Origin of the sequence: Nocardia sp. CA-151230 (assembly GCF_050942175.1) — a bacterium.
In the GTDB taxonomy this organism is placed as follows: domain Bacteria; phylum Actinomycetota; class Actinomycetes; order Mycobacteriales; family Mycobacteriaceae; genus Nocardia.
In genome coordinates, this window is the sequence record NZ_CP192061.1 from 6,129,538 (window position 1) to 6,244,420 (window position 114,883).

Genomic DNA, 114,883 nt, shown 5'->3' on the forward strand with positions numbered 1-114,883 from the left:
CGCCGCCGACATCTTCATCCCCGGCTACGGCATGGCCGAGGCGACGCTGATCGGGTCCATCAGCCCGCCCGGGCGTCGGCTCGAGTATCTGACCGTCGATCCAGCCCAGCTCGAAGCCCACCGGCTGGTGCCGGCCGAGCACGGGACCCGCCTGGTCGGTAACGGCCCGGCAGTACCGGGAATGGAGATCCGGATCGTGGATCCGCACACCCTGCAGGCGCTGCCCGATGGTCAGATCGGCGAGATCTGGATCGCTGGAGACAGTGTGGCACAGGGCTATTGGAACCGGCCGGAAGAAACTCACGAGAAGTTCGGTGCGCGCGTCGCCGGGCGGGGACCGTACCTGCGCACCGGCGACCTCGGTGCGATCCATGACGGCGAAGTCTTCGTGACCGGGCGGCTGAAGGACCTGCTCATCGTCAACGGCCGCAATCTGTACCCGCACGACATCGAGGAAACCATCCGCGCGGAGCACCCGGCACTCGCCGACTCGCTGGGAGTCGCACTGGCCGTGGAAACCGGCCGGCAGGAGCGGTTGCTGCTGATCCAGGGCGTGCGGACCACCGCATTGGGCGAATCGACCCCCGCCGAACTGGCAGCCCGCATCCGCGCCACCGTGGCCGCGGCGTTCGACCTGCCGGCGCCGAACGTGGTGCTGGTGGAACACCGCAGCGTGCACCGCACGACCAGCGGCAAGGTGCAGCGCGGCTCCATGCGAGCGGCCTTCTTCGACAACATGATCGACTCGGTGCTGCACGAACAGATCGAACCGTCCGTCCAGCGGCTGCGCGCCCGCGCCCTGGCCACCCTCGGCTGATCCGACAGCCGAAACCGTAAGGGGATCACCACGATGCACACGCGCACGGCTGCCGGTGCGGCAGCACCGATCATCGAGTGGCTCGTCGACCGGGTCGCCGGCTATCTGGACCAGCCCGCCTACAGCGTCGACACCATGCTGCCGCTGGCCGAGCTCGGCCTGGACTCCGTGTCCGCGGTGAGCCTGTGCGGCGAGGTCGAGGACAAGTGGGATCTCGAGCTCGACGCCACCGTCGTGTTCGACTATCCGACGATCACCGAGCTGGCCGGATTCATCGCGAACGAGGCTGTCCTGCACCGTGAGTCGGCGGCATGAGCGGTCAAGGTTCGGAGGCGGCAGCGCAGCGTGACCACGCGGAGCCGCCGCGCATGCCCGATGGACACCGCATGACCGATATCGCGATCGTCGGCCTCGACTGCCGGTTCCCGCAGGCGCCGAATGCCGAAGCGTTGTGGGCGTTGCTGATGGCCGGGGCCGATGCCGTCACCGAGGTGCCCGAGCAGCGCTGGCGCGCAGGCGAATTCCACGATCCGGCGGGCGGACCGGGATCGGTCAACAACGTCAGTGGCGGATTCCTTTCCGATGCAGACGCATTCGACCACGAGTTCTTCGGCATCGCCCCGCGCGAGGCGCAGGCGATGGATCCGCAGCAGCGGCTGCTGGTGCAGGCCGCCTGGCGGGCGTTCGAGGACGCCACCCTCGACCCCCGCCGCCAGTCCGGGTCCGATACCGGTGTCTTCGTCGGTGTCATGGCCAACGAGTGGGCGACCGTGCACATGCGCGACTACGCGCGCATCACGCCCCAAATGGGTTCGGGCAACGGCTATTTCATGACCGCGAATCGGATCTCCTATCAGCTGGACCTGAGGGGCCCGAGTATGGCGATCGACACCGCCTGCTCGTCCTCGCTGGTCGCGGTGCACCAGGCGTGTGTCGCGCTGTCGGCAGGGGAATGCGATCAGGCTCTCGCCGCCGGGGTGAACATCACCGTCACGCCCGCGCTCAATGTCTTCTACACCCAGGCCGGCCTGTCGGCCCCGGACGGGCGGTGCAAGCCGTTCAGCGGCAAGGCCGACGGCATCGGCCGCGGCGAGGGCGTCGCGGTGGTGGTGCTGCGCCGGCTCGCCGATGCCCTGGCCGAGGGTCTGCCGATCCACGCGGTGATCAAGGGCAGTGCGGTGAACAACGACGGGCGCAGCAACGGCATCACCGCGCCCAACCGCTGGGCACAGCAGCAGGTGATCGCCGAGGCGTACCGGCGCGCCGGCGTGTCCGCGAAGCAGGTCGCGTTCGTCGAGGCACACGGCACGGGAACGGTTCTCGGCGACATGATCGAGGCCAAGGCGCTGGGCGCGGTGCACGCGGTCGAGCGGCCGCAGCCGTGCGCGATCGGGTCGATCAAGGGCAACCTCGGCCACACCGAGGGCGCGGCCGGCATCGCGGGCCTGATCAAGGTGGCGCTCAGCCTGCGCCACCGCGTCGTCCCGCCCACCAGGTTCGCCGCCGACGAGAACCCGCGGCTGCGGTTGGCCGCCCACGGCCTGCGACTGCTGCACGAGCCGATGCCGTTGCCGGATGGTCCGATTCACGGCGCCGTCAGCAGCTTCGGTATGGGCGGGACCAATGCGCACATACTGCTGGTCGGCGCTCCCGCGACCAGCGTTCCGTCGGCGATCGACGGCGGCGGCGTGCTCACCGTCTCCTCGAACGACCGGGATGGTCTGCGGCGCAACGCCGCCCGGCTCGCCGAGCACATCGACCACGATCCCGCCGCCCTGAACCGGCTGTGCTGGTCGAGCAATCTCGTGAAGTCCTCCGGCCGGCACCGGCTGGCATTCACGGCCGCCGACCGGACGGAGGCGGTGTCGGCGCTGCGGGCGTTCGCCTCGGGCGCGGGGCCCGATTCCGGTGTCGCGCAGCCGTTGTCGATCGGCTGGCTGTTCACCGGCCAGGGCTCGCAGTATCCCGGGATGTCGCGTGCACTGCACGAGCACAGTCCCGCCTACCGGCGAGCGCTCGCGGAGGTGGACACACAGCTGGCACCGCACCTGCACCGTTCGTTGACCGAAATGCTGCTCGGCGGAAGCGAACTCGTGCACCGGACCGAGTTCGCCCAACCGGCGATCTTCGCGGTCGAGTACGCGCTGGCCCGGGTGCTCACCGACCTCGGCGTCGAGCCGGCGTGGCTGCTCGGCCACAGCGTCGGCGAATACGCGGCCGCCGCGGTCGCCGGAGTCTTCGGCCTGGACGACGCGTGCCGGCTGGTCTGTGCCCGCAGCCGGCTCATGCAGCAACTGCCCGACGGTGGGACGATGCTCGCGGTCCGCGGCACGACCTCCGAGCTGGCCGAGTTGATCGCCGCCGAGCCCCATGTCGCGGTGGCCGCGGTGAACGGCCCACGCGAGCTGGTGCTGTCCGGTGCCGCCGATGGCGTCGGACGGATCGGTGCGGTGCTCACCGACCTCGGGATCACCGCGCGCCCGCTCACCGTCTCGCACGGATTCCACTCGCCGCTCATGCAGCCGATGCTCGACGCCTTCGCCGAGGTGGCCGCCGAATGCCACTACCGACGGCCCGAAATCCCGATCTATTCGAGCGTGCGCGGACGCCTGCTCGACGCCGACGAACCGATGGACGCCGCGTACTGGGTGGAACACGTCGAGGCCACGGTGCGGTTCGCCGATGCCGCGGCGGCCGCGCTGCGAGCCGAGCCCACCCACCTCGTGGAGGTGGGTCCCCGGCGCACGCTGGCCCCGATGGTCGGCCGCGCCCACGCCTCGATCGACCTGCCGATCCAGGTGCCCTGCCCCGGGCCGGATGCGGCCGGGCACGAGCTCGCCTCGACGGTCGCGGCCCTGTATCGCGATGGCCTGAACCCGGACTGGGACGTCCTCTACGAGCCCGCCGCCCGGGTGCGGCAACGTATCGGCGGCTACGAGTTCGCCACCACCCACCGCTTCTGGACGCAGTTCGACGCCCCGACACCCCGCATCGAAACACCCACTCCGACAACAGGACACACCACGGACACCACCATGGATCAACTGATCGAGCTCTTCCGTGAGCAGACCGCCGTCCTCGCGGCCGCGACCCGGAACACTTCGGCCGCACCGGAAATGCCGGTGCAGCCCACCCCCGTGGAGCAGGGTCCGGCCATCTCGGCCGCGGTCCGCGCCGAAGTCGCTCGGGTCAGCGGGTTTCCGGCAGACAAGGTGAGCACCATCCAAACCCTCTGCGGCGATCTGGGATTCGATTCGATCATGATCGCCGACCTGTTCGGCGGCCTCGCCAGGAAGTTCCCGGGACTCGTCGTCGAGCCGAATTGGTACACCCCCGCAACGACTCTCGGCGATGTGGTCACACTTGTCGCGCGTCACCGCGGGGAGCATGTTGTACCCGAACCCGTGGCCGAACCCCGACCGGCCGTCGAACCCCAGCATCGCATCGCGGATTTCCCCGAGGTCGAGGCGATCTCGGAGCGCATCGCGCTGGCCGAGTCCCTGGGCATGTCCAACCCCTACTTCCTCGTCAATGACGGAGTCACCCGGGACACATCGGTGATCGACGGCCGCGAGGTGCTGAACTTCTCCAGCTACAACTACCTCGGCCTGTCGGGACATCCCGCCGTCGTGTCGGCGGTCCAGGATGCGGTCGCGCGGTACGGCAGCTCGTGCTCGGCCAGTCGGCTGCTCTCCGGAGAGAAACCGATTCATGCCGAACTCGAGCGGGAACTCGCCGCCCTGCTGGGCACCGAGGATGCGCTCGCGATGGTCAGCGGGCACGCCACCAATGTCACGGTGATCGGGCACATCGTCGGGGAGGGCGACCTGATCGTGCACGACAGCCTGGCGCACGACAGTATTCTGCAGGGCTGCAAGCTCTCCGGCGCCACCCGGCGGCCGTTCCCGCACAACGACCACGACGCACTCGACCGCCTGCTCACCGACATCCGGCATCAATACCGGCGAGTGCTCATCGTGATCGAGGGCGTGTACAGCCAGGACGGTGACATCCCGGATCTGCCCGCGTTCATCGCGGTGAAGAAGAAGCACCGCGCGCTGCTCATGATCGACGAGGCGCACAGCATCGGGGTACTCGGCGCGACCGGCGCCGGCATCGGCGAGCGTTTCGGCGTCGACCGTGCCGATGTGGAGCTGTGGTCGGGCACCATGTCGAAGGCGCTCGCCGGGTGCGGTGGGTACGTGGCGGGTAGCGCCGAGCTCATCCGGTTCCTCAAATACACCACCCCCGGATTCATCTACAGCGTCGGCATCACCCCACCCAACGCCGCGGCATCGCTGGCGGCGATTCGGCAGCTGCGGTCCCGGCCCGCACTGCTCGAGCAGCTGCGGACCCGGTCGGAGCTGTTCCTGAAACTGGCCCGGAATGCCGGCATCGACACCGGCGACAGCTTCGCCACGCCCGTGATCCCGTGCATCGTCGGTGATTCGATGCAGACGCTGGCACTGTCGAATGCGTTGCTGCGGCGCGGAATCAACGTCAATCCGATCCTGTATCCGGCCGTGCCCGAGAACCTGGCCCGGCTGCGGTTCTTCGTCACCGTGTGTCACACCGAGGAGCAGATCCGCCACACGGTGCGGGTGCTGGCCGAGGAATTGGCCGAATTGCCATGACCCGGCATCTGATTCGGCCCGGCGACGAGCAGGGCCCGAGGTTGTTCTGCTTCCACCACGCCGGCGGCGGCACCTCGCTGTTCGACGGATGGCAGCGCGCGCTGCACCCGCACGCGACGGTCTGGCCGGTGCTGCTGCCCGGCCGCGAGCGCCGCGCCGGAGAGGCCCGCTTCACCGACCTCGAGGCACTGCTCGCGGAACTCGACGACCAGCTGGACGAATTCCTCACCGAACCGCACCTGTTCTTCGGGCACAGCATGGGCGCCCTCATCGCCTACCGGTTGGCCTGCCGACGCCATCGCAGTGGGCGAACCGCTCCCCGGGCACTGCTGCTGTCCGGGTACGCCGCTCCCCCGCTGCCGACGGCGCTGTCGCCGACCGACGCGCTCGACGACGCGGCACTGATCCGGCTGCTCACCGACCTCGGCGGGCTGCCCGCAGAACTGCTCGAATTTCCCGCGCTACTGCGCGATCTGCTCGCGACGATCCGTGACGACCTGCGGCTGTGCGCAAGCGACCCCCAGGCCGCCGAGCCACCGTTGCCCTGCCCGATCCACGTCTTCGGCGGCGACGCCGATCCGCTGGCCGGCGAACTCGACCTGGCCGCCTGGGCGGGGTGCACCACCGGCTTCCACGAGGTGCGGATGCTTCCGGGCGATCACTTCTACCTCACCGAGCACAGAGAACTTCTGTTCCGGCACCTGCGGCAGCTGCTGCGCCGATACACCCGATCCGAAGCGAGCCTGCCATGTTGAGACGCCTTGCCACCGCGACCGTCGCACACCCCCGGCTGGTTCTCGCCCTCACCACCGTCGTCCTCGTGCTCGCGGGCCTGATGGGGGCCGGGGTGTCCCAGCATTTGAAGGTCGGCGGATTCGACGATCCGCACTCGGAGTCCGCCCATGTCCAGGACGTCATCGACACCCGGTTCGGCGGCTCCCCCGATCTGATCCTGCAGGTGACCGCGCGTAACGGCGATGTCGGCAGCCCCGAGGTGGCAACGGCCGCACAGCGATTGACACAGCAGATCGCTGTGGAACCGGACGTGTCGGTCGTGGGCTCGTACTGGTTCACCGGGACGCCGGAGCTGCGCAGCGCGGACGGCCGGTCCGGACTGGTGTTGCTGCACCCGAACGGCAGCCCGGAAGCGGCGGCCCGGACCACCGAGCGGATCGTCGACGACCTCCCCGCCCACGACCCCGCGATCGAGGTGCGGGCCGGCGGCAAGCTCGGCATGACCAATGACATCGAGAGTCGGGTGCACCGCGATCTCGTCTTCTCCGAATCGATCGCACTGCCCGCGACTCTGCTCCTGCTGATCGTGGTGTTCGGCGGCGTGATGGCCGCGCTGCTGCCGCTCGCGGTGGGCATCGTCTCGATCGTGTCCACGACCGGGGTGCTCTTCTGGCTGGCCCACGTCACCGAGGTGTCGGTGTATGCGCTCACCGTCGCCACCGCCTTCGGACTCGGGCTCGCAATCGATTTCGGCCTGCTGACGGTGTCGAGATTCCGTGAGGAGCGACAACGCGGTCATGAGCCGGAACAGGCTGTCGTGGAGGCTGTTACGACGGCCGGGCGTACGATCCTGTTCAGCGCGGCCACCGTCACCGTCGCCATGGCCGGAATGCTGGTGTTTCCAACGTCTTTCCTGCGGTCGGTCGGTATCGCCGCGATCGTGGTGGTGCTGCTGGCCGCCCTGGCCGGGGTCGTCGTCCTGCCGGCGCTGATGAGCCTGCTCGGATCCCGCGTCGATGCCCTGGCATTGCGCCGCCGCCGCGATCGGCTCGCGCAGCCGTCGCGATTCTGGCGGCGCACCGCGATAGCCGTCACGCGCCGGCCGCTGCGGGCCGCGCTGGGAGTCATGGCGCTGCTGCTCCTGATGGGAATCCCGTTCGCGCACGCACAGTTCGCGACATCCGACGAGCGGGCGCTACCCGCCGACTCCGCCGCCCGGCAGGTCACGGCATCGATCCGCGACGACTACCCGGCGGACATGTCCCACGCCGTCACCGTACTGTCCGATCACGACCCGCAGGCGCTCGAGCCGCTCGCCCGGCAGATCTCGACCATGGACGGCGTCCGCCACGTCGACGGCGCCTTCGGGCGGTACGAGGGTGGCGTGCTGGTGACCGCACCCGGGCCGGCTGCCGCCCGATTCCTCTCGGGGACAACGGGATTCGTGGAGGTACAACCGTCGACGACCGTCCAGAGCCCGGCTTCGCAGGCTTTGGTGCGGGCGATTCGCGCACTACCGAGTGACCATTCGGTGGGCGGGCCGACGGCGTCGCTGATCGACAGCCGCGCCGCGATCACCGGCCGGCTCGCACCGGCGCTGGCGATCATGGCGGGGGCGACACTGGTGCTGCTGTTCCTGTTCACCGGGAGCATCGTGGTGCCCATCAAGGCCCTGGTGCTGAACATCTTCATGCTCTCGGCCGTGCTGGGCGCCCTGGTCTGGGTGTTCCAGGACGGTCACCTGGCCGGGCTGCTCGGCTTCACCCCGGCACCGCTCAATATCGCGATGGTGGTGCTGCTGTGCTGCATCGCATTCAGCCTCTCGGTGGACTACGAGATCTTTCTGCTCGGCCGCATCAAGGAGGCCCACGACGCCGGCGCGGACACCACCGCGGCCACCATCGAGGGCCTCGGCCGAGTCGGGCGCATCGTCAGCAGCGCGGCGGCCCTGCTCACCGTGACACTGCTGTCGTTCGCGACCGGCCTGTCGTTCATGCAGATGTTCGGTATCGGCACCGCACTGGCCGTCCTCGTCGACGCCACCTTGATCCGCGGTGTGCTGGTCCCGGCCTTCATGCGGATCGCCGGCGACCTGAACTGGTGGGCGCCACGGCCGTTGCGCCGGCTGCACGCCCGCCTCGGATTCAAGGAATCGTCGGCGGTCCCCAGCCCACCGGTCGGGACATCGATGGTCGGCGAAGTGATCGCCATCGACAGACTGTCGAGCGCCCGTAGGGCGACAGGTTCGATCGCAGGACAACTCGCGGGATGATGCCCCTTCGCGCGGCGTTCGGTCGGCGGAGGTTGTGCGGCCGCACTCCCGATAGGACGGTCTCCCATGTGGCTGATTTCGCCTTCGCCAGTTTCTTGTTGTAGCAGGTGAGTGCGGCGGCCAGGGCGGGGAAGGCGCAGAAGTGGACGCCTTCGCGCTCGACGCAGGTTGAGCCGGAGAAGGATTCCCACACGGTCGGACAGCACGTGGATCTTCGAGCCGGACTTGCCGCGATCGACCGGATTCGATCAGGAAGTTCGATGGTCAGAGATCGCCCGGATCGTGGTGTTCGGCGCGTCGGGGCACCGCGAAGAATCCCGCGAAGACGGCGGCGAGAATTCCTACGCCCCACCACAGCGTGAGCCCGAACGTGTGGGAGAAGTTCTCGGCATTGGCTTTTTTGCCTGCGTCGCTGAGGATTTCGGTGACCCGATCGGGCTTTCCAGGCCGGGCGGACGGACCCTGGAGAGCCTGGCAGCTCGCAGGGGTCTCGGCGGGGTTGGTGCCGGCCGATCTGTCCTGCACGCATGCCCGGAAGCCGGAGAGGGCCTGCGTCTGCGCCTGTGTGTTCAGGCCGGCCGCGGTGAATTCGGTGCGGACCTGGGGTGCGACCACGTCGACGCCGCGGCCGGAACCACTGTCGAGCTGGGCGAAGAAGACCACGCCGGCGAGTGCGACCCCGAGTGCGATGCCGAGCTGCTGAGCGGTGTTCAGCAGACCGGACGCCGAACCGGCATCGTCCTCGGGGACCTCGGCCAGCACGAAATCGATGGTCGGCGAGACGACCAGGCCGAAGCCGAGTCCCGAAATGACCAGCGGCGCAATCATTTGCCACGAGGTGATCGCGGGACCGTAGTGCCACGCGGCCCACACGTAGCCGGCGAAGCCCGTCGCATTGAGCAGTGCTCCCGCCATCAGCACTCGCCGCCCGTACCGGGGTACGAGCACCTCCACGGAGATGCCTGCCGCCGCGGCAGCGCCGAGAGCGAACACGCCGAAGGTCAGACCGGCCCGCAGCGGCGACCAACCGAGGCCGACCTGCATGTAGAGCGTCCAGACAAGAAAGAATCCACCGAGCGCGATCCAGAAGATCAGCCAGAGCACACTCCCGATCGAGAACGACCGCCGCCGGAACAATCCGAGCACGATCAGTGGTGAACCGATCGTCCGGGCGCGCCGGTATTCGTGGACGACGAGGACCGCGAGCATCGCGACCGCTCCCGCCATCATCGCGAAAGTCCAGGCAGGCCAAACGAATCGACGCCCTTCCGTGAGCGGGTAGACCAGCATCGCGACTGCGGCGGTGGCGAGGGTGGCGCCGACGAGGTCGAGCTTCGGAGCGGTCGCGGACCTCGATTCGCGCACCACGAACAGGGCCGCCACGACGGCCGCGATACCGACCGGGACGTTGACCAGAAAGATCGGCCGCCACTGGAGGTCGAACACATTCCAGTCGACGAGCACACCACCGACGGTCGGCCCGACCACTGCCGCCGATCCGACCACGGCACCGAAGATGCCCAGCACCCGGCCGCGCTCGTCGCGCGGGAACGTGACGTGGATGATCGCGAGGATCTGCGGCACCATCAGCCCCGCGGCTCCGCCCTGGAGAAACCGCGAGACGATGAGCATGCCGGGGCTGACGGCGATACCGCACAGCGCCGAGGCGAGGGTGAACCCTGCAACGCCCGTCAGGAACAACCGGCGGCGGCCGTAGATATCGCCGAGCCTGCCGCCGGTGATGAGGACTGCCGCGAACGCCAGCACGTATCCCGCGACGATCCATTCGAGCTGCGCATACTGCGCCCCGAGGTCACGTTGGATGCTCGGCACCGCGACATTGACGATGGTGGAATCCAGCAGATCGATGAACCCCGCGACGAGGACCACGGCGAGCGCGATCCACCGTCTGCGGTCCGGCGACGTGCTGGGTGCGGAGTTGTCGCGGTCGGGTGAATCCGCATCGTCACGGTCGCACTGTATGGCGGCACACCTGCCGTCCGGTCGGGCTTGCGGCATCGCCACGTGGGTTATTTCCGTATGGTGGCGAGGCTCATCAGGGACGGGTCGAAATGCCCCACCGGACCCTTCCCCGCAGGCACCGCACGCCCGAGAGATGCCAGATAGTCGACCAGACCGGTCGCGGCACCACTCCAGCCATGAGGCAGGAACCATTGCACCGCTTGGGTTTTACCCTCGTTATAGATCAAACCCGCCCACTGCGCACCACGACCCTGGTCGTAACTGTCGGGATCGGTCGACGGAGTAGTCATCGCCGCATACACACCCGAATCGATCGTCGCCATCTCCTCGATACCCAGCCAACTACCAGGAGCCGAAAGCGCGTTCAAAGTCTCGAACAACTGACTCTGAGCATCCGGAGTCAGGTAGATGACCAGACCCTCCACGAGCCACGCCGTCGGAACCGACGGATCGAAACCGTTCTCACGCAACGCACTCGCCCAGTCATCACGAAGATCGACCGCAACCTCGTGACGCTCGGCAGTGGCCCGCGCACCGGCATCGGCAAGCACCTCACGCTTGAAATCGAGCACCTGCGAACGGTCCAGTTCATAGACGACCGTGCCATCCGGCCACGCCAGCCGATACGCACGCGAATCCAAACCAGCCGCAACGATCACCACCTGACGCACACCCGCATCGGCCGCCGAACGCAGATAATCATCGAAATACCGGGTCCGCGCCGCCTGGAAATTCTGAAACAACGGCCCGAAACCAGGAGCACGCAAGGGATGATTCTTCGTCTGCTCCGCATCAGCAGCGAACAACGCCGCCCACTCGTCACCCGCGGCACGACAGAACACCTCCGCGAACCGATCCACAGCCAACGCCTGCGGATCCCGAGCCGCCAGACCACGCGCCGCCGCGACGAACAACGCCGTCGCACCCACACTCGTCTTGATATCCCAGGAATCATTGTCATTACGCATAATCAACACTCTTCTCCAGCCACTACCGGGCTGATATTTCGGTGGGGATGGGGCAACTCCGCCAGAGCAACTCGGCCGTCTGCACGGGCCGCAGCATACGTAGCCGCCACGATGATGAAATTCAATTAGTGTGTGCCGGTGAAACATTCACGCATCGGTACGACGATGCCCGTGTTTACCGATCCCGGTGATCACTGCACGGCGGTTCATCGCAACTCCTCCGGTCGTGTGAAGACCATCGCGGACTGGAAACCGCCGAACCCACTCCCGACCGACAGAGCCGTATCAACGGTGCCGGTGCGCGCGATGTTCGGGACGTAGTCCAGATCGCATTCGGGGTCTCGGTGACTCCAGTTGGCGGTCGGCGGGATCACCCCGGTGTCGATCACCAACGCGCAGGCCGCCATCTCGATCGAGCCGATCGCGCCGAGCGAGTGCCCGATCATCGACTTGATCGAGCTGATCGGAACCTCGTACGCGGCGGCACCCAGCGCCTTCTTGAAGGCCGCTGTTTCATGGCGGTCGTTCTGCTTCGTGCCCGAGCCGTGAGCACTGATGTACCCGAGCGCGTCGGGGTTGAGCCGTGATTGGTTCATCGCATCCGTGATGGCCATACTCATCTCCAGCCCGTCCGGGCGCAGTCCGGTCATGTGGAAGCCGTTGCAGCGCGAGGCATACCCACCGATCTCGCAGTAGATGTGGGCGCCCCGAGCCAGCGCGTGGTCGAGCTTCTCCAACATCAGCACCGCCGCGCCCTCCCCCAGCACGAAACCGGCCCGGGTCAGATCGAACGGCCGCGAGGCATGCGCGGGATCGTCATTGTCATCGGTGGTCGCCCGGATCGCGTCGAACGCCGCGACGGAGATCGGCGAGATCGGTGCGTCCGATGCGCCCGCGAGGACGAAGTCGGCGTCACCGTCTTCGATCATGTGCAGCGCGTGACCGATCGAGTCGATCCCGGACGTGCAGCCCGTCGAGACAACCGTTGCCGGACCGTGCAATTCGAAGTATGCCGACACCTCGGCGGCCATGCTGCTGGGGACGAGGGCCTGATACAGGTAGGGCTGCACGGAGCCCTCGTCGACCAGCCAATCCCGGCCACGGTCACTGGCGACCACATAGTCGTTCTCCAGGCTGATGGTCGCTCCGACCGCCGACCCGAGCGATACTCCGAACATGTCACGCGCGGCGTCGGACAGCTCCAGACCGCTGTCCTCGAACGCCTCGCGGGCGGCAACGAGAGCGAACTGGGTCATCCGATCAGAGCGGCGCACCTGCCTGGGCGACAACCCGTATGCCTGCGGATCGAAATCGCATTCCGCCGCCACCTGAGAGCGAAACCCGGTCGGATCGAAGGAACTGATCCGGCGGGTCGCTGTTCGCCCGGCCGACAAACGGTCCCAGAACGAACTGCGTCCGATCCCGCCCGGAGCGACGACGCCGACCCCCGTGACGGCGACGCGGGTCATCGCGCTCTCTCCGCGGTGCCGGAGGCGGCCGCCGATAGTTCCGTGTCCACGTGACCGAGTTCGGGTCGTGGGGCGAGCGGTCCGAGATGGAAGACGATGTTTGCCGTCCCGGTCCCGGTATTACGCACCCGGTGCCGGACACCGATCGGCACGAACAATCCCTGCCCCGCGGACAACGACCACTGCTCGTCGTCGAGGTCGACGGTGAGATCGCCCTGCACGCAATACAGGAACTCCTCCGAATACGGGTGATAGTGCTCGGCGATACGCTCACCCGGCTCGAGCGTGGCAACACCGGTGAAACCGGACGTGCTGCCAACGGTTTTCGGGCTCAACACAGTCCTGATCTCACCGCCGCGACGGCGGTCGGCGGGCAGGTCGGCGATATCGACGCGGCCCGGCCGGATGTTCGGCGTGGCGATCGTCTCGGCCGCGGCGTTGTGGCGCTTTTCGACCTTTTCTTTGATGAGCTGCATCTGGATCACACTGTTGGTGTTGATGCGATCGGTCATCCCCGCATCATCGATCGGTGCACCCTCACGCATGTGGAAGTCCTGCACCCAGGTCATCCGAGTGCCCGACCCGAACTCGGAATAACTCCAATGGATCCGCATGTACTCGAACGGCCCGGTCTCCACCCGATGCGCGTCCACGGTCCGATTCACCCGATCAACGGTCCGCTCACTGACCCAGCTCCACACCTGCCCCGCCTCGTCCGGATGCATCGTGAGCCGGAAACGAACCGTGTCACCGTCCTCGGCGAGAACATCGACCGCGGCATACTCGGAGAACAGATCCGGCCAGACCCGCACATCATTGGTCGAATCCCACACCACCTCGAGCGGCGCATCGATGACGATCGAATTTTCCGTATGTCCCGACATCACGCAGCCTCCCCAACGAACGCAAGCTCGACATACCGAACCACGTCACCACCGGTCATCCCCAGCAGCTGAGCAGGCAACCTGACATCGAAATCACGCTCCACAACACTCTGAATCTCGAAGACCGCCAACGAATCCACACCGATCTCCTCCAGAGTCAGCGCATCCGCCCTCTTCAACTCGGCCGGACCGATATCGACCCCGACATGCTCATCCAGGATCCCGCGCAACGTTTCGATCGTGAATACATCCGACATTTACTTCTCTCCCTTACCTCGTGTAGTGAAACCGGAACCCAGCGACGGACCGGTCTGTGGTGTCCAGCTGTAGAACATGCGAGCGCGGGCATCCTCCGGAGACAGCCAGTTCGCAAGGTAGGGCGAAACGAACTCGCTCAACCGGGCACTCACCCGGGCGAATTCCGGATGCCGCGAAGCCCTGCCAATCGCGGCGCCACCTGGCTCGGCGGTCTCCACCAAGTGCACATACAGATCATCCAGAGCCCACAGTTCACGCCGGGTCACACCCGCAATCGCCGGCAGATCCGTCGACGAATCGGACTCAGCGAATATCTCGCCAACGTGGAAAATAGCGTCCGGACGTACATGAGCAACGATCAGCGAACGATGTGGAATCACCATCGACCTTCTCCTACATGAGCTTTGGTGGGGAACCTGGAGCCCGATATCTGTCTTTCCGGGATACGACAAAGCTACGAGTTCAGACCGGTCGGTATCTATCACCGTGCGGTTGCCTATCCGCCCGCCTGGGGTGAGGACAATCAACACCTAGGTGGCACCCGACAGTGAGGCGACAGTTGACGACTTTCGCGGTGCCGTTGCACGGGACACTGAGCCGATCCCACCAATTTCGTTGTGCCGCTGACGATTCGATTATTCCGGAGCTTCGGCATATCGCCGGACGTCGACAGCCGAGCGGCACGCGTGGGTGGTCACCCGATGGCGCAGCCGTGTCCTGTCGCCATTGGAAACAAGCGTTGTTCGTACCGGTCTGCAGATACTGCGCGTGGAGTAGTTGACGGCACCGGCCTGGTCAATGGCCGAGCTGGGAGATCGCGTTCCGGAATTCGGTATCGATGGCGTTGTACACGCATGAATGGAGAACGGATCCGTCCCCGAACATCAGCAAGACGTAGCTCCCCGAAATGTTTCGGTATGAGAATGGGCGAAAGAAGGGCCACCCCCGGCCGGCGCCGCAACCGTCCGGGCAAACCGACGCGGGATGCCCTGATAGCGACGCACCAGCTCAGTGCCAGAGCACGGCCACGCACACATTGGCGATCGCCAGCGAGCCGGCTCCATTCGCCGACCATGAAATCACCTTGTCGCGCTTGGCGTAGTGTCCGAGTTCGGCCAGGCCCGCCACCGCGACCCCGAGCGCCAGCTTGACCACGATCTTGGGCATGAGCAGATGCTTGTCCAGCGAATGGATGAAGTGGGCCATGAGGACCATCACCAGACCCGTGACGACAAGCGCCCGTGCACCCCACAGCATCCACTCGGACACCTTCGGCCGCGCGAGGGCATAACCGCCGATGACCGCCGCCATACAGAGCAGATGGATGACGACCACCAGGTTGTAGACGAATGTCATGGCTCCACAGGCTAGACGCCCGCTGGTTCGTTCGGGGTTTGCCATGCGGTCGGGTCGTCGAGGTGGCGGCCGCAGGCGCCGTCGGGGGCTTCGCCGGGTGCGATTGCGTGTCGGCCGTCGGCAGGACGGAGTCCCGGCATGTGTTGCGGCTGGCGATATAGATCGCGAATCGCCACGTGGGTTATTTCCGTATGGTGGCGAGGCTCATCAGGGACGGGTCGAAATGCCCCACCGGACCCTTCCCCGCAGGCACCGCACGCCCGAGAGATGCCAGATAGTCGACCAGACCGGTCGCGGCACCACTCCAGCCATGAGGCAGGAACCATTGCACCGCTTGGGTTTTACCCTCGTTATAGATCAAACCCGCCCACTGCGCACCACGACCCTGGTCGTAACTGTCGGGATCGGTCGACGGAGTAGTCATCGCCGCATACACACCCGAATCGATCGTCGCCATCTCCTCGATACCCAGCCAACTACCAGGAGCCGAAAGCGCGTTCAAAGTCTCGAACAACTGACTCTGAGCATCCGGAGTCAGGTAGATGACCAGACCCTCCACGAGCCACGCCGTCGGAACCGACGGATCGAAACCGTTCTCACGCAACGCACTCGCCCAGTCATCACGAAGATCGACCGCAACCTCGTGACGCTCGGCAGTGGCCCGCGCACCGGCATCGGCAAGCACCTCACGCTTGAAATCGAGCACCTGCGAACGGTCCAGTTCATAGACGACCGTGCCATCCGGCCACGCCAGCCGATACGCACGCGAATCCAAACCAGCCGCAACGATCACCACCTGACGCACACCCGCATCGGCCGCCGAACGCAGATAATCATCGAAATACCGGGTCCGCGCCGCCTGGAAATTCTGAAACAACGGCCCGAAACCAGGAGCACGCAAGGGATGATTCTTCGTCTGCTCCGCATCAGCAGCGAACAACGCCGCCCACTCGTCACCCGCGGCACGACAGAACACCTCCGCGAACCGATCCACAGCCAACGCCTGCGGATCCCGAGCCGCCAGACCACGCGCCGCCGCGACGAACAACGCCGTCGCACCCACACTCGTCTTGATATCCCAGGAATCATTGTCATTACGCATAATCAACACTCTTCTCCAGCCACTACCGGGCTGATATTTCGGCCTATCTTCGGTGAACAGTTCGGTCGTCAAGCTCGATGCGGATCGCGCGCGGAGAAGAGGCAGACGACACCTGACTGCTGGATATGTACCTCGGCGAATCGCGCCTTCAACTCGCGCGAGAAGGCCTCGATGCTGTCCTCTCTATTGCCGAATACTTTTTCTCGATTCAGGTAACGCATCAGTGCGCGTGACCATGGGGTATGATCGCCGCTTTCGCCCAGAATAGTACTTCCGAATACCCGGGCACCGGGCGCGAGATGAGGTATCACGTGGTCGAAGACCACCGATTTCTGCGCGACCGTACCGGGCAAACAGTGCAAGAGAAAGTTCATCCCGACAGAATCGAATCGTGCGGCAGGATCGAGGTCCAGTGGTTCGAAAACGTTGCTCTTACAGATGGTGGGGTGATAGCGCTCGATGCGTCTCGCGGCGGTCTCGAGCACTACATCATTCAGATCCAGCAATGTAATCGACGGATTCGGCGGGAGTTGGCAGTTGTCCAGAAACCATCCCGTTCCCGGGCCGATGTCGAGATGGCGACCGGCGATATTGGCGTCATAGTGCGCCAGCATTCTTGTGCGTGGACATCGCCAGATCCAGTGGCTCACCGGCCCTAATACTGTCCGGTCATACACGGCCAACCCTGACCGAGTGTAGTGCTGGGCGCCGGCCCGAATGCGTGCGGCAGTCGGTGCCGAGATGTCTTTTTCAGATTTGTTCGATACGACTTTCGAAATGCGCATGATGATCACTTCTCCGACCGTGTCGGGTTGATGTTTCGGTGGTGATGGGGCAACTCGGCCTGATCTACTCGGCCGTCTCGCGGGCTGCGGCGGTCGTGGTCGCCACGATGGTGAACTTCAATGACCTTGCGGCGGTGAAACATTCACGCATCGGACCGACGAGCGTGCGGTGTTCCGGCGTGGCTTCCCAGTCGTAGAAGTCCTGGAGGTCTTGCCACTCGCTCGTGATCAACCACTGCTCGGGATCGGTCGCCGATTGGCAGACCTGGTCGGCGATGTGCCCGGGAACGCCCTCGGCGACAACGTGCCGGATGTCCTCGTAGGCAGCAAGGAATCTGTCTTGCCGTTCCAATGGCACGGTGATCAAGAAGACGACACGACCCCGCCCGAGACGGCTGCCGCTGGTGCTCTCGTTGTCGTTCACTGTGAGACTCCTTCGGGTCGGCGCAGAACCAGCGCACTGTTGAAGCCGTCGTATCCGCGTGCAGCGACGGCGGCGACGTCGACGGCTGCTCGCTGCGGAGCAACGACGAAATCGAGTTCGCATCCCGGGGCCGGATCGGGCAACGCCCCGAACGCGGGCAGAGTTCGTTCCCGCATGGCCAGCACAGCGGTTGCGACGTCGAGCGCGGAGCTGCCCTGGGAAGCTCTGCCCAACAGTCCTTTCTGACCGGTGACGGGTACCCCGTCAGGGAAGACGGTGCGGATCGCGTCGGCTTCGGCCCGGTCGGCAGCCGGCACACCGACCGCGTCGGCGAACACGACATCCGTGTGCCCCGGCGAGGTCTGCGCCCGGTCCAGCGCTCGCTGCAGTGCGGCGGCAAGGTACCTCGACGGCTGCTCGACTGTCGTGTCGCCCCAGGGGCGGGAGGCACGTCCGTCCTGGGTGGCCGCATACCCGGCGATCTCCGCGTACACGTACGGTGCGCCGCGCCGTAGTGCGTGCTGCTCTTCCTCCACGACGAAGATGGCGCCGCCTTCGGCGGGGACATATCCGGCGGCATCGGCGTCGAAGGGCAGATATGCGCGTGCCGGGTCCGTCTGCCGACTCATCCATCCGCTGCGGCGCGAGGCCGTGAGCGCGTAGGGGCACAGTGGCGCCTCGGTGCCGCCGGCCAGGACGATGTCGGCGGCGCCGCGACCGATCGCGCGCGCGGCGTATCCGAGGCTGTCCAGGCCGCCCGCCGCTTCGGCGACGAGCACGCTCGACGGACCCTTCATCTGATGCAGAATCGAGGTTTGTCCAGCGCTTGCCGCATAGAACCAGGCGATCGATTGATAGGTGCCGACGGTGTGCGTCGTTCCCGACCACAGCCGCTGCATCTCCCGCTGGCCGAAATGATTTCCGCCCGTCGAGGCAGCCAGGGCCACCGACTGCCGGTACGGATCGACGGTGGACGGATCGAGCTCGGCATCGGTCAAGGCCTGTGCTGTCGCCGCCAGCGACATCCACGTCCATCGGTCGGTCTGCACGATCAGACGGCGGTCCAGGTACTTCTCCGGCACGAAGTCACGGACCTCTCCGGCCAGCGTGGTCGAATACGCGGAGGCATCGAAATGAGTGATCGGTGCGATCCGATTCTCGCCTGCCACAACGGTTTTCCAGTGTTCGCTCGCCGAGTTTCCACTCGGGGCGACGACACCGATCCCGGTGATCACTGCACGGCGGTTCATCGCAACTCCTCATCACATTCGGGGTCTCGGTGCGCGGCGACGACAGCGACCTGGGTCATCCGATCCCGCCCGGAGCGATGACCCCGACCCCCCGTGACGGCGACGCGGGTCATCGCGCTCTCTGCGTGGTCGCGGTGCCGGCCTCAGACTGTTCCGTGTCCACGTGGCCGAGTTCGGGTCGTGGGGCGAGCGGTCCGAGGTGAAAGACGATGCTCGCGGTCCCGGTCCCGGTATTACGAGTCCGGTGCCGGACACCGATCGGCACGAACAATCCCTGCCCCGCGGACAACGACCACTGCTCGTCGTCGAGGTCGACGGTGAGATCGCCCTGCACGCAATACAGGAACTCCTCCGAATACGGGTGATAGTGCTCGGCGATACGCTCACCCGGCTCGAGCGTGGCAACACCGGTGAAACCGGACGTGCTGCCAACGGTTTTCGGGCTCAACACAGTCCTGATCTCACCGCCGCGACGGCGGTCGGCGGGCAGGTCGGCGATATCGACGCGGCCCGGCCGGATGTTCGGCGTGGCGATCGTCTCGGCCGCGGCGTTGTGGCGCTTTTCGACCTTTTCTTTGATGAGCTGCATCTGGATCACACTGTTGGTGTTGATGCGATCGGTCATCCCCGCATCATCGATCGGTGCACCCTCACGCATGTGGAAGTCCTGCACCCAGGTCATCCGAGTGCCCGACCCGAACTCGGAATAACTCCAATGGATCCGCATGTACTCGAACGGCCCGGTCTCCACCCGATGCGCGTCCACGGTCCGATTCACCCGATCAACGGTCCGCTCACTGACCCAGCTCCACACCTGCCCCGCCTCGTCCGGATGCATCGTGAGCCGGAAACGAACCGTGTCACCGTCCTCGGCGAGAACATCGACCGCGGCATACTCGGAGAACAGATCCGGCCAGACCCGCACATCATTGGTCGAATCCCACACCACCTCGAGCGGCGCATCGATGACGATCGAATTTTCCGTATGTCCCGACATCACGCAGCCTCCCCAACGAACGCAAGCTCGACATACCGAACCACGTCACCACCGGTCATCCCCAGCAGCTGAGCAGGCAACCTGACATCGAAATCACGCTCCACAACACTCTGAATCTCGAAGACCGCCAACGAATCCACACCGATCTCCTCCAGAGTCAGCGCATCCGCCCTCTTCAACTCGGCCGGACCGATATCGACCCCGACATGCTCATCCAGGATCCCGCGCAACGTTTCGATCGTGAATACATCCGACATTTACTTCTCTCCCTTACCTCGTGTAGTGAAACCCGAATCCGATCGGTTCGGGATCTCCAGCCTCGGACCGGATTCCGGTGTCCAGCTGTAGAACATGCGAGCCCGCGCATCTTCCGGCGACCGCCAGTTCGCCAGATAGGGCGAAACGAAGCTGCTCAATCGGGCACTGACCCGGGCGAATTCCGGATGCCGCGAAGCCCTGCCAATCGCGGCGCCACCTGGCTCGGCGGTCTCCACCAAGTGCACATACAGATCATCCAGAGCCCACAGCTCACGCCGGGTCACACCCGCAATCGCCGGCAGATCCGTCAACGAATCAGACTCCGCGAAAATCTCACCAACCTCGGAAATAGCATCCGGACGTACATGAGCGACGATCAGCGAACGATGTGGCTGAGATACCATCGACCTTCTCCTACATAAGCTTTCGTGAGGAACATGGAACCCGACATCCGTCATTTCGGGGTACAACCAAACTACGAGTCAAGACCGGTCGGTATCCATCACCCTCGAGGCCCTGCGACTCGTCCCCAGGGTGAAGACAATCGACACCTAAGGTGACGTCCGACGGTGGGACACTTTTTGATGACACTCTCGGTGCCGTTGCGCGGCACACCGTCGAAGCGGTGTTAACAATGAACGCCGACGACGCGATTCGCCGACACGAGAATGGACGCAGAAATGATCCAGCGGATTGCCATAGTCAATAGGGGCGAACCAGCAGTGCGTCTGATCCGGGCTGTCCGCGAGCTCAATGCCGAGTACGACCACGGGATCCGCACCATCGCCCTGCACACCCATGAAGAGCGGCGTGCGCTGTTCGTCCGCCAGGCCGACGAGACCGTCACCCTGCGGCGCAACGGCACCACCAATCCCTACCTCGACTACGCGGAGCTCGAGCGCGCGTTGATCGAGGCCGCGGCCGACGCGGTCTGGGTGGGCTGGGGCTTCGTGGCCGAGGACCCGGCGTTCGCCGATCTCGTCAGCAAGCTCGGCATCACCTTCATCGGTCCGTCCTCGCACGCCATGCGCCTGCTCGGCGACAAGATCGAGGCCAAACTGCTGGCCGAGAAGGTCGGGGTGCCGGTCGCCCCCTGGTCCGGTGGCCCGGTCGAGACCGGCGCCGACGCACGCCGGCACGCGCACGCCATCGGCTACCCGCTGATCGTCAAGGCCCGCTCGGGCGGCGGCGGCCGCGGCATCCGCAAGGTGTACGCCGAGGACGAACTCGATCTCGCGCTCGAACGCACTCAGCGCGAGGCCGAACGTTCGTTCGGCGACCCCGTCGTGTTTCTGGAGCGCCTGGTCACCGGCGCCCGCCACATCGAGGTCCAGGTGATCGCGGACAGCCACGGCACGGTGTGGGCGCCCGGCGTGCGGGACTGTTCCATCCAGCGCAAGAACCAGAAGGTGATCGAGGAATCCTCGTCTCCGGTGGTGACCAGGGACGAGGCCGATCACCTGCGCAAGGTGTCCGCCGACCTGGTGAAGGCGGCCGGCTACTGCGGCGCCGCCACCGTCGAATACCTCTACCAGCCCGACCAGCAGCGGTTCACCTTCCTCGAGGTGAACACCCGCCTCCAGGTCGAGCACCCGATCACCGAGGCCACGACCGGCCTGGACCTGGTCAAGCTGCAGATCCACGTGGCGTCTGGTGGCGCACTCGACGGCGACTGCCCGACGGAGTTCGGCCACGCGATCGAGGCCCGGCTCAATGCCGAGGACGCCGACAACGGCTTCGCTCCGGCACCCGGCCGTCTGGAACTGCTCAGGTTCCCGCTGGGCTCGGGCCTGCGGGTGGATACCGGCATCGCCGAAGGCGACGTGATCCCGCCGGACTACGACTCGATGGTGGCCAAGGTGATCGCGTGGGGCCGCAACCGCGACGAGGCGCTCGCCCGGCTGCGCACCGGGCTGCGCGAGACCACGGTCGTCGTCGAGGGTGGCACCACCACCAAGTCGTTCCTACTGGACCTGCTGAGCCGCCCCGAGTTGATCTCCGGCGAGGCCGACACCGGCTGGCTGGATCGCACCGGCGCCGGCACCGCGGCCGGCCCGACCGCAGTCGCCGATGTCGCGCTGCTGGCCGCCGCGATCGACACCTACGACACCGAGGAATCGCACGAGCGCGCCGCCTTCCTCTCCTCCGCACGCGGCGGCCGCCCACGGGCCAGGCACGCTATCGGGCGGACGGTGGAGCTGTCCTATCGCAACCAGCCCTACACGCTGGTTGTCGGCCAGGTGGATCCGCGCCGCTACCAGGTGAGCGGTGATTCCGGTGACCTGGAGGTCGTCGTCGATCGGCTGAGCGCCTTCGAAAGCCGCTACGCGATCGCTCACCGCCGCCACCACGTCGTCTCGGTGGCCGGGCCGACCGGCTACCTGGTCGAGGTGGATGGCGTCGGCCACCAGATCAGTCAGGACGAGGCCGGGATCGTGCGGGCGCCCGCGCCCGCCGTCGTGGTCGCCGTGCCGGTCGCCGTCGGCGACGAGGTCGAGGCCGGCGCCACCCTGGTGGTGCTGGAATCGATGAAGATGGAGACCGCCGTCCGCGCCCCCGGTCCGGGCCGGGTCCGGGAGCTCAACGCCGTGGTGAACTCACAGGTGGATGCCGGTGCGCCACTGCTGCGCGTGGACACCATCGATACCGGTGATGCCGTCGCGAACGCCGCCGAGACCCGCCGCGTGGAGTTCGCGCCACTCGAGCAGGTCCGCGGCGACGCCCGCTCCGAGGCCTTCGTCCGGCTCGACGCCCTGAGCGCCTTGCTCACGGGCTACGACGTCAGCGCCGCCCGGGCCCGCACGCTGCTCGAGGAATACAACGAGCTGCGCAACGAGCTGTCGGAGGACGACCCGGAGCTGACCCGGGCGGAACTCGCGATCCTGACCACCTTCGCCGATGTCTGCGAGCTGGCCCGCAACCGCCCGACCATCGGCGAGAGCGAGGTGCCCGACCCCGTGCACAGCCCGCGCGAGCACTTCCACTCGTTCCTGCAGTCGCTCGACGTGGATGTGCAGGGATTGCCGGACCCCTTCCGTGCCAGGCTTTCTCGTGCGTTACGCCACTACGATGTGACCTCGCTCGACCGCACGCCCGAATTGGAGGAGGCGGTCTATCGCCTGTTCCTGGCCCTGCAACGGATGGACAACCAGGTACCGGTGATCGCCGGGGAACTCGAGCGCTGGCTGGCCAACGCCGACGAGCGCACCGCGGAGGTGCCCGAGCTCAGGGAGGTGCTCGACCGTCTCATCCTGGCCACGCAGCTGCGTTACCCGCTGATCGGCGACGTGGCACGCACCCTGCGCTTCCGGGTATTCGACGAGCCGCTGATCCGCGCGGCCCGCGAGGATGTGTACGACAAGGTGCGCGGTAGCCTCGCCTACCTGGCCCGGCGGCCCGGCGCCTCCTTCTACGCGCGGCGCGTCGCGGCCATGGTCGACGCCCCGGAACCGTTGACCGGCCTACTGGGGCAATACATCTCGGACCCGAACCCACTGCTCGAGGTGATCACCCGGCAGTACTACCGGATCCACGACCTCGACGATGTGATGACCTTCGACCGCTCGGGCCGGCACGTGGTCACCGGCACGTTCGAGCTCGCCGGGGAGCGGCTGCACCTGGTCTCCACGGTGGCCGAGCATGCCGACCTGGCGGCCACGCTCGACGTCGTGGCCGACGTGGCGGGGCCGAATGTGCCGAATCTGGTTGTCGACGTCTACATTTCGTGGCAGGACGCACCGGCCGACGGGGACGAGCTGTCGGCGGCGCTGCGCACCGAACTGGAAGCGCATCCGCAATCGGGCACCTGGCGGCGCATCTCGGTGGCGGTCCTGGACGGCGACACGGCCGACGTCCGGCACGTCACCTTCCGCCGCACGGAATCCGGGCTCGCCGAAGACCTCATCATCCGCGACATGCATCCGCTCACCGGGCAGCGTCTGAACCTGTGGCGATTGAAGAACTTCAACGGCACCCGTCTGCCCGCGCCGTCCGGCATCTATCTGTATCACTCTGTCGCAAAGCACAATCCTGCCGACGAGCGCTTCATCGCACTCGCCGAGGTACGCGACTTTTCCGCCCAGCGCGACGAGAACGGCGAGATCGTGACCGTACCGGCGATCGAGCGCAAGATCGCGGCGTGCCTCGACGGCATCCGCCGGGCGCAGACGCAGCGTGAGCCGAAGCGGCTGGACCACAACCGGATTGCGCTGTTCGTCTGGCCGGTGATGGAGATCCCGGCCGACCGCATCGAGGTGATCGCGCGCACCATCGCGCCACTGACCCTGAGCGCCGGACTGGAGGAGATCACCGTCATCGGACGCCTCTCGACGGGCCCCGACGGCACGATTCGCGATGTGGCGCTGCGCTTCTCGTATCAGTCGAGCGACGAGATCAGTTTCGCGATCACCGAGCCGCCCACCGATCCGCTGCGCCCCCTCGACGAGTACGCCCAGCGGGTGCAGCGTGCCAGGGCTCGCGGCACCGTCTATCCGTACGAACTGATTCCGCTGCTGACCCGCGGTCGCGGCAGCTTCACCGAACTCGACCTCGACTCCTCCGGAAAGCTGGTGCCGGTGGACCGCCCGTACGGCCGCAATACGGCCGGCGTGATCGTCGGGCAGGTAACCACGATCACCGACCGTTATCCCGAGGGCATGACGCGCATCGCCCTGTTCGGCGACCCGACCAAGGCGCTGGGAACCGTCGCCGGGGACGAATGCGCACGCGTGGTCGCCGCCATCGATCTCGCGGAAAGCCTTGGCGCGCCGGTGGAATGGTTCACGCTGTCCTCCGGTGCCACCATCTCGATGGACAGCGGCACCGAGAACATGGACTGGGTGTCGCGCGCGCTGCGCCGGATCATCACCTTCACCCAGGGCGGCGGCGAGATCAACATCATCGTCGCGGGCATCAATGTGGGCGCCCAGCCGTATTGGAACGCCGAGGCGACCATGCTGGCGCACACCAAGGGCATTCTGGTGATGACCCCGGACAGCGCGATGGTGCTCACCGGCAAGCAGTCGCTGGACTACTCCGGTGGTGTCTCCGCCGAGGACAACTTCGGCATCGGCGGCTACGACCGGGTGATGGGCCCGAACGGCGAGGCGCAGTACTGGGCGCCGAACCTGACCGCCGCCTGCGACATCCTGTTCGCGCACTACGAGCACGCGTATGTCGCTCCGGGCGAACGTTTCCCGCGCCGGGCGATCACCACCGATCCGGTCGACCGCGACGTGCGCAGCTACCCGCATGTGCACCGGTCCAGTGACTTCAGCCTCGTCGGCGACATCTTCTCCGCCGAGCAGAACCCGGAGCGCAAGAAGCCGTTCGATATCCGCACGGTGATGCGGTCGGTGGTCGACCAGGACCACACGGTGCTGGAGCGGTGGGCCGACATGGCCGGCGCCGACACCTCGGTGGTGTTCGACGCCCATCTGGCCGGCTATCCGGTGACCGTGGTGGGCTTCGAATCTCGCACGATCCAGCGCAAGGGCTGGGTTCCGGCCGACGGCCCGGACACCTGGACCTCGGGAACCCTCTTCCCGCAGTCGTCGAAGAAGACGGCCCGCGCGATCAACGCCGCCAGCGGGAACCGGCCGGTGGTGATTCTGGCGAATCTCTCCGGTTTCGACGGCTCGCCCGAATCACTGCGCAACATCCAACTGGAATACGGCGCCGAAATCGGCCGCGCGATAGTCAATTTCGACGGCCCGATCGTGTTCTGCGTGATCTCGCGCTACCACGGCGGGGCGTTCGTGGTCTTCTCCGGCGCACTCAACGACAATATGGAGGTGCTCGCGGTCGAAGGCTCGTTCGCCTCGGTGATCGGCGGCGCACCCGCGGCGGCGGTCGTGTTCTCCCGCGAGGTGAACAACCGCACCGCGGCGGACCCGGAGGTGCGCGAGCTCGAGCAGCGGATCGCCGCCGACGGCGCCGAAAGGGCCCGGCTACGAGTCGAATTGGCCGCCCGGCAGGCCGCGGTGCGGTCGGACAAGCTGGGCGAGGTCGCCGCCGAGTTCGAGGCGATCCACACCATCGCGCGCGCCCGCGAGGTCGGGTCGGTGCACTCGATCATCCCCGCGGCGGCGCTACGCCCGCAGATCGTCGCGGCCATCGAGCGCGGCATGGCCGGCGCAGTGGCCTCCTAGCGTCCCGCGCCGGGAGTTGTCATGCGACCTCGATGCCCGATCGCTTCTCGACGACCCGTTCGAGGGCCCGCAGGTCGGCCTCCAGTTTTCGGAACAGCCAGTACGTGGCCACGAACGCGAGCCCGGTGATCACGCACAGCCACAGCACCGTATCCATGATGCGCGCACGCTCGTCCTGCCCGAGGTAGCTCAATCCGGTGACCACGGCGACCAGGGGCACCGATGCGGCGATGCCGAGGTAGACCGTGCTTCTGCGGCGCAGCGCGTGCAGGTGGGCGGCATCGCGAGCAGTCGTGTGGCCATAGCGCAAGTAGATCGGGTACACGCAGCGGACGATGTAGAACGTCTGCACGAAGAACGTGTAGGAAACCGCGAAGGCGGCACACACCAGCACGAACTCCACCGAATGCACCAGCAGCCGCGGCGGAAGGCGGACCACCGTGGCGAGCAGGACCACGAACACCCCCGCGCCGATCGTCCAGAACACGAGGCCGAAACCTGCGTCGAGGTCGCCCCAGAGCAGGGTGAACGACCGGACCCGGGCCAGCGTCGCCTCGTCGTAGCGTCTGCCCTTGCGCAGGCCACGTGGCACCGCGATCAGATGCCGACATATGTAGAACCAGCTCACGACGGCCAGAGGCCAGGCGATCAGGTGGAAGAGGTTCGTCAATCGGAAGAGCTCCGAGCGGATGGGACCGGACAAGAGCCCACTGCCGAACTGCACGGTTTGCCCGTACAGGTAGCCCGCCGCCAGGCCGTCGGCGACCAATGCGATAAGCCACAGGATCGGGACGTAGTGGGGCGAAAGCCGTGCCCGCCAACTGTTCTCCGGTGGATAGACGAGGTCACGGGCCCGCGCGTCGAGGCACAGATCCAGCTGCAGAGCCAATTCCGATCCGCTGCCGTAACGGTGCTCACGCTCCGGCGACAGGCACGTCAGCAGCACCTGCCGCAGCGCCGCAGGACAATCGCAGGGAACCTCGGACAGGAACCGCGCATCGATGGGCCGGCGGCGCAGTTCGAGCATGCGACCCAGCGACGTCTCCGACATACCCGCGCAGTCCTCGTCGGCGAACGGGATACGCCCGGTGAGCAACGCCCACAACATGACAGCCAGCGCGTAGATGTCGCTACGCGTGTCGAGATCACCGGCGGTCCCCGGTAGCTCCGGATGGCACGCTTCGAGCTGCTCGGGCGACATGTAGGCCAGCGATCCACCGAAATACGCCAGCGGACTCGTACCCCGGATATGTTGGCTGAAGCTGACATTGAAGTCGGCGAGCTTGGGTATACCGTCCGCACTCAACAACACGTTCGCCGGTTTGATGTCGCGATGCAGCACCCCGCGCCCCGCGGCGTGCCCGAGCGCATCAGCGAGTCGGCGACCCAGCCAGGCGACCGTCTCCGGCCACGTCATCGCCGCGATCCGCGCCCGCACCGCCGTCTCGGCAGGACGAACCTCGCCCTTGTCCTTGAGCACCCCATCGATCGCATCGAGCAACACCTGCCCACTACGGGCCTGCACCGGGGTCGACCGCAGCCGAGTCAGCACATCGAGCAGCGTGCCACCCGGCAGATACTGCATATAGAGCAACTTGAGCTCGCCATCGGCGATCAGACGCTGGTCGAAGATCCGCACGATGTATTCGTGGTCCAACTGGGCCAGGGTCTCCGGCTCGGTGCCGTGATTGTGCGAAATCTTCACCGCGACCAGCCGCTGCATCGAACGCTGCCGCGCGAGATACACCCGCGCGAACGCACCCTCCCCGATCATCGTCAACAGATCGAAATCCCCGACCCGATCCCCCGGATTGATCGCCCCGAGAGCAACCTGCGCGCTCGGACGAGCAACCATCGTGCTGCGATATTCGGTCGTGTCCAGCTGGGCCGGAACCCGACCGATCTCGGTGGCCGCGGGCCCGGGACCCCCGGATTCGGTCGACTCCTCCCCCGCAACAGGCTGCGAGCCGCGACGCAGGGCATGGTACTCCTCATAGACCAGATCCGCCGGCGGCGGGCCACTCCGCAACTCGGCGTACTGCTCGCAATACTCGGCGAGCCGCTTGGGAAAATGATGCCGAACCCAGCGATTCTCGAGATCGACCTTGATCAACTCCACCAACACCGCACGCCGGTCGGCATCGGCCTCGGGAAGGTACGCCGACAGGTCCGGAGGACACCCCGACACCGTCCACGCCTGCGAAAACCGCGACACCGCCCCGGCAAGCGCCGTACGGCTCCGTTCAGCCGGATCGATAATCAGATCCTGCAGCGACTCATGTGCCACATCGATACCCCGAAACGCGCATCCCCCAGGTGTGGCCCCCACACGAGGTTCGACAACCACACCGAAATATCCGACACAGCCTTGGCGCCATCCACCCTCACCGGCACCTCCAAAGCCTATCGCGCAACCACCGAGCACACACCAGCACGCGAGGCCCTCAAGCCTTCAGCCGGGGAAACAACGCCTCCGCGTTGCCGCGGTCGATGGCCGCGCGCAGGGAGTCGTCCAGCGGGTAGTTCTCGTATTCGTGAATGATGAAGTCGACCGCGGCGGGCGGGGCGAAGGGGAAGTCGCTGCCGTAGGTGATGTGGTCGGGTTCGGCGACCGCCAGCAGGCTCGGTAGTGCCGCGGGAGAGGCGGACAGGGCGACGTCGTAGTAGAACCGCTTCAGCACGGTCGGGTCGACGGCGGCCTCGTCGGCCGGAAGTGGCTGCTGCGCAGATGTTTTCGCGACGAACATCGCCAATAGGATCCGAGAGGCGATGTAGGGGACGAATCCGCCCGCATGGGCGAGAATGAATTTGATGCCGGGATACCGGTCCATGGCGCCGGACAGGATGAGACTGAGCGCCGTGCGGGTGGTGTCGAGCAGGAAGTCGGCCGCGAAGCTCGGGATGCCCGGCACCGGCGCGGCCGGCAATTCACCGGGATGAATGAAGACCACGCTCTCGCGCTCGTGCAGCAGTTCCAGCAGTGGCGTGAACTCCGGATCCCCGAGGTATCGGCCATTATTGTTCGCCAGCAACACGATCCCGTCGGCGTGCAGGGTGTCGAGCGCGTATTCGGCCTCGGCCAGCGCGCCGTCCACGTCCGGCAGCGTCAGCGTGGCGAAGAGCCCGAACCGGTCGGGTCGCCGCCGCACGATCTCCGCCCCGTATTCGTTCACCTCACGAGCCCAGGTCCGGGCTTCGGCGTTGTCTCCCAGAAAGACTCCCGGCGTGGACAGCGACAGGATGCCGGTCCGGATGCCACGGCGATCCATGAAATCCACGGCCTCGGATTCCGACCACTGCGGTAGATCGATGCCACCGGGACGAATTCCCCTGGCGTGCAGCAAGTCCGCGTATTTCGGCGACACGAGATGTTGATGGGTGTCGATGCGGTTCGCGTGTCCCACGGTTTCTCCTCCTTCAGGGACGATTCACGGTCGGCGAAATATTTCGGCTCGCCTCGCAGTGCGAGCCGAAGCCACAGGTCACCCGTCCACTGCCTGTGCGAGCCGGGGAAGCTGTCGTAGCGGGTTGCGCCGTTCGACCTCCATGCGCTGATCGGTATCGAAGATATCGCTCAGCCCCGGAGCAGGATCGTGTGTCCCCGATTGCGGGAGTGTCATGGCACTGAACGGCCAATCCGAGCCGAAGACGATGTGTTCGCGAGCGGTGACCGCGAGCACGCTCGACATGGCCGCGGCCGAACCGCTCAGCGCCGTGTCGTAGTAGAAGTTCGAGATCTGCCGCGCGGTATCGAGCAGCGAGGGCTTCGGCCACCCCTGCGGCCACATCTGCCCCACCACGGTTTCCGAGGCCACACCGACCCGCCAGGACAGGAAGGGCAGGGTGCCACCGGCGTGGGCGAGTTGGAAGCGAATATTCGGGTACCGCTGGGTCACTCCGGTGAGCATCATCATGGTGGCGGCACGGGTGGTGTCGAAGGTGAATTCCTCGAGGAAATCCGGCAGCGGCAGTACAGGTTTCGCAGGGCCGGGGATGGCCGCGGGATGGACGAAAACATAGGCGCGGCGCTGTTCGAGTGCGATCATGAGCGGTTCGAAACGCGGATCGCCGAGGTAGACGCCGTCGTAGGCCGACAGCAGGATGACGCCGTCCAGATGCAGCTCATCCAGGGCGTAGATCGCCTCCTCGATGGCGGCCGGGATATCGGGCATCGGCAGTACCGCGAACGCGCCGAATCGGGTCGGGTCGGATTTGAAAAGCCCTGCCGCATAGGTGTTGCAGTAGCGGGCCATGTCGGCGGCTTCCTTGCCGGACAGGAACGATACGCCCGGGTCGGACACCGAAAGCGCTTGCGCTTGAATGCCGTAGTAGTCCATGAACGCGATCGCGGCTTCCGGCGACCATTCGGGCGTCGGGTAGCCACCGATGGTGAGGTGCCCGTGCTCGAGCAGTGCGGCGCGGTAATCGGGCGGCAGGAAGTGCGCATGCAGATCGATGCGGTAGGCGCCGATGGGCGCGGGCTGCTGGGCGCGGGCAGGAGTCGTGAGGTCGATCGGCATGGCCGCAGCGGCTGCCGCGGCGCCGAACGTACCGGCGACAACGCCGCCCAGAACCCGGCGGCGGCTCATGATCGCCGGCGGCTGCGGGAGGGATTCGCGCACTTCGTTCATCACTTTCTCGGGGAACTGCGGGCGGGAGGGCGAAATCGTGTCTGATGGATTTCTCAGGTATGATTCGTATACCGTTTTCGACCGGAAGTGAGTCCATGGCAGCCGAACCCGTCACTCGAAATCGCATCGACCGGCGGCGCGAGCGCACTCGCAATGCGCTCCTGGGAGCAGCACGGAAGTTCTTGTCGGAGGGGCGATCCGCGGTCAGCATTCAAGAGATCACCGACGCGGCCGATGTCGGTTTCGGATCCTTCTACAACCACTTCGACTCCAAGGAGCAGCTCTTCGACGAGGCGGTGCGTTCGGCGCTGCAGGTCTACGCCGAACTGCGTGACGGCATCGTGGAGCTCTACGACGACCCGGCCGAGGTGTTCGCGGTCAGCTTCCGGATGACCGGGCGACTGCAGCGGCAGATGCCGGAAATGGTGAAGGTGATCCTGCATTCCGGCATGTCGATCCTGCTGCGCGAGGAGGGCCTGGCCCCGCGCGCCCGCCGCGACATTCTCGCCGCGCAGGAGGCGGGCCGCTTCGAGCCGATGGATGCGGACATGGCGATCATGGCCGCCGGCGGCGCCCTGCTGGGCCTGCTGCAGCTGCTGGACGCCCAGCCGGATGCCGACGCCGACGCCCGCACCGACGAGATGGCCTTTCACGTGCTGCGCATGTTCGGCATGAACAAGCGCGCCGCGCAGAAGCTCACCAGCAGTCCGCTGCCGCAGTTGCCGCAGCTGCCGGAATCCTGAGCTCACCCCGCCCGGCCACCGATCAGGTCGAGGGCGATATCCACGATCAGCGACGCCATCGGTCCGAGCGCGCCGAGAGCACGATCTCCCCGGGCCCGCAGCGGGTCGCCGAAGTCGCGGGCGGTGCGGGCGGGGCTCGGAGTGCCGAGGCGCGTAGCGGCGGCCCGCACTGCGGGCGAATCGGTCACGATGGTGGTCACATGGCCTCCTCGAGGTGAGGTTCGGTCGCCGCGGAAGTCTCGAGCAGCCTCGGCACGGAAACCCCGAGCTGACAGAACAATTCGGCGATCAGCGCGCCGCCGCGACCGCGGTCCGCGCCGCCGAAGACATACCGGTCGGGGCGGAGCAGGAGCAGCCCGCCGATGCCGATGCCCGCCTTGGCGAAGAAGCGAGTCAGCGCCCCCGTGTGGTCCTCGACGTCGACATAGTCGGCACCGGCATTGCGGCCGTCGCCGGGCTTGCCCTGTGGCCGGCCGCCGAGCGGGTAGACGGTGACGAACCGGGCGCCCAGCGCGCGCAACGCCGCCAAGTCGTCCGCGCCGAGTTGGGCACGCGGGTCGACACCGTAACCGATCACCGAAAAGCCCAGGCCCAGAACATCATCGAAACGACGGTGGTGTCCGTCGTAGGTCCGGATCTCCGGCTGCGGGGCGAGTCCGCCTTCGACTCCACGCCATCCGCGGCGAGGCAGGCCGAGGTAGGCGTCGCGGCGGAAGCGCGGCGCCGGCCGCATTTTCGCCTCCCGAATCCATCCGCTCAGCCCCGGCACCCGCAGCGCGGTGGTCAGCGCGAGGTCCCGGGCCGCCGCGATCAGCTTGTTGTCCACGGACACCAGCGCCTTGTTGAACACCGACAGATCGATCATGGCCTTTGCGTGCGGGCGGCGCTCGGATTCGTAGCTGTCCAGAATCGACTGGCTCGCACCGTATTCGATGATCGCGGCCAGCTTCCACGACAGATTGTCGGCATCGCGCACGCCCGAGTTCATGCCCTGACCGATGAACTGCGGGGTCATGTGCGCGGCGTCACCCGCGATCAGGATCCGCCCGACCCGCCAGCGGTCGGCGATGACCGCGTTGAAGGTGTACACGAGCTTACGCAGCACCTCGACCTCGTCCGGGTTCACGAAGCGTTCGATGTGGCGGCGGACGGTCTCGTCGTCCTCCATCTCCTCCTTCGTCTGCGTGTCGTTGAGCATGAACTCGAATCGGTGGTGCCCGTCCGGCTGCGGACAGGACACGATCGGCAGCTCCGGATCACAGACGAAATCGAAGTACGGCAGATGCCGGAACGCATCCACGCCGTCGCGGGCCTTCAAGTCCACGACCAGCCAGCGTTCCGGGAAGCTGGTGCCGGTCATGTCGATTCCCAGTTTGGTGCGCACCACGCTGCGGCCGCCGTCGCAGCCGACCAGGAACTTCGCGCACACCCGCTCGGCCGTGTCCGGGTCGCTGCTCGGCACGTGCTTGCCGTAACCGGTGCCATGGCACTCGGCGTGCACGACGGTGACCGTGTCCGCGTCCTGGCTGAAGTCGACGACTTCCCGGCCGCGGCGCACCGTCACGTGCGGGTACCGGTCCAGCGCGCGTTCGAGCGTGTTCTCCAGGTACGGCTGGTACAGGAAGTTCACCACCGGCCAGCCCAGCCGACGTTCGGTCTGCTGGAACTGGATCAGCACCCGCCCGTCTGCGCGCACCCACTGCACGGCCGAGTCGACGTTCATGTCGGCCGCGAGTTCGTCTGCGGCACCGGCGGTTTGGAAGATCCGCATGCCTTCGTCGTCGGTGTAGACCGCCCGCGCGAGACCGTAGTACTCGGGCTCGCGTTCCAGGACGAGCACGCTGACGCCACGCCGGCCGAGCAGATTGGCCAGGGTCAGGCCGCTCGGGCCGAGACCCACGACCACCACGTCGTAGTCGGTGTTCATCGGATGCGTCCTCCTGCCAGTTCCGGCACGGTGATCTCCGGCGTGCGCACGGTGCGCAGCGCCTGGCGGAGCTGGCCGAACCGGTCCAGCACCGTCTCCCCCAGCGGGGTGTGTCCCCACTTGCTGATGCCCTGGTAAGTCGTCGGCTCCCAGGTGGATTCGAGTTCCGGGCCGATGATGATCGGGTTCCAGCCGACCTCGAGTTCGAAGCCCGACGGAGTCACGCTGTAGTACGACAGCTGGCGATCGTTGGTGTGCTGGCCGACCGACCACGCCATCCGGAAGCCCAGCTCCTGCACCCGCTGGAAGGAGGCGAGCATGTCGTCCAATGTCACGGACTGAATATTGATGTGCTGCACCCGGGTCCGGATCGGATCGATCTTCACGCCACGCAGATTGGCGATGGCAATCGAGTGGTGACGCTCGTTGACCCGCAGGAAACGGATCTTCATCTTCAGCCCGGAGACGTTCTCGTCGATGTAATCCGACAACCGGGAGTCGAAAACGGTCTCGTAGTAGCCGCGCAACGCCTCGGGCTCCCGCGAGACGATCGCGACGTGCCCCATGCCGGCTTCACCGGTCACCCAGCCGGAGCTGAGCATCCGCAAGGGCTCGCGGGTGGTCACCGGCACCGTGAAGATCTCCTGCACCATGCCTTTCGGCCCGGCGAAGCGCCACAACCGCTCCACTCCGCGCAGTGCAGCCTCGTCAGCGGCGCCCTCGGCGATCGGCACGCCGCGATCGGTGACCCGGGCGATGATGCGATCGAAGGTCTCGTGGTCATCGATCTGCCAGCCGAGTGCGGTCACGTCCTCGGCGGGACCACGCTGGACGAGGAAGCGACAGGTGTGTTCGTCGAGGCGGAAGCGCAGACCGGCGCCGTCGAGGGCGTCGACGTGCATCCCGATCGCGTCGGCGCCGAAGCGTCGCCAATCGGCCTGCCGATTCGACTGCACGACAATGTATCCCAGATGCACCGCGCCGAAGACCGAGCCGTCCGTGTTGGGACGCAGGAACTCGCTCACGGCTACGCCTCCAGGAAAGCGGTGGCCAGTGTGTTGAACAGGTCCGCGCGCTCCCACTGCACCCAGTGGCCGGCGTTGGCCGCCAGGTACAGGTCGCAGTTGGGCATGGCGTCGACCAGCATGCGACCGCCCTCGGGCCGGTTCACCTTGTCGCCGGTCCCCCAGACCACCAGGGTCGGCTGTTCGACCCTGCGCAGACGCGAGTCCCGCGTGAAATCCATGCGCACCAGGGTGCGCAGCGCCAGCGGCCCGGACGGCCGTCGCAACGGCGGATTCGCCACCACGGCCGGATCGAGGCTGGCCCGATAGCGCGCCTCGATGAGCTCCTCGGGGACCGAATCGCCGTCGAACACCAGGTATTCGCGAATGAAGCGGGTGAGCTTCTCCCGGCTCGGGCCACTGCCGGTGTAGTAGTTCAGCAGCTGCTGAAGTCCGGCGGTAGGCAGTGCACGTGTGGTGCCCACACCGCCGGGTCCCATGAGGATCAGCCGGCTCACCTTCTCCGGGCGGTCCATGGCCAGCCGCAATGCCGCAGCGCCGCCATAGGAGTTACCGATCAGAGGCGCGGAGGCGATGCCGAGCTCGTCGAGCAGCCCGCCCACCGCCTGTGCGAGATCACCGAACGGGTCTGCCGGGTCGATCCACTTCGACGACTGCCCGTATCCGGGCATGTCCGGCACGATGACATGGAACCGCTGCGCCAGCGCCTCGATATTGCGCGAGTAGTTCGACAACCCCGACGCCCCGGGCCCGCCACCGTGCAGCAGCACCACCGCGGACCCGGAACCGGCCTCGTCGAAGTAGATCTGCCGTCCGCCGACCCGGACCGTCCGTCCGGCGCCGACGCCCTTGTCGATGCTTGTCATCTCCGCCTCCAGAACCGATGTTGATCAAATCATCAGTTGCGATGGCGTCCCTTGTCAAGACAATTCTGATAAGAGCATCAGAAGTGCTGGATGTTGCCAGATACATCCGCATCCAGCGGCCCCGTCAACGCTGGAGAGCCGCTTGGTGCTGCTTGGCGGCGTTGGCCGAGCGTGCGATGACGGACAGCCGGGCACGCGAGTCGGCCTCGTCGGTCGCCAGATCGGCGAACATGATGCCGATCGACGTGTCCGCCGAGGACTCGCCCGAGAATGCGATCGACACCGGACAGCCGACCATCAGCGGCTTCTCGAGCACTCCGTCTGCGGCTATTGCACTGGATGGATCGCGTGATTCAGCGGTTCCCGCATCGACTGCTACAGCAACGACATTCGCGCACAACGCGAAACCATGCTGCACATCGCCCGCAGCACTGCCACCACGAAGGATGAACGATCAACCCGTAACCATCTGTGACGCTTCGGGTGCGGTGTGTTCCGTGCAGCCGCGCTCCGCACGGGTGAATTGCAGGATGCCGTCCTCGAGTCTGTGGTGTCGGAAGGTCGGCAGGTCGCGGAGATAGTTCATTCGCAGCCGCCAGGGGGCGCGGTCGCCGCGGCTCGGGAAGTGGGCGCCACCCCGGCGGAAATAGCCGGGAGTGAAGTCGGGGACAAACGGTGCGCGGACCGCATCGGGGTCGTGGACAGGCATCACACTGGTGTAGGCGCGCCTGTCGAGGTGGCGTAGGAGCCGGACGACGTAATCGCACACCAGATCCGCCTTGAGCGTCCAGGACGCGTTGACGTAGCCGATGGTGAAGGCGAAGTTCGGGACGCCGGACAGCATCATCGCCTTGTACGCCAGCCGCTTCGGGACATCGACCGGTTCTCCGTCCACGCTCAGCGCGATGCCGCCGAATATCTGCAGCTCCAAACCTGTTGCCGTCACGATGATGTCGGCAGGGACCTCGGCGCCCGACGTCAACCGGACTCCCGATTCGGTGAGCGTATCGATCCGGTCGGTGATCATCTCCAGCGCGCCGGTACGGATCGCCTCGAACAGGTCGCCGTCGGGCACCAGGCACATCCGCTGATCCCACGGGTCATAGCGGGGAGCGAAGTGGGTGTCGATGTCGTAGCCGTGCGGCAAGGCCGATATTTGGCGGGCGCGCAGCCACGCCCGCGCGCGCTCGGGATACCGGCGGGAGAGTTGATAGATCGCGGTGTCGACGGCGATGCTCTTCGCCCGCAGCACCCGGTGTGCGGCGCGGCGGGGAAGAATCCGCGGTAGCCAGGCAACCCAGCGGTCGCGAGACGGCACGGACAACAGGTAGCTCGGTGAGCGCTGCACCATGCTCACTCGCGCTCCCAGCCGCGCCAGCGCGGGACCGAGAGTCACGGCGGTCGCGCCGGAACCCACGATCACGACTCGCTTGCCGGCCACATCCATATCGCGCGGCCAGTGTTGCGGGTGTACGACCGGACCCGAGAAGCGTTGCCGCCCAGGAAACTTCGGCATAAAGCCACGATCGTAGCGATAGTATCCGGAGCAACAGAACAGGAAGGACGCGGTCAGGACCACCGTTTCACCGGTGTCGGTTCGCTGTGCGCTCACCGTCCAGCGCCGCGTCGTCGACGACCATTCGGCCGCGACCACCCGATGCCCGAATCGGATCTGCTCGCCGATTCCCTCCTCGTTCACGGTGTCGCGCAGATACGTCAGGATCGATGCCCCGTCGGCGATCGACCGGTCCCCCGCCCACGGCCGGAACCGGTACCCGAGGGTGAACATGTCCGAGTCCGATCGGACGCCGGGGTACCGGAACAGGTCCCAGGTCCCCCCGATGTCGGCCCGCGCCTCCAGGATCAGACAGCGGCGCCGCGGGAAGGCCCGCCGCAGGCGACTCGCCGCCCCGATACCGGAGAGCCCAGCCCCCACGATCAGCACATCGACATGCTCGACAGCGTCAGCCACGGTAGGAACCCTTCGATCCGGCCCACCCCCTTCGAACCACGACAGCCTAGACGGCAGCCGATCACGCACCGGCGACGCCTACGGACTACCGCCTGGTAGCCAGGTACACCCGCCGAAGCGGATGCTCATCCACAGCGCGAAGGCTCGGACGACACCGCAACGCCGCGATTACCCAAGGTTTCGAACGAGCCGCCCGTCGTGGTAGCCGGCCAGCCCGCCCTCGGCAGCACGATCTACGCGGCCTGCCGCAACAGTTCGTCCGGCACCTCCACTCCGAGCAGCGTCAGAAGCGCGGCGATCTTCTCGTCGAGGAGGCGGCCGACCGCGCTGATGTTTTCGTCGTCGAAGGTGTCGAAGCGTGTGGACGGCTGGTCGAAGCCGACGAACGTCCGATCGTCGTCGGTGTAGATGGCGACGCGGATCGGCGCATAGAGCATCACTCCCGGATCGTGGCGGAACATGCGCTCCGCGATCATGTTGTTGCCCACCATGTAGGTGACCAACTGCGCGGTGCTCCCCCGAAGCGCCATCATGGCAGTCGGGTCGAACGTCCAGAAGTTGGCGAAGGAGTTCGGCGTTCGCGCTTCGGTGTACTTCTTCACCCGTTCCAGATCACCGGTTGCGATCAATTGACCCAACTCGTCGAGTTCGATGTCGGGGACCGCCTGCTCGAAACGCGTACGCAGCTCCTCGAACGTGGCGTCGACGGCGATGGTGATCCGGTTCACCTCGTGCCGAACACGTTGGACGCGAGTGCTCTTGTCGATGGGGGTGGTGCTCATTGTGTTCCTTTCCTGCCGAGGAGTTTTCAGACCGGGACGGCCTCGACGGGCACTTTGACCCGCAGCTTGGTCAGCGAGATGACGTGGAAGACGAACAGGACGGGGACTCCGGTCGTCGGTATGAGGACCAACGGCAGCATCGACACCGACTGCGTCGATGGCGTCAAGTGCAGTAGTTGGGTACGCCCCGGTCCGCCCAGGAATCCGACAGCGAAGGCGTACAGGAAGTCGATCAAACCGAATACGTTGAGCAAGAATATATTTCGAGTTCGGCCACCAGCATGCGGACTGCGGATCAACCATGACGCAGCCAGACCTATTGCCATGTCGCCGATTCCGGCCGGAAGTGCGAACACAGCCGGCAACTCGCCCAACGCCAGTGCGGTCAAGAAGACGATGCCGATGAAGCGCGCTTCTTGCGGCCGAACCAACGTGACGACGATCCCCGGATGAGACAGCGCTCGCCGGATGAGCGGTAGTCGGGAACTCGCCAGTAGGACAACGATCGGCGCGACGATCGCCACGCCCAGCCACGGTTTGACCGTGCCATGATCCAGCCGTAGGACATTGCCGGCCGCCAGCACGACGACCGTGGCTGTCCACACCATCCAGCCGGCGGTGAAGACGATCGAAATTCGTTGCGCCACAACCCTGTCGATACCGACCTCGATGGCCGATGACCGCAAGGTACGGGCGGTGACAAGAACTATCGCTACCAGCCCGATGATCTCGAGCGCCCAGAGATAGAGAGGTGCAGAGGACATCACATGCTCCGCTCGTGTTTCAAGAGTGCTGTTCAGTCGAACCAGCAGGATGTAACCACTGGTTACATCCGAGTGTGCGACTCCATGTGACCGTTGTCAACATCTTGGATCCGTGGAATCCTTGCCCCATGGGTCAGGCCACCACCAGTCGCGATCGCGTGAAGCCGTACCACCACGGCGCCTTGCGCGCGACCTTGATCGAGGCCGGCATCGCCCTGGCCCGCGAGGGCGGCCCGGACCGAGTAATCCTCCGCGAAGCCGCCCGAGCCGCCGGCGTCACACACTCAGCCGCCTACCGCCACTTCGCCGACCGAGAAGCACTCCTCGCCGAGGTAGCACATCACGCACGCCAAGCCCTCGCCGCCGAGATGCGCCACCAGGTAGCCCGCACCAACGATCCCCGCCTCCGCCTCCGCGCAGTCGGCACCGCCTACGTCCACTTCGCCCTGGCCGAACCAGGCCTGTTCCGCACAGCCTTCATCGCCTATCCCCCTGCGACCGAGCTTCCCCCAGCTGCACTCCCCACCGAGGAATGCGGCCCCTACGAAATCCTCGGCCAGGTCCTCGACGAAGCCCAAACCGCAGGCCTCCTCGACCCGATTCGCCGCCCCGGCGCCGAAATAGCCGCATGGTCAGCCGTACACGGCCTCGCAGGCTTGCTCCTCGACGGACCACTGCCCGCCACACCCGAGAACCTCGAAGACTCACTCGAGCGAGTACTGGACGCGACCGAACGCGGCCTCGTGAACATGTAAGCCGGCGAGAAGGAGTGGCCGGTAGCGGATCAGCGGCATATTGATTGCATTCACGTCCGGTCGGCAGCCTGCGGCGCACCGTTCTGTCCGATGTTTGACAGGCCCCGGCAGCACCCGACGGCCTACCTCGAATCTGCATATTCACCGACAACACCGATCACTCCCCGAAAATCCCTCCGCCGCTGACGAAGCCGAGTCGCCGAGTGAGGCGCCAGGGCGAATCTCCCAGGCGCCCACACCCGCTCGCAGCGGTTGACAGCGCAGTGCGAGCAATGTCGTCACCAGCGGTTCACGGGGCGGGGCCGGTGCGGAAGTCTCCGAGCACGTGCGGCGTTCGCATCAGCACACACCGGCGACGGCGAGTCAGGGCACCACGGACACGATCACGATCGCGGCATCCAGAACGAGTGAGGGCATCGGTTCCATCCGGTCCTCATTCACCCGCACGACAGCTCGACGTGAGGGCCGATTCAGACCCGTATGACACCGTGGGTACTCATGACGGTGGAGACGATCGCGCTGAGAACGTTGTGGGGTAAGGCAATTGCTGTCACTTCAGTCGTACTCGCCACGGTGGCATTGCTTTTGTCAGGTGGCCATACGGAGCGGGTGACCGCGCACTCGACGGTGGTCGGTGTCGAGGTACGCCTGGTGGACTCCACGGTGCCCCAGCGAGCCTGGACAACATTGAGTCTGATCGACCAAGGCAAATGGCCCCCGACCGACTGTCCCGGAACCAAGGGCGGTACCACCTGGCAGAACAGAGGAGGCCAGTTACCCAGTGGTGTCGGCTATCGGGAGTGGGACGTCAACTGCAAACAACCAGGCCGATCCCGCGATGCGGAGCGAATCGTGACCGGCGACGACGGTTCGGCGTGGTACACAGACGATCACTACGCCAGTTTCACGAGAATGCGCTGATATTCAGCCGTTTCGGCCCTCCCTGCTCGGCGCACTCGTCCGTGACCTGGCAGCGGCGTGAGCTACCTCAGCTTCCGCGCGGCCGGAACACGCGGGCACACGCCCACTGCGACGTGAGTCGCCCGGACGCCAGTACGTTTGCGGAGTGCCCCAGGACGAATCCGTATCCGGAGAGCGGGAACAGAACCCGGACGACGACGCTGCCGCGGAGGTCAGGCCGGACCGGCTGGTCGCGTCGGTGGTCCCGGCCTGGTTGCCGCGGGCCTATCTGCTGGCGGCGGCCACGGTGGCCGGGGTCGTCATCACCTTCTGGGGGCTGATGCGCCTGCGCGGTCTGCTGACGGTGCTGGTGGTGTCGTTGTTCCTGGCCTTCGCCATCGAACCCGCGGTGAACTGGCTGGCCGCGCGCGGCTGGAAACGCGGTGCGGCGACGCTGGCGGTGTTCGTGGTGGTGACCGTGGTGCTGGTCGGATTCGTCTGGACCATGGGCGAATTGGTGGTCGGTCAGGTAACGACACTGATCAAGAACCTGCCGCGGGATATGCACAGTGCGGTCACCTGGATCAACAGCACGTTCCACACCGACCTCTCGGTCACCGATATCACCGATCGCACCTCGGACATCAGCTCGAAATTGCAGTCCTGGGCGCTGGACCTGGCCGACGACGTCTGGGGCATCGGCACGACGGCACTCGGCGTGCTGTTCCAGGGCCTGGGCGTGCTGCTGTTCACCTACTACTTCGCGGCCGACGGCCCGCGCTTCCGCAATGCGGTCTGCTCCCTCCTGCCGCCGCAGCGGCAGCGACCTGTGTTGCGCGCCTGGGATATCGCGGTCGAGAAGACGGGCGGCTACATTTACTCGCGGGCGCTGCTCGCCTTCTGCTCGGCGCTGGCGCACTACGCGGCAATGCGGGTGCTCGGGATCCCATCAGCGTTCGCGCTCGCGCTGTGGGTGGGCGTGGTATCCCAGTTCATCCCGACCGTCGGCACCTACCTCGCCGGCGCACTGCCGGTGCTGGTGGCGCTGGCCCACAATCCGCGGTCGGCCCTCTGGATTCTCGGATTCATCATCGTCTACCAGCAATTCGAGAACTACGTCCTGCAGCCGCGCATCACCGCGACCACCCTCGACATGCATCCCGCGGTCGCCTTCGGCGCGGTTCTCGCGGGCGCGGCCCTGTTCGGAGCAACGGGCGCACTGCTCGCCATCCCGGTGACAGCCACAGCGCAAGCCTTCCTGGCCGCGTACGTCCGCCGCTACGACGTGGAGATCCCGCCGAAACCCGAACCCGCACGACGAACTCGTTCCCGACGCCGAGCCCCGGACGCCGACTAGCCCGCCCGCCGGTTCACGATTCCGGGTGGACCACCATGACCGGGCAGTTCGCGCGCTGCACGAGCGCGTTGCTGGTGGAGCCGAGCAGCATGCCGACGAACCCGCCCCGGCCGCGGCTGCCGACAACCACCAGTTGGGCCCGCTCGGACCAGGTCAGCAGGTGCACTACCGGATCGGCGAGGTGGATGTCACGGGTGACCTGGACGTCGGGGTACTTCTCCTGCCACCCCGCCAGGCGTTCCACCAGCAACGCCCGCTCCGCCTCGGTCGCTTGCGCGGTCTCGATGGAGGTATCGATGAATTCCGAGTACCGAGCCAGGTACAGGTCGCTCCACGCGTGCACAGCCATGAGCGGAACCCTGCGCACGGACGCCTCGTAGAACGCGGCGCCGACCGCCGCGTCGCTGACCGGGCTGCCGTCGACGCCGACCACGACCGGCGCCGTGCGGCGCTCCACCGATCCGGCGTCGCTGTCGCGCACCACCACCACCGATCCGGCCGCCTGGCTCGCTACCGAGACCAGGATGGAGCCGATCCGGTTCAGTCCCCGGCGTTCGGCCGGACCGCCGAGCACCGTCAGGTGGGCGGTGGCCGAGAGATCGATCAACATCCTCGCCGGATGCTGCCGGGACACCTCGGTGCGCACCGTCACGCCGGGCGCGGCCTTTTCGGCGACCTCCCGGGCCTGTGCCACCAGGTCGGCGCCGAAGGCCTGAATCGATTGCTCGACTTCGGAATTCACACTCGAAAATGTGCCCATCGCCCCCACGATCACATTCACGTTCGTGCCGTGCGCGACCAACAGCTCGCGCCGACGCGCCACCGCGGTCTCCGCCGCCCAGCGCACGGCCGACAACGCAGCCGGAGAATCATCGACACCGACCACGATCGGTGCGGTGGATATCGAGTGCGGATCGCGCGACTTCGGGGAACTCATGACTTGCCCACCTCCTGGGATGCCGTGAACCGAGCAGAACCAGTGGGTCTCGCGAATCCGAACATAGCACCGCCCACCACCCCGACCCGGAATCGCCGGGGGCGATCGAGGCAAATGCCAGGGCGGGGCCGTTCGGCGACGGTGGCCGACCCGCAGGGCGTGCGGCACAGGGCTGAAACTCACCAATCGGCGACTGCCGGCGCTCCCGGCGCTCCACAAGTGTCGGCCAGAGGGGCGCGGGTCAGCGGCCCGGGACGGTGACCGGGTCGAAGCAGCTGGAGGGGAGGTCCTGGATGGAGCAGAGGGCTGGGGCGCGGGTGGGGAGGTAGTTGGCGGGGACGCCGCCGGAGGTGGTGATGTCGCGGTAGGCGGGGACCGCGGCGGTGGGATGGCGGGTGAGGGTGGGGTCGGTGGTGACGTCGACGGTGTAGAGGCCGAAACGTGGTGAGTAGCTGCCCCATTCGTAGTTGTCGGTGATGCTCCAGTAGTTGTAGCCGATGACGTTGATGCCGTCGGCCTTGGCGCGCTGGACCCAGTAGACGGTGTCGCGCAGGTCGTCCTCGCGGGTCATGCCGTCGGTGGTGGGTGAGCCGTTGTCGGAGGGCATGCCGTTCTCGACGATGTAGAGGGGGCGGCCCGGGAACTTCTGCGCGTATCGACGCAGGACGTAGTAGATGCCGTCGGGTTCCAGGACGAGAGTCGAGGGCTGGTTGGTCAGCTGGGCAGCCAGATTCGGTGGATTGGTCAGGGATCCGCCGTAGTAGTAATCGATTCCGATGTAATCGAGCTTGTCGGCGATCCGGTCGACGAAGGACGCGTCGGCCTGTGCCGTGCCGATGGCCGAGAAGGCGATATTGCTCGTGACCATCGCACCGGGCTGCCGGGCGTGGATGTGGTCGTAGATCGCGCGGTGCGCGATGACCATCCGGTCGATCATGGGCGCGATATCGAGTGCGCCGAGATCGCCGATCTGCTGCTCTTTTCCGGCATAGGCGAGCGGTTCGTTGAAGGTGACCCACAACGGGTCGAACTGCGCGTAGCGGTCCACTACCGCACGGGCGTTGGTGAGCCAATCATCGACCATGCCCGGATTGCGCCAGCCGCCGCGATCGACCTCCCAACCCGGGAACACCCAGTGGTCCAGGGTGATCATCGGCCGGATTCCGGCCGCGCGAATCCGCGCGATCATGCTGTCGTAGAAGGAGAAATCCCAAGCGCCCGGATTCGGTTGCACCCGGGCCCATTCCACGCTGATCCGGTAGACGCCGACACCGAGGTCGGCGGCGTGCTGGATATCTTCGTCGTAGCGATGAAGGAAGTCGACGGAATTGCGGTAGTCCTCGGCTCGACCGGATCCCGCGTAACGGCTCCAATTGCTGTCCGGCGCAGAGCCTTCACTCTGAAACCCGGAGCTGGACACTCCCCAGAGGAAATTGCCGCCCACCGGCGGTAGCCCCGGATCCGCGGCAACCCTGCCGGGCGTGGCGACCATGCACCAGGCGGTGAGAACCATACATGCCAGTGTGAACAGTGCACGTTGTCCCATCGCATCGAGATTACCTCCCGGAGAACCGGTCTCGGGGCACTCTGACCAGATCGAACCCCCATTTGCCGGTCTCGCATCCCGAAGGTCACACAGCCGTCGGGCCCGTCACGACGAGAGCTCCACTCAATGCGCAATCAGCCATCCGACTCGGTCGTACGCGAGGACCTGGTACAACACCAAGACAACCGCTGACACGAGCGCCGCCATCGACAGCCCCGCACCCCACAGCGCGACCGCCCCGCCACCCAGCACGAGCACTTCGATCACAAGCCGCACAACGCCGGGCACGGCAACCGTCGCTTCCCCGTTCCGACTCGGATCCCCCGGCACGGCAAACATCCCCCACACTGCCGCCACCACGATCGGCAGTATCAGCACCAGGGCAAACCGCCACGGCGCATCGAACCCGCGCCACCCCAGAATTCCGAACGACACCACGGCGGTCAGCTCGAGCAGAAATCGCATACCGAGCATGAACGGGTTCAACGACATCCGACAATCCTCATCATTCACATCCCCGTCTCGACCGGGGACACCCGCCGACTCTACGAGCGGCCACCGCCCCGCCCGGTGGCCAATCCACGCCGAAAAGGTGACCGAACGCGACAAGGGCTCGCGACCAGCCATCCTTCCGACAGAATCCGTTGTGGCGGATACGATTTGGTCGTGCTTTCTCAGTTGCTCGGCACGCTGGGACTGGGTGTGGCTGCGCCGAGCCTTCCGGTCCCGGCGTGGCTGAACGAATGGACTCCGCGCGAGCACCTGGCGGAGGTTCGCGAACGAGCGCGACCGCTTCCCACCCGATAGCTCTGGCTGTGCCGATGCCGATTCGAATGGCGTTGTTGCAAATGAAATTTCATTTGCATTTTTCATCCGCAAGCGGCCAGGACCTGGTGTGCCTAGTGCGCGACAAAATGTGCCAGAAAGCAGTTCCGGGGCGAAAAGCTCGTTCTTTGCCGCAACACTCGAGGGGCACGGTCCGGGGTGAGCGCACCCCGGGCCGTTGTCCACTTCGCTGGTCATCCGCTGGGGCGGGACGGGTGGCGGCGCCGAATGCTGTATGGAGGCGAGCGCACGGTATGACGGAATGCGATGAAGAGCAGCAGATGAGCGACCTCGTCGCGCGGCTGTCCAATCGATTTCCCGATTTGACGGCTCGGGTCGTCGGGGAGGTGGTTCGGGGCATTCATCGGGATTTCGAGGGGCACCGGGTTCGGGAGTTCATTCCGCTGCTCGTGGAGCGGATTGCCGAGCGGCAGTTGAGCCGTCGAGTGTGCTACGGCTCGAGCCTGCGGGTCAGCGGGTAGCAGGTTGTTCGGCGGTGGTGCCGGTTCCGTTGGGGGGAGCCGGCACCACCGCTCGGACCGATCAGTCGTTTGGCACCAGTCGCCACAATGAGGTGACCTCACCACGCCGGGCCTCGTAGAGCGGATCGCTACGTGTCTCAGCGCCTTCTCAGCGACTCCCGGGCAGACTCCCCCGTGTCCGGTAACCGACCGCTCGAAAGGGATCCGCATGTCCGCGGCGCAACCGCATACGAACTACAAGCTCCCCCAGGTCACCGCCCTGTTCTGGGTGCTGAAGATCGCGGCGACCACGCTCGGCGAAACCGGTGGCGACCTGCTCGCCCAGACCCTGAACCTCGGCTACGCGGCGGCCTCGGTGCTGTTTCTCGGCATCTTCGCCGTGAGCCTGGTCGCCCAGTTGCGGGCCCGGCGTTTCCATCCCGCGCTGTACTGGACCGTGATCGCCGCGACCAGCACGGCCGGCACCACCATCTCCGACTTCCTCAATCGCGGCCCCGGTTCGGGCACCTCCACCGACGGCGGCCTCGGCTACGGTGCGGGCGCAGCCGTCCTGATCACGGGTCTGGCCGTCGTCTTCGCCATCTGGAAGCTCAGCGGCCAGACCTACGATGTCGCCGGAATCACCAGCGCGCGTGGCGAATTGCTGTACTGGGCCGCCATCCTGCTGTCCAACACCCTGGGCACGTCGCTGGGCGACTACCTCTCCGACAGTTCCGGGCTCGGCTACGGCGGTGGCGCGCTGCTCATCGCCGCGGTCATGGCCGCCCTGCTTGCCGCCCATTACCTGACCCGGATCTCGGGGGTCATGCTGTTCTGGCTCGCGTTCATCCTCACCCGTCCGCTCGGTGCGACGGTGGGCGATCTGCTGTCCAAATCGCACGACAAAGGCGGGCTCGGCTTCGGCACGTGGGGCACCACCGCGGTCCTGCTGATCATTCTCGTCGTAGGAATCACTTACAGCTACAACAGAATCCGCTCCGTCACCGGGCCCCGGCAGGATCGAGTGGACGTAGCCGCCGTCGAGGCGGACCGCAGAACCGACGTTCTCCGACGCGAAGGGTGAGACGAGGTAGCCCGGCACTGCCGTAGCCGCCGAGTCTATGGTCACGGCAGGAGCCGACGGCGTACGAGCCGCCCGTCGGCGAGGCGACATCGGAGGGCGAATGGGTACCGGGAGCGAACCGAGCGGACGGCACAGGGATGCCAACGCCACCCGTTCGGCCCTGCTGGCCGCCGCGCGGGAGGTATTCGCCGAGAAGGGCTTCGAGGGCACGACCGTTCGGGAGATCGCGGCCCGCGCCGGAGCGAATCAGGCGCTGCTGTTCCGGTACTTCGGGAACAAGGACGAGCTGTTCCGGGCGGTCGTCGCGGATCGCGGACATCGGGTGCTGTCGGAAGGTCCCGCGGACGAGCTGCTCGGCCGCCTGCTGGCGGGAATGCTGAATACTGCTGCGGATCAACAGCTTTGGTTGCAGGCCGCGCTGCGATCCAGCGGACATGCCAGCGGCGTGTCGGTCATCCGGCGGGAGCTGGACGGACGATACGTGCGGGCGCTGGCCGAACTCGGCGACGGCCCGGACGCCGAGTTGCGGGCCGATCTGGTGGTGGCCTGGCTGCTGGGAATCGGTCTGCTGCGATCGGTCTATCACTGGGAGCCCCTGGCGAGCGCCGACCCGGCCGTTGTCGCCGATCACGTCCTGCGTTCGGCGCGGGTTCTGCTGGACCGGGTGAGTACGAATTTCCCTCCGTCATAACGGAAATCGAGCGTTGACGGTTGGCCGGCGCACTCCTACGATCGACCGCTGTAAGCATTTGCTTACACCAGAAGGAGTTTCGCGTGACCACACCTACCGAAGTCCGCCACTATCCGTTCGGCGATCCGGTCCGGCTCGATCCGCATCCGACGGCGTTGAAACTGCTCCGCGAGGAACCGATTTCCCGTGTCCGGCTGCCCTACGGTGGCGAGGCCTGGCTCGTCACCCGCTACGCGGACGTGCGCTCGGTGCTCAGCGATCCCCGCTTCGGCCGCGCTGCCACGGTCGGCCGCGAGGATGTGCCGCGGGTGCGCGAGACACCGGCCATGCCGAATATTCCGACCAGCATGGACCCGCCGGAGCTGACCCGGCTCCGCAAGCTGACCATGACCGCGTTCACCACCCGTCGCGTGCAGGAGCTGCGCCCGCGCGCCGAGGAGATCGTCGAGGACATGCTGTCGGCCATGGCCGCGGCCGGCTCGCCCGCCGACCTGGTGGAGGCGCTGGCGCTCCCGGTTCCGGTCACCGTCATCTGCGAAATGCTCGGTGTGCCACCGCAGGACCAGCATCGTTTCCGCGACTTCTCCGACGCGATCATGTCCACGACCGCCGTCCCCGACGAGGAGCGGGTGGCCGCGCTCGCCTCCGTCGCCGAATACCTGACCGAGCAGGTCGCCGAACGCCGCGCCCACCCCGCCGATGATCTGCTCGGCGCACTCGTGGCGGCCCGCGACAACGATGACCGGCTCAGCGAGGACGAACTGATCACGCTCGGCCTCACCCTGCTGGTCGCCGGTCACGAGACCACGGCCAATCAGATCGCCAATTTCGTCTACCTCCTGCTGACCGAGGGCGAATGGGACCGGCTGCGTGAGGATCCCGATCTCGTCCCGGCCGCGATCGAGGAGCTGCTCCGCTACATCCAGCTCGGCAATGGCGGCGCGTTCCCGCGCATCGCCGTCGAGGATGTCGAGCTGTCGGGCACGCTCATTCGCGCCGGCGAGGCCGTCTTCGTGGATCTGGCGATCGCGAACCGCGACGAGACGGTCTTCCCGGATCCGGACACCTTGGATCTGACCCGACACCACAACTCGCACTTGGCCTTCGGCCACGGTTTCCATCACTGCGTGGGCGCGCAACTGGCCCGCCTCGAACTGCACGTGACCCTGACCGCCCTGCTGCGCCGCTTCCCGAACCTGCGCCTGGCGGTCCCCGCCGACGAGGTGGAGTGGAAGATGGGCATGCTGCTGCGCGGCCCGAAAGCGCTTCCCGTCGCCTGGTAGCGCCCGGCCGTGGGCGGCCCATTCGCCGAGCCGCCCACGGCGAAACCTACGCGTTCGCCGGAAGATCCGTCCCCGCACCCCGTTTGCGCACCGCGACCAGGTCGTGGCGCGTCGGCGGCAGGGTCTGCTCCTGCGCGCCCTCGATGGTGAATCCGGTATCGGTGATCATCTGACGGTCGTCGGCTCCGGGCTGCCCCTCGCTGGTGAGGTAGTCGCCCAGGAAGATCGAATTGGCCAGGTGCAGCGCCAGCGGCTGCAGGCCGCGCAGGTGGAGCTCGCGGCCACCGGCCAGCCGCACCTCCACGTCGGGGAAGAAGAAGCGGAACAGCGCCAGGATGCGCAGGCAGCGGTCGGGCGTCAGCTCCCACTGTCCAGCCAGTGGCGTTCCCTCGAACGGGATCAGGAAGTTGACCGGCACCGAGTCCGGGTCCAGCGCCCGCAGCGCGAAGGCCAGATCGACGATGTCCTCGTCCGACTCCCCCATGCCGAAAATCGCTCCGGAACAGGGTGACAGCCCGGCCGCGCCGGCCCGCAGCACGGTGTCGACGCGATCGTCGAAGGTGTGCGTACTGCAGATGTCGGCGTAGCGCGCCTCGGAGGTGTTGAGGTTGTGGCTGTAGGCGTGGGCCCCGGCCGCCGCGAGCCGCTCGGCCTGACCCTCCCCCAGCAGGCCCAGGCACACGCAGATCTCCGTCTGCGGATGGTCGGCCGTGATGGCGGCAATGGTCTGCTCGATTCTGGTCAGATCCCGTTCGCCGGGCCCGCGCCCGCTGGCGACCAGGCACACTCGCTTGGCTCCGCCCGCAATCGCCTGCCCGGCGACCCGCGCGGCCTGCTCGGGCGTGATCCAGGAGTACTTCAGCACACCGGATGCCGAGCCCAGCCGCTGCGAGCAGTACCCACAGTCCTCCGGACACAGGCCGCTCTTCATATTGACGATCGTGTTGAGTTTGACGCGCGCGCCGAAGAATTCGTGTCGCACCCTCGAGCCCGCCGCCACGACGTCGATGAGCGGTTCCGCGCCGCTCAGCAACGCCAGCGCCTCCGCCCGGGTCGGAGCCGTTCGGCGTAACGCCTTGTCCACCAACAGGTTCAACAGTCCACCAGTCATGCCAAGGCAATCTACCTCGAGCTTGAACACCGTTCAAGTATTGGGTTGACGTGGCATTTTGTGATATCTAACAGTCCAGAGCGGGTGAAGTTTGCCGAATATTCACAGGCCGAGTGCCCGGACAGGCGGTCCTGATGATCGGTAGCTTCGGGATCGGGAAGCGGGGGGTGCAAGGGAGAAACCGGGATGTCGATGACCGATTCACCGAGTTCGGGCCTGACCATTTCGGGCATGCCGCTGTCATCGGCGCTGCGGGACGTCCGCGAGCTGTCGCGGCGCATGGTCGGGCATTTCGTGGAGACCGTGGTCCCGTGCGGGACGCTGCCCGGCGACGCGCTGCGCGGGGATGTCACGACGATCACCCGGACCTGCCTCGAGCTGGCGGTGAGCATGCTCGACGGCCGGGACATCCCGGAGAAGACCAAGCGGCTCGAGGACGCCGCGGCGCAGTGGGCCCGCGAGGGCATTCCGATCGACACCATCCATCACGCCATCCACGAGGGCTTCAAGATCGGCCTGGACCTGGTGCTGGCCAAGACCACCACCAGGTACACGCAGGCGGCGGGCGCGGGCGCGCCCTCGCTCACCGCATCGGACTTCCACGCCATGGTCGGCGGCGCGAAACTCGTGGTGGAACTGCTGGATCGGATGACGGCGGCCGTCTCGGTCGCGTATGTGCGCGAGCTGCGCGCGGTGATCAGCGAACACCACACCGCCGTGCACACCCTGACCTCGGCGCTGCTCGGCGGCCACAGCACCTCCACCATGGCCCGCGAGTGCGGCATCGAGATCGCGGAATCGTATCGGGTGCTGGCGGTTTCGATTCCGCCGCATCCGGACGAGAAGAACCGGGCACTCGACAGTCAGGTGGTCGCGCGCCGCAAACTGCGCCGGACGCAGGCCGAGCTGGCGACCCGCTATCCGGACAAGGTGCTCTCGCTGCTGAGCGTCGACGGCGGCACCATCCTGATCCCGGAGCACGGGCTGCCCGACGCGGAGCTCGACGAGTTCATCGTCAATCTCTCCCGGGCCGCGCAGGTGCCGATCACCGCGGCGGTCACTCATGCTGCGCCGCAACATATTCCGGCCGCGACCGAGCAGGCGCACGAGCTGCTCGACATGGTGCAGCGCTTGCAGCTGGTGCGCGGGCTCTACCGCTTCGACGATCTCTCGCTCGAATACCAGCTCACCCGTCCGGGTCCCGGCCGCGATCATCTCGGGACGCTGCTGGATCCGCTGGACGAGTACCCCGAACTGCTGCAGACGCTACAGCTGCACATCAGCAACAACCTGAACCGTCAGCGCACGGCGCGGACGCTGCACGTGCACACCAATACCGTCGACTACCGGCTGAAACGGATCGGCCAGCTCACCGGATTCGATCCGACGCACACCTCGGGGGTCTGGTATCTGCGCTCGGCCCTGGTGGCGCGCACCTACCGGAGCACGCGGTCGAACAATGCCCAGGACTTGTGCAGGTCCTCCTCCCAGTAGCCCCAGGAGTGGGTGCCGACCGGCCGCAGATCGAAGGTGGCGGGCACGTGCAGGGCGGCGAGCCGGTCGCGTAGGGCGAGGGCACATTGGTCCGCGACGGCCTCCAGAATCACGCCGGATGTCAACTGCGCCACCAGTTTCAGCGCATTGCCCTGGATTCCGGGGCCGTCGAGGGTGTCGAGCGCGCCCGGGATCCCGGTCCCGGCGGAGACGTAGATCGCGGTGCCGCGCAGGCGATCGGCGTGGAGATAGGGGTCGGTGGCGCTCCACTCCGGGTCGCCCGGCGGACCCCACATATTGGCGACATTGCCGGCCCATCGCGCCACCACGGCGGTGACGAAGGCCTGTCCCTGCGGATCGCTGGTGCGTGCGCAGCCGCTGTACGAGCCGATCGCCCTGTAGAGCCCGGGCGCGGCCAGGGCCAGTTGGAAGACAGAGGTACCGGCCATCGAAATCCCGGCGATGGCATGGGATCCGGTGCCGCGCAGGGCCGAATCCACGATCGGGGGTAGTTCGGCGGTGAGGAAGGTCGTCCAGCGCTGACGGCCGAGCATCGGGTCATCGGCACGCCAATCGGTGAAGTAGCTCCCGCGACCGCCCAGCGGGATCACGACGGTGACCTGCTTGCCGGCGAAGAAGTCCGCCACATCGGTCTGCTCGAACCAGCTGCTCGCATCGAGTCCCCCATTCGCTCCGTTGAGCAGATACAGCACCGGGGCGGGCACCGAACCATCCGGTGCGCGAAGAACTTTCAGCGCGATGTCGGTGTCCATCGCCGCCGAGTGCACCCGCAGATCGAGCATGCGGTCCCCGGCCTCGGCGGCATCGACGAGACCGGACCCGTCCGGGGCGGCCACCGCGTTCGCGAGCACATCCGGAACGGCGATCGGCCCGGTCGGTGCCGCGGTGGCGAGCGCGGTACTCGACAGCAGCAGTGCCGACGCCATCAGCAGCAACTGTCGCAGGCGGATTCGTCTTCGGCGCGCTCGCCGCCCAGGATGGTTTCTCATGCGTCTCCCCGGCTCGTCCTTGTGACCGGCCACGGTAGAGTGAACTCGTTTGGGCAGCAATGCCTTTGGATATCCCGGAGCGTCGCGGCAGCCGGGACCGCCGCGGATTGGCACTGTTCACAAGATTCCGCGATCTTCGCGATCGGGAGTACCCGGGATGTCGTTGACTGCGCTGCGACATCAGTTCTCGGGATTTCCCGCTGCGAATCGAGGCACCCGTGGTCGACTTCGGCTTCATCGACGATTGGCATCCCGCGCCCAGCCTGGTCACCGGCTGGACGCTCGCCCCGGAGTCGCACGCGGCCATGCTCGCCGCTCCACCCCATCCAGCCCCGCCGTCGTATCAACAGGAGCAGTACCTGCGGGCCACCCTGCGCAATACCGATGCGGGCGTGCGCGCCTCGCGGTTGTGCATGATCTCCTTCGAAATTCCGGGTCGCCCGGATCTCGCGGCCATGGCGCGCACGGTCACCCGATTCCTGCGCCGGCACGACACCTTCGCCAGCTGGTTCACCCACGAGCCGTGCGGATCGGTGGTCCGGCGCACGGTCGCTGCCGAGGTGATCACCGTGGTCACGCAGGACTACCGGTACTTCGAGTCCAGCGCGGATATCCGCGAGCACGTGCAGTCGCTGGTACCGAATGCGTTGCACTGGGACTGTTTCGGGTTCGGTGTGATCGAGCACGAGCAGTCCTACACCGTGTTCGCGGCCATCGATCACCTGCACACCGACGGTGTGGCTCAGGCGCTGACCTGCACAGAACTGCTGATGATCTACGGCAGCGAACTATCCGGCGGCGGTATGGAACTCCCGGCCGTCGGCAGCCACATCGCCTACTGCGCCCGGGAACGGGCCGTCAACGCCGCACTGCGGGCGGGATCGCGGCAGGTCAGGATGTGGGTGAAGCTGTTGCAGCGCAATGGCGGTGCCATGCCGGCACTGCCGGTGGAGCTGGGCGCCGATGCCGGGCCGGGCGTCCGCCAGGGCGCACAGCTCACCATTCCGCTGTTCGACGCGGATACCGCGGACCGGTTCGAGCAGGCGTGCACCGACCACGGCGGGCGATTCCTGGGCGGGCTGTTCACGGTGCTCGCGCTGACCGAACTCGAATTGGCCGGGCGGGACTGGTATTTCGTGCTCACGCCGGTCAATACGCGCACGACTCCGCAGGAGCACGCCTCGATCGGCTGGTACACCAACCTCGTCCCGGTCGCCTTCGACCTGGACCCCGACGACAGCTTCACCTCGCTGGTCGGCGCGGCGCAGTGGGCCGGAGACGCGGCCAAGGAGTTGACCGACGTCTCGCCGCACCGGGTGCTCGAGCTCGCCACCCCCGATCTCGGTATCCACGTCGAGCCCGGCTGGGCGGCGGCCATGCTGTCCTACGTCGACGTGCGCAAGATTCCCGGCGTCGAGATATTCGACAAGATCAACGGCGGAATGTTCGGGAACCGGGCCGCCGCCGGCGCGGTCTACCTGTGGGTCAACCGATTCCCCGACCTGACCACCCTCAGCCTGCTCTTCCCCGACACCCCGGAGGCACATGCCTCCATCGATCGCTACGTCAAGACGCTGACCTCGATCGCCTCGTCCGTGGCCGCGGACGGCGACTACACCGTCCGGGTCGATTCCGGGCGATGATCACACCGATCTCGGCCGTCGGCAATGACGCCCCGGCCGTCCCGGCCCGCGTGGCGTGGGGAGCGTTCGCGGCGTGACCCTCTGGCGCTGCGACCGCCCCCTACGGCCCTGGCCCGTCCTCTGGGCCGAGCTGACCACCGACGTCTTCGATGACAGGAGCCTGCTGTGACCCCACCCGCCGTCGACCTCCTCCGTTTCGAACGCCGTTGGACGGTCCCCGAACTCGTCCGCCACAAACACGACCGCCGGGTATCGGTCGTGCTGCCCGCACTGAACGAGGAGAACACCGTCGCCGGCGTGATCGAGTCGATCCGGCCGCTGGTCGGCGGACTCGTCGACCAACTGCTCGTCGTCGACTCCGGATCCACCGACAACACCCGGGAACGGGCCCGCGCCGCGGGTGCGGTCGTATACACCCGGGAGGAAGCGCTGCCCGAGCTGACACCGCGCCCCGGCAAGGGCGAGGTGCTCTGGCGGTCACTCGCTGTGGCCGCGGGCGATCTGATCGTCTTCGTCGATTCGGACCTGGTCGCCCCCAGCCCGATGATCGTGCCGTCCCTGCTGGCCCCACTCCTCTTCGACGACGAGCTGCGGCTGGTCAAGGGCTGCTACCGCCGCCCGCTGCGCACCGGCGCGACCTACGACCTCGACGGCGGCGGCCGCGTCACCCAGCTGGTGGCCCGCCCCCTGCTGGCGGCACTGGCACCCCCGCTGGCCGAACTCGCTCAACCCCTCGGAGGCGAATACGCCGCCACCCGCGACCTCCTGACCACCATTCCCTTCGCCCCCGGCTACGGCGTCGAGATCGGCATCCTCCTCGACTGCTGGAAACGCCACGGCCCGCGCGCCCTCGCCGAGGTCGACCTCGGCATCCGCATCCACCGCAACCGCCCCACCCACGAACTCGCCGCCATGAGCCGCCAGGTGATCGCAACCCTGTTGCAGCGCTTGGGAATCCCCGACTCCGGCGCACCCCTCCCCCAGTTCGCCCCGAACGGTTCGACCTGGCAGCGGACGGTCAGCGAAATCGGCTCCGCCGACCGCCCACCCATTTCGGATCTACTTGTCGGCTCCTTCCTGACGTGAGCACGGACCTCACCACCGCCCACCGCGCCGACAATGCGGCGGCTCCGCCGGGAGCCGAGCCGACCCGGCTACCGTGATAGCGATCGATAACGCGAATCCACAGCTCGGACCTTTCATCGAAGGAGCGGGGAATGGCCGCGATACCGAAGGACTATCGCACCCGGCCCGTGGCCGTGATCGGCGCGGGAACGCTGGGGCGGCGCATTGCGCTGATGTTCGCCACGCGGGGCGGCACCGTGCACATCACCGATCCGAACGGGACGCAGGGGACGCAGGCCGTCGGGTACGCGACCGGCGAATTGCCCACGGTGGCAGCCCACATCGACGGCGGCACGCCGGGGATCGTGAGTTATGTGCCGGACCTGGCCGATGCGGTGGCGGAGGCGTGGCTGGTGGTGGAGGCGGTGCCGGAGCGGCTGGACCTCAAGAAGTCGATCTTCGGTCGGCTCGACGGACTGAGTGCGGCCGATGCGGTCGTCTCGTCGAATTCGTCGTCGTATGCGAGCAGGCTGTTCACCGATGGGCTTTCGACCCGCGACCGGATGCTCAACACCCACTTCTATATGCCGCCCGCGTCGACGACGCTCGATGTGATGTCCGATGGCGATACCGCGCCCGAGATCATCGACTTCGTCATGTCGACCTTCCCCGAATACGGTCTGCATCCTTTCCTGTGCCGCAAGGAGAGCACCGGCTTCATCTTCAATCGGATCTGGGCGGCACTGAAACGCGAATCGCTCGAGGTCGTCTACCAGGGCGTCTCGACCCCGCAGGACGTCGATGCCATGTTCAAACTGAACTTCGGCACCAAGGCGGGGCCGTTCCGGATGATGGACAGCGTCGGCCTCGATGTGGTGCTCGATCTCGAAGAGCATTACGCCCAGGAGAATCCACATCTGCCCGAGGGCCCACGCATTCTGCTGAAGCGCTATATCGCCGACGGCAAGCTGGGCGTGAAATCCAGTGCCGGCTTCTACGACGACTACCCCGACCCGAATCGGCACTGACCACAGGAGGCCGCGATGAAACATCTGCTCGCGCTCGACCTCAAAGCCCGCGCCATGCACGCGATCTCGCTCGACGGGGGTGAGGTGCGCATCCTGATCACCGGGTTGGACGCCTACCCCGACGGCGTCGCCGTCGATCAGGCTCGCGGGCACGTGTACTGGACCAGCATGGGCGCACCCGACATGCGTCCCACGCCCGGCACGGAACCCGTGTTCTTCCACCGGACCGGCATGCTCGAACGCGCCGACCTCGACGGCGGCAATCGCACGGTGATCGTCCCGCCCGGCGCGTTCACCACCGGCAAGCAGCTCACCGCCGATTTCGACATCGGCCGCCTGTACTGGTGCGACCGCGAGGGCATGCAGGTCCTCACCTGCGATCTCGCCGGGGGCGAGCTGCACCCGCTGGTGGTCACCGGCAAAGGCCCCGAAGACGCTGTGCAGTCCCGGAATTGGCCGGTGGGCATCTGCCTGGACCTCGACCGCCGCCTCCTCTACTGGACCCAGAAGGGCGCACCGAAGGCCGGTGAAGGCCGCATCTTCCGCGCGCCACTGGAACTCCCCGCCGGCACCTCCCCCGCGGCCCGCACCGATATCGAGGTGCTCTGGCACGACCTCCCCGAACCGATCGACCTGGAACTGTCCGGCGACGGGAACCTGCTGTGGACCGACCGCGGCGCGGAACCCGCGGGCAATACCCTCAACCGCGCCTCGGTCGACCCGGTTCCGGGACCGGTGACCATCCTGTCCAGTGGCTACCGCGAGGCCATCGGCGTGGTGGCGATCAGCGAATCCCGCTTCTACGTCAGCGATCTCGGCGGTGCGATCCGCCTCGTCGACCTCGACGACGGCATCGACACCGAAATCGCACGCCCCGGTGGTGCACTCACCGGACTGGCACTGGCAGACCTCTGATCGAGGGACCCGAGCACCGCGTCGAAACGCCGGGGACACGGCCGAGATCGAATCCGTCACGAGCTGACGACGGCAGGCCCCCGCCGCGGCGATCAGGCGCCGGCGCGGGCGGTGGCCAGGATGGCGGCGATGGCGGGGTCGGCGGCGGCGATCTCGTCGAGGGCCGCGCTGAGGGTTTGCCCATAGGTGGTGCGCGCCTCGCGGACCAGGTCGGCGCGGCCGCCTGACCACCCCGTCCCACGTTCCAGCTCACCAGTTTTCGAGGAGTGATGCTCGACGTGGGCCGCGTAGGCGCCGTAGGCCATGCCGACGATCGGCGTGGCGATGGTGGTGGGATGGATTGTCCCCCAAGGCATTTTGTAGACCTGCTCCGAAACGACGTCGCCGACGTCGACCCGAAATCGGTGCGGCGCTCCGAGTTCGAAGTCGACACCTCGCGGGCCAACGAGGTCTGGGAGCTCGAGGTCGCCGAGAACCTGCGCCGGCGCGATGTGACCACGGCCACCACACCCTAGCCCGGTTCGAGGACGATCTCGGTTCGAAGGTCACCGGCGGCGCGGCCCAAGGTCCTCGATCGCTGGTCGAAGGTCATCGGCCCGGCCCGCGGGTATTCACCGGCAACCCCGCGGCTCACTACGGTCCGCAGGGTGACCGCCCTTTCCCCGAAAACCCCGCCGGTACCCGAGATCACGCGACCCCATCCCGTGCGGCACGCACCAAAGGGGTCGTTCCTCTACAAGATGGTCAGCACGACCGACCCGAAGGTGCTGGGGCAGATGTACCTGGTGACCTCGATGGCGTTCTTCATGATCGGCGGGCTGATGGCGTTGATCATGCGCGCGGAGCTGGCGCAGCCGGGCATGCAGTTCCTGTCGCCGGAACAGTTCAATCAGCTGTTCACCATGCACGGCACGATCATGCTGCTGTTCTACGCGACCGCCATCATCTTCGGATTCGCGAATATCCTGCTGCCCTTGCAGATCGGCGCGCCCGATGTCGCGTTTCCCCGGCTCAATGCGCTCAGCTACTGGTTGTACCTGTTCGGCGCGACCATGGCGACCGCAGGCTTCGTCACCCCGGGCGGCGCCGCCGATTTCGGCTGGACCGCGTATGTGCCGCTGTCGGACATCATCCACTCCCCCGGTGTCGGCGCGGACCTGTGGATCCTTGGGGTGGGCGTCTCGGGCCTGGGAACCATTCTGGGCGCGGTCAATATGCTCACCACTGTCGTCTGCCTGCGCTGCCCGGGCATGACCATGTTCCGGCTGCCCATCTTCACCTGGAACGTCGTCGTCGCGAGTTTCCTTGTGCTGCTGGTGTTCCCGCTGCTGACCGCCGCCGCCCTGGCGCTGTACTACGACCGGCACCTCGGCGGGCACATCTATGATCCGGCCAGCGGCGGAACCATGCTGTTCCAGCACCTGTTCTGGTATTTCGGCCACCCCGAGGTGTACGTGATCGCGCTGCCGTTCTTCGGCATCGTGTCGGAGATCTTCCCGGTCTTCAGCCGCAAACCGCTGTTCGGCTACACCGGCATGGTGTACGCGACCCTGGGCATCGCGGCGCTGTCCATCGCGGTGTGGGCGCACCACATGTACGCCACGGGAGCCGTTCTGCTGCCGTACTTCTCGTTCATGACCTTCCTCATCGCCGTCCCGACCGGCGTGAAGTTCTTCAACTGGATCGGCACCATGTGGAAGGGGCAGCTCACCTTCGAGAGCCCGATGCTGTTCTCGCTGGGCTTCCTGGTGACCTTCCTGTTCGGCGGCCTGTCCGGCGTCATCCTGGCCTCACCGCCACTCGATTTCCATTTGTCCGACACCTATTTCATGGTCGCGCACTTCCACTACACCCTGTTCGGCACGGTCGTGTTCGCCACCTTCGCGGGCATCTACTTCTGGTTCCCCAAGATCACCGGCCGCATGCTCGACGAACGCCTCGCGAAGTGGCACTTCTGGACCACGTTCCTCGGTTTCCATCTGACCTTCCTGGCCCAGCACTGGCTCGGCAACATGGGCATGCCGCGGCGCTACGCCGACTATCTGCCCTCCGACGGCTTCACCCTGCTGAACCAGGTCTCCACCATCGGCGCCTTCCTGCTCGGCGCGTCGATGCTGCCGTTCCTGTGGAACGTCTTCAAGTCCTATCGTTACGGCGAGATCGTGACCGTCGACGATCCGTGGGGCTACGGCAACTCGCTGGAGTGGGCCACCAGCTGCCCGCCGCCACGGCACAACTTCTACGAGCTCCCGCGCATCCGCTCCGAACGCCCCGCCTTCGAACTCCACTACCCGCACATGATCGACCGCATGCGCGCCGAGGCCCACGTCGGCTGGGGCGCGACCGCCCACCACGTCACCGAGACCACACCCGCAGAGGCGAAATGACCAGGCCCCAGCAACTCTCGACCTTCCGGATTCCGCGTCTGCCCTACGGCGTCCTGGTCATGCTGACCGGATTGACGCTGATCGGTGGCCTGATCCTGCTGACCCACCTCGCCCAGGGTCTCTGACCCCCCGATCGTGCGGACGCTGACTCCCCTTGCAGCCGTTCGCACTCCGGTGAGGCCGCGCCCCCGCCCGCGCGGCCCTCACCGGCCTCTTCGCGAGCGCCCCCGGCCCGCGGATTCAGCGCCACCCGGTCGCGCTCCACGACAGGGCCGAGTGGGACGTCGTATCGGAAGCGTGATGCTCGAGATCGCCTGTGGTGCAGCCTGTCCGGCGCGTGAAGCCGGATCGAGTCCACCATGACGGTCGCAGTCCAGGACCGAAACTACGTGCGGCGCAACATTTTCCGGGCGACTCAACCTCAGGAACACGGGAATCCAGCCCGAGTCGGCATACGTATGAACCGATAAACATCCGGGAACAGCAATCGAACTCGCATCGAAACTCGAAACGAATACTCGACAACCGATTTCGAATCACTCGTCCTGTTATTGCACGGTCATTTGACCAGTTGAACATTTGCGGTCAATTGACCAATAAACACACTGACCAGGAAGGGCTTCCGCGCTTTATTTGTTCACTTTTCCAACATCCACCGGCTTCGAAACATTGGGCTCGACGCCACAGGTCGGCTCCAGGATTTCCGAATCCTGGCAGCGCGGCCAGGAGTTCGGTTATCCTTCAGGAGGATTCGTGTTCAGGAAGCGCATTGTGCCCGCACTCGTCGCGGCGGCAGCTTTCATCGGTGTGACGACGGCAGCCGTTGTCACCTCGTCCACCGCGCAGGCGGTGACGACCGTGCCGGTGTTCGATCACATCGTGCTGGTGATGTTCGAGAACCATTCGTACTCGCAGATCAACGGCAGTTCCAGCGCCCCGTACTTCAACAGCCTGGCCGGCCAGGGTGCGAAATTCACCCAGTCCTTCGGGGTCACTCACCCGAGTGAGCCCAACTACCTGGCGATGTTCTCCGGGTCGACCCAGGGCATCACCGACGACAGCTGCCCGCACACCTTCAGCGGCAACAACATTGGCAACCAGCTGATCACCGCCGGCAAGACCTTCAAGAGCTACTCCGAGAGCATGCCCTCGGACGGCTACACCGGCTGCACCAGCGGCCAGTACGCGCGCAAGCACAACGCCGCGCCGTTCTTCAGCAATGTGCCCGCGACCAGCAACCTCATGTACAGCGACTTCCCGAACTCGTCGAACTACGCGAGCCTGCCGACGGTTTCGTACATTGCGCCCAACCTGTGCAACGACATGCACGACTGTTCGATCAGCACGGGCAACACCTGGCTGCAGAACAACATGGACGCCTACGCGCAGTGGGCCAAGACGCACAACAGCCTGCTCATCGTCACCTTCGACGAGGACAACGGCAGTTCGTCGAACCACATCTTCACCACGTTCGTCGGCGCGCACACCCAGGTCGGCAGCTTCTCCAACCAGATCAACCACTACAACATCCTGAGCACCATCGAGAGTGCGTACGGGTTGTCCCACCTGAACTCGGCCGCCGAGATCACCAACGTGTGGAACTGACCATTCGTGGTTGTCCGCGACTGATCGGTAGCTGGTAATCACCCCGCTCGCGGGCATGCCGACGGCGTGTCCGCGAGCGGCTCCCGCAACACACTGAGGTGGCACACCCATGTACCTGTCCACGATCGACCGTCCGCACGCCGGGGACGACGGCGCGAAACCGTCTCGCAGGAAGGTGTTCTTCCTGCTGAGCGGCAACGTGTTCGCACTCGGCACGGTCAGCCTGGTCACCGACATCTCTTCGGAAATGATGACCGCGGTACTGCCTGTGTACCTGGTCGTCGCGCTGCACCTGAGCCCCGCCGTCTACGGCGTCGTCGACGGCGCCTACACCGGGGCGACGGCGCTGCTGCGGCTGGTCGGCGGATACATCGCCGATTCGACGCGTCGCCGCAAGTTGATCGCCGGCCTGGGCTACGGGTTGTCGGCGGTGGCCAAACTCGGGCTGCTGGCCGTGGGCAGTGCCGTCGGCGCGATCGGCGCGGTGATCGCGATCGACCGGGCCGGCAAGGGCCTGCGCACCGCCCCACGTGACGCGCTGATCACCCTGTCCACCCCGCCGCAACTGTACGGCCGTGCGTTCGGCGTGCACCGGACGATGGACACGATCGGGGCGTTCACCGGGCCGCTGGTCGCGCTCGGCATCCTCGCCGCAACCGCGCAGGCCTACGACGCGGTGTTCGTCGCCAGCTTCTGCATCGCCGCGTTCGGTGTCCTCGTACTGGTGTTGTTCGTTCGCGATCACCGCGACGAACAGCCACCCAAGGGCGCGGTGTCGGCCTCGGCACTGGGCGGCCTCATCGTGATGGCGCCGGTGCGACGGCTGGTACTGGCCGCGTGCCTGGCCGGGATGGTGACCATCGGCGACGGCTTCGTCTACCTCCTGCTGCAACACCGGGAACACCTGGGCGTCAACTGGTTCCCGTTGCTGGCCGTCGGCACGAACCTGTCCTATCTGCTGCTGGCCACGCCGCTCGGCATGCTGGCCGACAAGATCGGCCGACTGAAGGTGGTACTCGGCGGATACACCGCGCTGGTACTGGTTTACCTGTTGCTGTTCGGGCCGCTCGGCGGCACCGCTCTCCTCCTGGTGGTGCTCGCCCTCTACGGCCTGTTCTACGCGGCCACCGACGGCGTACTCATGGCGCTGGCCGGCCCGGTCCTGCCAGAATCCCTGCGTACCACCGGAATCGCACTGATCCAGACCGGACAGGCGCTGTCCTACCTGGTGTCCTCGGTGCTGTTCGGGCTGGCCTGGACGGTGTGGGGACCGGCGAGCGCGAGCCGGGTCGCCGCGGTTCTGGTCGCGCTGGCCGTGCTCCTTCTCGGCCTCCTGCTGCGCGGTATCCCGGCCACGAACACCGACGCTTCCGAAACCCGTGACCTCGCCGAGGAGCGCGCATGACTCGGCGAATGCTCCTGGCACTGTTCGGGTCCGTGCTGCTGACCGCCGTCGCGGTCGGTTACGGCGTGTTCGTGACGACCCGTGTGCCGCCGGCGGTATCGGCGACCGACACGCTGAGTCTCACGGGCGGGCCACGAATTCTGTTCCGCAGCACCGCACCTGACAGCAAGGGCCACCTGGCGATGGTGGCCACGGACGATCCGGGCGGGCCACGCTCGGTGTCCGCGCTCAACTGCCTGCGGGTCCACGCGGCGGGCGGCACCGGCGTCTGTTTACGGCAGGACGGCGCGCTCTCCACCTTCCAGGCCGCCATTCTGGACAGCACACTCACTGTGAAGCGGGAGATCCCACTGGTCGGCGTGCCGAACCGTACCCGGGTATCCGGGGACGGGCGGCTGGTGGCCTGGACGGTATTCGTGGCGGGCGACTCGTACAACAACGGACGGTTCTCGACCCGCGCCGGACTGATCGACCTCTACACCGGGGACATGATCGACTCACTGGAATTCCTCCCGGTGACCCTGGATGGCCGTCCCTACACCGCGGCCGACCTCAATTTCTGGGGTATCACGTTCGCCGCCGACGACAACACCTTCTACGCCACTATGGCCACCGACGGACGCCGGTTCCTCGTGCAAGGTGATATCGCGGCGAAGAGCATTCGCACCATCGCGCAGAACGTGGAGTGCCCATCACTGTCTCCGGACGGGCGGCGGATCGCCTTCAAGTCGGCGATCGACGGGAACCCCGAGAAGGGCTGGCGGCTGTCGGTACTGGATCCGGTCTCGGGCGCGCGGACGCCGCTGGCCGAAACCCGCAGCGTGGACGACCAGCCGGCCTGGCTGGATTCGAACACCATCGGTTACGCCATTGCGCGGGGCGCCGACTCGGATATCTGGGCGGTCCCGGCCGACGGGTCGGGCAGTTCGCGGCTACTCATCCCGCACGCCGAATCCCCGGCGGCACTCGGCTGACCGGAATACGGAAATCCCGACTGGCAGAACTCGTTTCGGAAAAGAACAATTCCTGATGCAATCATTGGACAACAGCGAACCTGGCCGAGACAATTCCAACGCACCTGGCGCCGATGATTTCGGTGACAATGTATCCGATGACCGGTCCGGATCGTCGGACTCGGGGCAGCGATCCACCGGACTCCATAATTTTCGCCGGCGATTGCCGCATCTCGCTGCCCGCGATGTGCGTCGGCATCTGCCCCACGCGGCAGCTGCCACTGCATTGATCGCACTCGTTATCGGGGGCGCCGCGGGAGCAACGGATTCCAGGCGAAACGAAAAGGCGAGCAATGTCTCGGCGTCGTCGGATGTCTCCGAGACGTCGAACGGGGCGGATCCGACCACCCAGATCGGGGCGATCAGCGACGTTGCCGACATGTCGGAAACCCCGAATGATGTTGCCGTTCCGGATGACACGACAGCAATGGACACCCTCGGCAGCGAGGCGGCCCCGGCCACCGATCCGACCACCGGCGAGTCGACCGAGACCACCGGGAGCGATCCGGCCACGACGACCACCGATACCCCGACCCCCACCCCGGCGCCCGGTCCATCCTTCAGCGCGAGTATCAGTGCGAGCGCGGGCTTTTCGGTGCAGGTCGCCCCGCCATCGGACGCGAGCCAGACTGTTCAGCCCGGCGTGAGCCCCAGCCAGGATCCCATCACCACAACCACCGTGCCGATGGTCGTCGCCCCCTTCAGCACCACCGCCCTGCCGACGAGTCTCTCGCCGACCGGGACAATGACGACATCAACCACCATCCCGACGACAACAACCACCATCCCGACGACAACACAAACGGTCCCGACGACCACGACGGTCCTCCCGACAACCACGACGTCTGGCGGTGGGACAACGACACCGACCAGCGCGGGGAGAACGACACCCTCCGGCAAGCCGACAACCACAACGGACCGACACACTCCGACGGCACCGCCAACCACCAGGACGACCGAGCGGAAGCCGGCACCACCGCCGTCCCAGCCGACGATTGCGCACCCACCGACCACGACTCCGCGTCACCCAACGGCGCCCAAGCCCACGAAGCCGAACCCCACGACGTCTGCGCCCGTCCCGGCCAAGTAGCCCGGATGGAAGATCCACTGCAACAGTGAATTTCGAGGGCCGATCATGAATTCCTATCCACCTGACCCGCGCGGTCGCGGTGCGATGACGGCGCTCCCGGCGTTGCTGGTGACCGCGATTACGGCAATCCTCTCGGGATGCGGTGCGTCCGATCGAACTTCCGATCCGGTGCCGCCCCGGGCGGGTGCGCCGGTACCGGCGATTCGCCTCGACGCGGTCGAGCAGCCGCTCGACCAGCTTCGTGACTGGGCTCGAGCGCGGTCCGAAGAATACAAGCTTCCCGCGTGCGGATTCAGCGCCGCCCGGCCGCGCTCGGCGACAGCGCCGCCAGGTAGGGCTCGACCAATTCCGTTGCGGCCGTGACAGTCCGGTCGGCGTCCTGGCCACTCTCGAGCATGCGTGACGCCGCATGTACGATGCCGTCGATGAGTCCGGCGGTGACGGCCGGGTCGGTCGCACCGGCCGTCTCGAGCGCGGCGATCAGCGGGGTGCGGAGTTCGTCGTGCAGTTCGCGGCTGTAGGCGGCGATATCGTCGTCGATGATCGTGGTGAGCACGCGGGCCAGGGCATGCTCACCGCTCGCGACCAATTCCAGGTTGGCGCGGACGTATTCGAGAACCTGATCGGCCGGGCCGGACGCGGCCGCCATCCGCTCCGCCACCCGCCGCGCCCACTGCGGGAAGGTGTCGGCCAGCAGCTCGGCGAGCAACTGGTCGCGGGAGGAGAAGTACTGGTAGATGCTGGGGCGGGCGAGCCCGGCGCGCGCCGCCACCTCGGTGAGGGTGGGCGGGCGGGCCGGGTCCTCGGTGAGGATGGCGCGCGCGGCGTCGAGCAGGGCGCGGCGTTGCGCCTTGCGATGTTCGGCGAGCGTGGCGGCTTGGATCCTCGGCACCTGATCTCCTCGTAGGGGGTTACCCGCTCAGTCTCCCATCCACCAGGGTGAGCACTCGATCGCAGTGGCCGAGGATGTCGTGATCGTGGGTGACCATGATGGTGGCCACCTTCCGCTCGCGGGTCTGCCGGGCCAGCAGCTCGATCACCTCGTGGCTGCGGGCACGATCCAGCGCCGCGGTGGGCTCGTCCACCAGCAGCAGCGTCGGGTCGGTCGCGAGCGCGCGGGCGATGCCGACGCGCTGACGTTCCCCGCCGGAGAGCTGATGCGGCCGCCGCCCCGCCTTCGCGGCCATACCGACGGCGGCGAGCAGGGCACCCGGATCCGCTGTGCCGCTCGAAGCCGGTGCGGTGCCGCGCTTCCGCCCGCCGGTGCGATCGAGCAGCCGCACCTGGTCGCGGGCGGTCAGCGCGGGAATCAGATTCCCGGTCTGGAACACGAACCCGATGTGCTCGCGGCGGAATCGCGCCAACTGCCGCCGGGACAGGGTCGTCATCTCGGTGCCGTGCACCAGCACCTGCCCGGTGTCGGGCCGGGCCAGCCCGCCCGCGACCGCGAGCAGCGTGGATTTGCCCGATCCGGACGGTCCCACGACGGCCAGCAGCTCGCCCGCCCGCACGGTCATGTCGATGCGGTCCAGGGCCGCCACGGCATGGTCGCCGCTGCCGAAGGTCAGCGAGACATCGCTGAGCGAGATGCCCTGGCGGACAATCGATTCGACGGTCATCGCTGCGCCCCCAGAGCCTCGAGCGGGTCGACCCGCGTAACGCGCAATGTGGTCAGCACCGCGCCCAGCATGCCCATCACGATCAGCAGTGCCGCACCGACCGCAACCGCGCCGGGTTCGAGCGCGAAGGGCATGCCGCCGACGAACCGGCTGCCGCCCACTCCCACGCCGACCCCGGCGGCCGTCGCGGCGACGAGCACGATGGCGGCCTGGATCAGGCTGTCGCGCAACAGATATCCGGTCGAGACACCCAGCGCCCGCAGTACCGCCAGCTCGTGGGTGCGCTGCACCGTCCAGACCATGAAGAACGCGCCGACCACCAGGGCCGAGATGGCGTAGAGGAAGACCCGGATCAGGGTCATGGTCGACATTTCCGCCGAGTAGCCGGGAGAAGCATCGAATGAGGCCGACAGCGTCATGGCGTGCGTGCCGGCGGCGCGATCTCCCGCCGCCAGATCGATGCCGCCGGGCCGCGCGCGCAGCGCCACGGCATCGGCCTCGTGATAGATCTCCGGCCGGGCGATGTCGCCGGCCCGCAGTCCGGCGTGGATCTCCTGCCAGAGTCGCAGCGGCACATAGGCGACGTTCACATGCCCGAAGGTGCGTTGTTCGGCGGTCGCGCCGACGACCCGCAGGGTGGTGCCGATGCGGTCGATGATCACCACATCGCCGATGCGGACGCCCTTGTCGAGGGTGGTCGGGCTGACCACGATGCCGTCCGGCGCCCCGAGCCCGGACCCCTCTGCCGGGCTCGGGGCCAGAAACGAGCCCGGCTCGACCCCGAACAGCGCGAGATCGATCGCGACCCCGTTGCCGGTCTTCGCATTGACCAGCGTGTTTCCGAAGAGCGCCGCATCGGCGACATCGCCGCGCCCGCGCCAGGCCGCGAGCTGTCCGTCGTCGACCGTGCTGCGGGTGAAGGCCGATTCCGTCTCCGTCTTCGGCGCGAAGGCGAAGGCGTCCACGGGCATGGCCTTCAATCCCGAGACACCGTCGTCGACCAGGCCCGACGACAGGCCCGCCAACATCACGATGAGCACCGCGATCAGGGCGACGACCGCGGCCATCAACCCGAATCTCGCTCGCGCGAACCACAGTTCGCGCACCGCCAGGAACATCCGAACTCCCTTGTCCGGCGCCGGGCACTTTTACCGACGCACCGTCGGGATGTTACCGACAGTGCGTCGGGAAAATCTGAGGGGGTCAGAGCTTCTTCAGGCAGAAGGTGGTCCGGGGTTCGGCCAGGGTGATGACGCTGTCCGCGTCCTCGCCGCACAGCGTTTCGTCGGATTGGCCGTCGATGCGGGTCAAGACCTGGAAGCTGGCGTTGGAGGTGCCGCATTCGGCGTACTGGTATCCGGTCAGCATGCTCTCGTGATAGCAGGCGCCCTGCTTGAAATTCGGGGCCAGGCACAGATATGCCATGGACATGCCATTGAGGGTTTCCTCGTACGAGGTGTAGTCGGCAGCGCAATCGGTTTTGCTGCTGTAGACCTTGACGACCTGGTATACCGCCTTCGGGGAACCGCAGTCCACCGGCGCGGTTTTGGAATCGATCATCGAGCCTTCGATGACATCGATACAGTCGCCGACCTTCGAGCGGCCGGTATCGGATTTGCCCGCGTCCTTGACCACATCGGCGCCCTTCTGCACGGCGGAACAACCCGCCAGGGCCACGGCCGCAATGGCCAGGATCACGGGGACCAGCCGCCGCGCACTCGACGAATTCCTCTGCATGTGAAGCTACGTACCTCTCCCACTCGCCAATCGATCGAACCCGGACTACCCAACCCGTTTCCGCACGCCACAGCATCCGTGAAACCACGGGATCGGGGCAGCGGCCGGGACGCGAGGGGTGCCGGGTTAGGCTCACCCGAAGGCCGTTCACTCGGAAAGGAGTGCGCGATCCAGCCATTCGTCGGCCGCATCCGCGAACTCGCCACCCTGAACGAGGCCTGCCACGCTCCCGGTGGAGACGGCGTATTCCTGGTCGAAGGCCCGGCCGGAATCGGAAAATCGCGGCTGCTTTCGGAATTCGCGGACGGGCTCGAGCCGGGCCGATGGCGGACGGTCGCCGTCGCGGGCACCGAATACGACCAGCCCACACCGCACTATCTCGTACTCGATATCGCGGATCGACTGGGCGGCACGGCAGACGAAATCGGGACCGATACCCGGAAATCGGCCCGATGGATTCGGCAGCGGCTCGAAGCCACCCCGACACTGCTGATCGTCGACGATGCGCACTGGGCCGATACCGCCTCGATGCGGGTGCTGGCGCTGCTCATTCGGCGGCGGCCGGAATCGGCTCGCATTGTGCTGGCCTATCGCGAAGGGCAATTTCCGGAATCGCTCGGATCCGCGCTGCGAGCGCCGGGTGTCGCGAGCACGCACCTCGCGGTGCCGCCGCTGTCCGATGCCGATGCGAGAGCGCTGCTGCCGGAGTTGCCGGCGGGCCGGTGCACGCAGGTGGTGGCGGCGGCGCACGGCAATCCGCTGTTTCTGCGACTGCTCGCCGAACTCGCCCCGGCCGATTTCGATGCCGCGATTCGAGGCGGGGATCCGGCCGCGACGCCGGCGGATCAGACCGCCCTGGACCGGACGATCCGGGCCGAGCTGGCCCACCTGCCCGCCCGGGAGCGGCTGGTCGCGCAGGCGATCGGGGTGTGCGGCGGCACCGATGACGCGGAACTGCTCTGCGGCACGGCCGAAGTCGCACCGGCCGACCTGCGCGAGGCGATCGACGACCTCACGCGGCGCGGCTGGGTCAGCGTCACCGCCGGCCTGGTGAGCTTCCGCCATCCGCTGATTCGCGCGGCGGCGTACCGGCTGGCCGGGCAGGGATGGCGGGCGGCCGCGCACGCTCGCGCGGCACAGGTGCTCCGCGCCAAGGATGCGCCCGTCCTCGCTCGGGCCCGCCACCTGGAACACGCCCTCGGTCGCGACGAGCTCGCGGCGGGCGAATTGCTCTGCGCCGCCGAGCAGGCCCTCGGTACCGTTCCGGCCGCCAGTGCGCGCTGGATCGCCGCGGCCCTGGACGCTCTACCGGATTCGGGTGGGCGCGCCGATGTTCCGGCCCGCGTCCTGCTCGGCCGGGCGCTGCTGCTGTCGGGATCCGCGGAATCCGCACGCGAGACCCTCGAACCCCTGCTGCCGGGAACTGCGGGCGATCCCACCCCCGAGCAGGTCGAAGCGGTTCTCCTCTATGCGCGCGGCGAACGGATCCTCGGGCGCGTGGAAAGCGCGCGAAACCTGTTGACCCGGCTGGTCGATCGGCCGGGCAGTCACGAACACGGGCCCGCCCGGCTGGAATTGGCCATCCTGGAGATCCAGGACAACCGCGACGCCGAAGGCGCGGAACGAGTCCGGCAGCTGTTCACCTCCGAAGCCGTGCACGATCCCGCCATGCGCGCGGCCGCGGTGACACTGCGGAGCATGGGCCGGCTCAATGGCCTCGACCTGCGCGCCGCCGAAGCCGACTACCGCGTCGCAGAGCGGGAATTCGCGCAGCTCACCGACACTCAGCTGCTCGACGGCATCCACGCCGTCTCCGCCCTCGGCTGGATGGCGTACTTCCTCGACGACCAGCGCACCGGCCTCACCCACATCGAGCGCGCCATCGGCGTCAGCCGCCGCCGCGGCCGCAGCTTCATCCTCCCCGAACTCCTGACGGTACAGGCCTACTCGCTGGCCAAGCTGGGACGCTACTCGGACGCACTCGCCGCAGCCGATGACGCCGCCGAGACCGCCGAACTCTACGCGTACCCAGGCATCGCCCCACTGGCCGGAGCCCTCAAACTCCGTGTCCTGGAGGCAACTTCGCCGCGCGCAGACGTCTTCCAATGCTGGCGAGACCTCAACGCCCTCCCCCGCCCGGCCGTCCGCTGGTGGCGCGGCGCGGTCGAAGCAGCCCTCCTGGAGCTGGCCGCCCGCCTCGACCTGGAGGATCCGCCCACACAACAACCGATTCCCCGCGCCGCAGCGCGCGGCGGCCGTTTACACCCGATGAGAGCGGCCGAGCTCTCTGTCGCGTGCCTGAGCGCCGTCGATCGAGGTGACCTCGACGTGGCCGAAACCATGCTGGCCCAGGCGGAGGATGTGGCCGAGCGCCTGGGCTTACCCGGCGCGCTGGCTGCGGCAGCCCGGGCTCGGGCCGGATATCTCTGCGCCCGTGGGGATCTCATATCCGCCGAACAGGCTGCCGAGGCGTCCGCCGAAGCATACGCACGGGCCGATATGCCCGTGTTCCGCGCGCAGGCCCTGTTGGTGGCGGCGCAGATCGCCGGGCAGCGCGGCGATTTCACCACCGCCACCGCCCGAATCGCCGCCGCACGCACCGAATTCGCGGCAGCCGGAGCCACGGAACTGCAACGTGCCGCGACGGCCGTCCAGCGTCGGCTGGCGGGACATCGAACGGTCGCCGGCGAGACGCGACTGAGCCAGCGGGAGCGCGAGGTCGCCGAGTTGGCTGCCACGGGCCTCGCCAACAAGGAGATCGCGGCCCGGCTCTACCTGAGTCCGCGCACCGTCGAGGATCACCTCGGCCGCATCCTGCGCAAACTCGGTTTGACCAGCCGTGCCGGAATCGCTTCTCGGCTGGCCGAATTGGCCGATTGACCGCGAGAGCACTCGGCGCCGATCGTCATCGCCGTGGACGAGGTCGCGCGCGTCAGGCCGGGATCGGGCGGGGGTAGGGGCTTTGCATCGAGAGATAGCGGATTTCGAGGTCGCGTTCGAGGTAGTCCATGCGGTGCTGCCAGAAATCGCGCATGTGCGGGAGTTCGAGGTGGCGGTCGAGGTCGGCTTTCGAGCGCCAGACCTCGTAGAACACGAAGGTCGAGGGGTCGTCGGCGTCTTCGTGGAAGTGGTATTCGAGCGCACCGGCTTCCGCGCGGGTCGGTGCGACGAACGAGCGGAGTAGCTCTCGGAGTTCTTCCACGCGTTCGGGTTTGGGGTGGGCCAGGCCCATCAGCGCGAAGGGGGTGCGATCATCAGGTACGAGATCTGTCATACCTCCGGACGCTAGCCGGACGTGAGGTACGATGCAAGTCGTACCTGAAGGAGGTGGGCGGATGGCCGACGATGAGCCGGAGCTCGAGGACATGGAGCTCGCCGCGGTGCTGGCGGCCCTCGCCGACCGGCATCGCCTGGAGGTCGTCCTGACCCTCCTCGCCGATGCCGATGGCGCGGAACGGCATTGCAGTTCGTTCGGACTCCCGGTGTCGAAAGCCACTCGGACACACCATTTTCGAGCGCTGCGCCAGGCAGGCTTGATCCGTCAGGTCAACCGCGGCAACAGCAATATGGCCCAGCTGCGCCGAGGCGACCTGACGCAGCGCTTCCCCGGCCTGGTCGAGTTGCTGACCGCCGAGAACGCACGCCGCGCCGCCACGAAATAGCGCACTACCCGAGCAGATGGTCCGGCGTGGTCCGCGACACCGCCGTCGTCACGAACTCGCGCCGCAGCTCACCGGGACCGGATCCCCACGGAAACGTGATTCCACATAGTTCCACGCGTCGGCGAATCCGGCGACGGCCGTGGTCATGTGCTCGGCGATTTCGAAGGGCCGGAATACCAGCGGCACACCGGCCTTGCAGTACCGGTCGGCGACCTCGGCGACCGGATCGAAGAAGGTGAGTGTGTCGAACCGCCCCTGCCAGAAGTAGGTCGGGACCGCCGGCGTGCGCGGGAAGTAGCGCAGGCTGTTCTCCCGCAGCACCGCGTGCGCCTCCGGACTGTCCATCAGACTCTTGGACGCCGCCATCTGGTCGGCATTGCGGAAGGCGCCGTGGAACAGCAGGAAGCGACGGCAGGCGTCGTGGGTGAATTCGCGGAACCAGAGCCCGTTCTCATTGAGCTGGTCCGAGATCGGCAGGCGGTTCGGGTATTCACGCTCCAGGCCCATGGCCGCCGCGAAGGCCAGGCCGAAGCCCGGGTGCGGCTCGAAACCCAGCGAGAGCGCCATCTGCTCCAGATCGGCCGGAATGCCCCCGGCCACAACGGCATCGAGCTTCAGGTCCGGCGCGTACTCGGGTTGCAGAGCAGCGGCCCAGGCGGTCGCCATGCCGCCGCCGGAATACCCGGCAAGCGCGACGGGCGACTTCCCGAGTCCCAGTTCGGTGGCCTTGCGGACCGCCTTCACGCTGTCCAGGGTCACCATGCCGCTGAGCTTGGCAGCGCCGTAGGCGACATTCGGCCCCAGATAGTCGGGCAGCGAGATGGCCCAGCCGCGCCCGATCGGCAGCATGGCGCCCACCCCGTCCTGGAGCTCGCCGTTGAACAGCGACCGCGACGGATTACATTGCGCGCCCAGGGAATTGATGAGCGCCTGATACGACACCAGCGGCGGGTTCGATACCCCCGCCGGGAGCAGCACCGTGGTCATGCCGAGGATCGGCCGGCCCTGGGAGTCGGTACTGCGGAAGGCCACCTGCCAGCCCTCGGTGCCCACGTACAGCCCGGTATCGATCTTGCGTGTCCGGACCACGTCACCGGGCGCGAGCGCACCCAGATCGGCCGGCGGACCGTAGAACGGGTCGGGATCCTGCGTGGGGTACAGGGGTTGAGCCGACACGGGGGCGGTGCCTATCGCCCCCGCGGTCAGGATGCTCAGAGCCAGGACCACAGCCCTGACGGACACTGCGAACAACGACGTCCCTCACACTTCAGTCGTTCTCATCTCGCTCCCGACCGCGCGCGAAAGAACGATCGACCAATAAAGCAATGGATTGGCATTCGGCACGGCCGAGCCTGTGAACCGGAAGAGCATGCGTCAGCAAGTCTTTCGCGAATCGTGCAGTGACGCTACAGCTAACTCACCAGAACGTCCAGTTATTCGGACAATTCCGGCACGAACTGTCAGTACGGATGACTGTGCTCGACTACGAACCCCGAACCGCCTTGGGCAGGGCCGAAATTCGCTCGCGGTGGCGTTGCTGGAGTTCGCGGCTGCGGGTGAGGAAGTCGAGGATGGTGCGCAGCTCGGCGGCCGACGAGGCCGCCATCTCGGCCGCACCCTCCTCGGCAATGGGCCCGTATATCTCCCAGGCCCGGGCCATGGTCGCCGGGGTGATGCGGACCAGCACCTTGCGCCGGTCGCCCGGTTCCGGCTCCCGGGTGACGTGACCGAGCTTGGCGAGCCGATCCAGCATCGTCGTGACACTGCCACTGGTCAAACCCAATTCGGCCGCCAGCGCGCCCGGCGTCGACTCACCCCGGACCAGCACCTCGAGACAGCGCAGGTCGGTCCGATTGACGCCGAGCACGGTCGCGGCAGCCTGGTCGACATCGTCGACGGCCGCCTGCAACGCCTGGGACTCCCGTCCGACCCTGGCACGCAACTCGTCCAGATTTTCTCTTGACATTCAAACCTCTCGATCGTCAAACTATCAATATCTTGATAACCAAGATACATCACGATCAAGAAAGCTCCGAGGGAGACACGGCATGAAGAAGGCACTGGTCATCGGCGGCGGCATCGCCGGTCCCGTCACCGCGATGGCACTGCAGCAGGCCGGTTGGGAAGCGGTCGTCTACGAGGCCTACGCCGACACGGCCGCCGGGCAGATCGGCGCATACCTGACGGTCGCGGTGAACGGCCTGTCCGCGCTGGCCGAGATCGACGCCCACCACATCGTCATGGACACCGGCCACGCCACCGACACACTGAGCTTCTACACGAGTGCCGGCAAGCACATCACCGACATGCCCATCGGCGGCACGCTGCCCGACGGCACCGTGACCCACAGCGTGAAGCGGCGCGACCTGTACCGGGCACTCAATGCCGAAGCCGCGCGGCGCGGTATCCGATACGAGTTCGGCAAGCGACTCGTCGACGCGGAACCGACTGCCACGGGCGGCGTCGTCGCCACCTTCGCCGACGGCAGCCGGGCCGAGGCCGACCTGCTCGTCGGCGCGGACGGCATCCACTCCCGCACCCGGGAGATCATCGACCCGAACGCACCCAAGGCCCACTACCTGGGCATCTACGGCCTGGGGGGATTCGTCACCGACCCGGCCCTGGTTCACGAACTCGGTTTGCGGCCGGGCGTTTACAGCATGATCTTCGGCAAGAAGGCCTTCTTCGGCTACCTGGTCGCACCCGGCGGCGAGATCTGGTGGTTCGCGAACATGCCCGGCGCACAGGAACTTTCGAAGCAGACGGTGGCATCCACGGCGCCCGCGCAGTGGCGCGACCAGCTGGCGCGGATGCTGGCGGCCGACCGGGGCCCCGCGGCCGCCATCGTCGCCGCGACCCCCGACGCCACCTTCGTCACCGGCTTCAACCAGTACGACATGCCGTCGGTCCCCACCTGGCACAACGACCGCATGGTCATCATCGGCGATGCCGCCCACGCGGTGGCCTCATCCTCGGGCCAGGGCGTCTCCATGGCCGTCGAGGACGCGGTGACCCTGGCCATCTGCCTGCGCGATCTGCCCGAGACCGCCACCGCCCTGGCCGAATTCGAGCACCGCCGTCGCGACCGGGTCGAGCGGGTGGTCGCGCACGGCGCCGAAACCAGCGGCGACAAGGCCCAGAGCGGCCTGGCCCGCTTCCTCGTCCGCCAACTGACGCCGTTCTTCCTGAAGAAGGCCGCCAAGCAGGGCGTGGGCGCACTGAACTGGATGTTCGACCACCGGATCAGCTGGTCCGGCGAATCAGCCGACCGGCCGGTCCACCCGAGCGCCTAGTCCGGGCCGTGCAGTCGCCGACCACGCCGGCCCGTCGTGCGATCAACCCGAATCGTCCCGCCGGCAACGAGATTCGCCGACACGAGCACGCCCCGACTGCGGGCGTCAGGCGCCTACCCGGAGCCGACGCAGGTAGGCGTCGAGGTGAGCGAACGTTGCCCCGGGCTGCTCCAGGTGCGGGAGATGGCCTGCGGCGGCGATGATTTCGAGGCCGGCGTTGGGGAATGCTGCGGCATAGGCGGCCGCGTAGGCGGAGGTGGCGATGCCGTCGCTTTCGCCCCAGAGGAGCAGGGTCGGCAGGGACACCTCGGGTAGCCGGGCGGCCAGCTCGGGATCGTGCATGTAGGGGTCGCCGGCGTAGTGGCGCAGTGCGGCCACGTTCGCCGCGCGTGCGGCCGATTGTTCAGGGGTCGGCTCGGGAGCATTCGACAGGGCTCGGGCCGGGTCGTGCCATGAGTACTGCGCGAGCTGTTCGGGGGTCAGCGCGAAGATGTCGCGGATCGGCGCACCATCGACCCGGATGCCGACGGCGTCGATGAGCACCAGGCCCGCAAGGCGATTCGCGGTGTCCCGGACCGCCATCTCGGCGGCGATCCAGCCGCCGATCGAGGATCCGACGACGACCACCTCGCGCAGGTCCCGTTCGGCCAGCAGCCGCAGATACATTTCGGCGAGGTCGGCGATGGTGTTCACCTCGGCGGGGCGCGAGGTTCCGTCCCAGCCCGGATGGGTCGGAGTCAGGACATTTGCGGTCTTCCCCAGATGCGCGGCGATGGTGGCCACGCTGCCCGGCCCCGCGCCACCGTGCAATACGAGAATGTCCGCGCCGGTATCCGATTCACTCATGGCCACTCCTTGACTAAACATGTTGATATAAACAAGTTTAGTCAGCCTGATAGCCTGTGTCCATGGCAGGTGATTTGCAGGCCCTGGGCCGAGCCATCAAGCAGGCGCAGTACCGCCACCACCGCGCACTCGACAGCAGGCTCACCACCGTGGGCACCACGCTGGCGCAATGGGATGCGCTGCGCGCCATCGAGCGCGAACCGGGGTCGTCGGCGCGAGCCTTGGCGGAGGAGACCTTTCAGAGCGAGCAGGCCTTCGGCACGCTGGCCAACCGACTCGCCACTCGCGGGCTCATCGAACGCACCCCCGGCCGCGGCCGCCTCATCGAGCACCGTTTGACCGCCGAGGGGCGGCGCACGCTCGCGGCCGGAAACGCGATCGCCGACAGTGTCCTGGCGGAATCCTTCGCGGAACTGTCGGCCGCGGAGCGCAAGACGCTGCAGGCGCTACTGCAGCGAGTGGGCCCCGGCTTCCGGGCCTGACGCACCCGATCGGATTGCGGGACCGCCGAATCGGCGCTCAGCTGGCGAGGGTGCCCGGGGCGTCGGCGACTTCCGGGAAGCGGCGGCGCAGGCCGTCGAGCTGGCGCTGGACCGCGGTCAGGTCGGCCTGGGCGCGGGTCTGGGCTTCAGGGCGCGAGACGTATTGCAGCTCGCGGGTCAGCATGTCGGCGTGGCTCTGGAGCTCTCGGGCCAGGACACGGGCCTGGGCGAGTTCGGGATCTTCGGGCATCGGCAACCGCTTTCGAGCTGGGAGTGGGCGAAGTATGTCATGTTTCGTCCACCCGTGCGTCACCGCCGATTCAGCGGCCGGTTCCGCCCAGCAAACGGTCGAGGCCGCCGATGAGGAAGACGACCTGGTCCTCGTAGAGGGCAGCCAGTTCCTCCGCGGGGGGCGGGGTCGTGCCGGGATGCCATTCGTCCGCGCGGCTCAGAGCTTGCAGGAAACCCATGAGCGAGATCGCCCAGCGGGCTTCCAGGCGGCTGGGATCCGAGCGCGGAAAGGCGCGGCGGAGCTGCACGTGCAGCTGATCGGGGAGGTCCTGCTCGGCGGCGGTGAGGGCGGGATGCGAGTGCAGGGAGAGCTGGGTGACGATCTTGATCCAGCGCATGCCGCGGGTCCGGTGCTGCAGCAACAGGTCTCGATAGGGCTCGGTGACCGCGCGGACCAGAGTCTCGGCGGTGGGCGGCTCGGGGCGGGCGGCGAGCACGTCGGCATTGGCGCGAATGCGGTCGCGGACGGTCGCGCCGAGATCCAGCAGCACGGCGGCGATCAGGTCGTCCTTGGTGCCGAAGTGGTAGTTGACCGAGGAGGGGCCGAGGCCGGCGGCGGCGTTCACCGCGCGCACCGAGACCGCGTCCACGCCGTGGGCGGCGAACAGTCGCTCGGCGGTTTTCACCAGCCGGGTGCGGGTCGCGTTGCCCTGGCGGTTCTGCATGGGGACGGTCACGGCATGAGCTTGGCACATCGGAGGCGCGGGGTCGGCATCGCGGGGCCCGGAACTGGTTCGACAATCCGATTTCGGCACAGCACAGCGCTCATTATCGACGTTGAATCAGCTTATTTACCTGCGTTTTTGAATCATGCCCACTCACCGGGACAGCCAAACTTATGGATCAGTTGATCCATGTTTACTCGGGGAACCGCACCGGGCGACGAAGCCCGGGGCACTGGGTGAAGGAGATCCATCCGTGTGGACCGCTGAATCGATGAAATTCGGGGCCTTCCTGGCCCCGTACCATCCCCTCGACGCCGACCCGGCCCTCCAGCTGCGTCGCGACATCGATCTCATGGAACACCTCGACCACCTCGGCTTCGACGAGGCGTGGATGGGCGAGCACCACTCGACCGGAGCCGAGATCGTGCCCGCGCCCGACGTTTTCATCGCCGCGGCCGCCGAACGCACCGAGCGGCTGCGCTTCGGCACCGGCGTGGTGTCGCTGCCCTATCACCATCCGCTGGTCACCGTCGACCGCATCACCCAGCTGGACCTGCAGACCCGTGGCCGCCTGATCTTCGGCACCGGCCCCGGCAAGATCCCGCTCGATGCGCACATGATGGGCATCAATCCGTCGGATCAGCGCCGCCGCCAGGGGGAGGCGCTCGAGGCCATCCTCGCGCTACTGCGCGGCGAGGTGGTGAACATGACCACCGACTGGTTCACCCTGCGCGACGCCCGCGCCCAGCTGCCGACCTACGATCCGGCCGGCATCGAGGTCGCCACCGCCTCGACCATCTCCCCCAACGGCTCGGTGCTGGCCGGCACGCACGGGCTGTCACTGCTGTCGCTGGCGGCCAGCTCCCCCATGGGTTTCGAAGTGCTGGACCGCAATTGGGGCGTCTACGAGAAGGTGTGCGCCGAGCACGGGCACACCGCCGATCGGTCGCGGTGGCGGCTGGTCAATCCGATCTTCCTGGCCGAGACCCGCGCCGACGCCGAGCGCGCGGTGAGCCGCCGCATAGGCTCGATGGCCGCGTACGTGAACCGGCAGACCGGCGAGCAGCCGGCGTGGGCGGACACTCCCAAGGGCATCATCGATCACTGGCGCAATGACAACCTCGGCGAATTCGGCCAGGCCATCATCGGCACGCCGGACGAGGCGATCGCGCGCATCGAGAAGCTCATCGAGAAGACCGGCGGGTTCGGCACCATGCTGGTCCTGCACGTGGACATGGCCGGCTGGGAGGACACCAAGCGCAGCTACGAGCTGTTCGCCTCGGAGGTGATCCCGCACTTCAGGAATCGCAACCGCCGCCGCGAGGACAGCCTGCAGTACGCGCAGGACAACCGCGAGCTGCTGATCGGGCAGCTGGTCACCGCGATCACCAAGGCACACACCGACTACTACGGCGAGACCGCCGCGACGGGAGCGTGATCCCATGCGCGCCACACAGTTTCTGAACGGGCAGTTCTCCCCCGCCGAGGTGGCCGAGCCGCCCGCACCGGGTCCGGGGCAGTTGCGGATCGCGGTGGCCGCGTGCGGCATCTGCGGCAGCGACCTGTCCATGTCGAAGGATCCGTGCCGGTTCGTGCAGGTGGCGGCGGACAGCGGGTATCCGCTGGCCACCTTCGACACCGAGCGACCGGTCGTGCTCGGGCACGAGTACGCCGGAACCGTCACCGAAATCGGTGCCGGGGTCACGGATTTCGCGGTCGGCGACCGCGTCGCGGGGATCGGGCTCGCCACCGAGGCGGCGACCGGCATTCCGACGATCATCGGGTACTCGAACGACTATCACGGAGCGTTCGGCGAGAGCATCGTGGTGGACGCGTTCTGGGTGCGGCACGTGCCCGAGGGGCTGTCGCTCGAGCACGCGACGCTGGCCGAGCCACTGCACGTCGGCGAGATGCACGTGCAGCAATCCGGTCTCACCGCCGAGGATTCGGCGCTGGTCATCGGCTGCGGAACCATCGGGCTGGGCGCGATCATCGCCGCCAAGGCGCACGGGGCACGGCTGGTGGTGGCTTCGGAACCCTCGCCCAAGCGGCGGGAGCTCGCTCGGGCGGTCGGTGCGGACATCGTGGTCGATCCGAACGAGCAGGATCCGATCGAGGCGTGGATGACGGCGGTCGCGCAGGGCGACAGCGTGGTGGGCCAGTCGGGTACCGGCATTCTCATCGCCTACGAATGCAGCGGGCGCGCAGGGATTATCGGCACGCTCATGCGGACCATGCCGTTCAACTCGCGGATCCAGGTGCTGGCGGCGCCGTTCGCGGACGAGCCGATCATTCCGGTGGTCGGGCAGTTCCGGCGGATCGCGGTCAATTTCGGGCACGGGCCGTACGAGAACGCCTACGACATCACGCTGGAGCGACTGGCGGCCGGGGCGATCGACGCGGAGGCGTTGATCACCGGGCGGGTCGGGCTGGACGGGGTGGCGGATGCCTTCACGGCGCTGCGGAATCCGGAAGAGCACGTGAAGATCCTGGTGCTGCCGGATCACTGAAGGTGATATGCCCGGTTCATCCGGGTTCGGTGAGGCGGGCGTCGTGGTCCAAGTGCCCCGGCGACCCGCCACACCACTCTTCGGCTGATGACCGGCATGTGCCGGGCTCCACCCTTGTCCGACATGCTGGTTCATCGCCCGGATTGTGAAAATCACTGGTAGATCGTCGCACTTGCCGACGTGCGAAAGGACTCCGGAGCGGGTCCGACCGATCCGCCACGTGACGGGTTAGGCTGGCGAAATGTCGGCAAACATTGCTGTTGAGGAGGCCGGGGCGACCGGAGGCGAAGCCCAGGTGATTGCGCTGTGCAATCAGAAGGGCGGCGTCGGGAAGACCACCTCGACGGTCAATCTGGGTGCCGCGCTTGCCGAGTGCGGGTTGCGCGTGCTGCTGGTGGACCTCGATCCGCAGGGGGCGCTGTCGGCGGCCCTGGGCGTCGCGCACCACGATCTCGAACTCACCGTCTATGACCTGCTGGGCCGGTCGGCGCCGCCGATCGACGACGTGCTCATCAAGACCGGCGTCACGAACCTGCATCTGCTGCCCAGCAATATCGATCTGTCGGCGGCGGAGATCCAGCTCGTCAACGAGGTGGGTCGAGAGCATTCGATGCGCCGGGTGCTCGATCCGATCCGGGAACGCTACGACTACATCCTCATCGACTGTCAGCCGTCGCTGAGCCTGCTCACCGTCAACGCGCTCGCCTGCGCGGACGGGGTCATCATTCCCATGGAGTGCGAGTTCTTCTCGCTGCGCGGGCTGGCGCTGCTGAACGACACCATGGAGAAGGTGCGCGAACGGCTCAATCCGCGTCTCGAGCTGTCGGGCATCGTGGTCACCATGTTCGATCCGCGGCTGCTGCACTGCCGGCAGGTGCGGGACCGGGTGGCGGAGACGTTCAAGGCGGAGCTGTACGACACGGTGATCTCGCGGACCGTACGGTTCCCGGACTCCACCATCGCGGGTGAACCGCTCACCACGTGGGCACCGAAATCCCGTGGTGCGGAACAGTATCGGGAGTTGGCGCGGGAGTTCCTGAAGCGTTCGGGGCGGCCGATGGGTCAGCTCGCGATGTCCACGATGCAGTAGCCCTGGGTCGCGGCGCGCAGGGTGAAGGTGAGCACGGTGGTGACGGCGGAGGAATTCGTCACCGGGACGGTCACGGCCGCGCCCGTGTCGCCGGTGCGGGCCGTCATCCGGTCGGCGTCGAAGGCTGTTGTGCCGGTGAGCCTTCCGGGGTTGTTGGCCAGGGTCGAGCCCGCGCAGACGAGGGGATACCTGCCCTCGGTGTCATCGGGCTGGAGCGGCTGCCCGATCCAGCGGGACAGGTAGCGGCGCACCGTGTAGCGGGCGTCGTCCTCGGTGTAAGCGGGCTGGGCGGGGGCGGATTGCGGCGGCGCCGTGGTGGTCACCGGCGCCGGGGTGGTCGTGGCCGCCTGCGAGGTGGTGCCCAGCGTGTCGAGTGAACCGGTCGGCACGGGCCGCGCCTTCTCGGAGGAGTGCGCGGTGTGCGGAGTCTGGGCACAGCCGACGGCCAGCGCGCACAGCGCCACAGCGGGGAGCACCTTCAACGCGTGGAATCCAAGGCGGGTCACCGATCCCACGATAGCGGTGTTTTCCATATCCGCCTCGACGCGAGGAGATCATCGGTCCGCTCGGTGAGCCGACCGGACGTCCGTCGTTCTCGATGTTTGCGTGTGGCGGGCAGCGTTGGCATGCACGGGGATACGGCATCTGAGCGGGAAAAGGGCGCTGGCATCGTTGGTTGGGTGTATTCAGCGTTTCTGCGGACTGATTGCGGACTCTGTTCGAGTCCGATCGCGCGCGGCGGCACTCGTAGATCTGTCGTCGCGGTTGTCGTCACCTCGAACAAATGGAAGGGCGGGATGAATTGATCATCCCGCCCTTCTGGTGGGACAGACGGGATTCGAACCCCTCCCCTGAGCAGGGGGATGCTCAATCCGCTGACCGGAGGCCGCGCGGCTGGCGCGGACTCATTGACCCCCGTTGTTCTCAGGAATCGAGACCGTGCAGGCCGAGGGCTGGATCACTTTGACCACCGCGCAGATGACATTGACGGCAGACCCGGCCGAACCCGTGGCCGAACCGGTCGACGACGATTCGGCTGCGGCCGAACCCGTTCCGGCGGTGAGGGCCGCCGCGGTGAGCACGACGAGGGCAAGGGTACGACGCATGAGTATTCCCCGATACTTGATGTGAAACAGTTGCGCTTCGCAAGATACTGCCTCACCCCGTACCGAGAACCCCGTTTCGGCCCGATGTTTCAGCGACCAGGTCCGGCCCCGGTCACTTCTTGCAGACGGTCCCGGGCGTCCAGGTCGGATCGGAGGACAGGGAGGCCGATCCGGTGGCGGGCGCCTTGAAGATCGTGTCAGTACGACCCTGACCCTGGGCCTCTACGGCCATCTGTTTCCGGACGATCTTATGGGGAGTGCGCAAACCTCCAGCGCTCAAAATGGCCAACTGCCAGCGGTTTCCTGAGTGCCTCGGGTAAGGTTCGAGTCTCAATTGGGCGGACCGGACGTCCGCTGAGTCGATGTCGCCGGGGTGATCGCCGATGCCAGCCGTGGTATTGGAAGCCGAAGGGCTTCAGAAGCGGTACGGCGGCGTAGAGGCATTGCGCGGGGCCGGTTTTCAGGTCGGTGCGGGCGAAGTGGTGGCGTTGATCGGCGACAATGGCGCCGGGAAATCCACACTGGTGAAATGCCTTTCGGGGGCCGAACAGCCCGACGGCGGGCGGATACTGCTGGATGGCAAACCCGTTCGGATGGCGTCGCCGACCGCGGCGCGCCGGCTCGGGGTGGAGACGGTCTACCAGGATCTGGCCGTGGCTCCCGATCTCGATCCCGCCGCCAATCTCTTTCTCGGGCGCGAGTTGCTCCGCAAGGGGCTGCCGGGACGGCTCGGAATGCTCGATCGCGATGCCATGAGAACGCAAGCGGCCGAGCACTTTCAACGACTCGGTGTCGTGCTGCCCAGTTCGGATGTGCCGATCGGGTCGCTGTCGGGCGGGCAGCGGCAGACGGTCGCGGTGGCGCGGGCGGTGATGTGGGCCAGTCGGGTCGTCTTCATGGACGAGCCGACCGCGGCGCTGGGCGTGGTGCAGCGGGAGAGAGTGCTGGATGTCGTTCGCCGCGTGCGCGATCAAGGTATCGGGGTGGTGCTGATCAGCCACAATATGCCCGAGGTGCTGGCCGTCGCCGATCGTATCGAGGTGCTGCGGCTGGGGCAGCGGGTCGCCCGCTTCACCGCCGCCGACGCCACGCTGGAGCAGTTGGTGGGAGCCATGACCGGCGCGCTGACGACGGAGGATCAGTCATGAGGCGGCTGGCCGGGACCGGCACGTTCTGGATCGGGTGCGTGCTGGTCGTGTTGTACGCCGCGTTCAGCATCGTGCGGCCGGACGCCTTTCCGACGCGATTCACGCTGCAGACCTTGCTGATCGAGACGTCGGTGCTGCTGGTGCTGTCGATCGGGATGACATTCGTGATCGTCACCGCGGGCATCGATCTGTCGGTGGGGATGGTGCTGATCTTCTCCGGGGTGCTCGCGGCCAAAACCATGGAGTGGCTCAGCCCCGGCGAGGATGCGACGCACGCGGGCTGGGGCATCATTCTGCTCGGGCTGCTGATATCGCTGGCGGGCGGGGCGCTCTGGGGGCTGGTGAACGGAATTCTGGTGGCCAAGGCCAAGATTCCGCCATTGATCGTGACACTCGGGTCGTTCGGGGCGGCGCTGGGGGCGGCGCAGTTGATCACCGGCGGGGTCGATACCCGCACAGTTCCCGGGAAGCTGCGCGACTCACTCGGTTTCGGCACCATGCTGGGCGGGATTCCGGATCTGGTGCTGGTGGCGGTCGCGGTGACGGCGGTCGGCGCCTGGCTGCTGCACACCACCCGGTTCGGCCGGTACACCTTTGCGATCGGCTCCAGCGCGGAGGCCGCGCGGCGGGCCGGGATCGGGGTCACGCGGCATCTGATCCTGGTGTATCTCATGGCCGGAATGCTCTCGGGCCTGGCCGGCTTCATGAATCTCGCCTATTTCGGGACCACGACGATCGCGGGCCACGGGACCGACAATCTCGATGCCATCGCAGGGGTGGTGATCGGCGGGACCAGTCTGTTCGGCGGGGTGGGGTCGGTGCTGGGCACCGTGATCGGGGTGTTCATCCCGTCGGTTTTGCGCAAGGGCTTCGTCATCGCGGGAGTGCCGGTGTTCTGGCAGCCCATCGCGGTGAGCGTCGTGCTCGTGGCGGCCGTGTGGTTCGACCAGATCCGCAGGCGGTCCCGGGACCGGAAATAACACAACGCAGTTCGAAGGTGAGGGCCTGATGATGAGGACCGGTGGACGGGCGGCCGTACTGGCCGGCGTAGTGGTGGCGGTGGCCGGCCTACTGGCGGGATGCGGTGGCTCGGTGAGCAATTCGGGCAAGGCCGACGCGAAGAAGCTGGTGCTCATCCCCGGCGTCGCCAACGAGCCCTTCTACATCTCGATGCAGTGCGGCGCCCAGGACGAGGCGAAGAAACTCGGATACTCCCTGGACACCCAGGCCCCCACCCAATTCGATGCCTCGCTGCAGACACCGATCGTCACCGGCGTCATCGCCAACAAACCCGGTGCGATCCTCATCGCGCCCACCCACGCCCAGGCCATGGCCAGCCCGATCAAGCAGGCCGAGGATGCGGGCATCAAGGTCGTCGAGGTGGACACCGCGCTCGACGACACCTCCATCGCCCTGTCCTCCATCTCCTCCGACAATGTGAAGGGCGGGCAACTGGCCGCGGTCACCCTCGCGAAACTGGTGGGCGACAAGGGATCCGTACTGGTGATCAACACCAAGGCCGGCACCTCCACCACCGACCAGCGCGCCCAGGGCTTCGAGGACGAACTGAAACAGAATCACCCGGGCATGTCGTCACTGGGCGTCCAATACAACAACAACGAAGCCGCCCAGGCCGCCTCCATCGTCACCGCCACCCTCGCCGCCCACCCCGACCTGGCCGGTATCTTCGCCACCAACCTCAGCTCCGCCGAAGGCGCCGCCACCGGCCTCCGCAATGCCGGCAAACTCGGCCAGGTCAAAGTCGTAGGCTTCGATGCCAGCCCCAAGCAGGTCCAGGATCTGAAGGACGGCACAGTCCAGGCCCTCATCGCCCAAAACCCCTCCGACATAGGCAAACAGGGCGTAGACCAGGCCGACGCCGCCCTCCAGGGCAAGCCGGTCACCCGCAAGATCCAAACCGACATGATCGCCATCACCGCCGACACCATGTCCACCACCGACCAGTACTTCTACAAGAGCAAGTGCTGACCGGACCTCACCGTATTCCGAATATGAAGGCGGAGCAGACGCAGCCCGGTAGGGCGCGAATCAGTCCTTCTGGCGCTCGACACGGTGCGACAAGCGCTGGGCGAAAGTTTCCGTCCACACGGCCGATTCCGATTCGTCCGGGAGCTCGACGGCGCGTCTACCCGCCCGCGGACTGCCCACGCGCCCACCCTGTTTCACGCCGCCGGGCCGCGCCTGCAATGCCAGAACCCGCACGCCCCACGACACGTAAGCCTCCACGCTCATCCCCGCGCACTCCGCCGCATCGCGCAACGTGAGCCAATCATCCTCGCCCACCGTCACCACAATGTCCTTGCTCGACATAACAATCCACGTTAGACCTTGCGGACCGTCCAGACTCGTCAGTGGCCTGCAAATATCTCGTTCAGCCGCTGATCGCCCTGTCCGGACAGTCGAAGGAACCCCACCCCGCGCGCCGTAATACCGAACGCCAGCGAACCGGTCGTATCTCGCAGTCACGCGTAATTCGTTGCGGCCGAGCGCATCACGCTGAAGTGGGTTCGCACCGACTGGACCGACAAGCTCGCTCAGCTTTGCGACGCGTGTCGTTGGATGAGTTCGTATACGGACTCGGGGTCTTCTATTTGGGGGTAGTGACCCAGACCCGGCAGTCGAGTTACCGGCGTGTTCGGCCTGAGGTTCAGAACTGCTTGCAGGACGGCCTCGGTGCAGATGGGATCCAGACCCGCCCAGCCGAGTTCCAGCGCGCCCGTCCAGGTGCGTATTGCCTTGTGCCAGCGCGTGGAAGTCGGGGGTGTGACACGTTCGTGGTTGTAGTAGATGAGCTTGTCGAGCATGCGGTGACCGTCGTTGTGGGACAGCAACGACCACTGGTCGGCTTCCTCCTCAGCGGTGAGGGGATGCGCCGCGGAGAAGATACTGCCGAACGAGCGACGGAAGTAGAATTCGCTCGTCGCTCGGGTGACGAGCGGACCGAGCCGGCTCAGCAGGAGTTTCTGTCCGAGCAGCAGGCTGGCCTGTTCGCGGACCAGGCTCGCATTGAACAGCAGAGCCGATTTCAGCGTGAACGACAATGTTCCATCGATGTCGCGGGCAAGGAGTTCGGTGGCGACCGAGCTGCCCATGTCGTGGGACACCATGACGACGGGTTCACCCGCGTACCGCTGCGCGAGTTCCTCGGCGATATCGGCTTGAATTCGCAACGAGTACTGCACATCTCGCGGCTTGTCGGACAGCCCGAAGCCGAGGAAGTCGAAGGTGAGCAGGCGGTGGCCGTCGATCGAGTGGAAGGCGTCCCGCCAGTCGTAGGAGCTGGACGGGTAGCCGTGCAGGAGCAGCAGCGGCGGCAGGTCCGGGGAGCCTTCTCGTTCGCGGACGAAGATCCGGTGGCGTCCGACCTGTTCGAAGGTGCCCGATCGTTGCCAGGCCGCGACGCGTGGGGTCAGGTCCGCCATCTCTACCCTCCCGTGGGCGACAGCCGTCGGTTCGCCTTCACCCTAACAAATTGCACTGTCCATGCAGATTGTTCGCGGGGCGAACGGGCGGAGGCCGGACCGGCGTGGGCCGGTCCGGCCGGATGGTCAGGCGGTGACCAGGGCGCGGTGAGCTTCCACCGCCAGACGGGTTTCTTCGGTTACCAGGTCGGCGTTGATGTGGGCACCGGCCATGGCGCCGGCGGCGGCGGAGTTCCCTACCTGGGCGGAGATGTCGGTGACGTTGCCCGCGGCCCAGACACCGGGGATCTCGGTGCGGCCGGTGGGGTCGGCGGGGATGTATTCGCCTGCGCCGCTGGGGTGCGAGGTGGGGGTCAGGCCGAGATCTGCCAGGAAGGCGGTGCGGGCGACCATGCGGGTGGGGGCGGCCAGGATCTCGCGGGGGACGGTGGTGTCGTCGGCCAGGCGGACGCCGGAGATTCGGTCGGCACCGATCTCTACGGCGGTGACCTCGCCGGTGACGACGCGAATTCCTCTGGCCGCCAGCTGTTCCGACTCCTCCTCGGTGGGAGGGGTGTTGGTGTGGGCGAAGTAGACGACGTCGTCGCTCCACTGGCGGAAGAGGAGGGCGAGGTGAATTCCCATGGGGCCCAGGCCGAGGACGCCGATCGGGCGGTCCCGGACCTCCCAGCCGTGGCAGTACGGGCAGTGGATGACATCGTGGCCCCAGCGCTCGCGCAGGCCCGGGATATCGGGGAGTTCGTCGACCAGGCCGGAGGTCACCAGCAGCCGGCGGGCGCGGATGGACGGCCCGTCGGCCAGGGCGACGACGAATTCCTCTCCGTCCCTGACGATTCCGGTCACCTCGCCCGGAACCACGTGTCCGCCATAGCCGCGCACCTCTTCGCGACCCCGCGCCAGCAGTTCCGCCGGCGGCACGCCTTCGCGGGCGAACAATCCGTGCACCCCGTCCGCGGGCGCATTACGCGGACTGCCCGCGTCGATCACGACCACCGAGCGCCGCGCTCGGGCGAGCATGAGCGCCCCGTTCAGTCCGGCCGCGCCGCCGCCGACCACCACCACGTCATAGCTGCTGTTCAGCTGATCGGTCATTGATGACCACCTCCTGCCCACGACCATGCGAACCATGTCGCGATCCTGGCAACCTTCTTTGCCGATATGGCAAACTGACGTCATGACCGAGGATATCGACAGAGCCCTGGAGGGGGTGGGACTACGGCTGCGTGAGCTGCGCAAACAACGCGAGACCACGCTGGCGGAGCTGTCCGCCGAGACCGGCATCTCGGTGAGCACGCTGTCCCGCCTGGAGTCCGGCGCGCGCCGCCCCACCCTGGAGCAGCTGCTCCCGCTGGCCCGCGCCCACAATGTGACCCTCGACGAACTGGTGAACGCCCCGCTCACCGGCGACCCCCGCGTGCACATGCGCCCGATCAACCGGGGTGGCATGCAGATGCTGCCGCTGACCCGCCGCGTCGGCGGCATTCAGGCCTTCAAGATCGTACTGGGCCCGAAATCCGGTCGCACCGAACCCAATCCGCAGACCCACGAGGGCTACGAGTGGCTCTACGTCCTCAACGGCCGGCTCCGGATGATCCTCGGCGCGCACGACCTCATCCTGCACCCGGGCGAGGCCGCCGAATTCGACACCCGGGAACCACACTGGTTCGGCGCCGCCGACGACGAGCCGGTCGAATTCCTCAGTCTCTTCGGCAAACAGGGCGAGCGGGCCCACTTCCGTGCCCGCCCCAAGGAAGACTGACGGGCTCGCACCAAGGAAGACTGACGGGCCCGCCCGACGGGAGACCGACGGCTATCCCTGATACCGCGGCCCGATCAGCGCCAGCGCGGTTTCGACTGCTACATCGATGATTTCGGTTATGTCGCGCCCGTCCTCCACGGTGGAGGCGATGAGCTCCCGGAACCCGCCGTAGAGGATGGTCGCCATCTGCCGCGTCGGCGGATGCAGTCCGGCCGCCTGGAATCCGAATGTGGCGGTGAGGTCCTGGATGAGCGTGATGAACGATTCCGCAGCGTCGCGGTGCAGTTGCCTCGCCCGCTCGCCCAGCGCCGGGGTGTCGCGGATCCAGGCCAGGGTGATGCAGGTGTCGTCACGGGAGGCCCCGATCCACGCCTCGATCGCCTGATGGACCTGAGTATCCCAGGGCGCGGTCGGGTCCACGGCCGCGTAGATCTGCTGGACGGTGTCGTTGTTGCGTTCGGTGAGCATGGCGACGAAGCAGTCCTGCTTGTCGACGAAGTGCTCGTAGAAGGTCCGCCGCGAGGTCCGCGCGAGGCGGACCACATCGGCGACGGTGGTATCCCGATAACCGCGCTCGCGGACCGCGTCGGCCATGGCATCGAGCAGCCGCCGCCGGAACCCGGAGTCGGTGGCGGGTTCGGCGCTGTCGGCGGTGTCGACGCGGGTCACGAGCATCAGCCTAGTTTCTCCGATCTCGGCGAGCATCGCGGCATGTCGGTGTGTTCGCGGCGGCATCACTCACGCCCGGTCAGGCGGCGGTGTCACCTCACACCCCGATCAGGCGGTGACCTGTTCGGGACCGTGTTCGGCCGCGGCGACGGCATGAGCCGGGCGACGGCCGAAGCGGATGGTGCCGTCCTCGATTCGCCCGTGCCGCAGGGTGATCACATCCTGGGCGTAGTTCATGCCCAGCCGCCACGGCGCACGCGATCCGGCCTTGGGGAATCGGTCCATGGACCGCAGCACGTACCCCGCCTGGAAGTCCATCAGCGGCGCGGTGGTCACCGCCGGATCAGGCCACGGCGTCGCCTGGGAATATCCGTGAATATCCATGTGCCGCAACAACCGGCACACGAATTCCGCGACCAGGTCGGCCTTGAGCGTCCAGGACGCGTTGGTGTACCCGATGGTGAAGGCGAAGTTGGGCACGCCGCTGAGCATCATGCCCTTGTAGGCCATGGTGTCCGGCGGCTGGATCTCGTGCCCGTCGACGGTGAGCCCGATACCGCCGAGGGCCAGCAGGTCCAGCCCGGTGGCGGTCACCACGATGTCGGCGGACAGTTCCGCGCCGGATTCCAGCTTCACCCCGTCCGCGGTGAACCGCTCGATGCGATCGGTCACCACCGACGCCCGCCCGCCCCGGATGGCCCGGAACAGGTCCCCGTCCGGGACCAGGCACAGCCGCTGATCCCACGGGTTGTAGGCCGGGTTGAAATGTGTGTCGACGTCGTAGCCCTCGGGCAACTGCTTGATGGTCAGGTCCCGGAAGAACTTGCGCATCATCTGCGGCCGCCGCTGGCTGAGCTGATAGATCAGCGTGCCGAGGGCGACGTTCTTCCACCGGGTGATGGCGTAGGCCCGCCGCGTCCCGAACCACCCGCGCAGCTTGGTGGCGATGGCGTCCACGCTGGGCGCGGACATGATGTAGGTCGGCGACCGCTGCAACATGGTCACGTGCCCCGCGTTCTCGGCCATGGCCGGCACCAGCGTGACCGCGGTCGCCCCGCTGCCGATCACCACGACACGCTTTCCGGCGTAATCGAGTTCGGCGGGCCAGTGCTGCGGGTGCACGATCTGCCCGCGGAAGTCGTCGATGCCGGCGAACTCGGGGGTGTAGCCCTCGTCGTAGCGGTAGTAGCCGCTGCACAGGTAGAGGAACTCGCAGGTGATGGTCGAGGTCATCCCGTCGTGCTCGAACCCGACGGTCCAGCGCGCCTCCTCCGACGACCAGGAGGCCCCGGTCACCCGGTGCCCGTAGCGAATTCGCCGATCGATCCCCGCGTCGGCGGCCGTCTCGCGAATGTAGCCGAGAATGGCGGGCCCGTCCGCGATGGCCTCCGCTGCCACCCACGGCCGGAACCGGTACCCGAGAGTGTGCATATCCGAGTCCGACCGCACCCCGGGATACCGGAACAGATCCCAGGTCCCGCCCATGGCCTCGCGCGCCTCGAGAATGGCGTAGCTGCGTCCCGGGAATGCGTCCTGGAGATGATGTGCCGCCCCGATGCCGGACAGCCCGGCCCCGACGATCAGCACGTCCACGTGTTCGGTCATTGCTTCGCTCCCTTCGCGGCCCGGGCGCGCACCAGGCCCATCACGACCGACAGCACGTCGAAGTAGTGCGTCGGGGTCACCCGCGCCAGCGTGTCGAACAGGTACGCGTCGGGTCCGACGAGAACGCGCGCCTTGCCGCGTTCGACTCCGCGGCAGATGATTTCGGCCGCCTGCTCCGGCGTGGTCATCGTCATGGCCTCGAATTCGGCGGCCATCTGCTCGTGGGTGCGGCCCTTGCCCTCGGGATCCTTGCGCACCCGGCCGTTACGGGCGATATTGGTCCGGATGCCACCGGGATGCACGGTCACCGCCGAGACGCCCGTGCCCCGAAGTTCCTGCCGCAGTGCGTCGGTGAACCCGCGCACCGCGAATTTTGCTGCGCAGTAAGCACTCTGATACGGCATCCCCGCCAGACCGTACACGCTGGAGGTGTTGACGATGGCGCCGCTGCCCTGCTCGACCAGGATCGGCAGGAACGCGCGCGTCCCGTTCACCACCCCGTCGAAGTTGATCTGCCGCAACCATTCGTCGTCCGCGGGCACGCTGTCGAGCACCGAGGAGGACACCGCCACCCCGGCATTGTTGAACACCGCAGCCAGGGGCGCGGGCAGCCATTCGCGCACCTCGTCGGCGAAGGCCAGCTGATCGGCCGCATCCCGGACATCCAGCACGCGGGTCAGCACCGGCCCACTGAGGGAGGCCGCCGTCTGCTTCAGTCCCTCGGCGTCGATATCCGCGATGGCCACCGGCGACCCACGGCGAGACAGCAATTGGGCCAGTCCCCGCCCGATTCCGGAGGCCGCACCGGTGATCATGACCGGGTGGCCGGACAGGGGCCTAGAGGTTCGGGGCATCGGAACTCCTGGATTCGGCGGTGCGGACGTGCGAGTCGATGAGGTCGGCGAAGGTGGGCCAGAGTGCGGCGGGCAGATCGTGGCCCATGCCGGAGAAGGTGTGCAGGCGCGCGCCGGGGATCGCCGCGGCGGTGACCTTGCCGCCCGTCGGATTCACCATGCGGTCGCGGTCGCCGTGCAGGACGAGGGTCGGCGCGGTGATCGTCCGTACCTCCGCGGTCCGATCGCCCGACTTCATGATTCCGGCGAGCTGGCGTCCCACACCCGCCGCCGGGCGCGGATCGCGGTCCCAGGTGGTCCCGGCGGTCGCGCGAATCCTGGCCTCGTCGAGCGGATATCCCGCCGAGCCGATGTGCCGGTACATGCCGACCGCGCGGTCCAGGTGCTCCTCGCGGGTACCCGCCGGCTTGCGGAACATGCGCGCCCAGGTGGACAGCGCGGGCCGCCCGACCCGCGCCGCACCGGTGGTCGAGAAGATCGACGTCAGCGAGGACACCCGACCCGGATATCGGGCCGCGACGGTCTGCGCGATCATCCCGCCCATCGACATGCCGACCACATGCGCGGACCGCCAGCCGAGGGTGTCGAGCAGCCCGACGGTGTCGACGGCCATGTCACCGAGATCGTATTGCTGTGGGTCCCAGCGCTTGCGGGCCATCGCCAGCCCACCCGGCGGCCGGAACCCGGCGTGCGTGGAGGTCCCGACATCGCGATTGTCGAACCGCACCACGTCGTATCCGCGCACCACCAGCTGTGCGATCAGTCCGTCGTGCCATTCGTGTTTCTGTTGCCCGAGCCCGGCGATCAGCAGCAGCGGCACACCCGATCCCTGCCGCTCGTAGGTGAGGGTGATCCCCCGCCCGACCTCGGCCACCCGCTCGCTCATGCGGTCACCTCGGCGCCACGCTCCACACCGCTTTCGGCGGCCTCCGCCACCGGGGGCCGCGGCGCCCGCCGATACACGACGGCCCGCCCCTTCTTCGCCGGAACCAGTGCGACCCCCCGGAAGTGCGCGCGCTCATCGGGCGCGTCGGTGGTCTCCAGTGTGAAGTCCCGCAGCAGTACCCGCAGCACCACATTCATCTCCATGGTCGCGAACGCCGCCCCGATGCACCGGCGCGCGCCGCCGCCGAACGGAATCCAGCTGAAGGTCCCCGGCCGGGCTCCCACGAACCGATCCGGATCGAAATCCCGTGGGTTGGTGAACAATTCGGGATTGTCGTGCATGAGCCGGACGCTGACCATCACATGCTGCCCGCGCGCCAGCGTCCACCGGCCCAATTGCAGCGAGTCCGTCCGCACCTTGCGCAGGGTGGCGTCGATGACCGGCCGTACCCGCTGGGTCTCCAGCAGTGTCGCCTCGCGCAGCGCGGACCCGCCCGCGTCGTTCTCCTCGACCAGGCGGCGCAGGATGTCCGGATGCCGCCGCAGCCGTTCGACGGTCCAGGCCAGCGAGGTGGCGGTGGTCTCGTGCCCGGCGGTGAGCAGGGTCAGCAGTTCGTCGGCGATCTCGCTGTGTGTCATGGCCGAGCCGTCGTCGTAGCGGGCCTGCAGCAGCATGGCCAGCACGTCGTCGCGCTCGCTCAGCTGCGGATCGGCGGCCGCGCGCCGGATGAGTCGTCCGACGATCTCGTCGTACTGTGCGCGGTAGGCGGCGAACCGGGCCCACGGCCCGAAGCGCCCGAACAGCCTGCGCGGCACCGGAAGTGCAGCCAGCGCCGACCCGACCAGCACCAGTTTCGGGAGCAGCGCCCGCAGCTGGTCGAATTCCGCGCCTTCCGCGCCGAAGACCGCGCGCAGGATCACGTTCAGGGTGATCCGCATCATCGAGTCCATGGTCGCGAACTCGCGGCCCGACGGCCAGCCGGCCATCTCGCGGACGGCCTCCTCCTCGATGAGCGATTCGTAGACCGCCAGCCGCCGCCCGTGGAACGGCGGGGTGAGCAGCTTGCGCTCCTTGCGGTGCTCCTCCCCCCGCAGCGCGAAAAGCGAACCGGGGCCGAGGAATTGGCCGAGGTTGGCGTCGATGTTGTCCACCAGATCGGTGTGCGTGGTGAACAGCGCCTTGACCTCGGCCGGTTCCGACAGCACGAGCGTGGGCCCGAAGCGGGGCATCGCGACCATGAACGCCGATCCGTAACGCTGATGCAGGCGACGCCAGGCCCGGGTGCGCCCGGCCAGGATCTCGATGCCCTGCACGAAGGCCGGCGTGGTTGGTCCGTCGGGCAGTGTCACTGTGGTCATGCGCCATCTCCCAGCCTGGTACATCTGCGTACCACCAGCACGGTACGCGCCTGTACCGACTGTGGCAAGGGTCACGTTCCGGACGCGCGAGGGCCATGTGGCAGCCCTCGGCGAGTCCGGTCGGCGCAACGACCGGAACGCTGCCCGCAGCGGATGACTACCGCGCCGACCGCAACGGGTGAGCGGGATCGAAGATCGAGATCGGCGGGCCCTCCCCCGCCGGATGCACCTGGAGCTTGCCGGTGTCGTCGATGAGGATGCGCCGCCCCGGATATGTCCGCCGAGCGATCTCCACGTCACGCTCATCGAACTGGTCGCAGCCGGTGAAAACCAGTACGCCGTAATGCAATTCGGTGGCGTACACACTGGCCGGCCAACGATGTAGCCAGACGTCGAGATCGAAGAGGTCATCGGGTTTGGGCAGGTCAGTGCCGACCGTCATGCGGGCATAGTAGGCCCGCCCACCCGAGTTCCGCACGCACACATCGGCGAGTCGCCGCAGGGATCGCGTCGATGTTGCGCCGCGGGTTCGGATCCGGACTTCACTGTCGTCACTCCCCGACGGCGAGACACGGGAGGTCTCATGGCGGAGACCGGTCTCGGTCCTGCGCGAACGATGCCGTCGAGCGTTTCCTGCGCGACGGCACGCGTCCGGATCTCCGCCACCCGATCCGGATTCCCCTCGGCCGCCGCCCACCGCGCGAAGTCCGGGAACCGATCCTCCGCCCCCACGGCAGAATTCCCAGCCAGGTCCGCTCGACCCGCTCGGGATCCGGATCATCGTTGCTGTCCATGAAACGCCAGTGTTGCGCAATTGAACATAATCGACAGGGTTCGATAGGCTCGGGGTTTGGCGTGCGGGCCGATCGAGCCGAGGGTGATGCGATGAGGCAAGCGTTCGATGCTTGGAAGCGGGCGGTGACCCGGGGGGCCAGTACCCGGGCCATCGCGGAGCACCTGGACAGCAATGGGCCCAGGATCAAGCGGCATTTGGAGGAGTCGGATCCGCCGGTGGCGGACACGGTGATCGAGCTGGCGCGGGCCTACGGGGTGAATCCGGTGGAGGGGTTGATCGCTGCCGGGCTGATCACGCGCAGCGATGTCGATCATGCTGCAACGAAGGACGCGCTTGCCGAGGTGCCCATGTTGCAGTTACTGGAGGAGGCCGTGGAGCGGGAGCGGCGGGCCGTGCGGCGGCGAGCGCCCGAGAGTGAGCAGGCGGCGGACAGTGAGGAGCGCCGGAGCCGGCGGTTCCGGCGCAAGGTCGGCGAAGAATCGGCGGAGTAGGCGTTCCTACGGCGCGACCGCGAGAAAACCGAACGCCGCGAAGAGTGAGAGGTGGACCGTGCCCTGCAGCAGGGTGGCGCGGCCGGGCACCACGGTGAGCATGCCGACGACCACTGTTATTGCCAGCAGCACCATTTCGGTCGCGCCCAGGCCGAGCAGCAGCGGGGTGTCCAGCCAGATCGAGGCGACCGCGATGGCCGGAATCGTGAGGCCGATGCTGGCCATGGCCGAGCCCAGCGCCAGGTTCAGACCGACCTGAACCCGTCCGCCCCGCGCGGCACGCACAGCGGCCAACGCCTCGGGCAGCAGGACCAGCAGCGCGATCACCACGCCGACCGCCGAACGCGGCAGACCCGCTGCGTCGACACCGGATTCGATGGCCGGGGACACCGCCTTCGCCAGACCGACCACGCCGACCAGGGCGGCGATCAGCAGCCCACCGCTGATCCACGCGCGGCGCGCGCTCGGCCGCTCCGCGTGCTCGTTCTCGTCGTCCGTCCCGGGCTCCACCGGGAGGAAATCCTCCCTGTGCCGCACGGTCTGCATGGCGATGAAGCAGCCGTAGAGCACCAGTGAGGCGACGGCCGCGAAGGCCAGCTGGGCGGGCGAGAAGTGCGGCCCGGGTTCGCTGGTCGTGAACGTCGGCAACACCAGGCTCAGCGTGGCCAGGGTCGCCACCGTGGCCAGCGCCGCACCCGTGCCCTCCGCATTGAAGACCGCGACCCGCCGCCGCAGCGCCCCCACCAGCAACGCCATCCCGAAGATGCCATTGCAGGTGATCATGACCGCTGCGAACACGGTGTCGCGGGCCAGCGGCGCGGCTTTGTCCCCGGCCGAAACCATCAGCGTCAGAATGAGTCCGACCTCGATGACGGTCACCGCGATGGCCAGTACCAGCGCGCCGAACGGCTCGCCGACGCGATGCGCGACAACCTCGGCGTGATGCACCGCGGCCAGTACCGCCGCCAGCAGGAGAGCGAATATCGGGATGTCGGCCAGCAGCGACAATTCCCGGCCCCACACCACGGCGAGCATCACCACCGCGAGCAGGGGAACGACTACGGTCCAGCGAATCTTGTCCAGCAGCAAAGGTTCCTCAGTGGTCACGGGACTCGACGAACGCGGAAATCCCTCGGACGCAGCCGAATTGATCGGGCACGCGCCGGTCGCCCGGCACGTGCCCGATGTTCGACCCACGTCAGACCATAGAGGCATGATGCAACGTTCAACAATCACGATGAACCATTGTCGTTCCATCGAGAGTGGTCAACTCGCAGATATCACCAGCTCAGACCACACATCCGAGAGATTTGTGATAGCACCCACATGGAACGAGATCGGCATACGAGACGAAACCTCGACAACTCCCCGATCACACCAGGGGCGTGAAGTCCCGGCTCGCGAGGTACTCCGGCCGCGGATGCGGCGCGGCATAGGGGTCGAGCAGCGTGTTCTCGACACTGTTGAACACCAGGAACAGATTCGAGCGCGGGAACGGCGTGATATTGCCCGCCGACCCGTGCATGAGATTGGAGTCGAACAGCAGCGCCGATCCCGCCGGCCCGGTGAACTGCGTAATGCCGTGCTTCCCGGCCAGATCCGTGATGGCCGCCTGCGACGGGACGCCGATCTCCTGACCGCGCAGGGAAACCCGGTGATGATCGGCCGGCGTCTCGCCCTGGCAGGGGACGAAGGTGCGATGCGAGCCCGGCATGACCATGAGGCTGCCGTTGAACGGGTAGTTGTCCGACAGCGCGATGGACAGGCTCACCGCCCGCGGCGTCGGCATGCCGTCCTCGGCGTGCCAGGTCTCGAAGTCGGAGTGCCAGTAGAAGCCGGTGCCGGTGAACCCGGGCATGTAGTTCACCCGGGTCTGATGCAGATAGACCTCGGAGCCGAGAATCTCGCGCGCCAGACCGGCAATCCGGTCCTCGCGCACCAGATCCGCGATCATGGCGCTGAGCCGGTGCACCTCGAACAGGGAGCGCACCCGGTGCGACTCGCGCTCGATGATCACGCGCTCGTCCAGCACGAGGTCGGGATCGCTGGTCAGCCGCTGGATTTCGGCCGCCACCTCACCGACCTCGTACGGATCGAGCAGGCTGTCGATCACGGCGTAGCCGTTGTCGTCGAAATCGGCGAGGGCATGGCTGCCGATCTCACCCCAGACCGTCGGGTCGTCGCGGTCGATCGGCGGGGTTCCCACCACCGTGCGGGTGCGATAGCGATCGATTCTTCCGTTGTCGGACACAGTCATTCGCAACTCCTAGTCGACGGCGACGAGCGGGTACACACCGTGCTCGTCGTGCACCTCCTGCCCGGTCACCGGCGGATTGAACACGCAGAGCATGCGCATCCGGGTGCGGGCGAAGAGGCGGTGCCGTTCATGGCCGTTCAGCAGGTACATCGAGCCGGGGCCCAGCTCGTAGGTGGTGCCGTGGTCGAGATCGACCAGGGTGCCCTCGCCCTCGACCAGCCAGACGGCCTCGATGTGGTGCTGGTAATGGAATTCGTGGACGGTCTCGGCGTCGATGGTGGTCTCGTGGAACGAGAAACCGACCCGGTCGCCACCGAGCACGATGCGCTTGCTGCGCCAGCCCGGGCCCGCGACATCCCGATCGGTGCCGGTGATCTCGGCGGTGGTACGCACGATCATCTCAGCGCCCCCGCCCGCCGCAGACGGCATCCAGTGAGGCGGCCAGCAGCTCCAGGCCGTGATCGAGCTCGGAGTCGGTAATGGTCAGCGGCGGAAGCAGTTTCACCACCTCGTCCTCGGGACCGGAGGTCTCCACCAGCAGCCCGCGCTGGAAGGCGGCGGCACACACCTTCTCGGCCCGGGAGGCGTCGTCGAAGACCAGGCCGTGCACCAGACCACGCCCGCGCGCACCGACACCGTCGAAGGCCACGGACATGCCCGTCAGGGCACGGTCGATACGCTCACCCTTGGCCCGAGTGGCGGCCTCCAGGGCGTCGTCGGCCCAGTAATGCTCCAGTGCCGCACGGGCGGTGACGAAGGCCGGGTTGTTGCCGCGGAAGGTGCCGTTGTGCTCGCCCGGCTTCCACAGGTCCAGTTCCGGCTTGAACAGCACCAGCGCCATGGGCAGGCCGTAGCCGCCGATGGACTTGGACAGCGTGACGATATCCGGTGTGATACCGGCCATTTCGAAGGAGAAGAACGGTCCGGTGCGGCCGCAGCCCATCTGCACGTCGTCGACGATCAGCAGAATCTCACGGGCGGAACACAATCCGGCCAGCTTGCGCAGCCACTGCACGCTCGCGAGATTGACTCCGCCCTCACCCTGGACGGTTTCGACGATCACGGCGGCCGGGCTGTCCAGGCCGGAGGAGGCATCGTCGAGGACGCGCTCCATCCATTCGAACGAATCATCGTCTGTGCCCGATAGATACCCGTCGAAGGGCATCGAGGTGGCGTGCTGCAGCGGCACACCCGCACCCGCCCGCTTGGCGGCATTGCCGGTGACCGACAGGGCGCCCAGCGTCATACCGTGAAAAGCGTTGGTGAAGTTGAGGATCTCGGTGCGCCCGGTCGCCTTGCGAGCCAGTTTGAGCGCCGCCTCCACCGCGTTCGCGCCGGTGGGTCCGGGGAACTGCACCTTGTAGTCCAGGCCGCGCGGCTTCAGGATCCGGTCGCGCAGCGACTGCAGCAGATCTCGCTTGGCGACGGTGGACATGTCGAGCCCGTGGGTGAGGCCGTCGCTCGCGATGTACTCGAGCAGTGACTGCTTCAGCACGGGGTTGTTGTGGCCGTAGTTGAGCGCGCCCGCGCCGGCGAAGAAATCCAGGTACTCGCGGCCGGACTCGTCGCGGAGCCAGGCGCCGGACGCGGTGTCGAAGACCGTCGGCCAGGAACGGCAGTAGCCGCGCACATTCGACTCGAGATCCGCGAAAACCGTCATATCGGGGCTAGTCATCGCCATTCCTCCTGAGTGGTGACCGGTGCGATGCGGTAGAGGTCCTCGGGCTGATGCCCGCCGGGAAACTGATCCGCCGTGAACAACGTGGTGCGGGTCAGGGCCGCGCCACGGCGGCGGGCCAGCGAGGCGAACATGGCGACCGAGGCCGGATTGTCGGGGGCAATGGTGGTCTCGAGCTGCGTGACTCCGCGCGCCGCGGCACTTTCCAGCAGCGCGTCGAGCATGTCGACGCCCAGGCCGTGCCCACGATGGGGCTGGTCGACCGCCACCTGCCAGACGAACAGGATGTGCGGCCACGCGGGCCTGGTGTAGCCGATGACGAATCCGGCTATCTCGCCGTCTATTTCAGCGACGATCGAGGTATCCGGGAAATCCCGGCACCACAGCAGATAGGCATAGCTGGAGTTGGTGTCGAGGACCCGGGAGTCCTCGGCAATGCGCCACATTCGTGCGCCGTCGGCGAGCACGGGCTCCCGGAGCTGGATGGTTTGCTGGGATATCGCGTCAAATTTGCTGATTTGGATCTGCATGACCACTTCAGCCTGACGGTGAAGTTTTGAGGTCTTCCATGCGAACTCATTGCGATCTCGTGACGATCCCATGACTTCGCGGTCCACGCACACCCGCGAATACGCCTATCGCGGCATATCGAGGCGATATCCGAGGCCACGCACGGTCACCACGATGCGCGGCTCCGACGGGTCCGTCTCGATCTTCGTGCGCAGCCGGCGGACGTGGACGTCGACCAGCCGCTCGTCACCGAAGAAGCCTTCGTCCCAGGCTCGTTCGAGCAGCAGGGTGCGGCTGAGCACCCGGCCGGGATTCGCCGCGAGTTCACACAGCAATCGAAACTCGGTGATGGTCAACGGAATCTGCTCCTCGCCCCGGCGCACCACGCCGCCATCGGGCGAAAGCACCAGCGGCGCATCATCATCGGCGTCCAGGACGATCTCCACCGGTGGCTCGGCCGCCGGATCCTCCGGCAGCCCGCCCAGGTGCGGCCGCCGCCGCAGCGCCCGCATGCGCGCGCTGATCTCCTTGAGCTCGAACGGCTTGGTCACGAAGTCATCGGCCCCCGCCTCCAGCGCCGCGACCACATCATGGGTGTCCGCGCTCGCGCTGACCACCATGATCGGCACCTCGTGCGCGCGCCGCACCTCGCGAATACAAGTGAAGGCATCCATCTCGCCCACCAGCAGGTCCACGATCATCACATCCGGGGCGCCGTGATTGCGCAGTCTTTCCAGGGCTGCCTCGGCCGCGCCTGCCTCGGCGACCTCGTAGCCCTCCCCTTCCATCGCCGCCCGCAGGGCGCTGCGGACCCGGTAGTCGTCCCCCACGATCATCAGGCTCGCGCCCATCATCCATATCCTTTCGTCCGAAGGACGCCGCGAACACGTCCAGCGGACAATCACCGAGCTGCGGTGATCGCGTTCGACAAGGTCGAATACCCGAACCTTAGTTGAACGAAACATCCGGCCATCCCAGGTATGCGAGCCGATAGCTGATGCACATCACTCCGATTGCTACCGGTCAGGCGGGGAAATACCGAATAGCACCGCTGGGCGTCGGCGTTTGCGCATGTCAAAGCCACTTCGGTCGCATTTGCGACATTGTGAGAACCTGCACAGAGGTTTCGCCGAATCAGGAGTTCGCCGGGCGATCCTGGACCTCGATGTCGATGACCGGGCCCTGGACGGGGTCCAGCCAGCGCATCACGCGGTCCAGATCCGCGCCCGGAAGCGCTACGCAGCCCGCGGTCGGGGTGCCGTCACCGACATGGAGGAAATAGGCCGAACCCGCGCCGGGGACGACCGGAGAGCGGTTGTAGTCGATGACCACGGCGTGATCGTAGGCGGGACCGGCCGCACCCAGGTCCTCACCGGCGGATTCATCGAACGGGCAAGTACCGGGGGCGCAGCTGTGGTGGGTGTTGTAGAACGGCGATCTGGTGTCGGAGACCCACCAATCCGATGTTGTCACTCGGCGATACGGGAGCCTGGTGCCGTTGTTGGGAGAGATGCCGAAAGCCTCTGTCAGCGTCCAGATTCCGGCCGGGGATCGGGTGGCCGATTCGCTGGTGGGGCCGATGCCTTGTGCGCCTACGTCGGCGTGCAGGGGGCCGATCGCTCGAACCCATTGTGTGCCATCGCGATCCCAGGCGGTGAGGGTTGCCGTGGTGGCGGTGGGGGAATCGGCGGTGACGGTGATGAGCTGATCGGCCGGACCGGTGTACGTGGGCTGTTCCACCGGAGGCTCCGAGCGCTCTCGAGCGCAGCCGGCCGCGACCAGGGCTATGACGGCCAGGGCTGCGATCGCTGGGCGGGGGCGGGTTCGACGCATCGTGGTTGCCAGTTTGCCCGAGGTGGCGCCCCGGGTCTCACGAAACCCGGGGTGGAATTCGGGTCGCGCGGCCTCTGCTGGAGGTGGGTCTGGAGGGGGTTAGGCGAGGGAGTGTTCTTCGATGGGGGTCGAGAGGGAGGTGCCGTTCAGGTCCAGGTAGAGGTGGCGGTCGGTGATCGAGAGGGCGAGGGTGTTGCGGCGGTCGAGGAGGGCGTTGGCGGCATCGATGAAGGGGCGATCGAAGGCGTAGAGGGGTATCTGGTCGGCCTGGTGGATGCGTTTGCCGGCGAATTGGGCGAGGACCTTGGCGGGGTCTCGGTGGGTGTAGATGGCTACGCGGTCGGCCAGTTTGCTGGCGCGGTGGATGCGGGCGGCGTCCGGGGCGCCCACATCGATCCAGGTGGTGAGGCGGCCGGTGAGGTCGCGGATGAGGACCGGCGGCTCGTCGGTGGAAGACACCCCACCATCACTGAACGCGATGCCCTCTCCATACTCCAAGCAGTAGGCCAGGATCCGAGTCAACATGTACTCGCCGGTCTCGGAGGGATGCCGCGCAACCCGCAACTCCAACTCCTCGTAGACCCCCCGATCCACATCAGCCAACTGCACATTCACGTTGTAGAGAGTCGCGTTCAGGGCCATAGTCCCTGCAGCCTAGAGCCCACCCCACCCCCAGCCGGCAACCGGTTCGGATTCCACCGCGGATCCGATCCTGCCCGCCTTCACGCAGTGCGAACCGGGCGGAATCCAGCCGCGTGGCGCTGGTCCAGTGCCTTTACTGATGGGAGGCTGAAGATGGCGGGTGGTCGTCGGCCGGCAAATGACAAGACCTCGGCATCGGGTGCTCCGAATTCTTTGTGAGGTGCCCACCCGGCACTGGTACTTCGGGGCCGTGACCGTCTTCTCGATGTTCACGTCAACCGTTGCGGAGGCAGGCGTTTTTCTCGCCCGCGGCGGTTTCGCGGAGGCCATATCGGGACATGGTTGGGACGAGGAGCTGAAGGATGCGCATCGTCGTTGATCTGAATCGGTGTCAGGGGTATGCGCAGTGTGTTCCGCTGGCGCCGGATGTGCTCAGGCTGATGGGTGAGGAGGCGCTGGCATACGACCCCAACCCCGATGACGTGCAGCGCCAGCGGGTGCTACGCGCGGCGGCGGCGTGCCCGGTGCAGGCCATCCTGGTGGGGAACTACACCCCCGAAGGGCCGGAGCAGGCGACATGAGCACCGCGCCGCTGGTCGCGGACCTGGTCGAGAGGTTTCGGGCAGAGGGCCGCATCGTGATCGTGGGGGCGTCGCTGGCCGGGTTGCGCGCCGCGGAGGCTTTGCGGGAGAAGGGTTTCCGCGGACCTTTGACCCTCATCGGTGATGAACCGCACCAGCCCTACGACCGGCCCCCGCTGTCCAAGCAAGTCCTCGAGGGATGGGTCCGGGCCGATCACACCAAGCTTCCCCGTACGCGGGCCATCGACGCGGAGTGGCGGCTGGGTGTGGCGGCGACCGGTTTGGACCGGGCGAACAGACAGGTCTTGCTGGCCACCGGGGACACGGTGCCCTACGACCGGCTACTCATCGCCACCGGTGTCCGGGCACGGCCATGGTTCAACCCGGCAGAGGGCGCCCTGCAGGGAGTGTTCACGCTACGCACCTGCGATGACGCGGCCCGGCTGGGAGCGGCATTGCATTCGAGCCCGAAGCGGGTTCTCGTCGTCGGCTCGGGGTTCGTCGGCTCCGAGATTGCCTCGGTGTGCCGCGAGCTGGGGCTGCCGGTGACCGTCGCCGAGCGCGGCGGCGGTCCGCTGGTGGGGCCGCTGGGCGGGGTGATCGGCGACATCGCCGCGCGCATGCAGCGTGACGCCGGTGTCGACTTGCGCACCGGAGTGTCGGTGGAAGCGCTCGACGGCGACGCCGGCGGGCATGTGCGCCGGGCCCGGCTGTCGGACGGGACCGTGCTGGATGTCGATGTGGTGGTGGCGTCGTTGGGGTCGATCCGCAATGTCGAATGGCTGGCAGGTGCCGGGCTGGCCACCGGTTTCTGGGGAGTCGGTTGCGATGCGGGCTGTCGCGCGTTCGATATCAACGCGGTCGTAACCGACAACATCTTCGTGGCCGGCGACGTCGCGCGTCAGCCACACGTGCTGTACGAGTATCAGTTCATTTCGATGGAACATTGGGACAACGCCGTGTGCGGAGCACAGGTCGCCGCGAACAACATGATCAGCGTGGAGACCGAGCGGCGACCGCATTTGCCGCTGCCGTCGTTCTGGTCGGGCCAATTCGGGGTGAACATCAAGGGTGTGGGGGTGTGCTCGTTCGGCGATGAGATCGCGTTCACCCAGGGTTCCCCCGAGAACTATCGTTTCGCCGCGGCCTACGGCCACCGCGGCCGCATCGTCGGCGCGGTGACGTTCAACCACGGCAAGTGGCTGCCGTACTACGCGGCAATGATCGAGCGCTCGGCGCCGTTCCCGCCGCCACCGCCGGGCTACGACCGAGCCCCCGACCCGGCACCGATGCCGGCCCGCTTCCCCGACCCGCGCGTGCCGACCGAGATTCCCGACGTGGTGCTGACCGGCCACGACCCCACCTCACGGGCCGCCGAGTTCCATTGAACAAGGGAGCCAGCATGACTGCGGCAACCGCCTGGGCAGAGGCGATGAAATACGAACACCGCGCCGACCCGTACCCGTTCTTCGACCAACTGCGCCGAACCCCGGTCGCGCGGGTAGCCGACAACCTGTACGTGGTGACGGGCTACCAGGAACTGCTGACGCTGGCGCATGACCCCCGGATCAGCTCCGACATCAGCCGCAGCCCCCTGGGCGCTGCCCTGGCCGCGGGCGCCGGCCCGGAACCCGGTGCCGAGGACATGCAGGCCTACGGTCGCCGGCCGAGCATCATCATGTCCGATCCCCCCGAGCACGATCGGGCGCGTCGGCAGGTGATGCGCCACTTCGGCCCACCGCATGCGCCGGATGTCATCCCCGGCATGGAACCGAGCATCGTCGCACTGTGCAACCAACTGCTCGACGGCGTCGAGGCCAGTGGCAAGACCAGGTTGGACGTGGTCGACGACTACGCCTATCCGGTGCCGGTGATGGTGATTTGCAAGATCCTCGGAGTCCCGCTCGCAGATGAGCCAAGGTTCCATGCCTGGATCTACGACATGTTGACCGGCACGGATCTGGGCCCGGACGCGACCACCGAGGAGGGCAAGGCCCGCACCGAGAAGGCCCGCGCCAGCCGTGACGCACTCCGACGATATCTGGCCGACTTGATCGACCAGCTCCAACACGAGCCCCGACAGGGCTTGCTGTCGAAATTGATTCACGACGACGGCCCCGATGGTCCGATGCCTCCCGAACAGGCGTTGTCCAATGCGATGCTGCTGCTTGTCGCCGGTCACGACTCGACGGTCAACACCATTTCCAACTGTGTGATGACGCTGCTGCGCAACCCCGGGTGCTACGACCACGTGCGCAGCCGGCCGCAGCTGCTTCCTCGCGCGATCGAAGAGGTCCAGCGGCTGCAGGCGGCAGTGCAGTTCTTTCCCAGCCGCAGCGCCACCGCCGATATCGACATCGCCGGCACCGTCATCCCGAAAGGGGCAGCGGTGCACCTGGTCTACGCCGCCGCCAACCGCGACCCGAACCGATTCGCCAACCCGAACCGCTTCGACATCCAACGCCCCGACAACGAACACTTCGGCTGGGGCAGTGGCATCCACACCTGCCTCGGCGGACCACTCGCACGACTGGAAGTCAACCTGGCGCTGGAAACCTTCCTACGCCGCGTTGCCACACCCCGCCTGGCCGTCGACCCGCCACCCTATCGGCGCAGCCAAATCTTCCGTGGCCCCCGGCACCTGATCATCGACTTCGACGTCATCACAGACTGAACAGCACACAACCCACTACCATCAGCGCCGAATTCCATTCTGATACAGAGATTTTCAACCCTCATCACCAAAACGACCGGTCGCCAGCGCCGCATTCCGAAGCCGAGCCGGAAATCCCGGACCCAGCCGAGCGGAAATATCTTCGTGCCGCAACGGCTCCCGGCAATGCGAGCACACCACCTCGGCGTGCGTATCGTGGTCACACGCTGTGTGATGCAGAACCACCGGTTCCCCGGATTCCGGCGCCAGGTACCGATCCCCCCAGGCCATCATGGCCGCGATGACAGGAAAGAAATCGCGCCCCTGGTCGGTCAACCGGTACTCGTGGCGAACCGGCCGCTCCTGATACGGAACCTTCGTCAACAGTCCCGCGTCCACCAATCGGTTCAAACGCTGGGTAAGGATATTGCGGCTGAGACCGAGGGTGGATTCGAAATCGTCGAAACGCTTGGCGCCGTAGAAAGCTTCGCGGAGGATGAGCGGCGTCCACCAGTCGCCCAGCAGGTCGACGGTGCGGGCGACGGTGCACGGCCAGTTCGCGAAACTCGTTCGTTTCATGCGGTCACGGTATCCAGGCGGGCGGGGACGTACTTGTGCCAGGGGGTGCCGACCCATTCGTCCCGGTCGTCGAAGGAGGTCAGCTCGTTCGGGGCGGTGCCGGTGGTGACCGAGGTGCCGTCCGGGGCGGCGACCGAGAGCCCGAAACCGTTGGGCAGCGACAGGTGTCCCGGGCGCATGCGATCGGTGGGCTCGACCGGGACCTGCGCGGTACCGCGGCGGGTCGTCACCTGGACCAGGTCGCCCGCCGTCAGCCCGAGCCGCTCGGCGTCGCCGGTGCTGATGCGCAGGGTGCCCGCCGCATCACGCTTGCGCCAGGCCGGGTCGCGGAAGATGGTGTTGGCCGTGAAGGCCCGGCGCTCACCCGCCGAGAGGATGAACGGCCAGTCCGCGCTGTCGTCCGCGGTGGGCACGGGCAGGGTGGCGATCGCCTCCAGCAGCTCCGGAATCTCCAGCCGGATCACCTTGTCGCGCACCCGGTTCCAGGTCTCGGCGTAATCGTCCTCGGAGATCACGATGCCGTGCCTGCCCGTCAGGATCGCCTCGAACAGCCGCTCCCCCGCCTCCAGACCCGTTCCGTACCCGGCACGTTCGACGCTGGCCGGGAACTTGCGCACCATGTTGTAGGCCGCCGCCCACAGCAGTGCCGCCGAGGCCGCACCGTCGGGCAGCGTCTCCCCCAGCGTCCGATACAGCAGCACGGGAGCGAGTTTCGACCGCGCCGGATCGCCGAGGATCCCCAGGAAGGCCATGGCGAACGCCTCCCGCCCCTGCGCGAGCGCGGCCCGCAGCGGCGCGTAGTCCGCCTCGCTCACCACGCCCGCGGCCTCGACCAGGCGGGCGTGGATCTCGGGCTCGGGCAGCACGCCCGCCGGCGCGGGCAGCACCGGGTGGCGCAGGTGGAAGATATTGCGCGGGAAGTCGAAGTTGAAGAACGTGGCCTCGTACTTCTCGAACTGGGTGGGCGCGGGCAGCACATAGTCGGCCAGACGCGCGGTCTCGGTCATGGCGACGTCGATGACCACCACCAGTTCCAGCGCCTCCAGCGCCTCGCGCATCCGGGCCGAATCCGCCAGGGAGTGCGCCGGATTCGCACTCTCGATGAACATGGCGCGGTAGCGCCTCGGGTGATCGGTGAGGATCTCCTCGCTGATCACATTGCACGGCACCAGACCGCTCACGATCTGCGCGCCGGCCACCGGGCTCTTGGGGCCCTCGCCCGCCGGATGCCCGCGGTCGTGGCCGAGATTGGTCAGGCCGGTGAAAGCGTATTGGGTGCCCGGCTTTCCGACATTGCCGGTGAGCAGCCAGACCAGCTTCTCGACGTAGCTGACCACCGTCGAGTACCGGTTCATCTGCACGCCCAGGTCCTCGAGCGCGGCGACCGAGTTCGCGCGGGCCAGCCGGTGCGTCGCGGCGGTCACCAGATCCAGGTCGACATCGGCTATGGCGCAATACTTTTCGATCGGGACAGCCCGCAGCACCGGCAGCACCGCGTCCAGGCCGCTGGTGTGCTCGGCCAGCCACTCCTCGTCGATCAGGTTGTCGCGCACCAGGATCGCGGCCATGGCTGTCAGCAGGTACACGTCGGTCCCGGGCCGCAGCTGCAGGTGGAAGTCCGCCAGCTCGGCGGTCTCGGTGCGCACCGGGTCGAGCACGATCATCGACCGCGCCGGGTCCTTGGCGATCTCCTTCAGCACCGTGCGCGCACGCGGAAACCCGTGCGACTGATACGGATTCTTGCCGATGAAGAACGCCACCTCGGCATGTTCGACATCCGCGCGCATCGGGTAGCCGGTCATCCGCGCGCCCACCCAGAAGTCACCGGTCTTCTCCTGCGCCAGCGCGCTGGACCGGTACTTCATACCGAAGGCGGCCATGGTCGCCGGGGCGTACGCGCCGCCCAGGTGATTGCCCTGCCCGCCGCCGCCGTAATAGAAGATCGACTCACCGCCGAAGTGGTGGCCGACCTCCCGCAGCTTGGCCGATACCTCGGAAATCGCGGTCTCCCAATCGATTTCCTCGAAGCTGCCGTCCGCGCGCCGCCGCAGCGGCGAGGTCAGCCGGCCGGTGCGCCCGTTCTGGTAGCGGTCCAGCTGCAGGGCCTTGTTGCAGGTGTAGCCCTCCGACGCCGGATGCAGCTTGTCGCCGCGGATCTTCTCGAAGGACCGGCCGTCCGGCCCGAGCAGCACCTGGATGCCGCAGTTGCACTCGCACAGGATGCACGCCGTAGGCCGCCACTCCGTCATGTGAGGAGAGTAACTCGAGTCAGTTCACTAGCGCTACTAACTCGGGATCCTTGGCCGCTTCCGTCTACAGGTCCTTGACCAGGATTCCGAAGGAGTGGGCGAAGACCGGGGCCAGCTCGAGCAGCTGCGTATTGGTGACCAGCGCACCCGACAGCGACTCGACCCCACTGGAGATGCCGATCGACCGGGCCTCACGCAGATCGACCTTCTTCAACTTGGCATTGCGCAGCGACAGCCCGGAGATCTCCGAGCCGGGGAAGGTCACCGAGGTGAGCTTCGCCTCGCTGATATCCACGTCCCGCAGCACGCAATCCACGAACGAGACATCGGTGAGCACCGCACCACGCAGATTCACCGAATCGAACTTGCAGTTGTGGAAACTCACCCGCCGCAGCGCCGACCCGAACGCCTCCACCCCCGACATGGCCGCGAGCACGAATTCCGTATCCATCCAATTGGTTTCGGAGAGATCCGTCCGAATCCAGCGCGTGCTGTCGAGCCAGACATCGTTGAACCGCGAGTACCGGAAGAAGCCGCCGGTCACCGTGGTGGCCGAGATGGCGCATTCGGTGAAGGTCACGCCGCGCAGCTGCGGGTCGTCGAGTGAGAGGCCGTCGAAATGGGCACAGTCGTACGCGCCCTCATCGCGCAGCGTCTCCTGCGGTTCCAGGAAACGCGCGAAGGGCAGGTCGGCCAGCTCCCGTGGCATATCGGTTCCTTACCGGGTCGAGGTGAAGATCGGATCGGCACAACGCTCCCGACCGTACTCGAGGCTCACGACAGCCCGACGACCCATCCGCGCGACCGACCGGACCTTCGGCCTGCTACTCCGGGCCGGTGCGCGGGGTCAGCGCGGCATTCGGCGGTGTGCAGCCGCCGGCTGCCAACGTGGCGAGGAGTTCGCGCAGAGTGTGACGCTGGCCGGGCGAGAGGGCGGCGAAGATCTCTTCGGCGGCGTCACGGCGAGCGTCGGACATCCGAGCCAGTACCCGGCGGCCCGCCGTGGTCGGGGTCACCAGGGTGGCGCGACGGTTGGCCGGATCCGGTTCGCGGGCAACCAGTCCGGCGGTGACCAGCGCGTCGACCACGGTCGTGGCCGAGCGCGGCACGATGCCGAGGAGATCGGCGAGCGCGGACATGCGCAGCGGCTCGTCGCCGTGCTCGTCGGCGCGGCCGATGATGCGCAGCGCGCGGGCCTGAGCCGGGGTGAGGCCCAGCGGGGACAGCCGCGCCGACTGCGTGCGGCGCAGTCGTTTGGTCGTGCGCAGGAACAGCTCCGCGAGATCATCCTCGGGAACGGCACGCCTCCCGCCCGTCGCGCGCGGCTCGTCTGCAGGGCTGCTCGACATGATCCAGAGCATAACTCATTGTCCTCGGAACAATTATGAGCCAAACTCAGTTATAGCGCGTGACTCCCTGCGAAAGGAGGCGCTGATGGCTTCACAACCTGAACTTCGCCGGATCGCCCGGCTCTTTCATCCATATCGCGGGCGCTTGGCCCTGGTCGCGGCCCTGGTGGGTTTGGCCTCGCTGGCCGGTCTGGCTTCCCCGTTCCTGCTGCGCGGCATCATCGACGACGCCCTGCCACACGGTCGCACCGGACTGCTGACCCTGCTGGCCGTGGGCATGATCGCGGTCGCCGCGCTGAACAGTGTGTTCGGTGTCTTCCAGACCTATATCTCGACCGCGGTCGGCCAGGACGTCATGCACGATCTGCGGTCGGCCGTCTACGCACGGCTGCAATCCATGCCGCTGTCCTTCTTCACCACCACCCGCACCGGCGAGGTGCAGTCGCGAATCGCCAATGACATCGGCGGCATGCAGTCCACGGTCACCTCGACCATCACCTCGCTCGTCTCCAACTTCACCTCGGTCGTGGCGGCGGTCATCGCCATGTTCGCGCTGGACTGGCGACTCACGCTGGTCTCGCTGGTCATGCTGCCGCTGTTCGTGTGGATCAGCCGCCGGGTCGGCTCCGAGCGCCGGCGTATCACCGGCGAGAAGCAGCGCAAGCTGGCGGGCATGTCGGCGATCGTGGAGGAATCGCTGTCGGTGAGCGGAATCCTGTTGTCGCGCACCATGGGTCGCTCACCCGCGCTGGTCGAGGATTTCACCCGGGAATCGCGGGGGCTGGTGGATCTGGAGATCCGCTCCAGCATGGCCGGGCGGTGGCGGCAGTCCACCATCTCGATCGTGATGGCGGCCATGCCGGCGGTCATCTACTGGGCGGCCGGCATGACCGTCGCCCAGGGACATCCCCTGGTGTCGATCGGCACGCTGGTCGCGTTCACCACGTTGCAGAGCGGCCTGCTGCGGCCGACCGTCATGCTGCTGTCGACCGGCGTCGATATTCAGAGCTCGCTGGCACTGTTCGGGCGGATCTTCGAATACCTGGATCTGCGACCGGACATCGAGGAGCCCGAGCGGCCCACACCCCTGCCGGAGCAGGTGACGGGCGCGGTGCGGTTCGAGCGCGTCGGCTTCGCCTACGACGCGGATCGGAACGTGCTGAGCGACATCGATATCGAGGTGCCCGCCGGATCGACTCTGGCGATCGTCGGCGAAACCGGCTCGGGGAAGACGACTCTCGGGTATCTGGTGGCGCGGCTGTACGACGTGACATCCGGCCGGGTGACCGTCGACGGCGTGGATGTGCGGGAGCTGTCCTTCGCCGACCTGTCCGCGGCGGTGGGCGTGGTGTCGCAGGAGACCTACCTGTTCCACTCCTCGGTCGCCGACAACCTGCGCTTCGCGAAACCCGATGCGACAGAGGCGGAATTGCATGCCGCGGCCCGGGCCGCGCAGATCCACGACCACATCATGAGCCTGCCCGACGGGTACGACACCCTGGTCGGCGAGCGCGGCTACCGCTTCTCCGGCGGGGAGAAGCAGCGGCTGGCGGTGGCGCGGGCCATCCTGCGCAATCCGCCCATCATGGTGCTCGACGAGGCGACCAGCGCGCTGGACACCAGGACCGAGCGCGAGGTGCAGGCGGCGATCGACGCCCTGTCCGCGAACCGCACCACCATCACGATCGCGCACCGGCTGTCCACGATCCGGGACGCCGATCAGATCGTGGTGCTCGATCAGGGTCGTGTGGTGGAACGCGGCACGCATCGGGAACTGGTGGAGCGCAACGGTTTCTACGCCGACCTGCTGGCCCGCGACACCTTCGACGATGTCATGGCCGAGGCCGACGTGGTCGGCGCGCTCGAATCCTGAACCCGGACAGCAGAAAGCCCTGTCGTCCACGCTGACGACAGGGCCTCTTTCTCCCTACCAGCCGATATTTCCGCCGAGAGGGACGTTCACCCAGCTGGGCGCGTTCGGGTCGAGGTCGATGTGCTGGGGCAGCAGCTCGCTCTCGTTCAACAGCGGGCGCAGCGGCAGGCCGCGCGGGAAGTTGAACGCGAAGACGTCGATGCGCAGGCGGTGGCCCGGCTGCAGGACCGCGTCGGTGGCGGTCAGGCCCAGATCGACGGTGGTGGGCTGACCGGGGACGAGCGGCTCGCGATCGGCCAGGGCGAGGACCGGGTACGGGTCGGTGTAATCGCCATTGGCCGAGCGGGTTGCCTTGTCCTCGTCCACCTTTCGCAACGACGCGGTCAGCTGGCCGGAGGTCAGCACCGTGGACCTGCCGTCGGGCGCGACATCGTTGAGCGTCGCGGTCCAGTAACCGTCGGTGGCGTCGAGCACCGTGTTGAGGTGCGCGTTCACCGGCCCGGAGACGAGGGTCGCGTCGGCCACCGGCTGGCTGGTGAAGGTGAGGCCGTTGAGTTCCATCGGCCGCGCGTCCTTGGCGCAGGCGTCGAGGACGGCGGTGACGCCCGCGGTGATCTGCGCCGAATCGCGCGAGCACAGGCTGTTGATGCCAGGCGCGACGGTGAGCCGCTCCGGCCCGGTGGGATCGGCGACCAGGCTGCCGTCGTGCACGCTCATCGGAGCGGTGCCGCTGGGCGCGCCGGACAGGTACAGGCGGCGGTAATCGACATCGCTGCGCGGGAATTGGTCCGTCGTGGTCCAGGAGCCGCCCTGCTGGAACAGCGTCACCGGGCCGTAGCCGTCGATGCCGTTGTCGATGCCCTTGAGCCACCTGTCGAACCAGGCGCGCTCGAGCACATCCAGGCGCGGCGGGGCCCCGGGTGCGCCGAAGCCGCTGCCGGGATCGGCGTGGTAGGTGTCGCCCATGATCAGCTGTTTCTGCCCGGGCGGCAAGGGAATCGCGTCGTAGATGCGGGGTTCGGAGTAGGTGAAGATGTCGTGCCAGCCGCCGTAGACCATGGTCGGCACCCGCACCCGGTCCGGATGCCCGAGCCAGGCGGTGCGCAGGCTGCTGTCGGGTTCCAGGATGCTCTTCAGGTTGTCCGGGATCTCCGGGATGGACCGCACCGTGAGCGCCTGGATGATGTAGTCGAAGAACGTGAACGGGCTCTGCAGGCGGTCGGCCAGCCACTTCCAGTCGAAGGCGCCGGAGAAGATCGACGTCAGATCCGGGAGCAGTTTGAGGCTGTCCACGCCCAGCAACCACGGTGGGATGAAACCGAATCCGAGCGCGCCGCCGGTGGCGAGCACATCGCGCACCAGGTCGCTGCCGGGCTCGACCGGGAAGATGGCCTTCAGCGCGCCCGGCTGGTGTTCGGCGGCCTGCACCTGATTGATCGCCGAGTACGAGATGCCCGACATCCCGACCTTGCCGTCCGACCACGGCTGCTGGGCCGCCCAGTCGATCACCTCGACACTGTCGAGCTGCTCGCGCTCCTGGAAGACCTGCCAGACGCCCTCGGAGAAGCCGGTGCCGCGCACGTCGGCCACGACCTGGGTGTAGCCGGACTGGACCAGCTTCCGGTCGGCGGTGAAGACGCGGGCCGCGCCGCCGGGCACCACCTTCACCAGGTCGGAGAGACCGCCCAGGCCGACGCCGGACAGGTCGAAGCCCTGCAGGAAGTTGGACAGCACATCCGACAGGCCGGGAATCGACAGGGCCGAATCCGCGATCATGGACACGAGTTTCGTGTACGGGGTGAGGTTGACGACCGTCGGCAGCGGGGTGTCGACGATGTGACCGTCGGCGTCCATGGGCCGATACACATTGGCCTTGAGGACGGTGCCGTCGCTCATGGTGATCGGGACGTCCCAATCGATGTGCACGCCAGGATATTTCGGCGGCCCGTCCTCGGTCGAGGTCCAGGCCGCGCCCAGTGATCCGGCGTCCGGGGTGGCGGTGGCCGGCGGCCGGACCAGCACCCCGACGGTGATTGCGGCGGCGAACAGGGCGAGCGCGCTCAGCGTTCGTCCCCTGAACTTGGTGAATTTCATCCCGACCCCGTGGTTGAGGAACCTCTGCGTACCCAACGGTCGGACTGTAATGGCCGACACTCTCGACCGCAATCGTGGCGGGTGTCATATGTTGATGGGGTGGGTACAGCAGCAGGCGAATTGGCGGGACGCGTCGCACTCGTGACCGGCGGCGGGCGCGGTATCGGGCGCGCCATCAGCCATGCGCTCGCCGCCCGCGGCGCCATGGTCGCGGTCAACTGGGTGCGCCATGAGCAATCGGCGAAAGACACTGTGGCCGAACTGCATTCGCTGGGAGCCACCGCCCTCGCCGTGCACGCCCCGGTCGACGATCCGGTGGCCGTGGCCGCCATGGTCGACCGCGTAACCAGCGAGCTCGGCCCGATCGGCATCCTCGTCCACAATGGCGGCATCGCCAGCCGTGGCCGCCCGGTCTCCGACACCGATCCGGCGGAGGTCGAGCGACTGCTGCGCATTCAGGCCATCGGCCCGCACCACCTCACCAAGCTCGTGCTCCCCGGCATGCGCACCTGCGAACGCGGCGACATCATCATGATCAGCAGCGTCGCCGCCCACGCCCTCGGCGCGGCCGGCGCCCCCTACAACATGGCCAAGGCCGCCCTGGAAGCCCTTGCCCACACCCTCGCAAAAGAGGAATCCCCCAACGGAATCCACGTCAATATCGTCGCCCCCGGCCTGGTCGCCTCCGACATGGGCGACCGCCTGACCGCGGCGCTGTCCGGCGGCATCCACCGCCACGCCGCCGACCTCGACGCCACCTCCCCCTTCGGCCACGTCTGCCGCCCCGAAGAGGTAGCCGACGTCGTCGCCTTCCTCGTCTCCCCCGCCGCCGGCTATCTCACCGGCCAGCGCATCGTCATCGACGGCGGCGCCTACCCGTACCGCCCGTGACCCGGAATCGCCGCTGACCAGGTCGACACCCGGGTGCCCCGGAATGTTCAACACGAGTTCGTGACCAGTCGGTATTCCGTGACCGGAATGCCGGGAAGCATGGTTAGCTGACCATGTGCCTGCCCTCCGACAGGCCGTTACCGACCGATTCTCGGGAGGATCCGTATGCCCACGACAGACAAGGTTTGGCCGCAGGGAACTCCGTGTTGGGTCGACTGTTCGGTCGACGATCCCGCCGCTGCGCGGGACTTCTACACCCAGCTGCTCGGCTGGGACGTGCTCGACAGTCCGCCCGAGGCGGGCGGGTATCTGATGGCGATGCTCAACGGCAAGCCCGCCGCGGGTATCGGGCCCAAGATGGGTGAGGCCGCCATGCCCTCGGTGTGGACCACCTACATCGCCGCCGAGAATGCCGATGCCGTCGCGGGCGCGGTCACGGCGGCCGGCGGCGCGGTGTTCATGCCGCCCTTCGACGTGATGGACGTCGGGCGCATGTTCGTCGGCGCGGACCCGGGGGGCGCGGTGTTCGGCGTGTGGGAAGCCAAGGCGCACACCGGCGCCGGGATCTTCAACGAGCCCGGTGCGTACTGCTGGAACGACCTGCACACCGCCGCGTACACGCCGTCGCAGGAGTTCTACAAGCAGGTCTTCGGCTGGTCCTTCGAGGAGATCGGCAGCGAGCAGATGCCGTATTCCACCTTCGCCGGCGCGGACGGCCGCCCGATGGG

The 114,883-nt window shown here is 67.0% G+C and carries 108 protein-coding genes and 1 pseudogene (2 of these 109 running past the window's edge); 43 read left to right on the forward strand and 66 right to left on the reverse strand.

From position 1 onward, the window contains the following. From ACQP1O_RS28905 to ACQP1O_RS28925, 5 genes are all read left to right on the forward strand, one after another. Nucleotides 1–817 carry the 3' portion of a fatty acyl-AMP ligase gene (locus tag ACQP1O_RS28905; protein WP_433561591.1) on the forward strand. The gene continues 929 nt to the left of window position 1, outside the view, so the window shows 817 of its 1,746 coding nt (coding positions 930–1,746); its start codon lies off the left edge, out of view; it ends in the stop codon at nt 815–817. 33 nt (nt 818–850) lie between these two features. Beyond that, nucleotides 851–1,132 (forward strand): acyl carrier protein, encoded by a 282-nt coding sequence (locus ACQP1O_RS28910; protein WP_433561592.1) that lies wholly within the window; start codon nt 851–853, stop codon nt 1,130–1,132. Between the two features lie 71 nt (nt 1,133–1,203). Beyond that, nucleotides 1,204–5,451 (forward strand): type I polyketide synthase, encoded by a 4,248-nt coding sequence (locus ACQP1O_RS28915; protein ID WP_433561593.1) that lies wholly within the window; start codon nt 1,204–1,206, stop codon nt 5,449–5,451. Further along, nucleotides 5,448–6,206, forward strand: coding sequence for a thioesterase II family protein (locus ACQP1O_RS28920; RefSeq protein ID WP_433561594.1), 759 nt, complete (start codon nt 5,448–5,450; stop codon nt 6,204–6,206). The genes ACQP1O_RS28915 and ACQP1O_RS28920 overlap by 4 nt, the downstream gene beginning before the upstream one ends. After that, the gene (locus ACQP1O_RS28925) at nt 6,200–8,458 is read left to right on the forward strand and encodes an MMPL family transporter (RefSeq protein ID WP_433561595.1); all 2,259 of its coding nucleotides are present in this window, start codon (nt 6,200–6,202) and stop codon (nt 8,456–8,458) included. Before ACQP1O_RS28920 ends, ACQP1O_RS28925 begins: the two co-directional genes overlap by 7 nt. Nucleotides 8,459–8,722: 264 nt before the next feature. Here ACQP1O_RS28925 and ACQP1O_RS28930 read toward each other — a convergent pair whose 3' ends face one another. The 14 genes from ACQP1O_RS28930 to ACQP1O_RS28995 form a co-directional block, all read right to left on the reverse strand. Next, nucleotides 8,723–10,348 (reverse strand): MFS transporter, encoded by a 1,626-nt coding sequence (locus ACQP1O_RS28930; protein WP_433561596.1) that lies wholly within the window; start codon nt 10,346–10,348, stop codon nt 8,723–8,725. 140 nt (nt 10,349–10,488) lie between these two features. Next, on the reverse strand, nt 10,489–11,409 hold the full coding sequence (locus tag ACQP1O_RS28935; protein ID WP_433561597.1) for an SAM-dependent methyltransferase: 921 nt from the start codon (nt 11,407–11,409) through the stop codon (nt 10,489–10,491). A 206-nt stretch (nt 11,410–11,615) separates the two neighbouring features. Next, the gene (locus ACQP1O_RS28940; RefSeq protein ID WP_433561598.1) at nt 11,616–12,878 is read right to left on the reverse strand and encodes a beta-ketoacyl-[acyl-carrier-protein] synthase family protein; all 1,263 of its coding nucleotides are present in this window, start codon (nt 12,876–12,878) and stop codon (nt 11,616–11,618) included. After that, on the reverse strand, nt 12,875–13,762 hold the full coding sequence (locus ACQP1O_RS28945; protein WP_433561599.1) for a cupin domain-containing protein: 888 nt from the start codon (nt 13,760–13,762) through the stop codon (nt 12,875–12,877). Before ACQP1O_RS28945 ends, ACQP1O_RS28940 begins: the two co-directional genes overlap by 4 nt. Next, a complete protein-coding gene (locus ACQP1O_RS28950) occupies nt 13,762–14,019 on the reverse strand; it encodes an acyl carrier protein (protein WP_433561600.1) in 258 nt (85 codons plus the stop codon). Before ACQP1O_RS28950 ends, ACQP1O_RS28945 begins: the two co-directional genes overlap by 1 nt. After that, nucleotides 14,020–14,403: a TcmI family type II polyketide cyclase gene (locus tag ACQP1O_RS28955; RefSeq protein ID WP_433561601.1), complete on the reverse strand. Its 384-nt coding sequence runs from the start codon at nt 14,401–14,403 to the stop codon at nt 14,020–14,022. A gap of 625 nt (nt 14,404–15,028) precedes the next feature. Further along, complete coding sequence (locus ACQP1O_RS28960; RefSeq protein ID WP_433561602.1) at nt 15,029–15,376, reverse strand: hypothetical protein; 348 nt, start codon at nt 15,374–15,376, stop codon at nt 15,029–15,031. Between the two features lie 181 nt (nt 15,377–15,557). Beyond that, nucleotides 15,558–16,478 (reverse strand): SAM-dependent methyltransferase, encoded by a 921-nt coding sequence (locus ACQP1O_RS28965; RefSeq protein ID WP_433561597.1) that lies wholly within the window; start codon nt 16,476–16,478, stop codon nt 15,558–15,560. A 68-nt stretch (nt 16,479–16,546) separates the two neighbouring features. After that, the gene (locus tag ACQP1O_RS28970) at nt 16,547–17,263 is read right to left on the reverse strand and encodes a class I SAM-dependent methyltransferase (protein ID WP_433567830.1); all 717 of its coding nucleotides are present in this window, start codon (nt 17,261–17,263) and stop codon (nt 16,547–16,549) included. A gap of 64 nt (nt 17,264–17,327) precedes the next feature. Next, a complete protein-coding gene (locus tag ACQP1O_RS28975) occupies nt 17,328–17,687 on the reverse strand; it encodes an antibiotic biosynthesis monooxygenase family protein (protein WP_433561603.1) in 360 nt (119 codons plus the stop codon). Then, a complete protein-coding gene (locus tag ACQP1O_RS28980; protein WP_433561604.1) occupies nt 17,684–18,937 on the reverse strand; it encodes a beta-ketoacyl synthase N-terminal-like domain-containing protein in 1,254 nt (417 codons plus the stop codon). Before ACQP1O_RS28980 ends, ACQP1O_RS28975 begins: the two co-directional genes overlap by 4 nt. A gap of 109 nt (nt 18,938–19,046) precedes the next feature. Further along, on the reverse strand, nt 19,047–19,934 hold the full coding sequence (locus ACQP1O_RS28985; protein ID WP_433561605.1) for a cupin domain-containing protein: 888 nt from the start codon (nt 19,932–19,934) through the stop codon (nt 19,047–19,049). After that, entirely contained in the window at nt 19,934–20,191 is a 258-nt protein-coding gene (locus ACQP1O_RS28990) for an acyl carrier protein (RefSeq protein ID WP_433561600.1), read from the reverse strand. Before ACQP1O_RS28990 ends, ACQP1O_RS28985 begins: the two co-directional genes overlap by 1 nt. After that, on the reverse strand, nt 20,192–20,596 hold the full coding sequence (locus tag ACQP1O_RS28995) for a TcmI family type II polyketide cyclase (RefSeq protein ID WP_433561606.1): 405 nt from the start codon (nt 20,594–20,596) through the stop codon (nt 20,192–20,194). Between the two features lie 276 nt (nt 20,597–20,872). Between ACQP1O_RS28995 and ACQP1O_RS29000 the strand changes: the two genes are divergently transcribed. After that, a complete protein-coding gene (locus ACQP1O_RS29000; protein WP_433561607.1) occupies nt 20,873–26,341 on the forward strand; it encodes a biotin carboxylase N-terminal domain-containing protein in 5,469 nt (1,822 codons plus the stop codon). Between the two features lie 19 nt (nt 26,342–26,360). Here ACQP1O_RS29000 and ACQP1O_RS29005 read toward each other — a convergent pair whose 3' ends face one another. The 3 genes from ACQP1O_RS29005 to ACQP1O_RS29015 all read right to left on the reverse strand — a co-directional run bounded on the left by ACQP1O_RS29005 (nt 26,361) and on the right by ACQP1O_RS29015 (nt 30,972). Continuing rightward, nucleotides 26,361–28,628: a serine/threonine-protein kinase gene (locus ACQP1O_RS29005; RefSeq protein ID WP_433561608.1), complete on the reverse strand. Its 2,268-nt coding sequence runs from the start codon at nt 28,626–28,628 to the stop codon at nt 26,361–26,363. 157 nt (nt 28,629–28,785) lie between these two features. Beyond that, nucleotides 28,786–29,745, reverse strand: a complete 960-nt coding sequence (locus ACQP1O_RS29010) for an amidohydrolase family protein (RefSeq protein ID WP_433561609.1) — start codon at nt 29,743–29,745, stop codon at nt 28,786–28,788. A gap of 78 nt (nt 29,746–29,823) precedes the next feature. After that, the gene (locus tag ACQP1O_RS29015; protein WP_433561610.1) at nt 29,824–30,972 is read right to left on the reverse strand and encodes an amidohydrolase family protein; all 1,149 of its coding nucleotides are present in this window, start codon (nt 30,970–30,972) and stop codon (nt 29,824–29,826) included. Nucleotides 30,973–31,067: 95 nt separating this feature from the next. On the opposite strand from ACQP1O_RS29015, the gene ACQP1O_RS29020 reads away from it, so the two are divergent. Continuing rightward, nucleotides 31,068–31,715: a TetR/AcrR family transcriptional regulator gene (locus ACQP1O_RS29020; RefSeq protein ID WP_433561611.1), complete on the forward strand. Its 648-nt coding sequence runs from the start codon at nt 31,068–31,070 to the stop codon at nt 31,713–31,715. A gap of 2 nt (nt 31,716–31,717) precedes the next feature. On the opposite strand, the gene ACQP1O_RS29025 is transcribed toward ACQP1O_RS29020, so the two are convergent. From ACQP1O_RS29025 to ACQP1O_RS29060, 8 genes are all read right to left on the reverse strand, one after another. Then, nucleotides 31,718–31,915 carry a hypothetical protein gene (locus tag ACQP1O_RS29025; RefSeq protein WP_433561612.1) on the reverse strand — a complete coding sequence of 66 codons (198 nt, stop codon included), beginning with the start codon at nt 31,913–31,915 and terminating at the stop codon, nt 31,718–31,720. Continuing rightward, entirely contained in the window at nt 31,912–33,642 is a 1,731-nt protein-coding gene (locus ACQP1O_RS29030; protein WP_433561613.1) for a bifunctional 3-(3-hydroxy-phenyl)propionate/3-hydroxycinnamic acid hydroxylase, read from the reverse strand. Before ACQP1O_RS29030 ends, ACQP1O_RS29025 begins: the two co-directional genes overlap by 4 nt. Further along, complete coding sequence (locus ACQP1O_RS29035; RefSeq protein WP_433561614.1) at nt 33,639–34,667, reverse strand: VOC family protein; 1,029 nt, start codon at nt 34,665–34,667, stop codon at nt 33,639–33,641. The genes ACQP1O_RS29030 and ACQP1O_RS29035 overlap by 4 nt, the downstream gene beginning before the upstream one ends. 2 nt (nt 34,668–34,669) lie before the next feature. Beyond that, nucleotides 34,670–35,533 (reverse strand): alpha/beta fold hydrolase, encoded by an 864-nt coding sequence (locus ACQP1O_RS29040; RefSeq protein ID WP_433561615.1) that lies wholly within the window; start codon nt 35,531–35,533, stop codon nt 34,670–34,672. 124 nt (nt 35,534–35,657) lie between these two features. Then, on the reverse strand, nt 35,658–35,849 hold the full coding sequence (locus ACQP1O_RS29045) for a hypothetical protein (protein WP_433561616.1): 192 nt from the start codon (nt 35,847–35,849) through the stop codon (nt 35,658–35,660). 138 nt (nt 35,850–35,987) lie between these two features. Further along, a complete protein-coding gene (locus tag ACQP1O_RS29050) occupies nt 35,988–37,505 on the reverse strand; it encodes a flavin-containing monooxygenase (RefSeq protein WP_433561617.1) in 1,518 nt (505 codons plus the stop codon). Nucleotides 37,506–37,738: 233 nt separating this feature from the next. Continuing rightward, the gene (locus ACQP1O_RS29055) at nt 37,739–38,287 is read right to left on the reverse strand and encodes a DUF302 domain-containing protein (RefSeq protein WP_433561618.1); all 549 of its coding nucleotides are present in this window, start codon (nt 38,285–38,287) and stop codon (nt 37,739–37,741) included. Between the two features lie 26 nt (nt 38,288–38,313). Then, nucleotides 38,314–39,054 (reverse strand): hypothetical protein, encoded by a 741-nt coding sequence (locus ACQP1O_RS29060; protein ID WP_433561619.1) that lies wholly within the window; start codon nt 39,052–39,054, stop codon nt 38,314–38,316. Between the two features lie 125 nt (nt 39,055–39,179). Between ACQP1O_RS29060 and ACQP1O_RS29065 the strand changes: the two genes are divergently transcribed. The 3 genes from ACQP1O_RS29065 (at nt 39,180) to ACQP1O_RS29075 (ending at nt 42,063) form a co-directional block, all read left to right on the forward strand. Continuing rightward, nucleotides 39,180–39,806 carry a TetR/AcrR family transcriptional regulator gene (locus ACQP1O_RS29065; protein WP_433561620.1) on the forward strand — a complete coding sequence of 209 codons (627 nt, stop codon included), beginning with the start codon at nt 39,180–39,182 and terminating at the stop codon, nt 39,804–39,806. 498 nt (nt 39,807–40,304) lie between these two features. Further along, on the forward strand, nt 40,305–40,727 hold the full coding sequence (locus ACQP1O_RS29070; protein WP_433561621.1) for a ribonuclease domain-containing protein: 423 nt from the start codon (nt 40,305–40,307) through the stop codon (nt 40,725–40,727). Between the two features lie 145 nt (nt 40,728–40,872). Beyond that, complete coding sequence (locus ACQP1O_RS29075; RefSeq protein ID WP_433561622.1) at nt 40,873–42,063, forward strand: AI-2E family transporter; 1,191 nt, start codon at nt 40,873–40,875, stop codon at nt 42,061–42,063. A 13-nt stretch (nt 42,064–42,076) separates the two neighbouring features. Here ACQP1O_RS29075 and ACQP1O_RS29080 read toward each other — a convergent pair whose 3' ends face one another. The 3 genes from ACQP1O_RS29080 to ACQP1O_RS29090 form a co-directional block, all read right to left on the reverse strand. Then, nucleotides 42,077–43,000 (reverse strand): universal stress protein, encoded by a 924-nt coding sequence (locus ACQP1O_RS29080; RefSeq protein ID WP_433561623.1) that lies wholly within the window; start codon nt 42,998–43,000, stop codon nt 42,077–42,079. 241 nt (nt 43,001–43,241) lie between these two features. Beyond that, nucleotides 43,242–44,513: a family 1 glycosylhydrolase gene (locus tag ACQP1O_RS29085; protein WP_433561624.1), complete on the reverse strand. Its 1,272-nt coding sequence runs from the start codon at nt 44,511–44,513 to the stop codon at nt 43,242–43,244. A gap of 156 nt (nt 44,514–44,669) precedes the next feature. Beyond that, nucleotides 44,670–45,038, reverse strand: coding sequence for a YrdB family protein (locus ACQP1O_RS29090; protein ID WP_433561625.1), 369 nt, complete (start codon nt 45,036–45,038; stop codon nt 44,670–44,672). 614 nt (nt 45,039–45,652) lie between these two features. Between ACQP1O_RS29090 and ACQP1O_RS29095 the strand changes: the two genes are divergently transcribed. From ACQP1O_RS29095 to ACQP1O_RS29110, 4 genes are all read left to right on the forward strand, one after another. After that, nucleotides 45,653–45,853 carry a three-helix bundle dimerization domain-containing protein gene (locus ACQP1O_RS29095; protein WP_433561626.1) on the forward strand — a complete coding sequence of 67 codons (201 nt, stop codon included), beginning with the start codon at nt 45,653–45,655 and terminating at the stop codon, nt 45,851–45,853. A gap of 208 nt (nt 45,854–46,061) precedes the next feature. Continuing rightward, complete coding sequence (locus ACQP1O_RS29100; RefSeq protein ID WP_433561627.1) at nt 46,062–46,916, forward strand: COG4705 family protein; 855 nt, start codon at nt 46,062–46,064, stop codon at nt 46,914–46,916. Nucleotides 46,917–47,016: 100 nt separating this feature from the next. After that, on the forward strand, nt 47,017–47,607 hold the full coding sequence (locus ACQP1O_RS29105; protein ID WP_433561628.1) for a TetR/AcrR family transcriptional regulator: 591 nt from the start codon (nt 47,017–47,019) through the stop codon (nt 47,605–47,607). 83 nt (nt 47,608–47,690) lie between these two features. Beyond that, a complete protein-coding gene (locus tag ACQP1O_RS29110; RefSeq protein ID WP_433561629.1) occupies nt 47,691–48,890 on the forward strand; it encodes a cytochrome P450 in 1,200 nt (399 codons plus the stop codon). Between the two features lie 46 nt (nt 48,891–48,936). Here ACQP1O_RS29110 and bioB read toward each other — a convergent pair whose 3' ends face one another. Beyond that, a complete protein-coding gene (gene bioB / locus ACQP1O_RS29115) occupies nt 48,937–50,001 on the reverse strand; it encodes a biotin synthase BioB (RefSeq protein ID WP_433561630.1) in 1,065 nt (354 codons plus the stop codon). 186 nt (nt 50,002–50,187) lie between these two features. On the opposite strand from bioB, the gene ACQP1O_RS29120 reads away from it, so the two are divergent. Then, nucleotides 50,188–51,495, forward strand: a complete 1,308-nt coding sequence (locus ACQP1O_RS29120; protein ID WP_433561631.1) for a PucR family transcriptional regulator — start codon at nt 50,188–50,190, stop codon at nt 51,493–51,495. Here the strand turns inward: ACQP1O_RS29120 and ACQP1O_RS29125 are convergent. Next, a complete protein-coding gene (locus ACQP1O_RS29125; protein ID WP_433561632.1) occupies nt 51,438–52,442 on the reverse strand; it encodes an alpha/beta hydrolase in 1,005 nt (334 codons plus the stop codon). The two genes, ACQP1O_RS29120 and ACQP1O_RS29125, sit on opposite strands and share 58 nt — an antisense overlap. 281 nt (nt 52,443–52,723) lie before the next feature. Between ACQP1O_RS29125 and ACQP1O_RS29130 the strand changes: the two genes are divergently transcribed. The 4 genes from ACQP1O_RS29130 (at nt 52,724) to ACQP1O_RS29145 (ending at nt 57,156) form a co-directional block, all read left to right on the forward strand. Further along, the gene (locus ACQP1O_RS29130; protein ID WP_433561633.1) at nt 52,724–54,148 is read left to right on the forward strand and encodes a condensation domain-containing protein; all 1,425 of its coding nucleotides are present in this window, start codon (nt 52,724–52,726) and stop codon (nt 54,146–54,148) included. Between the two features lie 165 nt (nt 54,149–54,313). Further along, entirely contained in the window at nt 54,314–55,234 is a 921-nt protein-coding gene (locus tag ACQP1O_RS29135) for a glucosyl-3-phosphoglycerate synthase (RefSeq protein WP_433561634.1), read from the forward strand. A gap of 131 nt (nt 55,235–55,365) precedes the next feature. After that, nucleotides 55,366–56,241, forward strand: a complete 876-nt coding sequence (locus tag ACQP1O_RS29140) for a 3-hydroxyacyl-CoA dehydrogenase family protein (protein WP_433561635.1) — start codon at nt 55,366–55,368, stop codon at nt 56,239–56,241. A 15-nt stretch (nt 56,242–56,256) separates the two neighbouring features. Beyond that, nucleotides 56,257–57,156, forward strand: coding sequence for a hypothetical protein (locus ACQP1O_RS29145; RefSeq protein WP_433561636.1), 900 nt, complete (start codon nt 56,257–56,259; stop codon nt 57,154–57,156). 92 nt (nt 57,157–57,248) lie between these two features. Here ACQP1O_RS29145 and ACQP1O_RS29150 read toward each other — a convergent pair whose 3' ends face one another. Then, on the reverse strand, nt 57,249–57,512 hold the full coding sequence (locus ACQP1O_RS29150; RefSeq protein ID WP_433561637.1) for a hypothetical protein: 264 nt from the start codon (nt 57,510–57,512) through the stop codon (nt 57,249–57,251). A gap of 21 nt (nt 57,513–57,533) precedes the next feature. Here ACQP1O_RS29150 and ACQP1O_RS29155 point away from each other — a divergent pair. From ACQP1O_RS29155 to ACQP1O_RS29180, 6 genes and pseudogenes are all read left to right on the forward strand, one after another. Beyond that, nucleotides 57,534–57,671, forward strand: a pseudogene (locus ACQP1O_RS29155) (3-ketosteroid-9-alpha-hydroxylase); the annotation flags it as partial. A 132-nt stretch (nt 57,672–57,803) separates the two neighbouring features. Next, complete coding sequence (ctaD, locus tag ACQP1O_RS29160; protein ID WP_433561638.1) at nt 57,804–59,543, forward strand: aa3-type cytochrome oxidase subunit I; 1,740 nt, start codon at nt 57,804–57,806, stop codon at nt 59,541–59,543. Beyond that, nucleotides 59,540–59,668 (forward strand): hypothetical protein, encoded by a 129-nt coding sequence (locus ACQP1O_RS29165; protein ID WP_433561639.1) that lies wholly within the window; start codon nt 59,540–59,542, stop codon nt 59,666–59,668. The genes ctaD and ACQP1O_RS29165 overlap by 4 nt, the downstream gene beginning before the upstream one ends. Before the next feature lie 628 nt (nt 59,669–60,296). After that, nucleotides 60,297–61,148: an alkaline phosphatase family protein gene (locus ACQP1O_RS29170; protein WP_433561640.1), complete on the forward strand. Its 852-nt coding sequence runs from the start codon at nt 60,297–60,299 to the stop codon at nt 61,146–61,148. A 109-nt stretch (nt 61,149–61,257) separates the two neighbouring features. Then, nucleotides 61,258–62,553, forward strand: coding sequence for an MFS transporter (locus tag ACQP1O_RS29175; protein ID WP_433561641.1), 1,296 nt, complete (start codon nt 61,258–61,260; stop codon nt 62,551–62,553). Continuing rightward, the gene (locus ACQP1O_RS29180) at nt 62,550–63,527 is read left to right on the forward strand and encodes a TolB family protein (RefSeq protein ID WP_433561642.1); all 978 of its coding nucleotides are present in this window, start codon (nt 62,550–62,552) and stop codon (nt 63,525–63,527) included. The genes ACQP1O_RS29175 and ACQP1O_RS29180 overlap by 4 nt, the downstream gene beginning before the upstream one ends. 672 nt (nt 63,528–64,199) lie before the next feature. Here ACQP1O_RS29180 and ACQP1O_RS29185 read toward each other — a convergent pair. From ACQP1O_RS29185 to ACQP1O_RS29205, 5 genes are all read right to left on the reverse strand, one after another. Further along, entirely contained in the window at nt 64,200–64,580 is a 381-nt protein-coding gene (locus ACQP1O_RS29185; RefSeq protein WP_433561643.1) for a hypothetical protein, read from the reverse strand. A 368-nt stretch (nt 64,581–64,948) separates the two neighbouring features. Further along, nucleotides 64,949–65,548, reverse strand: coding sequence for a TetR/AcrR family transcriptional regulator (locus tag ACQP1O_RS29190; protein WP_433561644.1), 600 nt, complete (start codon nt 65,546–65,548; stop codon nt 64,949–64,951). A 19-nt stretch (nt 65,549–65,567) separates the two neighbouring features. Next, nucleotides 65,568–66,275: an ABC transporter ATP-binding protein gene (locus ACQP1O_RS29195; protein ID WP_433561645.1), complete on the reverse strand. Its 708-nt coding sequence runs from the start codon at nt 66,273–66,275 to the stop codon at nt 65,568–65,570. Next, on the reverse strand, nt 66,272–67,393 hold the full coding sequence (locus ACQP1O_RS29200; RefSeq protein WP_433561646.1) for an ABC transporter permease: 1,122 nt from the start codon (nt 67,391–67,393) through the stop codon (nt 66,272–66,274). The genes ACQP1O_RS29195 and ACQP1O_RS29200 overlap by 4 nt, the downstream gene beginning before the upstream one ends. An 85-nt stretch (nt 67,394–67,478) precedes the next feature. Next, nucleotides 67,479–68,012 (reverse strand): LppU/SCO3897 family protein, encoded by a 534-nt coding sequence (locus tag ACQP1O_RS29205; protein WP_433561647.1) that lies wholly within the window; start codon nt 68,010–68,012, stop codon nt 67,479–67,481. 78 nt (nt 68,013–68,090) lie between these two features. On the opposite strand from ACQP1O_RS29205, the gene ACQP1O_RS29210 reads away from it, so the two are divergent. After that, the gene (locus ACQP1O_RS29210; RefSeq protein WP_433561648.1) at nt 68,091–70,892 is read left to right on the forward strand and encodes a LuxR C-terminal-related transcriptional regulator; all 2,802 of its coding nucleotides are present in this window, start codon (nt 68,091–68,093) and stop codon (nt 70,890–70,892) included. Between the two features lie 52 nt (nt 70,893–70,944). Here ACQP1O_RS29210 and ACQP1O_RS29215 read toward each other — a convergent pair whose 3' ends face one another. Then, a complete protein-coding gene (locus tag ACQP1O_RS29215) occupies nt 70,945–71,286 on the reverse strand; it encodes a putative quinol monooxygenase (RefSeq protein WP_433561649.1) in 342 nt (113 codons plus the stop codon). Between the two features lie 61 nt (nt 71,287–71,347). Between ACQP1O_RS29215 and ACQP1O_RS29220 the strand changes: the two genes are divergently transcribed. After that, nucleotides 71,348–71,674, forward strand: a complete 327-nt coding sequence (locus ACQP1O_RS29220) for a transcriptional regulator (RefSeq protein WP_433561650.1) — start codon at nt 71,348–71,350, stop codon at nt 71,672–71,674. Nucleotides 71,675–71,722: 48 nt separating this feature from the next. On the opposite strand, the gene ACQP1O_RS29225 is transcribed toward ACQP1O_RS29220, so the two are convergent. Both ACQP1O_RS29225 and ACQP1O_RS29230 read right to left on the reverse strand, forming a co-directional pair. Continuing rightward, nucleotides 71,723–72,895: a lipase family protein gene (locus ACQP1O_RS29225; RefSeq protein WP_433567831.1), complete on the reverse strand. Its 1,173-nt coding sequence runs from the start codon at nt 72,893–72,895 to the stop codon at nt 71,723–71,725. 262 nt (nt 72,896–73,157) lie between these two features. After that, nucleotides 73,158–73,640, reverse strand: coding sequence for a MarR family winged helix-turn-helix transcriptional regulator (locus tag ACQP1O_RS29230; RefSeq protein WP_433561651.1), 483 nt, complete (start codon nt 73,638–73,640; stop codon nt 73,158–73,160). 82 nt (nt 73,641–73,722) lie between these two features. Here ACQP1O_RS29230 and ACQP1O_RS29235 point away from each other — a divergent pair, with 82 nt between their 5' ends. After that, nucleotides 73,723–74,967 (forward strand): FAD-dependent oxidoreductase, encoded by a 1,245-nt coding sequence (locus ACQP1O_RS29235; RefSeq protein ID WP_433561652.1) that lies wholly within the window; start codon nt 73,723–73,725, stop codon nt 74,965–74,967. 105 nt (nt 74,968–75,072) lie between these two features. Here ACQP1O_RS29235 and ACQP1O_RS29240 read toward each other — a convergent pair whose 3' ends face one another. After that, the gene (locus tag ACQP1O_RS29240) at nt 75,073–75,813 is read right to left on the reverse strand and encodes an alpha/beta fold hydrolase (RefSeq protein ID WP_433561653.1); all 741 of its coding nucleotides are present in this window, start codon (nt 75,811–75,813) and stop codon (nt 75,073–75,075) included. A gap of 62 nt (nt 75,814–75,875) precedes the next feature. On the opposite strand from ACQP1O_RS29240, the gene ACQP1O_RS29245 reads away from it, so the two are divergent. Further along, complete coding sequence (locus ACQP1O_RS29245) at nt 75,876–76,295, forward strand: MarR family winged helix-turn-helix transcriptional regulator (RefSeq protein WP_433561654.1); 420 nt, start codon at nt 75,876–75,878, stop codon at nt 76,293–76,295. 37 nt (nt 76,296–76,332) lie between these two features. On the opposite strand, the gene ACQP1O_RS29250 is transcribed toward ACQP1O_RS29245, so the two are convergent. Continuing rightward, nucleotides 76,333–76,545, reverse strand: coding sequence for a hypothetical protein (locus tag ACQP1O_RS29250; RefSeq protein ID WP_433561655.1), 213 nt, complete (start codon nt 76,543–76,545; stop codon nt 76,333–76,335). Between the two features lie 70 nt (nt 76,546–76,615). Further along, nucleotides 76,616–77,263 carry a TetR/AcrR family transcriptional regulator gene (locus tag ACQP1O_RS29255; protein WP_433561656.1) on the reverse strand — a complete coding sequence of 216 codons (648 nt, stop codon included), beginning with the start codon at nt 77,261–77,263 and terminating at the stop codon, nt 76,616–76,618. 241 nt (nt 77,264–77,504) lie between these two features. Here ACQP1O_RS29255 and ACQP1O_RS29260 point away from each other — a divergent pair, with 241 nt between their 5' ends. From ACQP1O_RS29260 to ACQP1O_RS29270, 3 genes are all read left to right on the forward strand, one after another. Continuing rightward, nucleotides 77,505–78,689, forward strand: a complete 1,185-nt coding sequence (locus ACQP1O_RS29260; protein ID WP_433561657.1) for an LLM class flavin-dependent oxidoreductase — start codon at nt 77,505–77,507, stop codon at nt 78,687–78,689. A 4-nt stretch (nt 78,690–78,693) separates the two neighbouring features. Further along, nucleotides 78,694–79,761, forward strand: coding sequence for an alcohol dehydrogenase catalytic domain-containing protein (locus ACQP1O_RS29265; RefSeq protein WP_433561658.1), 1,068 nt, complete (start codon nt 78,694–78,696; stop codon nt 79,759–79,761). A 241-nt stretch (nt 79,762–80,002) separates the two neighbouring features. Then, nucleotides 80,003–80,851: a ParA family protein gene (locus ACQP1O_RS29270; RefSeq protein ID WP_433561659.1), complete on the forward strand. Its 849-nt coding sequence runs from the start codon at nt 80,003–80,005 to the stop codon at nt 80,849–80,851. On the opposite strand, the gene ACQP1O_RS29275 is transcribed toward ACQP1O_RS29270, so the two are convergent. Both ACQP1O_RS29275 and ACQP1O_RS29280 read right to left on the reverse strand, forming a co-directional pair. Then, on the reverse strand, nt 80,824–81,357 hold the full coding sequence (locus tag ACQP1O_RS29275; RefSeq protein ID WP_433561660.1) for a hypothetical protein: 534 nt from the start codon (nt 81,355–81,357) through the stop codon (nt 80,824–80,826). The two genes, ACQP1O_RS29270 and ACQP1O_RS29275, sit on opposite strands and share 28 nt — an antisense overlap. A gap of 399 nt (nt 81,358–81,756) precedes the next feature. Further along, on the reverse strand, nt 81,757–81,957 hold the full coding sequence (locus tag ACQP1O_RS29280) for a hypothetical protein (protein WP_433561661.1): 201 nt from the start codon (nt 81,955–81,957) through the stop codon (nt 81,757–81,759). 383 nt (nt 81,958–82,340) lie between these two features. Between ACQP1O_RS29280 and ACQP1O_RS29285 the strand changes: the two genes are divergently transcribed. The 3 genes from ACQP1O_RS29285 to ACQP1O_RS29295 are packed head-to-tail and all read left to right on the forward strand — an operon-like array spanning nt 82,341 to nt 85,094. Next, nucleotides 82,341–83,105 carry an ATP-binding cassette domain-containing protein gene (locus ACQP1O_RS29285; RefSeq protein ID WP_433561662.1) on the forward strand — a complete coding sequence of 255 codons (765 nt, stop codon included), beginning with the start codon at nt 82,341–82,343 and terminating at the stop codon, nt 83,103–83,105. Further along, nucleotides 83,102–84,085, forward strand: coding sequence for an ABC transporter permease (locus tag ACQP1O_RS29290; protein ID WP_379429426.1), 984 nt, complete (start codon nt 83,102–83,104; stop codon nt 84,083–84,085). The genes ACQP1O_RS29285 and ACQP1O_RS29290 overlap by 4 nt, the downstream gene beginning before the upstream one ends. Before the next feature lie 28 nt (nt 84,086–84,113). After that, complete coding sequence (locus tag ACQP1O_RS29295; protein ID WP_433561663.1) at nt 84,114–85,094, forward strand: ABC transporter substrate-binding protein; 981 nt, start codon at nt 84,114–84,116, stop codon at nt 85,092–85,094. Nucleotides 85,095–85,154: 60 nt separating this feature from the next. Here the strand turns inward: ACQP1O_RS29295 and ACQP1O_RS29300 are convergent, their stop codons facing one another. The 3 genes from ACQP1O_RS29300 to ACQP1O_RS29310 all read right to left on the reverse strand — a co-directional run bounded on the left by ACQP1O_RS29300 (nt 85,155) and on the right by ACQP1O_RS29310 (nt 87,640). After that, nucleotides 85,155–85,436, reverse strand: coding sequence for a hypothetical protein (locus ACQP1O_RS29300; RefSeq protein ID WP_433561664.1), 282 nt, complete (start codon nt 85,434–85,436; stop codon nt 85,155–85,157). 224 nt (nt 85,437–85,660) lie between these two features. Beyond that, complete coding sequence (locus ACQP1O_RS29305) at nt 85,661–86,548, reverse strand: alpha/beta fold hydrolase (protein WP_433561665.1); 888 nt, start codon at nt 86,546–86,548, stop codon at nt 85,661–85,663. Nucleotides 86,549–86,674: 126 nt separating this feature from the next. Next, on the reverse strand, nt 86,675–87,640 hold the full coding sequence (locus ACQP1O_RS29310; RefSeq protein ID WP_433561666.1) for an NAD(P)/FAD-dependent oxidoreductase: 966 nt from the start codon (nt 87,638–87,640) through the stop codon (nt 86,675–86,677). Nucleotides 87,641–87,722: 82 nt separating this feature from the next. Between ACQP1O_RS29310 and ACQP1O_RS29315 the strand changes: the two genes are divergently transcribed. Continuing rightward, nucleotides 87,723–88,307, forward strand: a complete 585-nt coding sequence (locus ACQP1O_RS29315; RefSeq protein ID WP_433561667.1) for a helix-turn-helix domain-containing protein — start codon at nt 87,723–87,725, stop codon at nt 88,305–88,307. Nucleotides 88,308–88,358: 51 nt separating this feature from the next. Here the strand turns inward: ACQP1O_RS29315 and ACQP1O_RS29320 are convergent, their stop codons facing one another. The 6 genes from ACQP1O_RS29320 to ACQP1O_RS29345 all read right to left on the reverse strand — a co-directional run bounded on the left by ACQP1O_RS29320 (nt 88,359) and on the right by ACQP1O_RS29345 (nt 94,121). Next, nucleotides 88,359–88,982: a TetR/AcrR family transcriptional regulator gene (locus ACQP1O_RS29320; RefSeq protein ID WP_433561668.1), complete on the reverse strand. Its 624-nt coding sequence runs from the start codon at nt 88,980–88,982 to the stop codon at nt 88,359–88,361. 102 nt (nt 88,983–89,084) lie between these two features. Next, a complete protein-coding gene (locus ACQP1O_RS29325; RefSeq protein ID WP_433561669.1) occupies nt 89,085–90,581 on the reverse strand; it encodes a flavin-containing monooxygenase in 1,497 nt (498 codons plus the stop codon). Continuing rightward, nucleotides 90,578–91,435: an SDR family NAD(P)-dependent oxidoreductase gene (locus ACQP1O_RS29330; protein ID WP_433561670.1), complete on the reverse strand. Its 858-nt coding sequence runs from the start codon at nt 91,433–91,435 to the stop codon at nt 90,578–90,580. Before ACQP1O_RS29330 ends, ACQP1O_RS29325 begins: the two co-directional genes overlap by 4 nt. After that, a complete protein-coding gene (locus tag ACQP1O_RS29335; protein ID WP_433561671.1) occupies nt 91,419–92,321 on the reverse strand; it encodes an alpha/beta fold hydrolase in 903 nt (300 codons plus the stop codon). The genes ACQP1O_RS29330 and ACQP1O_RS29335 overlap by 17 nt, the downstream gene beginning before the upstream one ends. Beyond that, nucleotides 92,318–93,679, reverse strand: coding sequence for a cytochrome P450 (locus tag ACQP1O_RS29340; RefSeq protein ID WP_433561672.1), 1,362 nt, complete (start codon nt 93,677–93,679; stop codon nt 92,318–92,320). Before ACQP1O_RS29340 ends, ACQP1O_RS29335 begins: the two co-directional genes overlap by 4 nt. Before the next feature lie 157 nt (nt 93,680–93,836). Continuing rightward, the gene (locus ACQP1O_RS29345) at nt 93,837–94,121 is read right to left on the reverse strand and encodes a hypothetical protein (RefSeq protein WP_433561673.1); all 285 of its coding nucleotides are present in this window, start codon (nt 94,119–94,121) and stop codon (nt 93,837–93,839) included. A gap of 569 nt (nt 94,122–94,690) precedes the next feature. Here ACQP1O_RS29345 and ACQP1O_RS29350 point away from each other — a divergent pair. Then, nucleotides 94,691–94,966 (forward strand): hypothetical protein, encoded by a 276-nt coding sequence (locus ACQP1O_RS29350; protein ID WP_433561674.1) that lies wholly within the window; start codon nt 94,691–94,693, stop codon nt 94,964–94,966. Between the two features lie 6 nt (nt 94,967–94,972). On the opposite strand, the gene ACQP1O_RS29355 is transcribed toward ACQP1O_RS29350, so the two are convergent. The 8 genes from ACQP1O_RS29355 to ACQP1O_RS29390 form a co-directional block, all read right to left on the reverse strand. After that, nucleotides 94,973–96,052 (reverse strand): calcium:proton antiporter, encoded by a 1,080-nt coding sequence (locus tag ACQP1O_RS29355; RefSeq protein WP_433567832.1) that lies wholly within the window; start codon nt 96,050–96,052, stop codon nt 94,973–94,975. Between the two features lie 286 nt (nt 96,053–96,338). Next, nucleotides 96,339–97,223 carry an ectoine hydroxylase gene (gene thpD, locus ACQP1O_RS29360; protein WP_433561675.1) on the reverse strand — a complete coding sequence of 295 codons (885 nt, stop codon included), beginning with the start codon at nt 97,221–97,223 and terminating at the stop codon, nt 96,339–96,341. Nucleotides 97,224–97,232: 9 nt separating this feature from the next. Next, nucleotides 97,233–97,622, reverse strand: a complete 390-nt coding sequence (locus tag ACQP1O_RS29365) for an ectoine synthase (RefSeq protein ID WP_379388996.1) — start codon at nt 97,620–97,622, stop codon at nt 97,233–97,235. Nucleotide 97,623: 1 nt separating this feature from the next. Next, complete coding sequence (ectB, locus tag ACQP1O_RS29370; protein ID WP_433561676.1) at nt 97,624–98,898, reverse strand: diaminobutyrate--2-oxoglutarate transaminase; 1,275 nt, start codon at nt 98,896–98,898, stop codon at nt 97,624–97,626. Then, complete coding sequence (gene ectA, locus ACQP1O_RS29375; protein ID WP_433567833.1) at nt 98,895–99,431, reverse strand: diaminobutyrate acetyltransferase; 537 nt, start codon at nt 99,429–99,431, stop codon at nt 98,895–98,897. The genes ectB and ectA overlap by 4 nt, the downstream gene beginning before the upstream one ends. A 105-nt stretch (nt 99,432–99,536) precedes the next feature. Further along, nucleotides 99,537–100,262 (reverse strand): response regulator transcription factor, encoded by a 726-nt coding sequence (locus ACQP1O_RS29380; RefSeq protein ID WP_433567834.1) that lies wholly within the window; start codon nt 100,260–100,262, stop codon nt 99,537–99,539. Nucleotides 100,263–100,545: 283 nt separating this feature from the next. After that, complete coding sequence (locus ACQP1O_RS29385) at nt 100,546–101,151, reverse strand: L,D-transpeptidase family protein (protein WP_433561677.1); 606 nt, start codon at nt 101,149–101,151, stop codon at nt 100,546–100,548. Between the two features lie 192 nt (nt 101,152–101,343). Further along, entirely contained in the window at nt 101,344–101,886 is a 543-nt protein-coding gene (locus ACQP1O_RS29390; RefSeq protein ID WP_433561678.1) for a YaeQ family protein, read from the reverse strand. 362 nt (nt 101,887–102,248) lie between these two features. Between ACQP1O_RS29390 and ACQP1O_RS29395 the strand changes: the two genes are divergently transcribed. From ACQP1O_RS29395 to ACQP1O_RS29405, 3 genes are all read left to right on the forward strand, one after another. After that, nucleotides 102,249–102,467 (forward strand): ferredoxin, encoded by a 219-nt coding sequence (locus ACQP1O_RS29395; RefSeq protein ID WP_433561679.1) that lies wholly within the window; start codon nt 102,249–102,251, stop codon nt 102,465–102,467. After that, nucleotides 102,464–103,855, forward strand: coding sequence for an NAD(P)/FAD-dependent oxidoreductase (locus tag ACQP1O_RS29400; protein ID WP_433561680.1), 1,392 nt, complete (start codon nt 102,464–102,466; stop codon nt 103,853–103,855). The genes ACQP1O_RS29395 and ACQP1O_RS29400 overlap by 4 nt, the downstream gene beginning before the upstream one ends. Nucleotides 103,856–103,989: 134 nt before the next feature. Further along, nucleotides 103,990–105,141, forward strand: a complete 1,152-nt coding sequence (locus ACQP1O_RS29405; RefSeq protein WP_433561681.1) for a cytochrome P450 — start codon at nt 103,990–103,992, stop codon at nt 105,139–105,141. 54 nt (nt 105,142–105,195) lie between these two features. Here ACQP1O_RS29405 and ACQP1O_RS29410 read toward each other — a convergent pair whose 3' ends face one another. The 4 genes from ACQP1O_RS29410 to ACQP1O_RS29425 all read right to left on the reverse strand — a co-directional run bounded on the left by ACQP1O_RS29410 (nt 105,196) and on the right by ACQP1O_RS29425 (nt 109,297). Continuing rightward, nucleotides 105,196–105,699: a winged helix-turn-helix transcriptional regulator gene (locus ACQP1O_RS29410; protein WP_433561682.1), complete on the reverse strand. Its 504-nt coding sequence runs from the start codon at nt 105,697–105,699 to the stop codon at nt 105,196–105,198. Next, the gene (locus ACQP1O_RS29415; RefSeq protein ID WP_433561683.1) at nt 105,696–107,948 is read right to left on the reverse strand and encodes a molybdopterin-dependent oxidoreductase; all 2,253 of its coding nucleotides are present in this window, start codon (nt 107,946–107,948) and stop codon (nt 105,696–105,698) included. Before ACQP1O_RS29415 ends, ACQP1O_RS29410 begins: the two co-directional genes overlap by 4 nt. Nucleotides 107,949–108,012: 64 nt before the next feature. Then, complete coding sequence (locus tag ACQP1O_RS29420; protein WP_433561684.1) at nt 108,013–108,657, reverse strand: pentapeptide repeat-containing protein; 645 nt, start codon at nt 108,655–108,657, stop codon at nt 108,013–108,015. A 115-nt stretch (nt 108,658–108,772) separates the two neighbouring features. After that, nucleotides 108,773–109,297, reverse strand: coding sequence for a MarR family winged helix-turn-helix transcriptional regulator (locus tag ACQP1O_RS29425; protein WP_433561685.1), 525 nt, complete (start codon nt 109,295–109,297; stop codon nt 108,773–108,775). Between the two features lie 85 nt (nt 109,298–109,382). Between ACQP1O_RS29425 and ACQP1O_RS29430 the strand changes: the two genes are divergently transcribed. Further along, nucleotides 109,383–111,170: an ABC transporter ATP-binding protein gene (locus ACQP1O_RS29430; RefSeq protein WP_433561686.1), complete on the forward strand. Its 1,788-nt coding sequence runs from the start codon at nt 109,383–109,385 to the stop codon at nt 111,168–111,170. A 54-nt stretch (nt 111,171–111,224) separates the two neighbouring features. Here the strand turns inward: ACQP1O_RS29430 and ACQP1O_RS29435 are convergent, their stop codons facing one another. After that, the gene (locus ACQP1O_RS29435) at nt 111,225–113,264 is read right to left on the reverse strand and encodes a CocE/NonD family hydrolase (protein ID WP_433567835.1); all 2,040 of its coding nucleotides are present in this window, start codon (nt 113,262–113,264) and stop codon (nt 111,225–111,227) included. Nucleotides 113,265–113,363: 99 nt separating this feature from the next. On the opposite strand from ACQP1O_RS29435, the gene ACQP1O_RS29440 reads away from it, so the two are divergent. Continuing rightward, nucleotides 113,364–114,155 (forward strand): SDR family NAD(P)-dependent oxidoreductase, encoded by a 792-nt coding sequence (locus ACQP1O_RS29440; protein ID WP_433561687.1) that lies wholly within the window; start codon nt 113,364–113,366, stop codon nt 114,153–114,155. 165 nt (nt 114,156–114,320) lie between these two features. Then, a protein-coding gene (locus ACQP1O_RS29445) for a VOC family protein (protein WP_433561688.1) crosses the window boundary here: on the forward strand, nt 114,321–114,883 show its 5' portion. 220 nt of this gene lie beyond the right edge of the window; only the first 563 of its 783 coding nucleotides appear in the window; its start codon is at nt 114,321–114,323; its stop codon lies off the right edge, out of view.

Coding starts and splice junctions, on each gene's coding strand:
- ACQP1O_RS29420 (WP_433561684.1), bottom strand. CDS start 108,657: ATGCCACGGGAGCTGGCCGACCTGCCCTTCGCGCGTTTCCTGGAACCG.
- ACQP1O_RS29205 (WP_433561647.1), bottom strand. CDS start 68,012: ATGCAGAGGAATTCGTCGAGTGCGCGGCGGCTGGTCCCCGTGATCCTG.
- ACQP1O_RS29200 (WP_433561646.1), bottom strand. CDS start 67,393: ATGTTCCTGGCGGTGCGCGAACTGTGGTTCGCGCGAGCGAGATTCGGG.
- ACQP1O_RS29030 (WP_433561613.1), bottom strand. CDS start 33,642: ATGAACACCGACTACGACGTGGTGGTCGTGGGTCTCGGCCCGAGCGGC.
- ACQP1O_RS29245 (WP_433561654.1), top strand. CDS start 75,876: ATGGCAGGTGATTTGCAGGCCCTGGGCCGAGCCATCAAGCAGGCGCAG.
- ectA (WP_433567833.1), bottom strand. CDS start 99,431: ATGCAGATCCAAATCAGCAAATTTGACGCGATATCCCAGCAAACCATC.
- ACQP1O_RS29040 (WP_433561615.1), bottom strand. CDS start 35,533: ATGACAAGCATCGACAAGGGCGTCGGCGCCGGACGGACGGTCCGGGTC.
- ACQP1O_RS29400 (WP_433561680.1), top strand. CDS start 102,464: ATGAGCACCGCGCCGCTGGTCGCGGACCTGGTCGAGAGGTTTCGGGCA.
- ACQP1O_RS29055 (WP_433561618.1), bottom strand. CDS start 38,287: ATGAGCACCACCCCCATCGACAAGAGCACTCGCGTCCAACGTGTTCGG.
- ACQP1O_RS29285 (WP_433561662.1), top strand. CDS start 82,341: ATGCCAGCCGTGGTATTGGAAGCCGAAGGGCTTCAGAAGCGGTACGGC.
- ACQP1O_RS29120 (WP_433561631.1), top strand. CDS start 50,188: ATGTCGATGACCGATTCACCGAGTTCGGGCCTGACCATTTCGGGCATG.
- ACQP1O_RS28920 (WP_433561594.1), top strand. CDS start 5,448: ATGACCCGGCATCTGATTCGGCCCGGCGACGAGCAGGGCCCGAGGTTG.
- ACQP1O_RS29340 (WP_433561672.1), bottom strand. CDS start 93,679: ATGACCACAGTGACACTGCCCGACGGACCAACCACGCCGGCCTTCGTG.
- ACQP1O_RS29020 (WP_433561611.1), top strand. CDS start 31,068: ATGGCAGCCGAACCCGTCACTCGAAATCGCATCGACCGGCGGCGCGAG.
- ACQP1O_RS29320 (WP_433561668.1), bottom strand. CDS start 88,982: ATGCTCGTGACCCGCGTCGACACCGCCGACAGCGCCGAACCCGCCACC.
- ACQP1O_RS28995 (WP_433561606.1), bottom strand. CDS start 20,596: ATGGTATCTCAGCCACATCGTTCGCTGATCGTCGCTCATGTACGTCCG.
- thpD (WP_433561675.1), bottom strand. CDS start 97,223: ATGACTGTGTCCGACAACGGAAGAATCGATCGCTATCGCACCCGCACG.
- ACQP1O_RS29300 (WP_433561664.1), bottom strand. CDS start 85,436: ATGTCGAGCAAGGACATTGTGGTGACGGTGGGCGAGGATGATTGGCTC.
- ACQP1O_RS29240 (WP_433561653.1), bottom strand. CDS start 75,813: ATGAGTGAATCGGATACCGGCGCGGACATTCTCGTATTGCACGGTGGC.
- ACQP1O_RS29080 (WP_433561623.1), bottom strand. CDS start 43,000: ATGAGTTCCCCGAAGTCGCGCGATCCGCACTCGATATCCACCGCACCG.
- ACQP1O_RS29175 (WP_433561641.1), top strand. CDS start 61,258: ATGTACCTGTCCACGATCGACCGTCCGCACGCCGGGGACGACGGCGCG.
- ACQP1O_RS28985 (WP_433561605.1), bottom strand. CDS start 19,934: ATGTCGGGACATACGGAAAATTCGATCGTCATCGATGCGCCGCTCGAG.
- ACQP1O_RS29015 (WP_433561610.1), bottom strand. CDS start 30,972: ATGAACGAAGTGCGCGAATCCCTCCCGCAGCCGCCGGCGATCATGAGC.
- ACQP1O_RS28970 (WP_433567830.1), bottom strand. CDS start 17,263: ATGCGCATTTCGAAAGTCGTATCGAACAAATCTGAAAAAGACATCTCG.
- ectB (WP_433561676.1), bottom strand. CDS start 98,898: ATGACTAGCCCCGATATGACGGTTTTCGCGGATCTCGAGTCGAATGTG.
- ACQP1O_RS29125 (WP_433561632.1), bottom strand. CDS start 52,442: ATGGCGTCGGCACTGCTGCTGTCGAGTACCGCGCTCGCCACCGCGGCA.
- ACQP1O_RS29425 (WP_433561685.1), bottom strand. CDS start 109,297: ATGTCGAGCAGCCCTGCAGACGAGCCGCGCGCGACGGGCGGGAGGCGT.
- ACQP1O_RS28965 (WP_433561597.1), bottom strand. CDS start 16,478: ATGCGTAATGACAATGATTCCTGGGATATCAAGACGAGTGTGGGTGCG.
- ACQP1O_RS29215 (WP_433561649.1), bottom strand. CDS start 71,286: ATGACAGATCTCGTACCTGATGATCGCACCCCCTTCGCGCTGATGGGC.
- ACQP1O_RS29235 (WP_433561652.1), top strand. CDS start 73,723: ATGAAGAAGGCACTGGTCATCGGCGGCGGCATCGCCGGTCCCGTCACC.
- ACQP1O_RS29270 (WP_433561659.1), top strand. CDS start 80,003: ATGTCGGCAAACATTGCTGTTGAGGAGGCCGGGGCGACCGGAGGCGAA.
- ACQP1O_RS29085 (WP_433561624.1), bottom strand. CDS start 44,513: ATGGTTCTCACCGCCTGGTGCATGGTCGCCACGCCCGGCAGGGTTGCC.
- ACQP1O_RS29430 (WP_433561686.1), top strand. CDS start 109,383: ATGGCTTCACAACCTGAACTTCGCCGGATCGCCCGGCTCTTTCATCCA.
- ACQP1O_RS29145 (WP_433561636.1), top strand. CDS start 56,257: ATGAAACATCTGCTCGCGCTCGACCTCAAAGCCCGCGCCATGCACGCG.
- ACQP1O_RS29395 (WP_433561679.1), top strand. CDS start 102,249: ATGCGCATCGTCGTTGATCTGAATCGGTGTCAGGGGTATGCGCAGTGT.
- ACQP1O_RS29100 (WP_433561627.1), top strand. CDS start 46,062: ATGTCCGCGGCGCAACCGCATACGAACTACAAGCTCCCCCAGGTCACC.
- ACQP1O_RS28960 (WP_433561602.1), bottom strand. CDS start 15,376: ATGACATTCGTCTACAACCTGGTGGTCGTCATCCATCTGCTCTGTATG.
- ACQP1O_RS28950 (WP_433561600.1), bottom strand. CDS start 14,019: ATGTCGGATGTATTCACGATCGAAACGTTGCGCGGGATCCTGGATGAG.
- ACQP1O_RS29325 (WP_433561669.1), bottom strand. CDS start 90,581: ATGACCGAACACGTGGACGTGCTGATCGTCGGGGCCGGGCTGTCCGGC.
- ACQP1O_RS29345 (WP_433561673.1), bottom strand. CDS start 94,121: ATGACGGTCGGCACTGACCTGCCCAAACCCGATGACCTCTTCGATCTC.
- ACQP1O_RS29290 (WP_379429426.1), top strand. CDS start 83,102: ATGAGGCGGCTGGCCGGGACCGGCACGTTCTGGATCGGGTGCGTGCTG.
- ACQP1O_RS28940 (WP_433561598.1), bottom strand. CDS start 12,878: ATGACCCGCGTCGCCGTCACGGGGGTCGGCGTCGTCGCTCCGGGCGGG.
- ACQP1O_RS29265 (WP_433561658.1), top strand. CDS start 78,694: ATGCGCGCCACACAGTTTCTGAACGGGCAGTTCTCCCCCGCCGAGGTG.
- ACQP1O_RS29090 (WP_433561625.1), bottom strand. CDS start 45,038: ATGTCGTTGAACCCGTTCATGCTCGGTATGCGATTTCTGCTCGAGCTG.
- ACQP1O_RS29195 (WP_433561645.1), bottom strand. CDS start 66,275: ATGACCGTCGAATCGATTGTCCGCCAGGGCATCTCGCTCAGCGATGTC.
- bioB (WP_433561630.1), bottom strand. CDS start 50,001: ATGACTGGTGGACTGTTGAACCTGTTGGTGGACAAGGCGTTACGCCGA.
- ACQP1O_RS28915 (WP_433561593.1), top strand. CDS start 1,204: ATGACCGATATCGCGATCGTCGGCCTCGACTGCCGGTTCCCGCAGGCG.
- ACQP1O_RS29415 (WP_433561683.1), bottom strand. CDS start 107,948: ATGACGGAGTGGCGGCCTACGGCGTGCATCCTGTGCGAGTGCAACTGC.
- ACQP1O_RS29365 (WP_379388996.1), bottom strand. CDS start 97,622: ATGATCGTGCGTACCACCGCCGAGATCACCGGCACCGATCGGGATGTC.
- ACQP1O_RS29315 (WP_433561667.1), top strand. CDS start 87,723: ATGACCGAGGATATCGACAGAGCCCTGGAGGGGGTGGGACTACGGCTG.
- ACQP1O_RS29000 (WP_433561607.1), top strand. CDS start 20,873: ATGATCCAGCGGATTGCCATAGTCAATAGGGGCGAACCAGCAGTGCGT.
- ACQP1O_RS29220 (WP_433561650.1), top strand. CDS start 71,348: ATGGCCGACGATGAGCCGGAGCTCGAGGACATGGAGCTCGCCGCGGTG.
- ACQP1O_RS28925 (WP_433561595.1), top strand. CDS start 6,200: ATGTTGAGACGCCTTGCCACCGCGACCGTCGCACACCCCCGGCTGGTT.
- ACQP1O_RS28990 (WP_433561600.1), bottom strand. CDS start 20,191: ATGTCGGATGTATTCACGATCGAAACGTTGCGCGGGATCCTGGATGAG.
- ACQP1O_RS29095 (WP_433561626.1), top strand. CDS start 45,653: ATGAGCGACCTCGTCGCGCGGCTGTCCAATCGATTTCCCGATTTGACG.
- ACQP1O_RS29305 (WP_433561665.1), bottom strand. CDS start 86,548: ATGGCGGACCTGACCCCACGCGTCGCGGCCTGGCAACGATCGGGCACC.
- ACQP1O_RS29380 (WP_433567834.1), bottom strand. CDS start 100,262: ATGGGCGCGAGCCTGATGATCGTGGGGGACGACTACCGGGTCCGCAGC.
- ACQP1O_RS29410 (WP_433561682.1), bottom strand. CDS start 105,699: ATGAAACGAACGAGTTTCGCGAACTGGCCGTGCACCGTCGCCCGCACC.
- ACQP1O_RS29250 (WP_433561655.1), bottom strand. CDS start 76,545: ATGCCCGAAGATCCCGAACTCGCCCAGGCCCGTGTCCTGGCCCGAGAG.
- ACQP1O_RS28980 (WP_433561604.1), bottom strand. CDS start 18,937: ATGAACCGCCGTGCAGTGATCACCGGGATCGGTGTCGTCGCCCCGAGT.
- ACQP1O_RS28935 (WP_433561597.1), bottom strand. CDS start 11,409: ATGCGTAATGACAATGATTCCTGGGATATCAAGACGAGTGTGGGTGCG.
- ACQP1O_RS29070 (WP_433561621.1), top strand. CDS start 40,305: ATGACGGTGGAGACGATCGCGCTGAGAACGTTGTGGGGTAAGGCAATT.
- ACQP1O_RS28945 (WP_433561599.1), bottom strand. CDS start 13,762: ATGTCGGGACATACGGAAAATTCGATCGTCATCGATGCGCCGCTCGAG.
- ACQP1O_RS29435 (WP_433567835.1), bottom strand. CDS start 113,264: ATGAAATTCACCAAGTTCAGGGGACGAACGCTGAGCGCGCTCGCCCTG.
- ACQP1O_RS29390 (WP_433561678.1), bottom strand. CDS start 101,886: ATGGCCCTGAACGCGACTCTCTACAACGTGAATGTGCAGTTGGCTGAT.
- ACQP1O_RS29180 (WP_433561642.1), top strand. CDS start 62,550: ATGACTCGGCGAATGCTCCTGGCACTGTTCGGGTCCGTGCTGCTGACC.
- ACQP1O_RS29065 (WP_433561620.1), top strand. CDS start 39,180: ATGGGTCAGGCCACCACCAGTCGCGATCGCGTGAAGCCGTACCACCAC.
- ACQP1O_RS29335 (WP_433561671.1), bottom strand. CDS start 92,321: ATGAGCGAGCGGGTGGCCGAGGTCGGGCGGGGGATCACCCTCACCTAC.
- ACQP1O_RS29310 (WP_433561666.1), bottom strand. CDS start 87,640: ATGACCGATCAGCTGAACAGCAGCTATGACGTGGTGGTGGTCGGCGGC.
- ACQP1O_RS29150 (WP_433561637.1), bottom strand. CDS start 57,512: ATGCCTTGGGGGACAATCCATCCCACCACCATCGCCACGCCGATCGTC.
- ACQP1O_RS29280 (WP_433561661.1), bottom strand. CDS start 81,957: ATGCGTCGTACCCTTGCCCTCGTCGTGCTCACCGCGGCGGCCCTCACC.
- ACQP1O_RS28910 (WP_433561592.1), top strand. CDS start 851: ATGCACACGCGCACGGCTGCCGGTGCGGCAGCACCGATCATCGAGTGG.
- ACQP1O_RS29105 (WP_433561628.1), top strand. CDS start 47,017: ATGGGTACCGGGAGCGAACCGAGCGGACGGCACAGGGATGCCAACGCC.
- ACQP1O_RS29295 (WP_433561663.1), top strand. CDS start 84,114: ATGATGAGGACCGGTGGACGGGCGGCCGTACTGGCCGGCGTAGTGGTG.
- ACQP1O_RS29165 (WP_433561639.1), top strand. CDS start 59,540: ATGACCAGGCCCCAGCAACTCTCGACCTTCCGGATTCCGCGTCTGCCC.
- ACQP1O_RS28955 (WP_433561601.1), bottom strand. CDS start 14,403: ATGGTGATTCCACATCGTTCGCTGATCGTTGCTCATGTACGTCCGGAC.
- ACQP1O_RS29140 (WP_433561635.1), top strand. CDS start 55,366: ATGGCCGCGATACCGAAGGACTATCGCACCCGGCCCGTGGCCGTGATC.
- ACQP1O_RS29330 (WP_433561670.1), bottom strand. CDS start 91,435: ATGCCCCGAACCTCTAGGCCCCTGTCCGGCCACCCGGTCATGATCACC.
- ACQP1O_RS29230 (WP_433561651.1), bottom strand. CDS start 73,640: ATGTCAAGAGAAAATCTGGACGAGTTGCGTGCCAGGGTCGGACGGGAG.